General features: G+C 40.9%; 117 protein-coding genes, 1 tRNA gene and 1 pseudogene. 77 read left to right on the plus strand and 42 right to left on the minus strand.

The window, feature by feature from the left end; translation table 11 throughout:
- Positions 1–177 precede the first annotated feature (177 nt).
- The 3 genes from DDV96_RS13040 to DDV96_RS13050 all read left to right on the plus strand — a co-directional run bounded on the left by DDV96_RS13040 (position 178) and on the right by DDV96_RS13050 (position 816).
- The gene (locus DDV96_RS13040; protein WP_240607728.1) at positions 178–327 is read left to right on the plus strand and encodes a GIY-YIG nuclease family protein; all 150 of its coding nucleotides are present in this window, start codon (positions 178–180) and stop codon (positions 325–327) included.
- Between the two features lie 232 nt (positions 328–559).
- Entirely contained in the window at positions 560–679 is a 120-nt protein-coding gene (locus DDV96_RS13045; protein WP_116695223.1) for a DUF2179 domain-containing protein, read from the plus strand.
- A 62-nt stretch (positions 680–741) separates the two neighbouring features.
- Positions 742–816, plus strand: a tRNA-Val gene (locus DDV96_RS13050).
- Between the two features lie 120 nt (positions 817–936).
- Here the strand turns inward: DDV96_RS13050 and DDV96_RS13055 are convergent.
- From DDV96_RS13055 to gldJ (DDV96_RS13065), 3 genes are all read right to left on the minus strand, one after another.
- Positions 937–2199 (minus strand): UDP-N-acetylmuramoyl-tripeptide--D-alanyl-D-alanine ligase, encoded by a 1263-nt coding sequence (locus tag DDV96_RS13055; RefSeq protein ID WP_116695224.1) that lies wholly within the window; start codon positions 2197–2199, stop codon positions 937–939.
- Positions 2200–2260: 61 nt separating this feature from the next.
- Positions 2261–3919, minus strand: coding sequence for a gliding motility lipoprotein GldJ (gldJ, locus tag DDV96_RS13060; RefSeq protein WP_116695225.1), 1659 nt, complete (start codon positions 3917–3919; stop codon positions 2261–2263).
- Between the two features lie 121 nt (positions 3920–4040).
- A complete protein-coding gene (gldJ, locus tag DDV96_RS13065) occupies positions 4041–5717 on the minus strand; it encodes a gliding motility lipoprotein GldJ (protein WP_206074028.1) in 1677 nt (558 codons plus the stop codon).
- A gap of 214 nt (positions 5718–5931) precedes the next feature.
- Here gldJ (DDV96_RS13065) and porU point away from each other — a divergent pair, with 214 nt between their 5' ends.
- From porU to DDV96_RS13110, 9 genes are all read left to right on the plus strand, one after another.
- Entirely contained in the window at positions 5932–9810 is a 3879-nt protein-coding gene (gene porU / locus DDV96_RS13070; protein ID WP_317045969.1) for a type IX secretion system sortase PorU, read from the plus strand.
- Between the two features lie 35 nt (positions 9811–9845).
- Positions 9846–11000 carry a type IX secretion system outer membrane channel protein PorV gene (gene porV / locus DDV96_RS13075; protein ID WP_116695226.1) on the plus strand — a complete coding sequence of 385 codons (1155 nt, stop codon included), beginning with the start codon at positions 9846–9848 and terminating at the stop codon, positions 10998–11000.
- Between the two features lie 132 nt (positions 11001–11132).
- Complete coding sequence (gene cdd, locus DDV96_RS13080; RefSeq protein ID WP_240607729.1) at positions 11133–11615, plus strand: cytidine deaminase; 483 nt, start codon at positions 11133–11135, stop codon at positions 11613–11615.
- Positions 11616–11833: 218 nt separating this feature from the next.
- Positions 11834–12832 carry a pyruvate dehydrogenase (acetyl-transferring) E1 component subunit alpha gene (gene pdhA, locus DDV96_RS13085; RefSeq protein ID WP_116695228.1) on the plus strand — a complete coding sequence of 333 codons (999 nt, stop codon included), beginning with the start codon at positions 11834–11836 and terminating at the stop codon, positions 12830–12832.
- Positions 12833–12835: 3 nt separating this feature from the next.
- Complete coding sequence (locus DDV96_RS13090; RefSeq protein ID WP_116695229.1) at positions 12836–14545, plus strand: pyruvate dehydrogenase complex dihydrolipoamide acetyltransferase; 1710 nt, start codon at positions 12836–12838, stop codon at positions 14543–14545.
- A gap of 242 nt (positions 14546–14787) precedes the next feature.
- Positions 14788–15471 carry an SDR family NAD(P)-dependent oxidoreductase gene (locus DDV96_RS13095; RefSeq protein WP_116695230.1) on the plus strand — a complete coding sequence of 228 codons (684 nt, stop codon included), beginning with the start codon at positions 14788–14790 and terminating at the stop codon, positions 15469–15471.
- A gap of 3 nt (positions 15472–15474) precedes the next feature.
- On the plus strand, positions 15475–16071 hold the full coding sequence (locus DDV96_RS13100) for a SprT-like domain-containing protein (protein WP_116695231.1): 597 nt from the start codon (positions 15475–15477) through the stop codon (positions 16069–16071).
- Positions 16072–16222: 151 nt separating this feature from the next.
- A complete protein-coding gene (locus DDV96_RS13105) occupies positions 16223–17302 on the plus strand; it encodes a mannose-1-phosphate guanylyltransferase (protein WP_116695232.1) in 1080 nt (359 codons plus the stop codon).
- Entirely contained in the window at positions 17303–18739 is a 1437-nt protein-coding gene (locus tag DDV96_RS13110) for a DUF389 domain-containing protein (protein WP_116695233.1), read from the plus strand.
- 63 nt (positions 18740–18802) lie between these two features.
- On the opposite strand, the gene DDV96_RS13115 is transcribed toward DDV96_RS13110, so the two are convergent.
- The 5 genes from DDV96_RS13115 to DDV96_RS13135 form a co-directional block, all read right to left on the minus strand.
- Entirely contained in the window at positions 18803–20419 is a 1617-nt protein-coding gene (locus tag DDV96_RS13115) for an FG-GAP-like repeat-containing protein (RefSeq protein ID WP_116695234.1), read from the minus strand.
- 64 nt (positions 20420–20483) lie between these two features.
- Positions 20484–21248, minus strand: a complete 765-nt coding sequence (locus DDV96_RS13120) for an ABC transporter ATP-binding protein (protein ID WP_116695235.1) — start codon at positions 21246–21248, stop codon at positions 20484–20486.
- On the minus strand, positions 21248–21985 hold the full coding sequence (locus DDV96_RS13125; protein ID WP_116695236.1) for an MlaE family ABC transporter permease: 738 nt from the start codon (positions 21983–21985) through the stop codon (positions 21248–21250). The genes DDV96_RS13120 and DDV96_RS13125 overlap by 1 nt, the downstream gene beginning before the upstream one ends.
- Positions 21986–22055: 70 nt before the next feature.
- Positions 22056–23159: an alkaline phosphatase gene (locus tag DDV96_RS13130; protein WP_116695237.1), complete on the minus strand. Its 1104-nt coding sequence runs from the start codon at positions 23157–23159 to the stop codon at positions 22056–22058.
- Positions 23160–23227: 68 nt separating this feature from the next.
- Positions 23228–24079: a glycosyltransferase gene (locus tag DDV96_RS13135; RefSeq protein WP_116695238.1), complete on the minus strand. Its 852-nt coding sequence runs from the start codon at positions 24077–24079 to the stop codon at positions 23228–23230.
- A 47-nt stretch (positions 24080–24126) separates the two neighbouring features.
- On the opposite strand from DDV96_RS13135, the gene DDV96_RS13140 reads away from it, so the two are divergent.
- Positions 24127–25686, plus strand: a complete 1560-nt coding sequence (locus DDV96_RS13140) for a T9SS type A sorting domain-containing protein (RefSeq protein ID WP_116695239.1) — start codon at positions 24127–24129, stop codon at positions 25684–25686.
- A gap of 24 nt (positions 25687–25710) precedes the next feature.
- Here DDV96_RS13140 and DDV96_RS13145 read toward each other — a convergent pair whose 3' ends face one another.
- From DDV96_RS13145 to gcvP, 3 genes are all read right to left on the minus strand, one after another.
- Positions 25711–26238 (minus strand): methyltransferase domain-containing protein, encoded by a 528-nt coding sequence (locus tag DDV96_RS13145; RefSeq protein ID WP_116695240.1) that lies wholly within the window; start codon positions 26236–26238, stop codon positions 25711–25713.
- Between the two features lie 6 nt (positions 26239–26244).
- Complete coding sequence (locus tag DDV96_RS13150) at positions 26245–27303, minus strand: 3-oxoacyl-ACP synthase III family protein (RefSeq protein ID WP_116695241.1); 1059 nt, start codon at positions 27301–27303, stop codon at positions 26245–26247.
- Positions 27304–27415: 112 nt separating this feature from the next.
- Positions 27416–30268, minus strand: a complete 2853-nt coding sequence (gene gcvP / locus DDV96_RS13155; RefSeq protein ID WP_116695334.1) for an aminomethyl-transferring glycine dehydrogenase — start codon at positions 30266–30268, stop codon at positions 27416–27418.
- A gap of 102 nt (positions 30269–30370) precedes the next feature.
- Here gcvP and DDV96_RS13160 point away from each other — a divergent pair, with 102 nt between their 5' ends.
- Positions 30371–31243 carry a UbiA prenyltransferase family protein gene (locus DDV96_RS13160; RefSeq protein WP_133240851.1) on the plus strand — a complete coding sequence of 291 codons (873 nt, stop codon included), beginning with the start codon at positions 30371–30373 and terminating at the stop codon, positions 31241–31243.
- On the opposite strand, the gene DDV96_RS13165 is transcribed toward DDV96_RS13160, so the two are convergent.
- Positions 31220–31468 (minus strand): hypothetical protein, encoded by a 249-nt coding sequence (locus DDV96_RS13165; protein ID WP_116695243.1) that lies wholly within the window; start codon positions 31466–31468, stop codon positions 31220–31222. The two genes, DDV96_RS13160 and DDV96_RS13165, sit on opposite strands and share 24 nt — an antisense overlap.
- A 2-nt stretch (positions 31469–31470) precedes the next feature.
- Positions 31471–32022 (minus strand): sigma-70 family RNA polymerase sigma factor, encoded by a 552-nt coding sequence (locus DDV96_RS13170; protein ID WP_116695335.1) that lies wholly within the window; start codon positions 32020–32022, stop codon positions 31471–31473.
- A 179-nt stretch (positions 32023–32201) separates the two neighbouring features.
- On the opposite strand from DDV96_RS13170, the gene DDV96_RS13175 reads away from it, so the two are divergent.
- Positions 32202–33653, plus strand: coding sequence for a M20/M25/M40 family metallo-hydrolase (locus DDV96_RS13175; RefSeq protein WP_116695244.1), 1452 nt, complete (start codon positions 32202–32204; stop codon positions 33651–33653).
- Between the two features lie 156 nt (positions 33654–33809).
- On the opposite strand, the gene DDV96_RS13180 is transcribed toward DDV96_RS13175, so the two are convergent.
- From DDV96_RS13180 to purK, 6 genes are all read right to left on the minus strand, one after another.
- A complete protein-coding gene (locus DDV96_RS13180) occupies positions 33810–35834 on the minus strand; it encodes a M3 family metallopeptidase (RefSeq protein ID WP_116695245.1) in 2025 nt (674 codons plus the stop codon).
- Positions 35831–36193: a GIY-YIG nuclease family protein gene (locus tag DDV96_RS13185; RefSeq protein ID WP_116695246.1), complete on the minus strand. Its 363-nt coding sequence runs from the start codon at positions 36191–36193 to the stop codon at positions 35831–35833. The genes DDV96_RS13180 and DDV96_RS13185 overlap by 4 nt, the downstream gene beginning before the upstream one ends.
- Before the next feature lie 119 nt (positions 36194–36312).
- On the minus strand, positions 36313–36810 hold the full coding sequence (purE, locus tag DDV96_RS13190; RefSeq protein WP_116695247.1) for a 5-(carboxyamino)imidazole ribonucleotide mutase: 498 nt from the start codon (positions 36808–36810) through the stop codon (positions 36313–36315).
- A 21-nt stretch (positions 36811–36831) separates the two neighbouring features.
- The gene (locus tag DDV96_RS13195; RefSeq protein ID WP_116695248.1) at positions 36832–37206 is read right to left on the minus strand and encodes a type II toxin-antitoxin system death-on-curing family toxin; all 375 of its coding nucleotides are present in this window, start codon (positions 37204–37206) and stop codon (positions 36832–36834) included.
- Positions 37203–37382, minus strand: coding sequence for a hypothetical protein (locus DDV96_RS13200; RefSeq protein WP_116695249.1), 180 nt, complete (start codon positions 37380–37382; stop codon positions 37203–37205). The genes DDV96_RS13195 and DDV96_RS13200 overlap by 4 nt, the downstream gene beginning before the upstream one ends.
- Before the next feature lie 34 nt (positions 37383–37416).
- Positions 37417–38571: a 5-(carboxyamino)imidazole ribonucleotide synthase gene (gene purK / locus DDV96_RS13205; protein WP_116695250.1), complete on the minus strand. Its 1155-nt coding sequence runs from the start codon at positions 38569–38571 to the stop codon at positions 37417–37419.
- A 295-nt stretch (positions 38572–38866) separates the two neighbouring features.
- Here purK and DDV96_RS13210 point away from each other — a divergent pair, with 295 nt between their 5' ends.
- From DDV96_RS13210 to DDV96_RS13245, 8 genes are all read left to right on the plus strand, one after another.
- Positions 38867–39463, plus strand: a complete 597-nt coding sequence (locus tag DDV96_RS13210; protein WP_116695251.1) for an RDD family protein — start codon at positions 38867–38869, stop codon at positions 39461–39463.
- Between the two features lie 125 nt (positions 39464–39588).
- Positions 39589–40161, plus strand: a complete 573-nt coding sequence (locus DDV96_RS13215; RefSeq protein ID WP_116695252.1) for an adenylate kinase — start codon at positions 39589–39591, stop codon at positions 40159–40161.
- Positions 40162–40326: 165 nt separating this feature from the next.
- A complete protein-coding gene (gene obgE / locus DDV96_RS13220; RefSeq protein WP_116695253.1) occupies positions 40327–41343 on the plus strand; it encodes a GTPase ObgE in 1017 nt (338 codons plus the stop codon).
- Between the two features lie 87 nt (positions 41344–41430).
- Positions 41431–44094, plus strand: coding sequence for a DUF7619 domain-containing protein (locus DDV96_RS13225; RefSeq protein ID WP_116695254.1), 2664 nt, complete (start codon positions 41431–41433; stop codon positions 44092–44094).
- Between the two features lie 62 nt (positions 44095–44156).
- Positions 44157–44675: a DUF4136 domain-containing protein gene (locus DDV96_RS13230; protein WP_116695255.1), complete on the plus strand. Its 519-nt coding sequence runs from the start codon at positions 44157–44159 to the stop codon at positions 44673–44675.
- A gap of 284 nt (positions 44676–44959) precedes the next feature.
- Positions 44960–45538, plus strand: coding sequence for a DUF4136 domain-containing protein (locus DDV96_RS13235; RefSeq protein ID WP_133240852.1), 579 nt, complete (start codon positions 44960–44962; stop codon positions 45536–45538).
- A gap of 5 nt (positions 45539–45543) precedes the next feature.
- Entirely contained in the window at positions 45544–46500 is a 957-nt protein-coding gene (locus DDV96_RS13240) for a tetratricopeptide repeat protein (RefSeq protein ID WP_165806013.1), read from the plus strand.
- 65 nt (positions 46501–46565) lie between these two features.
- A complete protein-coding gene (locus DDV96_RS13245; RefSeq protein ID WP_116695258.1) occupies positions 46566–47921 on the plus strand; it encodes a UDP-N-acetylmuramate--L-alanine ligase in 1356 nt (451 codons plus the stop codon).
- Between the two features lie 4 nt (positions 47922–47925).
- Here DDV96_RS13245 and DDV96_RS13250 read toward each other — a convergent pair whose 3' ends face one another.
- The 3 genes from DDV96_RS13250 to DDV96_RS13260 all read right to left on the minus strand — a co-directional run bounded on the left by DDV96_RS13250 (position 47926) and on the right by DDV96_RS13260 (position 49929).
- On the minus strand, positions 47926–48771 hold the full coding sequence (locus tag DDV96_RS13250; RefSeq protein ID WP_116695259.1) for a DUF4238 domain-containing protein: 846 nt from the start codon (positions 48769–48771) through the stop codon (positions 47926–47928).
- An 18-nt stretch (positions 48772–48789) separates the two neighbouring features.
- The gene (locus tag DDV96_RS13255; protein WP_116695260.1) at positions 48790–49383 is read right to left on the minus strand and encodes an FMN-binding negative transcriptional regulator; all 594 of its coding nucleotides are present in this window, start codon (positions 49381–49383) and stop codon (positions 48790–48792) included.
- A 96-nt stretch (positions 49384–49479) separates the two neighbouring features.
- On the minus strand, positions 49480–49929 hold the full coding sequence (locus tag DDV96_RS13260; protein WP_116695261.1) for a DUF1569 domain-containing protein: 450 nt from the start codon (positions 49927–49929) through the stop codon (positions 49480–49482).
- A 74-nt stretch (positions 49930–50003) separates the two neighbouring features.
- Between DDV96_RS13260 and radC the strand changes: the two genes are divergently transcribed.
- Genes radC through DDV96_RS13290 form a run of 6 tightly spaced genes read left to right on the plus strand, consistent with a single transcriptional unit; the run spans position 50004 to position 55471 of the window.
- Complete coding sequence (gene radC, locus DDV96_RS13265; RefSeq protein WP_116695262.1) at positions 50004–50702, plus strand: RadC family protein; 699 nt, start codon at positions 50004–50006, stop codon at positions 50700–50702.
- A gap of 6 nt (positions 50703–50708) precedes the next feature.
- Positions 50709–51995, plus strand: coding sequence for a polysaccharide deacetylase family protein (locus DDV96_RS13270; protein ID WP_116695263.1), 1287 nt, complete (start codon positions 50709–50711; stop codon positions 51993–51995).
- Entirely contained in the window at positions 51992–52675 is a 684-nt protein-coding gene (locus DDV96_RS13275; RefSeq protein ID WP_116695264.1) for a YjjG family noncanonical pyrimidine nucleotidase, read from the plus strand. Before DDV96_RS13270 ends, DDV96_RS13275 begins: the two co-directional genes overlap by 4 nt.
- Before the next feature lie 47 nt (positions 52676–52722).
- On the plus strand, positions 52723–53274 hold the full coding sequence (locus DDV96_RS13280; RefSeq protein WP_116695265.1) for a hypothetical protein: 552 nt from the start codon (positions 52723–52725) through the stop codon (positions 53272–53274).
- Positions 53274–54683, plus strand: a complete 1410-nt coding sequence (locus DDV96_RS13285) for a DUF5723 family protein (RefSeq protein ID WP_116695266.1) — start codon at positions 53274–53276, stop codon at positions 54681–54683. The genes DDV96_RS13280 and DDV96_RS13285 overlap by 1 nt, the downstream gene beginning before the upstream one ends.
- Positions 54680–55471 (plus strand): hypothetical protein, encoded by a 792-nt coding sequence (locus DDV96_RS13290; protein ID WP_116695267.1) that lies wholly within the window; start codon positions 54680–54682, stop codon positions 55469–55471. Before DDV96_RS13285 ends, DDV96_RS13290 begins: the two co-directional genes overlap by 4 nt.
- On the opposite strand, the gene DDV96_RS13295 is transcribed toward DDV96_RS13290, so the two are convergent.
- Positions 55468–56745 carry a replication-associated recombination protein A gene (locus DDV96_RS13295; protein ID WP_116695268.1) on the minus strand — a complete coding sequence of 426 codons (1278 nt, stop codon included), beginning with the start codon at positions 56743–56745 and terminating at the stop codon, positions 55468–55470. The two genes, DDV96_RS13290 and DDV96_RS13295, sit on opposite strands and share 4 nt — an antisense overlap.
- An 89-nt stretch (positions 56746–56834) precedes the next feature.
- On the opposite strand from DDV96_RS13295, the gene DDV96_RS13300 reads away from it, so the two are divergent.
- Complete coding sequence (locus DDV96_RS13300) at positions 56835–57638, plus strand: rhomboid family intramembrane serine protease (RefSeq protein ID WP_116695269.1); 804 nt, start codon at positions 56835–56837, stop codon at positions 57636–57638.
- A 15-nt stretch (positions 57639–57653) separates the two neighbouring features.
- Here DDV96_RS13300 and rlmB read toward each other — a convergent pair whose 3' ends face one another.
- The 4 genes from rlmB to DDV96_RS13320 all read right to left on the minus strand — a co-directional run bounded on the left by rlmB (position 57654) and on the right by DDV96_RS13320 (position 65273).
- Positions 57654–58397 carry a 23S rRNA (guanosine(2251)-2'-O)-methyltransferase RlmB gene (gene rlmB / locus DDV96_RS13305; RefSeq protein ID WP_116695270.1) on the minus strand — a complete coding sequence of 248 codons (744 nt, stop codon included), beginning with the start codon at positions 58395–58397 and terminating at the stop codon, positions 57654–57656.
- Between the two features lie 642 nt (positions 58398–59039).
- Positions 59040–60437, minus strand: a complete 1398-nt coding sequence (locus DDV96_RS13310; protein ID WP_116695271.1) for a RagB/SusD family nutrient uptake outer membrane protein — start codon at positions 60435–60437, stop codon at positions 59040–59042.
- Between the two features lie 4 nt (positions 60438–60441).
- Positions 60442–63540, minus strand: coding sequence for a SusC/RagA family TonB-linked outer membrane protein (locus DDV96_RS13315; RefSeq protein ID WP_116695272.1), 3099 nt, complete (start codon positions 63538–63540; stop codon positions 60442–60444).
- A gap of 119 nt (positions 63541–63659) precedes the next feature.
- The gene (locus tag DDV96_RS13320; RefSeq protein ID WP_206074029.1) at positions 63660–65273 is read right to left on the minus strand and encodes a BamA/TamA family outer membrane protein; all 1614 of its coding nucleotides are present in this window, start codon (positions 65271–65273) and stop codon (positions 63660–63662) included.
- A gap of 270 nt (positions 65274–65543) precedes the next feature.
- On the opposite strand from DDV96_RS13320, the gene rpsL reads away from it, so the two are divergent.
- The 36 genes from rpsL to DDV96_RS13500 all read left to right on the plus strand — a co-directional run bounded on the left by rpsL (position 65544) and on the right by DDV96_RS13500 (position 88147).
- Complete coding sequence (gene rpsL, locus DDV96_RS13325; RefSeq protein ID WP_116695274.1) at positions 65544–65918, plus strand: 30S ribosomal protein S12; 375 nt, start codon at positions 65544–65546, stop codon at positions 65916–65918.
- Positions 65919–65941: 23 nt separating this feature from the next.
- Positions 65942–66418, plus strand: coding sequence for a 30S ribosomal protein S7 (gene rpsG / locus DDV96_RS13330; protein ID WP_116695275.1), 477 nt, complete (start codon positions 65942–65944; stop codon positions 66416–66418).
- 4 nt (positions 66419–66422) lie between these two features.
- Positions 66423–68555 carry an elongation factor G gene (gene fusA, locus DDV96_RS13335; protein WP_116695276.1) on the plus strand — a complete coding sequence of 711 codons (2133 nt, stop codon included), beginning with the start codon at positions 66423–66425 and terminating at the stop codon, positions 68553–68555.
- Between the two features lie 11 nt (positions 68556–68566).
- Complete coding sequence (gene rpsJ, locus DDV96_RS13340) at positions 68567–68872, plus strand: 30S ribosomal protein S10 (protein ID WP_116695277.1); 306 nt, start codon at positions 68567–68569, stop codon at positions 68870–68872.
- Positions 68873–69164: 292 nt separating this feature from the next.
- Positions 69165–69776, plus strand: a complete 612-nt coding sequence (gene rplC, locus DDV96_RS13345) for a 50S ribosomal protein L3 (protein WP_116695336.1) — start codon at positions 69165–69167, stop codon at positions 69774–69776.
- Positions 69776–70405 (plus strand): 50S ribosomal protein L4, encoded by a 630-nt coding sequence (rplD, locus tag DDV96_RS13350; RefSeq protein ID WP_116695278.1) that lies wholly within the window; start codon positions 69776–69778, stop codon positions 70403–70405. Before rplC ends, rplD begins: the two co-directional genes overlap by 1 nt.
- Before the next feature lie 7 nt (positions 70406–70412).
- Positions 70413–70703, plus strand: a complete 291-nt coding sequence (gene rplW, locus DDV96_RS13355; protein WP_116695279.1) for a 50S ribosomal protein L23 — start codon at positions 70413–70415, stop codon at positions 70701–70703.
- A gap of 29 nt (positions 70704–70732) precedes the next feature.
- The gene (gene rplB / locus DDV96_RS13360) at positions 70733–71557 is read left to right on the plus strand and encodes a 50S ribosomal protein L2 (protein ID WP_116695280.1); all 825 of its coding nucleotides are present in this window, start codon (positions 70733–70735) and stop codon (positions 71555–71557) included.
- Between the two features lie 3 nt (positions 71558–71560).
- Complete coding sequence (rpsS, locus tag DDV96_RS13365; RefSeq protein WP_116695281.1) at positions 71561–71839, plus strand: 30S ribosomal protein S19; 279 nt, start codon at positions 71561–71563, stop codon at positions 71837–71839.
- A gap of 6 nt (positions 71840–71845) precedes the next feature.
- On the plus strand, positions 71846–72253 hold the full coding sequence (gene rplV / locus DDV96_RS13370; RefSeq protein WP_116695282.1) for a 50S ribosomal protein L22: 408 nt from the start codon (positions 71846–71848) through the stop codon (positions 72251–72253).
- Positions 72254–72260: 7 nt separating this feature from the next.
- Positions 72261–72974: a 30S ribosomal protein S3 gene (gene rpsC / locus DDV96_RS13375; RefSeq protein WP_116695283.1), complete on the plus strand. Its 714-nt coding sequence runs from the start codon at positions 72261–72263 to the stop codon at positions 72972–72974.
- Positions 72975–72992: 18 nt separating this feature from the next.
- Positions 72993–73412, plus strand: coding sequence for a 50S ribosomal protein L16 (gene rplP / locus DDV96_RS13380; protein WP_116695284.1), 420 nt, complete (start codon positions 72993–72995; stop codon positions 73410–73412).
- 17 nt (positions 73413–73429) lie between these two features.
- Entirely contained in the window at positions 73430–73621 is a 192-nt protein-coding gene (gene rpmC, locus DDV96_RS13385; RefSeq protein ID WP_116695285.1) for a 50S ribosomal protein L29, read from the plus strand.
- Positions 73622–73638: 17 nt separating this feature from the next.
- Complete coding sequence (rpsQ, locus tag DDV96_RS13390; RefSeq protein ID WP_116695286.1) at positions 73639–73899, plus strand: 30S ribosomal protein S17; 261 nt, start codon at positions 73639–73641, stop codon at positions 73897–73899.
- A gap of 2 nt (positions 73900–73901) precedes the next feature.
- Entirely contained in the window at positions 73902–74270 is a 369-nt protein-coding gene (rplN, locus tag DDV96_RS13395; RefSeq protein WP_116695287.1) for a 50S ribosomal protein L14, read from the plus strand.
- An 11-nt stretch (positions 74271–74281) separates the two neighbouring features.
- On the plus strand, positions 74282–74596 hold the full coding sequence (gene rplX / locus DDV96_RS13400; RefSeq protein ID WP_116695288.1) for a 50S ribosomal protein L24: 315 nt from the start codon (positions 74282–74284) through the stop codon (positions 74594–74596).
- Positions 74597–74598: 2 nt separating this feature from the next.
- The gene (gene rplE, locus DDV96_RS13405) at positions 74599–75150 is read left to right on the plus strand and encodes a 50S ribosomal protein L5 (protein WP_116695289.1); all 552 of its coding nucleotides are present in this window, start codon (positions 74599–74601) and stop codon (positions 75148–75150) included.
- Between the two features lie 3 nt (positions 75151–75153).
- Complete coding sequence (gene rpsN, locus DDV96_RS13410) at positions 75154–75423, plus strand: 30S ribosomal protein S14 (RefSeq protein WP_116695290.1); 270 nt, start codon at positions 75154–75156, stop codon at positions 75421–75423.
- A gap of 60 nt (positions 75424–75483) precedes the next feature.
- On the plus strand, positions 75484–75885 hold the full coding sequence (rpsH, locus tag DDV96_RS13415; RefSeq protein WP_116695291.1) for a 30S ribosomal protein S8: 402 nt from the start codon (positions 75484–75486) through the stop codon (positions 75883–75885).
- Positions 75886–75901: 16 nt separating this feature from the next.
- Positions 75902–76444, plus strand: a complete 543-nt coding sequence (gene rplF / locus DDV96_RS13420; protein WP_116695292.1) for a 50S ribosomal protein L6 — start codon at positions 75902–75904, stop codon at positions 76442–76444.
- Positions 76445–76455: 11 nt separating this feature from the next.
- Positions 76456–76812, plus strand: coding sequence for a 50S ribosomal protein L18 (rplR, locus tag DDV96_RS13425; protein ID WP_116695293.1), 357 nt, complete (start codon positions 76456–76458; stop codon positions 76810–76812).
- Between the two features lie 5 nt (positions 76813–76817).
- A complete protein-coding gene (rpsE, locus tag DDV96_RS13430; protein WP_116695294.1) occupies positions 76818–77342 on the plus strand; it encodes a 30S ribosomal protein S5 in 525 nt (174 codons plus the stop codon).
- Between the two features lie 12 nt (positions 77343–77354).
- Complete coding sequence (gene rpmD / locus DDV96_RS13435) at positions 77355–77534, plus strand: 50S ribosomal protein L30 (RefSeq protein WP_116695295.1); 180 nt, start codon at positions 77355–77357, stop codon at positions 77532–77534.
- 10 nt (positions 77535–77544) lie between these two features.
- On the plus strand, positions 77545–77997 hold the full coding sequence (gene rplO, locus DDV96_RS13440; RefSeq protein ID WP_116695296.1) for a 50S ribosomal protein L15: 453 nt from the start codon (positions 77545–77547) through the stop codon (positions 77995–77997).
- A 13-nt stretch (positions 77998–78010) separates the two neighbouring features.
- Positions 78011–79360 (plus strand): preprotein translocase subunit SecY, encoded by a 1350-nt coding sequence (gene secY / locus DDV96_RS13445; RefSeq protein ID WP_116695297.1) that lies wholly within the window; start codon positions 78011–78013, stop codon positions 79358–79360.
- A gap of 95 nt (positions 79361–79455) precedes the next feature.
- On the plus strand, positions 79456–79671 hold the full coding sequence (infA, locus tag DDV96_RS13450) for a translation initiation factor IF-1 (RefSeq protein ID WP_116695298.1): 216 nt from the start codon (positions 79456–79458) through the stop codon (positions 79669–79671).
- A 43-nt stretch (positions 79672–79714) separates the two neighbouring features.
- Positions 79715–79831 (plus strand): type B 50S ribosomal protein L36, encoded by a 117-nt coding sequence (gene ykgO, locus DDV96_RS13455; RefSeq protein ID WP_013305171.1) that lies wholly within the window; start codon positions 79715–79717, stop codon positions 79829–79831.
- Between the two features lie 3 nt (positions 79832–79834).
- Positions 79835–80209 (plus strand): 30S ribosomal protein S13, encoded by a 375-nt coding sequence (gene rpsM / locus DDV96_RS13460; protein WP_116695299.1) that lies wholly within the window; start codon positions 79835–79837, stop codon positions 80207–80209.
- An 11-nt stretch (positions 80210–80220) separates the two neighbouring features.
- Complete coding sequence (gene rpsK / locus DDV96_RS13465; RefSeq protein ID WP_116695300.1) at positions 80221–80625, plus strand: 30S ribosomal protein S11; 405 nt, start codon at positions 80221–80223, stop codon at positions 80623–80625.
- 155 nt (positions 80626–80780) lie between these two features.
- The gene (gene rpsD, locus DDV96_RS13470) at positions 80781–81386 is read left to right on the plus strand and encodes a 30S ribosomal protein S4 (protein WP_116695301.1); all 606 of its coding nucleotides are present in this window, start codon (positions 80781–80783) and stop codon (positions 81384–81386) included.
- A gap of 20 nt (positions 81387–81406) precedes the next feature.
- Positions 81407–82399 carry a DNA-directed RNA polymerase subunit alpha gene (locus tag DDV96_RS13475; RefSeq protein WP_116695302.1) on the plus strand — a complete coding sequence of 331 codons (993 nt, stop codon included), beginning with the start codon at positions 81407–81409 and terminating at the stop codon, positions 82397–82399.
- A 144-nt stretch (positions 82400–82543) separates the two neighbouring features.
- The gene (rplQ, locus tag DDV96_RS13480) at positions 82544–83023 is read left to right on the plus strand and encodes a 50S ribosomal protein L17 (RefSeq protein ID WP_116695303.1); all 480 of its coding nucleotides are present in this window, start codon (positions 82544–82546) and stop codon (positions 83021–83023) included.
- Positions 83024–83158: 135 nt separating this feature from the next.
- Entirely contained in the window at positions 83159–84271 is a 1113-nt protein-coding gene (carA, locus tag DDV96_RS13485) for a glutamine-hydrolyzing carbamoyl-phosphate synthase small subunit (RefSeq protein ID WP_116695304.1), read from the plus strand.
- 135 nt (positions 84272–84406) lie between these two features.
- Positions 84407–85693, plus strand: coding sequence for a phosphopyruvate hydratase (gene eno, locus DDV96_RS13490; RefSeq protein ID WP_116695305.1), 1287 nt, complete (start codon positions 84407–84409; stop codon positions 85691–85693).
- Positions 85694–85882: 189 nt separating this feature from the next.
- A complete protein-coding gene (locus DDV96_RS13495; RefSeq protein WP_116695337.1) occupies positions 85883–87169 on the plus strand; it encodes a citrate synthase in 1287 nt (428 codons plus the stop codon).
- A gap of 63 nt (positions 87170–87232) precedes the next feature.
- A complete protein-coding gene (locus tag DDV96_RS13500; RefSeq protein ID WP_116695338.1) occupies positions 87233–88147 on the plus strand; it encodes a dimethylarginine dimethylaminohydrolase family protein in 915 nt (304 codons plus the stop codon).
- 49 nt (positions 88148–88196) lie between these two features.
- Here DDV96_RS13500 and mgtE read toward each other — a convergent pair whose 3' ends face one another.
- From mgtE to DDV96_RS13520, 4 genes are all read right to left on the minus strand, one after another.
- Entirely contained in the window at positions 88197–89513 is a 1317-nt protein-coding gene (mgtE, locus tag DDV96_RS13505; protein ID WP_116695306.1) for a magnesium transporter, read from the minus strand.
- Positions 89514–89681: 168 nt separating this feature from the next.
- Complete coding sequence (locus DDV96_RS13510; protein WP_116695307.1) at positions 89682–90299, minus strand: MarR family winged helix-turn-helix transcriptional regulator; 618 nt, start codon at positions 90297–90299, stop codon at positions 89682–89684.
- A gap of 130 nt (positions 90300–90429) precedes the next feature.
- A complete protein-coding gene (locus DDV96_RS13515; protein WP_240607730.1) occupies positions 90430–91173 on the minus strand; it encodes a hypothetical protein in 744 nt (247 codons plus the stop codon).
- A gap of 39 nt (positions 91174–91212) precedes the next feature.
- On the minus strand, positions 91213–91446 hold the full coding sequence (locus tag DDV96_RS13520; protein WP_116695308.1) for a thioredoxin family protein: 234 nt from the start codon (positions 91444–91446) through the stop codon (positions 91213–91215).
- 151 nt (positions 91447–91597) lie between these two features.
- Between DDV96_RS13520 and DDV96_RS13525 the strand changes: the two genes are divergently transcribed.
- Together DDV96_RS13525 and ctlX are read left to right on the plus strand one after the other, a co-directional pair.
- Complete coding sequence (locus DDV96_RS13525; RefSeq protein ID WP_116695309.1) at positions 91598–92410, plus strand: hypothetical protein; 813 nt, start codon at positions 91598–91600, stop codon at positions 92408–92410.
- Between the two features lie 156 nt (positions 92411–92566).
- Positions 92567–93499: a citrulline utilization hydrolase CtlX gene (gene ctlX / locus DDV96_RS13530; protein ID WP_116695310.1), complete on the plus strand. Its 933-nt coding sequence runs from the start codon at positions 92567–92569 to the stop codon at positions 93497–93499.
- 58 nt (positions 93500–93557) lie between these two features.
- Here ctlX and DDV96_RS13535 read toward each other — a convergent pair whose 3' ends face one another.
- Entirely contained in the window at positions 93558–94982 is a 1425-nt protein-coding gene (locus DDV96_RS13535) for an SDR family oxidoreductase (protein ID WP_116695311.1), read from the minus strand.
- A gap of 101 nt (positions 94983–95083) precedes the next feature.
- Here DDV96_RS13535 and DDV96_RS13540 point away from each other — a divergent pair, with 101 nt between their 5' ends.
- Positions 95084–95287 (plus strand): hypothetical protein, encoded by a 204-nt coding sequence (locus DDV96_RS13540; protein ID WP_116695340.1) that lies wholly within the window; start codon positions 95084–95086, stop codon positions 95285–95287.
- Positions 95288–95292: 5 nt separating this feature from the next.
- On the opposite strand, the gene DDV96_RS13545 is transcribed toward DDV96_RS13540, so the two are convergent.
- Entirely contained in the window at positions 95293–95718 is a 426-nt protein-coding gene (locus DDV96_RS13545; protein WP_116695312.1) for a hypothetical protein, read from the minus strand.
- A 218-nt stretch (positions 95719–95936) separates the two neighbouring features.
- On the opposite strand from DDV96_RS13545, the gene argS reads away from it, so the two are divergent.
- A complete protein-coding gene (argS, locus tag DDV96_RS13550) occupies positions 95937–97724 on the plus strand; it encodes an arginine--tRNA ligase (RefSeq protein WP_116695313.1) in 1788 nt (595 codons plus the stop codon).
- A 13-nt stretch (positions 97725–97737) separates the two neighbouring features.
- On the opposite strand, the gene DDV96_RS13555 is transcribed toward argS, so the two are convergent.
- From DDV96_RS13555 to DDV96_RS13565, 3 genes are read right to left on the minus strand one after another with little or no spacing between them, the layout of a single operon-like run.
- Positions 97738–100296, minus strand: a complete 2559-nt coding sequence (locus DDV96_RS13555; protein ID WP_116695314.1) for a carboxypeptidase-like regulatory domain-containing protein — start codon at positions 100294–100296, stop codon at positions 97738–97740.
- Complete coding sequence (locus tag DDV96_RS13560) at positions 100277–101185, minus strand: FecR family protein (RefSeq protein ID WP_116695315.1); 909 nt, start codon at positions 101183–101185, stop codon at positions 100277–100279. The genes DDV96_RS13555 and DDV96_RS13560 overlap by 20 nt, the downstream gene beginning before the upstream one ends.
- Before the next feature lie 48 nt (positions 101186–101233).
- Positions 101234–101743, minus strand: coding sequence for an RNA polymerase sigma factor (locus DDV96_RS13565; RefSeq protein WP_116695316.1), 510 nt, complete (start codon positions 101741–101743; stop codon positions 101234–101236).
- 102 nt (positions 101744–101845) lie between these two features.
- On the opposite strand from DDV96_RS13565, the gene DDV96_RS13570 reads away from it, so the two are divergent.
- The 5 genes from DDV96_RS13570 to DDV96_RS13590 all read left to right on the plus strand — a co-directional run bounded on the left by DDV96_RS13570 (position 101846) and on the right by DDV96_RS13590 (position 108378).
- Complete coding sequence (locus DDV96_RS13570; RefSeq protein WP_116695317.1) at positions 101846–103612, plus strand: hypothetical protein; 1767 nt, start codon at positions 101846–101848, stop codon at positions 103610–103612.
- A gap of 33 nt (positions 103613–103645) precedes the next feature.
- Positions 103646–104125 (plus strand): hypothetical protein, encoded by a 480-nt coding sequence (locus tag DDV96_RS13575; RefSeq protein WP_240607731.1) that lies wholly within the window; start codon positions 103646–103648, stop codon positions 104123–104125.
- A gap of 130 nt (positions 104126–104255) precedes the next feature.
- Positions 104256–105785 carry a hypothetical protein gene (locus tag DDV96_RS13580; RefSeq protein WP_133240853.1) on the plus strand — a complete coding sequence of 510 codons (1530 nt, stop codon included), beginning with the start codon at positions 104256–104258 and terminating at the stop codon, positions 105783–105785.
- A gap of 208 nt (positions 105786–105993) precedes the next feature.
- Entirely contained in the window at positions 105994–106944 is a 951-nt protein-coding gene (locus tag DDV96_RS13585) for a fasciclin domain-containing protein (protein WP_116695319.1), read from the plus strand.
- 183 nt (positions 106945–107127) lie between these two features.
- On the plus strand, positions 107128–108378 hold the full coding sequence (locus DDV96_RS13590; RefSeq protein ID WP_116695320.1) for a DEAD/DEAH box helicase: 1251 nt from the start codon (positions 107128–107130) through the stop codon (positions 108376–108378).
- A gap of 12 nt (positions 108379–108390) precedes the next feature.
- On the opposite strand, the gene DDV96_RS13595 is transcribed toward DDV96_RS13590, so the two are convergent.
- Positions 108391–108864, minus strand: coding sequence for a hypothetical protein (locus DDV96_RS13595; RefSeq protein ID WP_133240854.1), 474 nt, complete (start codon positions 108862–108864; stop codon positions 108391–108393).
- 152 nt (positions 108865–109016) lie between these two features.
- A complete protein-coding gene (locus DDV96_RS13600; RefSeq protein ID WP_116695322.1) occupies positions 109017–109346 on the minus strand; it encodes a DMT family transporter in 330 nt (109 codons plus the stop codon).
- Between the two features lie 346 nt (positions 109347–109692).
- Here DDV96_RS13600 and DDV96_RS16225 point away from each other — a divergent pair.
- Positions 109693–109836, plus strand: a pseudogene (locus DDV96_RS16225) (IS91 family transposase); the annotation flags it as partial.
- A 297-nt stretch (positions 109837–110133) separates the two neighbouring features.
- Here DDV96_RS16225 and DDV96_RS13615 read toward each other — a convergent pair.
- A complete protein-coding gene (locus DDV96_RS13615; RefSeq protein WP_133240855.1) occupies positions 110134–111774 on the minus strand; it encodes a hypothetical protein in 1641 nt (546 codons plus the stop codon).
- 273 nt (positions 111775–112047) lie between these two features.
- Here DDV96_RS13615 and DDV96_RS13620 point away from each other — a divergent pair, with 273 nt between their 5' ends.
- A complete protein-coding gene (locus DDV96_RS13620) occupies positions 112048–113103 on the plus strand; it encodes an IS110 family RNA-guided transposase (protein WP_116695324.1) in 1056 nt (351 codons plus the stop codon).
- A gap of 327 nt (positions 113104–113430) precedes the next feature.
- On the opposite strand, the gene DDV96_RS13625 is transcribed toward DDV96_RS13620, so the two are convergent.
- The 3 genes from DDV96_RS13625 to DDV96_RS13635 form a co-directional block, all read right to left on the minus strand.
- The gene (locus tag DDV96_RS13625; protein WP_116695343.1) at positions 113431–114231 is read right to left on the minus strand and encodes a type 1 glutamine amidotransferase domain-containing protein; all 801 of its coding nucleotides are present in this window, start codon (positions 114229–114231) and stop codon (positions 113431–113433) included.
- Between the two features lie 55 nt (positions 114232–114286).
- Positions 114287–114871: a Crp/Fnr family transcriptional regulator gene (locus tag DDV96_RS13630; RefSeq protein ID WP_116695325.1), complete on the minus strand. Its 585-nt coding sequence runs from the start codon at positions 114869–114871 to the stop codon at positions 114287–114289.
- A gap of 165 nt (positions 114872–115036) precedes the next feature.
- Positions 115037–115228, minus strand: coding sequence for a hypothetical protein (locus tag DDV96_RS13635; RefSeq protein WP_116695326.1), 192 nt, complete (start codon positions 115226–115228; stop codon positions 115037–115039).
- Positions 115229–115343 lie beyond the last annotated feature (115 nt).

Below are 115343 nucleotides of genomic sequence, written 5' to 3' on the forward strand. Positions count from 1 at the left end.
GTAAGTTAGTAAACCTTCAGGAAGGATTAAGCTTAGCAGGGGTAAATCAGTCTCTTTATTCATTGGAAAATATTTATCCGCAAAGAAAACTATTTTTCACTCTAGACCCAACTTTTGGACTTGATCCGCTATTATATAGGTTCTACATCTGATATCGGAAAAAGATTAAAAAAACACTTGCAGAACCACAAAGGGTATACTGCCCGGGCAAAAGACTGGAAGTTAGTGTACCACGAAGTTTTTAGTACAAAAGCCGGAGCCTACGCCAGAGAACGGAAAATTAAATCTTGGAAGAGTAGGGTCATGATTGAAAAATTAATAAACTAGTGGGTTCAGAGCATCCCGATTTTACATCGGGAGGGTCAGGGGTTCGAATCCCTTCGCGCCCACCAAAGGCCGACAGGTCCACAAAACCCGATGGAAATTTTCATCGGGTTTTTTCTTTTCTCAAAAAAATTGGCGGAAAGAAAGGCTGCTTAGCGTAGCCCTTACGGTGTGTGAGTTAAGGGCGGCTTTTTTAGGAATGTCAACGTGATCTATACGGTGATCCCAATTGGAAATGTCGCGACTAAAGACCGAAATCGATAAAATTGACCACGATGTGTTTATCATCATGGCTTCGGTAAAAGATGCAAAAGGAGGAATGATTAAGAAAAAACCACTTAAAAAAATAAAATAAGTGGTAGTTTTGCAAGAATGAAAGGGGGCATTAACTCAGTTGCCTACCCGACGAAAAATTTAGGAGTGTTAGCTCAGTTGGTTCAGAGCACCACCTTGACAGGGTGGGGGTCATTGGTTCGAATCCAATACACTTCACTATTGCAGGCGGGGTTCAGGGTGTGACGTCGACAACGTGGAGGTCACTGGTTCGAATCCATTATGCCCCACTTAAAAACAAAGGTTTCAATGATTCATTTTATTGAAACCTTTTCTGTTTTAAAGCAAATTTAAAACGCGTTCCAATGCCATTCCTCTTGAACCTTTTATTAAAAAGAAACAATTTTTAAAATCTTTGGCTTTAAACTGCTTTTTAAAGTCGTCAAAACTTTCAAACGTTTTAATATGGGAGGCTTTTGTTTTTGTTTTGTTGAAGTTACTGCCCACCAAATAAGCTTTCCCGAAAGGGTTTTGTTCTAAAAAATCAACGATATGTTGGTGTTCTTTTTCGGCTTCACTGCCCATTTCAAACATATCGCCAAGGATTAAGATTTTTCGGTTTCCTTCGGCTTGCTTAAAATTTTCAAGGGCGGCCATCATACTGGTCGGGTTGGCGTTATAAGCATCCAACAATATTTTGTGGCCTGCTTTTTCCAAGCGTTGAGAGCGGTTGTTCTGCGGGATATACCCTTCAATGGCTGTTTTTATTTGTTCTTCTGGAACATTAAAATAATCCCCAATGGCGATGGCTGCCGCAATATTGTTGAAATTATACAGGCCCACGAGCTTGCTTTGTATTTCGGTGTTTTTAAATTTCACTTTCACTTCGTTTGAAGCATCCATAAGTTGAATGATTGTTTCATTAAAAACCACCCGATTCATCGTTTTGGTCAGTTCCAATTGTTTGGTTTCTGCTCCGTTTACAAAAACAGTCTTGTCGTGGTCTTTTAGATGGGTGTACAATTCAGATTTCCCTTTTACAACGCCTTCCAAACTTCCGAAGCCTTCTAGGTGTGCTTTTCCAAAGTTAGTAATGTAGCCGTAATCCGGTTGGGCAATCTGGCAAAGGTTTTCTATCTCGTGTAAATGATTGGCGCCCATTTCAACAATGCCCATTTCAGTTTCCGAAGTCATTGACAATAGGGTAAGCGGCACGCCAATATGGTTGTTTAAATTTCCTTGGGTTGCAATGGTTTTATATTTTTTTGAAAGAACTGCGTTGATCAGCTCTTTGGTAGTGGTTTTGCCGTTGCTTCCGGTTAAGGAAAGTATGGGCAACTTGAGGTGTTTTCTGTGGAAAGCGGCCAATTCCTGCAGGGCGGTCAAGGTGTCCTTAACCAAAATGGTTTTCTCGTTTTTAAATGCTTCGTCATCTATAACCACTCTATATGCTCCTTTTTTTACAGCTTCGTCGGCAAATGTATTCCCATTGAAGTTAGCGCCTTTTAAGGCAATAAAAAAGCAGTTTTCAACGATGTTCCGGGTATCGGTGCAAATACCGCTACCGGCTAAAAATTCTTGGTGGAGCTGTTTTGTGGTCATAGCATAAAAATACAGAAAAGCTTTTTACGAGAAAGCCTGCCAGTTGTTCTTTTATAAAAGTTTAATGGGTGGCCCGTTTGTTTTTCTTTTTGCTTTTAGCCCCCACGCGCGACATTGCGCACCTAAACCCAATATAATTGGTGGCCATATATTGTGGCAAGTACCTGCGCTGTGCAGGGTCCAACCAATATTCCCGGTCTTTCCAAGACCCTCCTTTATACACTCGGGTTTCATTGCTTATTAGGGTGTTTCTTGTCGAAGACCGGTCGTATTGTGGTGTTATGGAACCATTTTCTGCAACTACCAATTTGTTAATGGGCGAGTTGTACATTCTTCTTTTGTTGTTTTCAGAAACAGCATTTGAAAAGGTGGGGTTATACCGTAACGAAAGCCGGTCGCCATCCCTGTAATTTCTGTTGTCGCTTTTCGAAAAATTGATGCGCATAAAGGTTTCCCTTTTGCCTATAGGTTCTTCTTTGAGTTCGCCCGGATATTTTCTGGCTACGACCTTGCCGTTGGGAAGGGTGTCGTAAACCATGGTTTCTGGAGTGATTATCTGGACATTGCCACCGTCATCCAAAGCGGGTTTCATATAGACATTTCCGCGGAAATAGTTAAAATCATTGTACTCGTCGTCGATGATGGGGCGATAAACATCGGCCACCCATTCGGCTACATTCCCGGCCATATCGTACAGGCCAAAATCGTTTGCCTCGTACGATTTTACTTGAGCCGTAACTCCAGCACCGTCATCGCTCCATCCTGCAATACCGCTGTAATCGCCTGCACCTTGTTTGAAATTGGCCAATTGATCGCCTCGATTTTTACGTTTTTGCGAACGGGTGTAAGGGCCGTTCCAAGGATATTTTTTACGGCCTCTATAGGTGTTTTTATATCTAATTCCCACAAGTCCGAGTGCGGCGTATTCCCATTCTGCTTCGGTGGGTAAGCGGTAGGCGGGGAGCAAAATGCCGTCTTTTCGTCTCACAAATATTTGGGTGCTGTCTCCTCGCTCTATAAGCCGTTGAGAGCGGTTGCTCCCTCTTGTTATGCTGTCGTTCCCCCCATAGGTAAGTGTGGGGGCTTTTAAATAGGTTTCGGTGTTGAAAACCGAACGTGCCGTACTTTGGTACCGGGCATTTTTTTGAATAAAACCTTCTTCTTCCAATATGAGTTCATTGACTCTATCGGTACGCCATTTTGAAAATTCGACCGCTTGGACCCAGCTGACGCCCACCACTGGATATTCGGCAAAGGCCGGATGCCTAAAGTATTGATCGACCATGGTTTCGTTGTACCCTAACCTGGACTTCCAGACCAAGGTATCGGGCAAGGCCCCTTCATAAATCTTCCTGAAATTTTCTTGGGTGGGGGGAAACACTTTTTTAAGCCAATCGATGTATTCGAGGTACATTAAGTTGGTGACTTCGGTTTCGTCCATATAGAACGATTGTACGTGTTGTTGTGTGGGAACGTTGTTCCAATCGCCCATAGGGTCGTCTTGTACCCGTCCCATGGTAAAAGTGCCCCCTTCTATAAACACTAGGCCAGGGCCGGTTTCCTGTTCTTTTGCTTTTATTTTTTTTGAACCGCCTTGCCTTCCAAATGCAGGCCATCCCGTGGCACGAGAGCTTTTGTCATAATTCCTGTTATTGCTGCAGTTTGTGCACAGCATGATTGACAACAGCGCCAAAAGGACTTTTTGCAGGATTTTTGCCATAGGGTTATTTGCTTCTGTTCGCTTAGCAAGTTAAAAAAAAATTGAATGTGCGAAAAAAAGGACTAAAAAAAGCCTTGAAGTAAATCTCCAAGGCTTTAATGTATTCAAATATTAACTAATTTTAGTTTCTGGGGCGTTTCCCTTTTTTCGATTTGGAGCCTACGCGCGACATGGCACATCTAAACCCAATGTAATCGGTTGCCATATCTTGAGGGAAATAACGCCGTTGGGCAGGGTCTAACCAATAATCGCGATCTCTCCAAGAGCCACCTTTATAAACCCTAACTTCATTGTCAATTAAAGTGGTGCGCCTGTTGGACTGATCGTACTGGATTTCCATTTGGCCCGTGCTATCGGTAAATATTTTGCTTTTTGGGGAGTTGTACATGCGCTCTTCATTGGCGTCATCAGTGTTGTACTCATCGGCAAACGATTGGTACCTCCGGGAAGAACGTTTATCGCCATCCCTGAAATCGCGGTTGTCGCTTTTAGAGAAATTGGTGCGTTGGTAGGTTTCTTCTTCGCCCACGGGCACCTGTAAAATTTCGCCAGGCAGGTTTCTGGCAACGATCCTGCCGTTGCTCAAGGTGTCATAGACAATGGAATCTGCAGTGACCAATTTCACTTTTCCATCTTCAGTTATCGCGTTTTTGGTATAGACATTTCCGCGGTAATAATTAAAGTCGTTAAATTCATCGTCAACAATCGGGCGATAGACATCGGCCACCCATTCGGCTACGTTGCCGGCCATATCGTATAATCCGAAGTCGTTCGCTTCGTAGGATTTTACTTCGGCAGTAATGTCGGCTCCGTCGTCGCTCCAGCCTGCAATACCTCCGTAATCGCCATCGCCTTGTTTAAAGTTGGCCAATTGGTCGCCACGGCTTCTTCGTTTATTGGAGCGGGTGTATTGCCCATCCCATGGATATTTCTTTCTTCCTCTGTAAACGTTGTAGTTTCTAAGTCCTACCAAACCTAAAGCGGCATATTCCCATTCGGCTTCGGTGGGCAAACGGTAGCTAGGTAGCAATAGGCCGTCTTTTCGCTGTACATATAAGTTGGTGCTGTCCTCGCTTCGGTCTGTAATACGTTCAGAAGTCCTTCCACCCCTAGTGATGGAATCTTTTCCGCCATAGGTTTGTGTCGGGGCATTAAGGTAGGTTTGAGTACTAAAAGTTTCCCCTGGTTCCACATCGTATCGTGCGCCGCGGGCCGTATAGCCTTCTTCTTCCAAAATCAATTCGTTAACACGGTCGGTACGCCAGTTACTGAATTCCACAGCTTGAATCCAACTTACACCCACTACCGGGTAGTTTGCGTACGCAGGATGACGCAGGTAGTTGTTGGTCATCACTTCGTTGTACCCTAAACGGTTTCTCCACACCAAGGTGTCTGGCAAAGCGCCTTGGTATATTTGGCGGTAGTTTTCTTGTGAAGGCGGGAACACGCTCTTCAACCAATCTAAATACTCTAAGTACATTAGGTTGGTCACTTCGGTTTCGTCCATGTAAAAAGACTGCACGTGTTGTTGTGTAGGTGTGTTGTTCCAATCGTGCATGGGGTCATCCTGTACTTTTCCCATAGTAAAAGTACCGCCTTCAATAAAGATGAGGCCTGGTCCAGTTTCTTGTTCTTTGGCTTTGGGGTTGTATTTAAATCCGCCTTCTCTGGCGTTCATTTTCCAACCGGTTGCGCGAGAGCTGTCTTTATAGTCCCTGGAGTTGTTACAACTTATAAGTAAACCAGTTGTAACCAATACCATAAATACGCGAAATGCTAAGGTTTTGTTCATGTTCATAGTTGAAGGTATGAATAAATTTGGGTTTGCAATATAATAATTAACGGGAAAATACCAATAATATTTTATTATAATTGATTCGTTAGTTTTTTGTATTACTGCCTACTAACTTGAATGCAAACGTTATTTTTTTGTGATTATTATTTAAAACGTAAAATCCTGAAAACTTTAAAAAAGAACCCATACTAAGTGTATATTTGATGCGTTATTGATTATGATGAAAAAAACCATACTTCTTATTTCATTTGTTTTATTGCCATTTGTGATATGGGCACAGACCAAGAACATTACCATTAATTGGGAAGGTGCCTCCAAAACAGCCACTTCTGTTTCGGCCATAAAACAGGCAAGTGCCAACAAGCAGCCGGGCTATGATCCGCTTAAGCTCAATATCGATGAGGACCATTTGGTTTATCACGATCAATGGAGGGACACTGGGTTTGCTGATGAAAATTCTATTGAAATCTCGAATGTGTCCTACGGAACCTTGACACGACAAGAACTTCAGAAAATAAATAAAGCATTGGTGCCGGAGGAGCTCACTTATTCCATCCATAGCAGTAAAGCGCGGGACGAGATTTATACTGCGATTTCCCTTTCGCCCGTGGTACGGGTAAATGGCAGGTTGCAAAAAGTGCAGTCGTTCACGGTCTCCTATAAAAAAGACATGCAAAACAAGGGGGCTTCTTTTAGGATGCCTTTGGCCAATTCGGTATTAGCAGATGGCGATTGGTACAAATTTAAGGTTGAAGAAACTGGCGTACACCGAATCGATAAGTCTTTTTTGGATAATTTGGGGATGAACACCAGCAATATAAATCCACAAAACCTAAAAATATATGGTCATGGTGGCAAACCATTGCCTTTGTACAATGCATTGAACACGCAGTTTGATCTTCCTGAAACCTCCATAAAAGTGGTCGGGGGTGACGACGGGTCTTTTGACAGTGGCGACTATATTCTTTTTTACGGAACGAGCACCAAAGGGTACGACCCAGAGAACCAAACCAATTTAAACCCTTACAGCGACGAATCGTATTATTACATCACAGCCGATGGTGGGCCTGGAAAACGGATTCAACAAATGGTAGAGCCAACAGGCGCGCCCACCACCACGATTACCACCTTTCAAGATTACAAATATCATGAAGTGGATGAATTTTCCCCATCAAAGTTAGGAAGGCGTTGGTTTGGAAACCGTTTTGATATTGAGAGCGAACAAAGCTATGAATTTACCTTCCCCAATATAGTTTCGGGTTCTACCATGCAAGTGGTGGTAAAGGCAGGAGCGGTTTCAGAATCGCGCACTTCCATGGCCATTAGTGTCAATGGTGTTAGTTTGGATCCATTGTCTTTTAGGGCTGTTACCGAAGGCACCGTCTTGATCGTGGATGAACTTAGCGGCAGTAAGGGGGAAGTGCCAGCGGCAGGCGAAACGGTTACTGTGGATCTCGCTTATAACAATGGGGGCAACCCGTCCAGCGTAGGGTATTTAGATTATGTGAGCGTGGAGGCCATCCGCCAACTTACAGTTGCCGATGGACAGCTTGCTTTTCGGTACAAGCCTGCTTCTAATTTGAGTGGTATAGGGGAATATCAAGTAGGTAATACTGGGCAAGTAAGTGAAATATGGGATGTTACCGATCCCGGTTTCATTTCGGCAAAACAAAATGAAAACAATGCTCCGGCTCTTACTTTTAAAGCAGTTATGGGCACAGCGCGCAAATACGTGGCCGTGCATACTGGGGATTATCGCACCCCTGTACAAATAAGTGATCCGCGTGTATTTAACCAAAACTTAAAAGGCTCGGTTTTTAAAGGGCCATCAGGAGCTTTTCAGGATGTAGATTATTTAATTGTTACCGCTCCGTTTTTACTGCAGCCTGCTTTACGGTTGGCCAATCTTCACAAAACACAAAGCGGGCTCAACGTGAAAGTGGTTACCACCGATAAGATTTACCAAGAATTCAGTTCCGGGAAACAAGATATTGGGGCCATCAGGAATTTTGTCCGCTATATTTACAACAATGCATCGTCAGCAGATAACCGTATAAAATACCTCTGTCTTTTTGGGGACACCTCGGTAGATTATAAAAATAGGTTGTCGGGCAACAACAATATAGTGCCTACTTTTCATACACTTTCCAGTGTCAACGAGTCCAGTTCGTTTATGAGTGATGATTTCTTCGGAAATATGGACCCAGATGAAGGAACGATAGGTGGAAATACCTTAGACGCTTCAGGCGAAAGACTTATAGATACCGATATGCTGGACATAGCCGTAGGGAGGGTTCTTGCTGATGAAGTTGGGCTGGCCAATGCCATGGTTGATAAAATCATTGCTTATACTTCAAAAGAATCCTACGGAAATTGGCGGAACAATTTCATGTTGATTTCTGATGATGTGGACAAATCTGGAGAGCAAAGACTTGAAATAGAGCTGGATGCTTTGGGAGATGAAATTTCAGCAGAGAAACCCTTTATCAACGTAAAAAAAATCCACATCGATGCTTATAAACAAGAAACTTCTTCAGGAGGAAATCGTTATCCAAAGGTAAATGAAGCCATTAAGAACAATATTGAAGTAGGGGCTTTAGTGGTCAATTATTTTGGTCACGGTGGAGAAGATGGTTTGGCGCACGAATATATTTATACAAAAGGCATGGCCACTTCTTTAAAAAATAAGAATAAAACTTCTTGCGTGGTTACCATTACCTGCCAGTTTACCAAATTCGACAATCCCCAACGCGTCACGGCTGGAGAGCTTACTTATTGGAATAAAGAAGGTGGTGCCATTTCTTTACTTACTACTACCCGTTCTATTGGTTTAACCACTGGAGTGAATTTCAATAAAAAGCTTGCAACACATTTGTTTGGCTATGATTTGAACGTACCTAAAACCCCGGCAGAAGCCTTAAGATTGGCCAAGCGGGATTTAGGGGTAGGCACAAGGTTGCGCCGGGTAGTATTTTACATTGGCGATCCGGCCATGCATTTGGCGTTTCCAAAGAAAAACGTAAGGCTCACCACTATTAACGGTGTGCCTGTAGGGCAATCGCCAGAAGTTCTTAAGGCTTTGGACAAAGTGAAAATGACCGGTGAAGTGACCGATGAAAACAGAAACCTTCTTACCAACTACAGCGGCGTACTTTCGGCCAAAGTGTTTGATAAGCGCGTACAGCGGCAAACATTGGATAACGATAACCAGGGGTTTGTTTTAGATTTCACCACCTTGGGTGAAACACTGTTTAACGGTAAGGCCACCGTTGAAAATGGAATTTTTGAGTTTGAGTTTGTCATGCCCAGGGACATACAGATACCCGTAGGTACAGGACGGGTTAATTTTTATACTGAAAAGAACAATGCCTTGGAGGATCAAGCAGGGGTAGATCTTTCCGTGCAAATAGGAGGAATTAATGAAAATGCCCCAGAAGACAATCAAGGCCCTACTATCAATTTGTTCATGAACGATGAAAGCTTTGTTTCTGGTGGGGTTACCAATGCATCTCCCATTCTCATAGCCAAGCTGGAAGACGAAAACGGCATCAACACGGCCAGTGGTATTGGCCACGATATGGTTGCAATTTTAGACGGCGACGAGTCCAACCCCATTGTAGTGAACGATTATTACCAAGCCGAACAGGATGATTACACCAAAGGGACTGCCAATTATCGTTTGCGGGACCTCGAGAAGGGACTGCATACCTTGACGTTTAAGGCCTGGGACGTGTACAACAACTCTTCTACGGCCGAAATACAATTTATCGTGGCTGGCGATGACGAACTTAAAATCACCAAAGTGCTCAATTACCCCAATCCTTTTGTGGACTATACCGAATTTTGGTTTAACCACAACCGCCCGTTCGAGCCCTTGGAGGTTCAGGTGCAGGTGTTTACCGTAACCGGAAAAGTAGTGTGGAGCAAAAATCAGATTATCAATACCGATGGTTTCCTTTCCCGCGATATTGTGTGGGATGGTCGTGATGATTTTGGAGATAAAATAGGAAAAGGGGTATATGTATATAAGATTACCGTTAAATCGACGTTAACCAATAAACAAACTGAAAAATTTGAAAAACTGGTTATCCTTTAAAAAATAAATTTATATTTGACCAAAATTAGAACCTCATGAAGAAAATATTGTTACCTTTTTTAATCGTTTTAATATCCTATAATACTGCTGCGCAAGAAGATGATGCCACCACCCAGCGTGTGATTACCACAGGCGTCCCATTTTTGCTTATAGCCGGTGACGCCCGCTCAGCAGGTATGGGGGATATTGGGGTTACCACCTCGGCCGATGCTTTTTCACAGCAGTGGAATCCAGCAAAATATGCGTTCGCTATATCCAAACAAGGGGTTGGAGTTACCTATACGCCGTATTTAAGTAAATTGGTAAACGATATCTTTTTAGGAAATTTAACCTATTATAACAGGCTTAACGAGCGTAGTGCCGTTGGAGCAAGTTTTCGGTATTTCAGTAACGGGGAGATAGAGTTGCGTGAAACTGCAGAGCAACAACCTTTATTGGTAAAGCCCAATGAATTGATGTTCGATGTTTCCTACTCGCTCCGCTTAAGTGAGCGTTTCTCGATGGGTATAGCCGGTAGGTATATACGTTCTGACCTTAAACTACAGTCAGCCATCGCCGATGCAAGTGCCGCCAACAGCTTTGCTGTAGATGTGGCCGGTTATTATCAAAGTGAAGAAATTCCCTATAACGACTTTGACGGTCGTTGGAGAGCCGGGTTTAATATTTCAAATGTGGGTCCCAAACTTAAATACGACGAAACAGGCCAAGAAAACAACCTGCCTACCAATTTAGCTTTAGGCGGTGGTTTTGATTTTATATTAGATCAATATAGCAAAATTGGGGTAAGTGCCGAGGTGAACAAACTGTTGGTGCCAACACCAAGTGATTCCAACAATGATGGTGTTATTGATCGCGAAGACGATTATTACAATGAAAGTTTCTTTAGTGGCATCTTCTCTTCTTTCGGGGATGCACCAAATGGATTTTCAGAAGAATTAAAAGAATTCACTTGGGCTTTGGGTGCCGAGTATTGGTACCAAGACGTGTTTGCATTCCGGATGGGATACTTCAACGAAAGTGAAGATAAAGGTTTTAGGAAATTCCTGTCCTTAGGAGCAGGATTCCGTTACACGGCCATTAATATCGATATTTCCTATTTGTTCTCAACATCGAAAGTACGAAGTCCGTTGGAAGGCACCCTTCGTTTTGGCTTGACGTTCAATTTCGGGGACGAGTATGACGAGTATTAACATGCTGCATCTCGATATTATTTTATTTGATCTTCCAGTCAAATAAAGTCACTCGATGTGACAGGTACTAGATGACTGATGAATCATCCTGCAAGGTTTCCAAAACCTTGTAGGTATAATGGAAGACAATACGTGAAAAAACATAAAATTGAAATAAACCTTGAAGTGTATGATTCTGTTTCAGAATTGCCTCAAGACATTCAAAAATTAATGAATAAGGCGCAACAAGCTCGGGAAGATGCTTATGCGCCTTATTCTCGTTTTAAAGTAGGGGCCGCCTTGCAGCTGGATTCTGGCGAAACGATAATCGGGAACAATCAAGAAAATGCTGCATTTCCTTCGGGCCTTTGTGCCGAACGGGTGGCCATTTATCAAGCTGGTGCGGCGTATCCCACTGCTTCCGTAAAAACCATGGCCATTACGGCACGTTCTTTAAAACAAGAAACAACCACGCCAATTCCACCTTGCGGTGCGTGCCGTCAAGCAATCGCCGAATACGAAATAAAACAGGAATCCCCTATTGCCATTTATTTTATGGGCGAAACCGGAAAAGTTGCCAAAGCGGCTTCCATTGCAGATTTGTTGCCCCTATTGTTCGATAAAAGCTATCTGTAAACTTCCTCCCCCCAGCCCCTACAAAGGAGGGGAGAGGATCGGTGTTTAAAAACTCCTCCCCTTCGGGGAGGTTGGGAGGCGGCTTTTTTACTTTCAAGACTCCAACGCCCAACATTTAGTACTATTTTAATGTTTCTGTGTTTTGTAAAACTTCAGAATGTAGTACTTTTGTTAATCGTGTTTAAAATTTCTCCCCGTGGGGACAGTATAGCAATCCAATGAAAAAAATTACAAAAAAAACATATTTAGACTGGTACGAAGATATGTTCTTCTGGCGCAAGTTTGAAGACAAGCTGGCCCAAGTTTACATCAAACAAAAAGTAAGAGGGTTTCTGCACCTTTATAACGGACAAGAAGCTGTTCTGGCCGGAGCTTTGCACGCCATGGATTTGGAAAAAGACCGTATGATAACGGCTTACCGAAACCACGTACAGCCTATTGGGATGGGCGTAGACCCCAAAAAAGTAATGGCCGAGCTCTACGGAAAGAAAACAGGAACCTCGCAAGGTTTAGGGGGCTCTATGCATATTTTCTCTAAAGAGCATCGGTTTTATGGCGGCCATGGCATCGTTGGAGGACAAATTCCTCTCGGTGCCGGAATAGCTTTTGCCGATAAGTATTTTGAGCGCGATGCTGTAACCCTTACCTATATGGGTGATGGTGCCGTAAGACAAGGTTCACTCCACGAAGCATTTAACTTAGCGATGCTCTGGAAACTGCCCGTCGTGTTTATTTGCGAAAATAACGGTTATGCCATGGGGACTTCCGTAGCGCGTACCGCAAACCATACCGATATTTGGAAACTTGGTTTAGGCTACGAAATGCCGTGTAAGCCTGTTGATGGGATGAAACCCGAAGTTGTCGCTAAAGAAATGGATGAGGCGATAGACCGCGCACGTCGTGGAGATGGTCCGACGTTTTTGGAAATTAGAACGTATCGATATAGAGGACATTCCATGAGTGATGCACAACATTACCGTACTAAAGAAGAAGTAAAGAAAAAACAAGAGGAAGACCCAATCTCGTATGTGTTGCATAAAATTTACGAAGAAAAATGGGCCACTGAAGATGAGATTAAAAAAGTAAACAAACGTGTAAAGGATAAGGTAAAGGAATGCGAGCAATTTGCCGAAGATTCAGGATACCCAGATACAAATGTAATGTACGACGTTGTTTACGAACAAGAAGACTACCCTTTTTTACCACATAAACTATAGACTATGGCTGAAGTAATCAACATGCCGCGCTTGAGCGACACCATGGAAGAAGGAACCGTGGCCAAATGGCTCGTGAGCAAAGGTGATAAAGTAGAAGAAGGCGATATCCTTGCTGAGATTGAAACTGATAAAGCTACTATGGAGTTTGAGTCTTTTTACGAAGGGACTTTGTTACACATTGGTATTGAAGAAGGCGAAACAGCCGAAGTAGATAAACTTTTGGCTATTATTGGCGAAGAAGGCGAAGATATTTCCGATTTGATTAACGGTGGCGGAAAATCTAAGGATGATTCCAATGATGCTTCGGAAGAGAGTGATGAAAAATCCGAAGATAAAGACGGTGCTGAAAAGTCTAAAAAAGAAGATGCCAAGAAAAATAGTGATGATACCGATGAAGATTCAGATGAAGAAGCGGACATTGAGGGGAGCCGAAATGAAGTGCCAGAAGGCGTTGAGGTAATTACCATGCCACGCCTAAGCGATACTATGGAAGAAGGAACAGTCGCCACGTGGTTAAAACAAGAAGGCGATAGCATTGAAGAAGGCGACATTCTTGCCGAAATAGAAACCGATAAGGCCACGATGGAATTTGAATCGTTCTATTCAGGAACCTTGCTTAAGATTGGTATTGAAGAAGGAGAAACAGCTAAAGTTGATGCTTTATTAGCTATTGTTGGGCCAGAAGGCACTGATGTTTCTGAAGTAGCAAAAAACTTCAAAAAAGATGGCGGTTCTTCAAAAGACAAGAAAAAAGAAACCAAGAAAGAAGATGCTGAAAAGTCTGAAGATACCTTTAAAGACAAAAAAGAAAAAGCTACAAAAGATCCATCTAAAGATAAAACACCAACAAGCCAAACCACAAAGGACGGCGGACGCATCTTTGCTTCGCCATTGGCCAAAAAACTGGCAGAAGAAAAGGGCATCAGCCTTAGCCAAGTACAAGGTAGTGGCGATCACGGCCGTATTGTAAAGAAAGATATTGAAAACTACCAACCAGCAGCGGGAACACAAGCGTACACACCTGTTGGGCAAGAAGAATTTGAGGAAGTTAAAAACTCTCAAATGCGCAAGACCATTGCCAAACGTTTGGGCGAATCTAAGTTTACGGCACCGCATTATTACCTAACCGTCGAGCTGGATATGGACAACGCTATTTCGGCACGTAAGGCAATTAACAGTGATCCGGATGTAAAAATATCGTATAACGATATGGTCATTAAAGCCTGTGCGATGGCTTTAAGGAAACACCCACAAGTAAACACCCAATGGCACGGCGATACGACCAAAATTGCAAAGCATATTCACATAGGCGTTGCCGTTGCTGTAGATGAAGGCCTGTTGGTCCCGGTGCTTAAGTTTGCCGATCAAATGAGCTTTTCACAAATTGGAGCCAATGTAAAAGAGTTGGCCGGAAAAGCAAGAAACAAAAAGATAAGCCCAGACGAAATGCAGGGTAGTACCTTTACGGTTTCTAACTTGGGTATGTTCGGCATCAAGGAGTTTACCTCCATCATCAACCAGCCCAACTCGGCAATTTTATCGGTTGGAACCATTGTGCAAAAGCCAGTAGTAAAAAACGGAGCAATTGCAGTTGGGAATACGATGACTGTTACATTAGCGTGCGACCACCGTACCGTAGACGGTGCAACGGGAGCTAAGTTTTTAGAAACGGTTAAAAAGTATATCGAGAATCCGGTTACTATGTTTGTGTAGAAAAATAAAAATCAGGTCTCAAAGTTTTTTGAAACCTTTGAGGCTTTATATATATAATCCCGTTGGTTTCATTTGAGAAGACAGCGGGATTTGTTTATATTGAACGTTCAAAGTATTTTAATAGTTTAGCCCGAAGTACATTACTGCAGGCTCTTTCCTGCAAGCCCGTCTGTCGGTCGGACTAAGCGATGCATAAACATCCTGCACGGTTTTTAAAACCTGGCAGGTTAAAAAAGAATCGAATGAAAAAAAATATAATTGTTACCGGCACCAGCAGAGGCATAGGCTATCAAATGGTCCCTATTTTAGCTGATTCTGGCCACAATGTCTTGGCGTTGTCCAGAAACGATGTGCCCATTTCAGGGCTTGAAATTACTAACTGCTATTGCTTTCCCTGTGATATTACAGATTCTCATGATATAAAAAAAGTTTCAGAGTTCATTGAAGAAAAATGGCAACACGTAGATATACTGATCAATAATTCAGGATATATTGTCAATAAACCTTTTGAAAAACTCACACAAAGCGATTTTAAGGATTCTTATGAAGTGAATGTTTTTGGGCTTGCTGCAATCACTCAAGCCGTTTTGCCATTTATGAATAACGACGGGCATGTGGTTAGCATTAGCAGTATGGGCGGCATTCAGGGCAGTATGAAATTTCCCGGTTTGGCCGCCTACAGCAGCAGCAAAGGCGCTGTATTAACCCTCACCGAATTGTTGGCCGAAGAATACAAAGAAAAAGGACCATCGTTTAATGCATTGGCCTTGGGGGCGGTGCAAACCGAAATGCTGGACGAAGCATTCCCGGGTTATAAAGCGCCACTTTCAGCAAAAGAAATGGCCGAATATATCGTGGAATTTTCGCTAACAGGAAACAAATATTACAATGGGAAAATTCTTCAGGTTTCCAATTCAACGCCCTAATGCATGCAGCACGTTCTTGAAAAATATATTCCCAAAGCCTCGGTACCGCCTGTTTTTGAATTGATAAAAACGAATAAAATTCATCTAAAAATCGTAAATGAACGGGTTACCCGCCACGGCGATTACCGAAAAATGCCAAATGGCCAACATCAAATCACGGTAAATGCCAATTTGAATACCTATCGGTTTTTAATCACGTTGGTACATGAAACTGCCCATTTGGTCGCCTTTCAGAAATATGGAAGAACCATTAAGCCCCACGGAATGGAATGGAAACGCACCTTTCAGCAGTTAATGTTGCCCTTTATCCGTCCAGAAATCTTCCCAAACCAGTTGTTGCCGTTATTGGCAAGACATTTCAAAAATCCGAGGGCCAGTAGCGATACCGATGCCAAATTATCGTTGGCCTTAAAACAATTTGACCCACCAAACGATAAAAACTATATATTTGAAATACCGTTTGGTGGCCATTTTCGGTTGTATAATGGAAAAATCTTTAAACGGGGCAACAAAAAGGTGAAACGGTACGAATGCCTTGAAGTGGCAACCGGAAGGATGTATTTGTTCAACCCCAATGCCGAAGTGGAATTTTTAAAGTAGTATGGAAACGGAAACAGGACAAAAATAAAAAAAATTAAATATAAAAAATAAGGAGAATCAAGTTCTCTTTCCTTTAAAGAGGAGGGTTAGGAAGGGAATGTGGATTTCCTAAGTATTAATTAAAAAGATACCCGCCTGCGCGGGCATTAGTATGAACAAAGATTACTATGCAGTCATCATGGCCGGTGGAATCGGGTCGCGGTTTTGGCCGGTAAGCACCAGTGATTTCCCCAAACAGTTTCACGATATGTTGGGAACGGGACAGACCTTGTTGCAAAAAACCTTTGGCAGGCTCAATAAAATTATCCCTTCAAAAAATATTTTGGTACTTACCAATGAACGTTATTTACAGTTAACGTTAAAGCAATTGCCGCAGATAGCAGAAGAGCAAGTAATTTTAGAACCCGCCATGCGCAATACGGCACCCTGCATCTTGCTTTCCGCTTTAAAAATTAAAAAGCAAAATCCCAATGCGTTGATGCTGGTTGCTCCCAGCGATCACTGGATTGAAGATGAAACCGCTTTTTTAGAGGATGTTCAAATATGTTTTGATGCCTGTCAACGGAAAGATTATTTAATGACATTGGGTATTAAACCCACCTTCCCCAATACCGGATATGGTTATATAGAGGCCGAAAAGAAAGAAAGTTCTGTTATTAAAAAGGTAAAACAATTTCGGGAAAAGCCCGATTACGAAACCGCGAAACAGTTTTTAGCTGCAGGGAATTTCATGTGGAATGCAGGGATATTTTTGTGGAGCGTAAAAAGTATTTCAGATGCTTTTGAAGAAAATAATCCAGTTATGCATGCCTTGTTTTCTGAAGGAATCCCTGCCTATAACACTTCCGAAGAAAAAGAATTTATTGCTGAAAATTATGGTAAAGCCGAAAACGTTTCCATCGATTATGCCATTATGGAAAAGGCGGATAACGTATATGTGAAAAAAGCATCATTTGACTGGAACGACCTCGGAACCTGGGGCGCATTGCATGATAAAATGGACAAAGATTCACAAGAAAATGCGGTAGTGCGGGCGGTTCCACATTTAAAAGAAGCCCATAGGAACATGGTTTATACCGCTTCCAAAAAACTGGTGGTCGTCGATGGCATTGACGATTATATCATAGTTGACAAAGAAGATGTGCTGCTCATTTATCCCAAAGAAAAGGAACAGGACATAAAAAGCTTACTGGCCGATGTTAAAGAAAACTTCGGAAAAAAATATACGTAGATGAGCGAGCAGCAAAACAACGAGAAGGTGCACGTAACCCCAAACGATGAAGAGTTTGAAAAGGTAAAGCTGAACACTTGGGAGAGCATCAAAAAATTCTTTAAAGAGCTTTTCGATATCCGGTCGGATAGTGACCGGGATGCCACGATCGAGGCAGTTAAAAAAGACATCCCTTTTAAAGGTCACACCGCTTGGATTCTCATATTCTCCATTTTTGTCGCCTCTATTGGTCTAAACGTAAGTAGTACGGCCGTTGTAATTGGTGCGATGTTAATATCACCTTTAATGGGCCCTATCGTTGGGATTGGCCTTTCCGTGGCGATTAACGATGTGGAGACCTTACGGCGTTCCATGATCAATTTGGGGATCATGGTGTTTTTAAGTGTGATCACCGCTTTTTTATATTTTAAACTTTCCCCATTAACCGAAGAGACGCCAGAGCTCGTGGCGCGCACGTACCCAACCATTTTGGACGTTTTGGTGGCCATATTCGGGGGGCTGGGCCTTATTATCGCCAAGACCAAAAGCGGTACCATTGCCAGCGTTATTTTTGGGGTGGCCATTGCCACGGCCCTTATGCCGCCCTTGTGTACCGTTGGTTATGGATTGGCCATTGGCAATTTTCAGTATGCAGGAGGCGCCTTATATCTATTTTCCATCAATGCGGTTTTTATTGCCCTTTCTACCTTTATCGTTTCCAAATTGCTGCGTTTTCCGTTGGTACGCTACGCGAATTCCAAAAAACGAAAGCGTATCGCCCAAATAGCCTCATTGATTGCCTTGATCGTGATGGTGCCCAGTGTAATTCTGTTCATTAACCTTCTGGACCAACAATTATTTGAAAACAAGACCAAGGAATTTGTAAAAAGCATCATTACCTACGAAGGGGCCGAAGTTGTAAAATTTACCCAAGATTATAAATCCAAAAACATCGAGGTGTACCTAATAGGACGGCCTGTGCCGCAAAACAAAATCAATGAATGGTTGGTTGAAATGGAAAAGACCGAAATGCTGGAAGAAGCCAACTTGCGTATTTATCAAGGTACGGACCAAACCGGTGAAATGGCGGCGAAACTGTCCAGCGAAGTTAAGGCAGGAATATTGGAAGATCTCTATGTGAAAAACGAACAGATGATCAAGGACAAAAACTCCCGCATCGATTTCCTGGAAAACGAAATTGCCAAACTGCGCATTAAGAATGTTCCATTTGAAGAACTGAGCAAAGAGGTGAAAGCTATCTATCAGGATATGGACCAGTTTTCTTTTTCAAAAAGGATAACCACCAATTTTGAAAAAACCGATACCTTGCCAGTGGTGTATGTTTCGTGGGATAAAACGGTTTCTTTAAAAGAAAAGAAGGAGAAAAACACAGCGCTTTTCAATTGGCTGAAGATAAAAATGAAAGTGGATACGTTAGTGGTACAGGAAACGCCATAAAGAAACGCCTACCCTAAAGCAGTTTTATCCGGGCGTTTTAGGCGACATTGAAAAGGAGGAGGATTATTTCTTAACAAATTTGTAATTTACTTTTTGCTGTCCTACCTTAATCTGAACAAAATAAACCCCACTATTTAAAGCTTCGACATTCAAGGTGTTTTCTGAAGATATAGTTGTGTTCAGTATCATTTTACCGGTAAGATCCACTACTTGAACGGGTGAATTTTCCAATCCTTTTTTAGAAAAGTTCAAAACACCAGAAGTTGGATTGGGATACATAACAATTCCCTCAAGTTTGTGGGTGTTTATAGCCAGCGGCGAGCTTCCTTCTTCTACTTCATGAAGTGTGTTGATATCCGGGTTCTCAAGTTGGTCAACCGTTCCTGAAGGCCAAGTGATGGTAATTTTATCGATTTCGGTGCTGTTGCCAATTCCCACGTGTGCCGATAAGCTGTTCATATGGCTAAATCCTTGCCCAGAGCGTACTTCGCGCATTTGCTTGCCCCAACTTCCATATACTTCAACTCGTGCCCCAATACCGTTTACATTGCTGTCGATGCCTTTTAAAATCACTTTTACCCAATTGTTGCCGTTACCTTCATTTATCCAGAGTTGTCCATCATTTACAACGTCTAAAAAACCGTCGTTGTTCAAATCGGCGATGGCGCCCTCATCAAAGGGGAGATCCATTCCGGTAAAGGTCATGTCGCCGTTATTGATGTATAATTCCTTGGACATTTCAGAAAAAATATCCACAAACCCATCGTTGTTAAAATCGGCTGCTTGGTTTTCCCAAGCCCCGAGATCGGTAGGGTTAATGCCGGAAGTTTCAATAATATCGGTATAATTTCCGGTGCCATCGTTTTCCATAAGGCGGTTTTGAAAATCGTGGTTTACTATAAAGGCATCAAAATCGCCATCGTTGTCAAAATCTTCAAAAACGGTTGACCACGATTGTGCATTGTCTTTCATGCCTATTTCTTCGGCATTTTCTGTAAAAGTCCCATCGCCGTTATTGGTGTACATTGCATTATCGCGCTCTGGGTCGCCGGGGTTGGAACCGCCACGGCATTTGGTCAAGTACATATCGGTATCGCCGTCGTTATCGTAATCTACCCAAATTGCCGCATAGTTTCCAGGGAGATCGATGGTTTCAATCAAGGTTTGGTCCAAGGTCATATTGCCTTCGCCATCATTTTGGTAGGGGTGGCTTTGGTCTACATCGTGGCAAACAAAAGCATCCAAATCACCATCGTTGTCTATATCGGCTATGGTGCTGCGTTGCGAAAAGATGTATTCGTTATGTGAGGTGTCTTCGGTAAAGACTGTTCCATCTTCATTGGCCATTAGAAAGGAAACCCGCTGTGTGTCGCCCAGTACCAAATCGTTATAACCATTTCCGTCCAGATCGCCAGCAGCGATGCTCCAATTAGGTGCGTTTTGAATGGTCATAGCGTACATAACAGATTGAAAAGTTCCGTCTGGTTGTTGATAATCAATACCGATGCCGCTGTAGGATACCCGAACATAGTCATCTAAGTTGTCGCCGTTCATATCAACAGTACATTCTGATGTGTCTGGAAAGTTACCGATGAGGTCGGATTGGTTTACAAATGTAACTTGGCCATAGGTGCCAAGTGTGGCCAGTAAAAAGATACCGAAGAGTACTGTTTTTTTCATAATGATAGGGAATAAAGTGCCTAAAATTATGGAAAATAATTTATTTGAAAGAAATTATACTAAATTATTGTTCTTTTAATTGAACTTCCCTTATCTTTTTGAATAAATCTGATGAATAAACAAAGTTTGTTACATCTTCATTATCAGTTTTGAAAATTTCTTCATTGGTACCTTGCCAGACCAATTTGCCGTTTTTCAATAAAACCACTTTTTGCCCAATTTCCATTACCGAATTCATATCGTGGGTTACCACTATGGTCGTAATGTCGTATTCGTGGGTGATTTCCTGAATAAGATTGTCTATTAGCGTAGCGGTTTTTGGATCAAGGCCCGAATTGGGTTCGTCACAAAACAAATATTTAGGGCGGTTAACGATGGCGCGGGCAATGGAAACCCTTTTTTGCATCCCGCCTGAAATTTCAGCCGGGTATTTTTTGTTTACGTTTTCAAGGTTTACCCGTGCCAGCACTTCGTTGACGCGTTCCAGCATATCGCTTTTTTTCTGTTTGGTGAACATGCGCAAGGGGAACATGACGTTTTCTTCAATGGTCATGGAATCGAACAGGGCCCCGCCTTGAAACAGCATGCCAATATCCTCACGAAGCGCGCGCTGTTTTTCGTCGTCCATGTCCTGGATGGCTTCATCTTCATAATAAATGCGGCCTTCTTCTGGCTTAAAAAGACCAATAAGGCATTTAAGCATAACCGTTTTGCCGCTTCCGCTTTGCCCAATAATCAAGTTGGTTTTCCCTTTATCGAAGGTGGTGGAGATGCCTTTTAAAATTTCTTCGTCCCCAAAACGTTTATGTATGTCTTCTACTTTTATCATTAGCTCAACAGGAGTTGGGTGATTACGTAATTTGCCAAAATTATGAGCACACTGGTCCAAACAAAAGAGTTGGTACTGGCTTTGCCCACTTCTAACGATCCGCCTTTCATATAATAGCCTTGCCACGAAGGTACGGTGGCCAAAATAAAGGCGAAAACAAAGGTTTTAAAAAAGGCATAGAATAACTGAAAGGGGATGAAATCTTCCTGCAGCCCTTCGATAAAAGAGGTGGAAGACGTAAACCCGCCGTACACGCCTGCCAACCAACCGCCGACTACGCCCAAAAACATGGATATTACGATTAAAAACGGATAAAACAGCAAGGCGATTATCTTCGGAAATACTAAATAATTCAATGAATTGATCCCCATTACCTCCAAGGCGTCAATTTGTTCGGTAACCCGCATAGAACCGATGCTCGATGTAATGAACGAACCCACTTTCCCTGCCATGATGATCGAAATGAAGGTAGGCGCAAACTCCAATATCACCGACTGCCGGGTGGCATACCCAATAAGCGATTCGGGGATGATGGGGTTGGTCATGTTCAGGGCCGTCTGTATGGCGACCACCCCACCAACAAAAAAGGAGATAAATGAAACAATACCAAGCGAGCTGATGATCAAGTCGTCAATTTCCTTAAAAATAAGGTGCTGTAATACGGAACGTTTGGTAAAGCTGCCAAAAACCTTTGACAACATCACAAAATAGGAACCGATATCATGTAGGTATTTCATAAGCGCTTAAGATACTGCTAAAGTAACAAAATTCAATGAGTGTTGCCCGTAAAATGTATAAGGCGCGGTTTTACTGCTGTCCTAAAAGCAATTGTTTTATTTTAGTATAGATTTCGGTGTTTTCGTAAATACCGTTAAAGTGTTCGGCACCAGGTCCTTTTGCAAACACCGGAATCATGGTCGCCGAATGTCCGCCAGTGGAAAAAGATGGTGCTATCTGGTTGTAATCGCCATCTTTTGAGGCTAAGGTGTAGCCGCCCGTTTCGTGGTCTGCGGTAACGATCACCAAAGTTTCTTCATTAATTTTTGCAAAATCGAGTGCCACGCCTATGGTTTTGTCAAAGTCCAGCAGTTCGCCAATTAAGTAATCGGCCTCGTTGGCGTGCCCGCCCCAATCAATTTGCGAGCCTTCTACCATTAAAAAGAAACCGTCTTTGTTTCTGGTGAGATTTTCAATGGCCAGCTGTGTGGCATCGGGCAGAAAATCGGCCCGGCCGTCTATTTTTTTGGGCATTCCATCTTCAGCTAATAAAATCGCTTCTTTTTTATCTGAAAATTTTGTGGGCAGCTTATCAGTGTAAACCTGAAAGCCGTTGCCTTCCAGCTCTGCATAGAGGTTACGGCCATCTTTTCGGTCGTTGAAAAATTTTTGACCGCCGCCAGCAAAAAAGTCAACATCGCTGGTGGGCATAAAAGCTGCGATATCATCATACTGCCTGCGGTATTTTACGTGAGCAAAAAAACTGGCCGGTGTAGCATGTACAATAGAGGACGTGGCGACCAAGCCAGTGCTCAACCCTTTTCTTGAAACCTCTTCTAGGATAGTTGGCACGGGGATGGTGTCTATATTCACCCCAATAGCGCCATTATACGTTTTTACGCCGGAAGCAAATGCCGTGGCCCCAGCGGCCGAATCGGTAATCACATCGTTGCCAGATGAAGTTTTAATGAGCCCAATGGTGGGAAAGCGCTCAAAATTTGATGCCTTTTCCTGAAAAAACAAAGCCGACGAAACTTGGCTGAGGCCCATGCCGTCGCCAATTAACAAGATGACATTTTTGGGCGTTTTGTTTACAGTTTCCGTCGATAACATATTGTCCTTAACTTGTACCGATACGCAGTTGGTACCTAAAAAAAGAAGCAAGGCCGATAAGGGTAAGAATAAGCGTTTCATGAAATAAAATGGATTTTTTTAGAAAACCTAAAAGTACATAGAATTCAACAGGAAAAGCGTTAGGAAGCTTATAAAATTTTCTTTTTGATACCGGTCCAGCGAAGCTTGCGGATAAAAGACCCTTCTTTTTTTGAAACAATAGGCTCAACAGCACTGTTTTTGGCTTTTGCATAGCCCCGTAAACAATCGATAAAATAGTCAAAACTTCTTTTTTTATAGGAAAGTTTTGCTGAAGCAATGATGGTTAGCACAACGCCATACCGCAATTTATAAAACGCTTCGCCTTGTTTGTGGCGAGACGCCTTGGTGTAGGTGTTGCCCGTGGGTTTCAAGTGTTTTACATGCAAAGATTCATCGGTGCAGATTTGCCAACCGTGGTATTGCGCCAAGAGTTCGTCCACGGTGTCCCAGCCTATGGATTTTTTTAAACCTCCAATATCGTCAAAACATTCTTTGCGGTAGGTCTTTATTGGCCCCCTAACTTTTTTTTTATTTGAAATATTCTCAAATATCCATTTGCCTTTATCGTGAATATATAAGTTTCCACCTGCAATACCGACAGATTTATTTTCAGAAAACATCTCTCGTATTCTTTTAAAATATATAGGAGGTAGTTCTATATCGCCGTCAAACTTCCCAATTAGTTCATAGTCATTCTTAGATATAGTTTCTAAACCATTGTAGAATGCATTGATTACTTTTTTACCAGGTATATGTTTATTAGCAGAATTATTTTGGACTAATTCAATCCAATCGTATTTTTTTGAATAATTTTTTGCTATTGAATTTGTATTATCACTCGAATTGTCATTTACAAGAATGAGTTTATCAACATTTTGAATTTGATTTATGAAACTATCCAAAGTTTTCTCTAAATATAATTCTTCATTGTAAAGGGGGATAATTACGCAAATTTTCATTTTCAAAACTGCTTTTTTGTATATATTTACAAAAATCTGAAATTATTATGAAAAAAACATTACTTCTGTTAATTACTTTGTGTTGTGGTTTTTGTTATGGTCAAAATTATAATGTTTCAATTTATCAACAGATTGCAGATAATAAAGGCGGGTTTAATGCAGCTATCGACAATGCAGATTGGTTCGGATATTCAGTGGAAAGTATAGGGGATTTGAATGGTGATGGAATTGAAGATGTTGTAGTAGGGTCATTAAAAGATGATGACGGGGGATTTAACAGAGGCGCATTGTATGTGCTTTTCTTAAATAGAGATGGAGAGGTAGATTCCTATCAAAAAATTAGTGATACAGAAGGAGGGTTTCAAGGAGTTTTGGATGATTGGGATATATTTGGGTCTTCAATTTCTTATTTAGGAGATATAAATAATGATGGTTTTACAGAAATAGGTGTAGGGGCTGAGTATGATGGAGATGGAGGTTATTGGCATGGGGCAGTATGGATTTTATCTTTGGATTCGAATGGAATTGTACAGTCATATTCTAAAATAAGTGATACAGAAGGTGGTTTTTTAGCTCCTTTAGGCGATGAGGATGTTTTTGGAACGGATATAGCATCTTTAGGAGATTTAAATGGAGATGGTTTTGGGGATATTGTAGTTTCGGCAAGAAGAGATCCAGATGGAGGCTCAGATCGTGGAGCAGTTTATATACTTTTTTTGAACAATGATTTATCGGTAAATAACTATCAAAAGATTAGTCAAACTCAAGGTAATTTTCAGGGGTATTTAGATCCGGGCGATTATTTTGGAGGAGCTGTCGCAAATATTGGAGATATTGACTTAGATGGAGTTGTTGATATTGCGGTGGGTGCTTATAGAGATGATGATGGAGGTATAGATCAGGGGGCTGTATATGTGCTTTTTTTAAATTCTGATGGTTCTGTGAAAGATTATCAAAAGATCAGTGATGTGTATGGAGGTTTAGAAACAACTTTTAACAATGGGATGTTTTTTGGCACATCAATTGACTTAGCTTATGATATTAATGATAACGGATTAACTGAAATAATTGTAGGTGCGAAAGGGTACTGGAATGAAGAAAATTCAGAAATCGGAGCTTTTTATATATTGGAGCTTAATAACAATGGAACGGTTAATAATTCTGTAAGGTACACTAAAGGAGAGCAATTTTTTGATGGAGATGTTGTACCAGAAAGCTCTTTTGGGTTTTCCGTCTCTTACAATAGAGGCCTTTCTACAAATGATGCTATTGTAATTGGAGCCCATACAACTGGCGATATTAATGGTTTTGAAAATGGTAGTTTGTGGATTTTGCAATTAGGCAAAATTTTATCAATTGATGATATAGATGGAAACAATGAACAAATTTTAGTTTACCCTAACCCAACTAATAATTCTTTTAGCTTACATGAAATTGATGATATTTTAATGATTCAAATTTTTGACAGTCAGGGAAAGGAAATTATTTCTTTTAAGGATATAAAATCCAATAATTTTGACGTATCATTTTTACCTGTAGGTGTTTATGTAATTTTGATTAAATCTAATAATGAAGATATTTCATCATACAAGTTAATTAAAAATTAAGTGGAAATAATATAAAACCTATAATTACTTATCGATCCTCTCCGCATAAACAAGATAGTATCGTGGGGTAAACCGTCTTAGTACGGGTCTGATACCTACTTTTTTTACAGGATTGGTAAATTTTGTCCGTTTTTTAATGGTCCATCCAGCTTTTTCCAACAGCCAGTCAAATTGCCAATCTTCAAACTCATGGAAATGGCGGTCCCAAGCATCGGTTTTGCTTTTGTAGGCCGGGGCAAACCACAACTTTAACGGAACGGAAGCCACCAATTTTTTTGCTTGAATATCCTGTAAAACATTAAAGGGAGCGACCAAGTGTTCAAATATCTCAAAAGCAGTCACCACATCATATTCATTGGTTTTAACGGCTTCGGTTTTTAAGTCGAGGTCTTCGCCTTGGGTGTTGGTTACGTTATAGCCTTCTTTTTGCATCATTTCAGAAAACGGGTTCTCAACACCCAAATCCAAAATAGATTCATCGGTAGTTACCATATCTTTTAAAAACCGTAAAGTGTGCTTGTAGCGTTTTTTCGGAAATTTGCCTTCGTACATACAGCATTATACTTTATAAAGAATGGCGTTGATGTTCATTCCCGCGCCCACACTGGCAAAAAGGACGATATCGCCTTTGTTGAGTTCGTGGACTTCCATAGCGCCGTTTTTCACTAGATCGAACAAGGTGGGAATGGTTGCCACGCTGGAATTCCCCAGTTTGTTGATGCTCATGGGCATAATGTTTTCTGGCGGTGTTTTTCCGTACAACTTATAAAACCGTTTGATGATGGCTTCGTCCATTTTTTCGTTGGCCTGGTGAATGAACACTTTTTTAAGATCTTTTATGTCAACATTGCCTTCATCCAAACATGTTTTCATGGCTTCCGGTACGTTGTTCAGGGCAAATTCGTAAATTTTACGACCGTACATTTTAATGTAGCGGCGGGCGTCGCTCAGTTCTTGGTTGTTGCTTTCGCCAAAAAAGATGAAATGAGCTTCGTCTAAGGCATAGGTTGCGCTGTTGTGGGAAATAATGCCCGAACCGCCATCGGTTTTTTCAACTACGGTCGCTCCGGCACCGTCGCTGTAAATCATCGAGTCGCGGTCGTGCTGGTCCACTACACGAGACAAGGCTTCTGCACCGATGACCAAACATTTATTGGCAATACCGCTGTTAATAAAGGCATGAGCCTGTATCATCCCCTGTATCCAGCCAGGGCAGCCAAATAAGACATCGTATGCTACACATTTTGGGTTTTTTATTTTCAGCAAATGTTTAACGCGCGACCCAATACTCGGTACGGTATCGCTTTGGTGATCGCCGTGCTTTACATCGCCATAATTGTGGGCAACGATAATGTAATCCAGTTCTTCTTTGTCAATTCCCGAATCTTCAATGGCTTTTTTCGCTGCAAAATAAGCAATGTCTGAAGTGGTAAGGTCGTTTTCTATGTACCGTCGTTCCGAAATACCCGTAATGGCTTCAAACTTTTCAATAATCACTGCGTTTTCATGACCAAAGCGTGAACCGTCCTCATTATAAAAACTGTGGTTTTCAAATTGGTCATTGGGTGCTATCCCACTTGGAATATAGCTGCCTACGCCTGTTATTTTTGTCTTCATTGCGCTGTTTCTTTATGTATTGAAAAAACTTTAGATTCTTTTAAAATGGTGCAATTTTCAAACCAAGAAATCCATCAAGCCATTAAAATACCAATTTTTTGTTAAAATATCGTTATGCTTCTTCCATAAACGCCTCAATAGGTTCGCAGGTGCAAACCAGGTTGCGGTCGCCATACGCTTCGTCCACACGTCTAACGGTAGGCCAAAATTTGTTTTCTCCAACATAAGCCAACGGATAAGCGGCTTCTTTTCTGCTGTATGGAAAGTCCCAAACGTCATCCGTGAGCATTCTCAAGGTATGGGGTGCGTTTTTAAGCACATTGTTAGTGTTTTCTTTTGAAACGGAATCGATTTCCATTCTAATGGCGATCATTGCATCGCAAAAACGGTCCAGTTCTTCTTTGCTTTCGCTTTCGGTGGGCTCTATCATAAGGGTTCCCGTTACCGGAAAGGAGACCGTAGGCGAGTGGAAACCGTAATCGATCAACCGCTTGGCGATATCGGTAACCTCTACTCCGTGTTCCTTAAACGGACGGCAATCGACAATCAATTCGTGGGCTGCCCGGTTGCGTTCGCCACTGTACAAGGTTTCGTAATGGCCTTTTAGGCGTTCTTTGATATAATTGGCGTTCAAGATGGCAAATTGGGTGGCCCGTTTTAAACCGCTTACCCCAAGCATCCTGATGTATGCATAAGAGATCAAGCAGACCAAGGAACTGCCAAAAGGTGCGGCTGAAATGGCCGAGATGCCTTTTTCACCTCCTGTTTTTACAATGGGGTTGGTAGGCAAAAAGGGCACCAGTTGTTTGGCAACACAAATTGGACCAACACCCGGCCCACCGCCTCCATGAGGGATGGAGAATGTTTTGTGAAGGTTGAGGTGACATACATCTGCACCAATATTACCCGGATTGGTCAAGCCTACCTGGGCATTCATATTGGCACCGTCCATATATACTTGCCCGCCGTATTGGTGAATGATACTGGTAATTTCTTTAATGGCAGATTCATAAACTCCGTGTGTTGACGGATAGGTTACCATCAAAGCAGCCAAATTGTCTTTGTGCTTTTCGGCTTTTTCACGAAGGTCGTCCACATCAATATTACCATTGTCGCCTGCTTTGGTCACGACTACTTTCATTCCGGCCATCACCGCACTTGCTGGGTTGGTACCGTGTGCGGAAGAAGGGATCAAACAAATATTTCTGTTTGCCTCGCCACGGGATTCGTGATAAGCACGGATGACCATCAAGCCCGCATATTCGCCCTGTGCGCCAGAATTGGGCTGTAGCGATGTTGCAGCAAAGCCAGTGATTTCGGTTAATTGATCTTCCAGTTTTTTCAATACCTGTTGGTAGCCTTCAGCTTGTTCAATTGGCACGAACGGGTGGATGTTTCCCCACTGTGGGTCGCTCAGCGGAAGCATTTCGGCAGCGGCGTTCAGCTTCATGGTGCAAGAACCCAATGGAATCATGGAATGGTTCAATGATAAATCCTTGCGCTCCAATTTTTTAATGTAGCGCATCAACTCGGTTTCGCTGTGGTAGCTGTTGAACACTTCGTTGGTAAGGAATTTTGTTTTTCTGGCTGCTTCGGCAGGGATGGCGTTGCCTTTTATGATTTCTGAAACCTTAATCACTTTTTTATTGGTTGCTTCAACAAAGACGGCCACTATTTTATTGAGGTCTTTTAAAGTTGTTGTTTCGTTAACGGCAATCGATACCGTCTCTTCATCAGGGTAGTAGAAGTTGATGTTCTTGGCCTCGGCAATGTACTTTATTTTGGTCGCATCGGTTTTTATGGCGATGGTGTCAAAATACGTGTCGTTCATTTGGTACAGCCCTAATTCTTCCAGCGCATTGGCAAGGGTCGCCGTGGTGTTGTGTACTTTGTCGGCTATATCTTGCAAGCCTTCGGGGCCATTGTAAACTGCATACATTCCGGCCATAACAGCCAAAAGTACTTGTGCTGTACAAATATTTGAAGTGGCGCGGTCGCGTTTAATGTGTTGTTCGCGGGTCTGTAATGCCATGCGCAGGGCACGGTTGCCATCAAGGTCTTTGGTCACGCCAATAATACGGCCGGGGATGTGGCGTTTAAATTCTTCACGGGTGGCAAAATAGGCAGCGTGAGGACCTCCGTAGCCTAGAGGGATGCCAAAACGTTGGGTAGTGCCTACCACCACATCGGCACCAAATTGTCCGGGGGCTTCCAGTTTTACCAAACTTAAAATATCGGCTGCAACAGCTACTTTTATATTCGAGTGGTTTGCTTGTGCGATAAAGTCTTTAAAGCTGTGCACGTTTCCAGTACGTCCCGGGTATTGTAAGAGCACCCCATAAAATCCTTCGGAAAAATCGAACTCTTTGTGGTTGCCCACCACGATTTCCACGCCTATGGGAAGGGCTCGTGTTTTCAATACGGATAAGGTTTGTGGGAGCACTTCTTCAGAAACAAAAAACTTCACGGCATTGTTTTTCTTTTGTTCCCTGCTGCGAACGGCAAACAAAAGCGACATAGCTTCTGCGGCAGCGGTAGATTCGTCCAACAACGAGGCATTGGCCAGCTCCATTCCGGTAAGGTCGCTTACCATAGTCTGGAAGTTGAGCAGGGCTTCTAACCGGCCTTGGGCAATTTCGGCTTGATACGGTGTGTAGGCTGTGTACCAACCCGGATTTTCCAGAATGTTCCTTTGAATTACGGGAGGAATATTGGTAGGATAATAGCCCAACCCAATATAGGTTTTGAACACTTTGTTTTTCTCGGCCATTTCGGTAATGTGTTCCAAATATTCTTGCTCGGTCATGGCAACGTCGAGATCGAGGTCTCTTTTCATGATAATGTCATCGGGGACCGTCTCGAACATAAGTTGATCAAGGGATTCAACACCAATGGTTTTGAGCATTTCGGGGAGGTCACTTCTTCTAGGACCAATATGTCTTAGGGCAAAAGAATCTGTGTTCATATTGTTCATTTGAAAATTAAATCCTGACCATTTTGGCAGGCAGCGCAAAATTACGATTTTATACACGAATTAGCGCTGTTTTTTTGGTGCTATCCCAACAATTTGTTAACCGATAGACCAACTTCAAGACATTTGATTACTTTTGAAGAGATGACCGCCCTAAAACGCATTTTTGAGTTTTATATAAACAGCAGTATTCACGTTGCTTTGGCCGTTATTTCGTTGGTGGCGATCACGGTTTTGGAATACGGATTACAACTCTCAACCGCATTTTGGTTTTTTGTGTTTTTTGGTGTTATTACAGCCTACAATTTTGTAAAATATGCTCCCATTGCCGGATTGCATCACAGAAGCCTCGCCAGTTCCTTAAAAGCCATACAGGTGTTTTCATTTATTTGTTTTGGGGCTTTGGTGTACTTTGGCCTTCAGCTTCGGCTTAAAACATTGTTGGTAACCTGTTTTTTTGGGGCCATGACCATTTTATATGCCATCCCTATTTTGAAGAAAAAAAGCCTGCGCACCGTTAAAGGACTTAAAATCTTTGTTGTGGCGGCTGTTTGGGCCGGGGTGACGGTAATGGTACCGTTTATACAGGCCGAAATTTCTTGGACAGCTGATGTATGGATCACTTTTGTGCAACGGTTTTTCTTGGTTATCGTTTTAACCATCCCGTTTGAGATACGGGATTTGCCTTATGATGCTTCCATGTTGGGTACGTTGCCCCAAACTTTGGGGATAACGGGAACCAATACGATGGTCGCCGTTTTGGCCGGAATTGGTTTTATAATAGAAGGGTTCAAGGACGAACTGTATTTGCCTTATTCCCTAAGCTTGTTGTTTATCTGTTTGCAAGCTTCTTTTGCCGTTTTTTTTGCCAAGCGGGAACAATCCAAATATTATGCTTCCTTTTGGGTGGAAGCACTGCCAATTTTATGGTTGGTGGTTTTTTTCTTACTGCATCATTTCTTGCCGTAAGCGTTTTTTTAAAAGGTGTTTCTGTTCAGCAGAGAGGGTTTGGACTTCCGATTTTTTTATGGCTTTGGTGAGCCGAGCGTTGCGGGTAGTGTGTTTCCTGCAGAGCTTGCAAAAGAAGGTGTGGATGGTGAGCAGGGTTTTTTCCCAGAGGCTTGCTTCGTTGTATTGTGCCCTGTCGCATACGTGGGCTGCTTCTTCACAATTGAAGATCATATTGAGTTTCATTGTTATAACCAGTTTTTTTCGAGACAGTTAGCCATCGCTTTACGGGCGCGATGAATGATTACCCAAAGGTTAGACGGAGTAATATTGTATTCATTACAAATTGCTTCGGTGTCAAAATTATCGATTGTTTTCATTTTGAAAATTGCTGCGTGGCGTTCGTCCAAGGTGTCTAGGCATTCTAAAATGGCAAGGCGCAACTCGTTGTTTTCCAGTTTGTCTTCGGCCGTTTTGTAATATGGGTCTTTTACGCGTTCCTCCAGCCAATCGCCTTCCATCTCGTCGTCGGTGTAGTTGATGTGTACTTCGGCTTGGCCTTTTTTGGAATTTTTCTTTCGGTAGTGGTCGATGATCTTGCGCTTTAAGATAGCGATGAGCCATGTACGTTCGCTGGCATCGCCCTTGAAGTTTTTTTTGGATTTCAATCCGGCCAAAAATGTTTCCGAAATAAGGTCTTGCGCTACAATGTGGTCGTTTACACGTACAATGGTGTAGTTGTATAGGTAATCTGAATATCGATCCACCCAAGTTTCGGGCTGCAGCGTGTGCGTGGGCATGAGTTGGTTATCTAGTGATTCTTTCAAAAATAGGAAAGTTTCAGCAGGAATACTTCTTTTTCACATTAATATAAGAGTTTTTGATGTGCTCTCCTACTTCTTAAAAAAGTATCTGTTAAATAATTTAAAAGTTAAGCACAGAAGTTTTAAGTTTATGTTTTTTAAAAAATCTATCTACAATGAAAAAAATTCTATTGCTTTTTGTTTTTACCTTGACCACTGGTGTATTTTTGGCACAAGAACAACCGTTCTATGCCACGATGGATGCCAATGATGCCGTTGAACTGCAAAAAGAACTACCCGAAGACATTCAAATTATCGCAACCAAGCGCAACCAATCTGCTGTTTTTATTTCTGAAAAAGCGGCGCACGCCATGCACCAAAACGTGGTGACCCATGGCCCGGGGTATGTTTTTAAAGCTTCGGAAGAAAAAGCGCTACGGGCCATTGAACCTAAGAAGCCCAAAACCGAAAGACGCGTCCTTAATTTTACCATAGATCAAGATGATGCCGTTGCCGAGGCACTCGATTTGGTCAACGCTCAGAACATCGAAGACCAAATACTTGAATTGCAAGGCTACGGTACGCGGTACCACACCCGTGCCAGTGCCGAACAATCGGTGTTGGATCTCAAAGACAAGTGGGAGGCTATGGCACAAGCTGCGGGACGCAACGATGTTAGCGTACGCATAGTAAACCATGTGAATACGCCCATGCCTTCGGCTGTCATGACCATTGAAGGCGCCGAAAGCCCCGATGAGTATGTGATTATCGGTGGCCATATAGACTCTACCGCCCCAGGGGCCAACAATGACGTGGCACCCGGGGCCGATGACGATGCCTCGGGCATTTCCACAATTACAGAAGTTGTTAGGGTATTATTTGAAACAGACTTTGTGCCTAACCGTACCGTAGAGTTTATGGCGTTTGCAGCTGAAGAAATAGGCCTTGTAGGATCTGCTGAAATAGCCGAAGAATACAGCAACAACAACATAAACGTACTGGCTTATGTGCAGTTTGATATGACCAATTATCCTGGATCTGCCAACGATGTGTACATTACCACAGACTCTTATAATAGTAACGACTTAAATGCTTATTTAATTGAATTAATGGAGTATTATAACAACGTCTCCAGCGAACATGAAATTACATATGGCACTACCGCTTGTAATTATGGATGTTCCGATCATTTTAGTTGGGCGGATAATGGTTACGAGGCCGCATTCCCTTTTGAAGCCAATTTTTCTGAAAGCAATCCGAATATTCACACGGCGGGCGATACGTATGACGTAACTGGCGATGCCTTTAAAGCTGCTAAATTTGCCAAATTGGGACTGGAGTTTATCATTGAGACCGCTAAAACGAATAATCTTTCGGTTTCTGAACTATCAAACGATAATTTGGATTTTATCGTTGCCAATAATACGCTTACCTATTCTTTAAAAAACAGCTCAGATGTGCTAGAACAAATGGCCGTTATTGATGTTTCAGGAAAACAAGTGTTGCGCGCCACCGATTTGGGCAAACAGGGAACGGTTTCGTTAGATCGTTTGTCACAAGGCTTCTATGTGGCTGTTTTTACTACCGAAACGAATAAAAAATTAACGAAGAAGTTTATTGTGAATTAATCGCATTGGTAGGAACAAGAAAAGGATGTCTAAAAAGTGAAAACATAATCGGTTTGTCCGGACGAGCGCAGTCGAGACCTCATCAACTGTCAGGGAGTTGGAGTTCTCGACTGCGCTCGAACAGACAGCTGACTTTTTTAGACAGCCTTTTATTATTTAAATCAACCCAGCCCGTTTCAACAACGCATCCGGATTTGGTTTTTTTCCACGGAATTTAACGTACAGTTCCATGGGGTCTTGGGTGCCGCCTTGTGTTAAGATGTGGTTTTTGAACTTATTGGCTACTGTTTTATTGAAAATGCCTTCTTCTTTAAAATACGCAAAGGCATCGGCGTCCAGCACTTCGGCCCATTTGTAACTGTAATACCCAGCCGAATAGCCGCCTTGAAAGATATGGGAGAAGGATGTGCTCATACAGTTGGAAGGGACGTTAGGGTATAGTTTGGTGCCTTCAAAGGCTTCTTTTTCGTGCGCTTTTACATCTTGTATGCTAGAAGGATCAGCGCCGTGCCAGGCCATGTCGAGCATGCCAAAACTTAACTGGCGTAATGTTTTCATCCCTTCGTGAAAAGCAGCCGATTCTTTAATCTTTTTTACATATTCCATCGGGATGACCTCGCCCGTTTCATAATGTGTGGCAAACAGCTCTAATGTTTCTTTTTCATAACACCAGTTCTCCAGTATTTGGCTGGGCAATTCAACAAAATCCCAATACACGTTGGCGCCCGATAAACTTGCATACTTGGTGTTTGCCAACATACCGTGCAATGCGTGCCCAAATTCATGAAATAAAGTAGTTACTTCATTAAAAGTTAATAAAGATGGTTTACTTGCCGTGGGCTTCGTAAAATTACATACAATTGAAATATGTGGGCGTTCGTTGTTGCCGTTTTTGATTTCCTGTTGTTTGTAAACGGTCATCCAAGCACCGTTTCGTTTTCCGGCACGTGGGTGAAAGTCAGCGTAAAAGATGGCTACCGAAGCATCATCGGCATCAGTAACGCGGTATGTTTTTACTTCTGGGTGGTATTTGTCAATATCGTTTACTTCTTCAAAAGAGAGTCCGTATAGTTTTTCAGCCACGGTGAATACACCGTTTATTACATTCTTTAACTCAAAATAGGGTTTTAGCTTTTCGTCATCTAGATTAAAGCGTTTCTGTTTTAATTTCTCTGCATAATACGCCCCGTCCCATTTCTGTAATTGGTCGATGCCGTCCAATTCTTTTGCGAAAGTTTCCAATTCGGCAAACTCTTTTTGGGCTGCCGGTTTTGCTTTTTGTAATAATTCATCTAAAAAAGAAGTTACTTTCTCGGGAGTTTCGGCCATGCGTTCTTCCAATACAAAGTGTGCGTGGCTGTCATACCCCAACAATTGTGCTCGTTGATAGCGAAGATTGGCAATTTGCAGCACAATCTCTTGGTTGTCTACTTCGTCATTATGAAAAGCTTTGCTGCCAAAGGCAAGGGATAATTCTTTCCGTAATTCACGATTATCCGCATACGTCATAAACGGAATATAGCTTGGGTAGGCTAAAGTGAACACCCAGCCGTCTTTCCCTTTTTCTTTGGCTGTATTGGCAGCCTCTTCTTTAGCACCATCAGGTAAACCAGACAGTTTTTCTTCGTTGGTAATGTGCAGTTCATATTTATTGGTTTCGGCCAATACGTGTTCGCCAAATGTTAAGCTGAGTTTAGATAAATCCTGGTCTATTTTTCGAAGCGTTTCCTTTTTATCTTCGGAAAGGTTCGCCCCATTACGGGCAAAGCCTTTGTATTGTTTTTCTAGCAACATGCTCTCTTCAGCAGTAAGCGTCAAAGAATCTTTACGATCATAAACACTTTTAACACGTTTAAACAAGGCTTCGTTAAGCAGTAAATCGTTTTTAAAGTCGGAAAGCAACGGGGAAACCTCTTGTGCTATTTTTTGAATTTCTTCATTGGTCTCGGCACTGTTGAGGTTAAAGAAAATATCTGTAACACGGTTTAATTGTTCGCCGGTGCGTTCTAATGCTTCCACTGAGTTTTCAAACGTGGGTGTCTCTTTATTTTCGGTAATGGCGTTTATTTCGTCCTTTGTGTCTTTTATCAACTGTTTTATAGCTGGTAAAAAATGCTCGTTTTTTATTTGGGAAAACGGAGCGGTGTTAAAGGGTTGTAATAGGGGGTTTGTTTCTGTCATTGTATATTATTTTTTGTCCGGTCGAGCGCAGTCGAGACCTCCTTAGGTGTTGGTCTGAATTTGGAATGCGTCATATTTCTACATTCCGATAGGACTTGAAGCATATCGAAATCGTTATTAGACAACGCTAGTTTTTTCTTTGCACTCCATCGTTTAATTTTCTTTTCAAAATATATAGCTTGCTTCACATCATTAAATTCTTGATGAAAGATGAGCTTTAAAGGTCTTCTTTTAAAAGTAAAACAGCTTTTGTTCAGGCCTTGTTGATGTTCGTTAAATCTTCTGGATATATCGTTTGTAAAGCCAGTGTATAATAACCCGTCGGCACATTTAAGTATATAAACATAATAGGTTTTCATACAGTTTAATTTTTAGAAATGTATTCTTAAGCGCAGTCAAAAGGTTAAATCTATTTGGTCTTTACTTTAAAGGTCTCGACTGCGCTCGACCAGACAATTTTTATTTGCCATGATAACTGTTAGCTGCCTTTCCCTTCCCGAACTTTTTTAGCGCCTTCCTCAACTTTAATCTTTAAGCCTTCTTTATAGGCCACTACTTTATCAAGCACACATTTGTCAGAACTGCCAATAATCTGGGCCGCTAATATTCCGGCATTTTTAGCACCGTTAAGAGCAACTGTAGCCACTGGTACGCCACCTGGCATTTGCAGAATGGAAAGCACAGAGTCCCAACCATCAATGGAGTTGCTCGATTTTACGGGAACGCCAATCACGGGAAGCGGTGATAATGAGGCAATCATACCCGGTAAGTGCGCAGCGCCACCGGCACCGGCAATGATTACATTGATTCCACGGGTGTGAGCGTTTTTTCCATAATTGAATAATTTATCGGGCGTTCGGTGTGCCGAAACGATATCGACTTCAACTTCAATATCGAAGCCTTTTAAAATGTCTATAGCGTCTTGCATAACGGGCATATCGCTCGTACTGCCCATAATAATTCCTACTTTGCTCATCTGTCTGGTTGTTTTTGTAATTTATTTTGCAATATGATTGCTAATCCACTCTTTTATATCGTCAAATTTTGTATTTCCTTTTGACGCGGAAATGACAAAGTCATAAATTGTGTTTTCTGGTGCTTGTATATCCATATTTCCTTCAGCTAAAATTAACCGCATCAAAGCATAAGCCATTCGTTTGTTGCCATCGATAAATGGATGATTGATGATTATGCTTTCAAAAATTGCAGCAGCCTTTTCAATAGAAGAAGAATACAGTTCTTCTCCGTCAAAGGTTTGAAAAGGTCTGTTTAATGCTGAAGATAGCCCTTTTTTATCTCGAATACCAGCAGATCCTCCAGAGGCTTTTATTATTATTTTATTTAACTTTTCAGCAAGTTGTATCGATATCATTGTGCCAAGCGATCAAATAAGTTTTTTTCTGTACGTAATAAAGACTCTACATAATCAACACGAGCAGTATCTCTTTTTTGAAGGTGTTCTAAATACAATAAAACGTTTTCTACTTGATCGTCAGATAGTCGGTCGATTGCCTTTTTAAGCGTTTGTTTTTTTTCTAGTAGCGTCATGACACTATAATTTTAATGGAAGATACAAAATCTACTATTCTGATACCACCCGAATGGTTTTCTTTACGGTTTCGGCTACTTTACGGGCTTGGTTAATGTCTTCATCTATAATGGTCACGTGTCCCATTTTTCGGAACGGACGTGTTTGTTTTTTTCCGTAAATATGCGGCGTAACGCCATCCATCGCCATAATTTTTTCGATATTTTCATACTTTACATCGCCGGTATGGGCTTCATCGCCTACTAGGTTTACCATAATTCCGCCTACTTTGCTATCGGTTTTTCCTAATGGCAAATCCAATATAGCGCGCAGATGTTGCTCAAACTGATTGGTGTAACTGGCTTCAATGCTATAATGGCCACTGTTGTGTGGGCGTGGTGCCACTTCGTTTACCAAAATCTCATCGTCTTCTGTTTGAAACAATTCTACAGCCAACAACCCTACGTGCTCAAATGTTTCGGAAACTTGTTTGGCAACGGCTCTTGCTTTTTCGGCGACTTTAGGCTCAATTCTCGCAGGGCAGATAACGTACTCTACTTGATTGGCTTCTGGATGAAACTCCATTTCGACTACCGGATAGGTGCGCACCTCGCCCCTTGGGTTGCGGGCAACAATCACGGCCAGTTCGTTTTTAAACGGAATCAATTTTTCAGCAATACAGGGGCCTTCAGCTAACGGAATCACATCTTCCGCATCGCGGATAATACTGACGCCTTTTCCATCGTATCCGCCGGTGCAACTTTTCCAAACAAAGGGATAATGGAGTTCTTTCCGAACAATCGCTTCATTTAAATGGTATTTGTCTTTGTAGCGTTTAAAAGGTGACGTTGGAATTTTATGTTCCTTATAAAACTGCTTTTGTACTCCTTTATCCTGTATTTTCCGAAGCGTTTCAGAAGAAGGATATACCGTTATGCCTTCCTGTTCCAGTTTTTCCAATGCATCTACATTCACGCCTTCAATTTCAAAGGTAAGCACATCGGCTTTTTTTCCGAAGGCATACACAGTGTCAAAATCCATCAGGTCACCTTGCTCAAAATGGTCGCAGGCAATGCGACAAGGCGCTTCAGCGCTGGGATCTAGAACATTGGTTTTTATATCGTATTTGCGTGTTTCGTACAGCAGCATTTTGCCCAGTTGGCCGCCGCCGAGTATTCCGAGGGTAAAAGAGGACGAAAAGTAGTTCATACGCACAAAGATAACAAAAGGGTGTGGGAGTTTTTTATTTTTTGAAAGAGAGTTTTATTAATACCCACAGTACTTCGGAAAATATTTTGCTGTGCTTTTGCAGTTGATTTCTTCGACTTTACCCCTTATTTTGTTCGAGTTTAATACGTAAAAGCTGGGGTTTACTCGAAGGAAAGTCGAAGGAGAGTCGAAGAAAACTTGGATAAAGCATATATAAAAGCTTGCTGAACAAAACTGGAATTTCAATTTTTCATAAGTTTACAAACGTTAAAATAAAACACTTAAGAGCCTAGCTATGAAAAACGAATTTTCCGATGTAATGTCCCAACGGACCGATAAAGAATTGATACAAATTGTAACAGCTGAAAGGATAAAATACCAACCAGCTGCCTTAGAAGCTGCCGAAGATGAAATAACAAAAAGAAATATCGACACCGCTAATTTTGAGAAATTGAGAAAACAAGCCATGTTGCAGTACCAAGAAAAAGAAAAAATAAATAGTGCCTTGGCCCCTACCTCGCTTCGGTTTGTAAATCATTTAATTGATGTTGTGGTTTCTTATGTTATTTCAATGGTCGTATTTCTTGTTTTGAGTTTGCTGCTGTCCGATCCGCAAAACCCCGTTGTGGTGTTAGCCACCATTGTTTTGGTGTTTGGTTCTTTTTTGGCATATTACACACTTATGGAAATTATTTGGCAAAAAACGGTAGGTAAATTTGTTACTAAAACCAAAGTCGTTTTGGATAATGGTGAAAAACCAAAAGAAAAAGATATCGTGTTACGAACGATATGCCGTTTAATTCCCTTTGATTGGGTTTCCTATCTTTTTATGAAAAATGGTTTTCACGACGTATTGTCTAAAACCAAAGTGGTTAAAGATGGAAAGAAATAAGCAGTCCCTTTTAACTTTAAACACTTTTGCACCGTACACCTCTCAAGTGCTTTGCAATTAGTATCTTTGCGCTTTCGTTATGTAGCGATTTATAAAAAAATATATTCAGAAAGAACAATAGAGTAATGACAAACATCGTATTATTTGGCCCTCCGGGAGCAGGCAAGGGGACACAGGCAGACATTTTAAAAAAGAAATATAATTGGGTGCACATTTCAACCGGGGATGTTTTTCGATACAACATAAAAAACAATACCGAATTGGGCGATCTGGCCAAAAGTTATATGGAAAAAGGGCATTTGGTGCCAGATGAAGTGACCATCAATATGCTAAAAGCCGAAGTGGATAAAAACGAAGATGCCGAAGGATTGATCTTTGATGGTTTTCCACGTACCGAAGCCCAAGCAGAAGCATTGTCTAAGTTAATGGCTGAAAAAGACACGCAAATAAATGCGATGGTCGCACTTGAGGTAGATGATGAAGTGCTGGTAAAACGGCTGTTGGAACGCGGAAAAGTGAGCGGTAGGGCCGATGATGCCAACGAAGACGTGATACGGGAACGCATTGCCGAATATTACCGAAAAACCGATGTGCTGAAAAAATACTACCAAAAGCGCGACAAATACTATGGCGTGGACGGCGAAGGGAGCATCGAGGATATTACCAAACGCTTGAGCGAAGTGATCGAGAAGCTGTAATCCCTCACCTAACCTCTCCCGAGGGGAGAGGAAGCAAACATTGAAGGCCTAATGAATATTTTAAATATTAAAGGATTAAATAGAAGAAGTCACTAAGTATATCCCTTAAATTTTGTACTTTCTAACATCTAACATCTAACATCTAACATCTAACATCTAACAACCGTGACTGAAGGCAATTTTGTTGACTATGTTAAAATCCACGTAACTTCTGGAAAAGGAGGGAAGGGCAGTACGCACCTACGCAGGGAAAAATTTATCCCTAAAGGTGGGCCCGACGGTGGTGATGGCGGCCGTGGCGGCCATATTATTTTACAGGCCAACAAAAATATGTGGACCTTGTACCATTTAAAATTCAAACGCCATTTTAAAGCCGGGCACGGCGGGGCAGGAGGAAAACAGACCAGCACCGGTGCCGACGGGGACGATGTGATTATCGAAGTGCCATTGGGCACCGTGGTAAAAAACACCGATACGGGCAAAACCATGTTCGAAATGACCGAACACGGCGAACAACGCATTGTCGCCAAAGGCGGAAAAGGAGGGAAAGGGAATGCGCATTTTAAATCGGCCACGCGACAAACCCCGCGTTTTGCACAACCCGGTCTGGAAGGCGAAGAAGTTAACATTACCGTAGAGCTAAAAGTTTTGGCCGATGTTGGTTTGGTAGGCTTCCCCAATGCAGGGAAATCGACCTTGCTTTCAGTAATTACTGCTGCCAAACCCAAGATTGCCAATTATGAATTCACCACCCTAAAACCCAATTTGGGCATTGTAACCTACCGCGACCATCAAACCTTTGTAATGGCTGATATTCCCGGAATCATTGAAGGTGCCGCTGAAGGGAAAGGCTTGGGGCACTACTTTTTGCGCCATATAGAGCGTAACTCCACCTTACTGTTTTTAATCCCTGCAGATGCAGATGATATTAAAAAACAGTACGATATTCTGTTAGATGAATTAAAACGCTATAATCCAGAACTGTTGGATAAAGAACGCCTTATCGTTATCTCAAAAAGTGACATGCTCGATGAAGAACTGAAAGGCGAAATGAAAGAGATATTGGATAAAGAATTTAAAGGGTTGCCGTATTTGTTTATTTCTTCGGTAGCGCAACAGGGTTTAATGGAATTGAAAGATAGACTTTGGGGGATGTTGAATAAAGATGTTGAAGACAAATAAATAAATAAACTCTGTGTTCTATAAAGTCATGACTGCCAATATTTTGTAGTTTTAATTTTATATGTATTTTGCTGAAAAATCTTACAGATGGCAAAATATTTACTCAGTGCATTATTTTTATTGGTTTCTTTAGTTGGGGTTGGGCAAATTCCTGAAGACGGGCTCATTGCTTACTTTCCTTTTAATGGCAACGCTAATGATGAGAGTTCAATAGGAAATAATGCTACTGTAGAGGGAGCGACGTTAACTACTGATAGAATTGGTAATATAAATGAAGCTTATCTTTTTGATGGTCAAAATGATTTAATATTTGCACCAGATATCCCTGAATATACATTTACTAACGACTATACTATTTCTGCTTGGGTGAACCCTTCAGAACTAAGGTCACAAACTATTGTTCGTAAAGGGCCTGTTATTAATGGGCCAAACAGAGCTCCTTATTCTTTAAGCATAACCGGTATTAATACGGTAAGTTCATCATTATTCTTAGATGAACAGGTTTTTGGATTACAATCACAAACAGGTTACGAAATTAATTTTTGGCAATTGATTACTACTACCCGTGAAGGGGATATTATAAAACTATATAGGAATGGACAATTGATTGCTCAAGAAACAGTCTCAGGGGTTATGCTAGACGAAGAGGCTCCACTGCATATTGGTTCAAGAAGCCAAGTAGTGGGGGATACTTTTTTAGGTAAAATAGATGAGGTTCGTATGTACAATAGGGCATTGTCTCAATCTGAGATTAATACTATTTATTTTGAAAATTTAGATCCTACTTTGGTAGCCTATTATCCGTTTAATGGAAATGCCAACGATGAAAGTTTTTATTCAAATAATGGCATTGTAGACGGAGCACAACTTACTACTGATCGTTTTGGAATTCCAAATAGTGCTTACGAATTTGACGGATTAGACGATATTATTAGAGTGGTTGATAACCCTAATTTATACTTTGAAGACGACTTTTCCTTTAATGTTTGGGTTTATCCTACGGCTATTAAGAGCCAGACTATCCTTGTGAAGGGCCCAGCTGTCAGCGGCCCCAATGAAGCTCCTTTCGCTGTATCTGTGTCTGCTGTAGAAGAAAATGTGTTTAAAATAACAACTCAAACAGATGAAAATCACCTTTTTTCTGATGTGGGGTACGAGCTCAATAAATGGCAAATGTTTACTGCAATACGAGATGGTGAAACGATGCGATTATATCTTAATGGTGTTTTATTAAACGAATTAGAAATTCTTGGAGAATTAATGGATGAAGAAGCTCCATTGCATATTGGTTCAAGAAATCAAGTAGTAGGGAATACCTTTTTAGGTAAAATAGATGATGTAAGATTGTATAATAGGGTTTTGACCCAACAGGAAATATCAAGCTTTGCCGAAAACATTCCAAGTAGCACAAACATAGTCCGTGGAACAATACGATTTGACTTTGAAAACAACTCTTGTGATGAAAACGACTATTCAACAACGGGAGTTATGGTACAAGCTGAAAATGAAGATAAAGTATTTAGTACAAGAGTTAATCAATTTGGTGAGTATAGTTTCTTATTAGAAGATTTAGGCACTTATAACCTAACAGTAATTCCTGAATCTTTGCCTGAATATTATGAAATTACCCCAGCAGAAGTAAGTACTGTCTTTAATTCTTATGGAAATACAGAAACAGTGGATTTCTGCCTAACAGCAACCAATGTTTTTAATGATTTGAAAGTAACCTTATTACCACTGAATGAGGCGAGACCTGGTTTTGACGTTAACTATAAAATAGTGTATGAAAACTTAGGGACTACAATTATGGGTGGCAGTGTAAGTCTTGCTTTTGATAACGTACGACAAACTTACCTATCGTCAAACCCAACTGAAAATAATATAGATGGTAATAGTATAATGTGGCAATTTGAAAACTTACTGCCTTTTAAGTCACAAAGTATATTTATAAATTTTAATACCCTTGAGCCGCCAATAAATGAAGATGGGGATATATTGTCGTTTGTTGCTGAAGTTAATCCTGTTGAAGAAGAAGTTACACCGGAAGATAATGTTTATGAATTTGAGCAAACAATTATCAATTCATACGATCCTAACGATAAACAAGTGCTTCAAGGAGAAGAAATTTACGAAGATGAGGTTGATGGGTATTTAGACTACTTAGTTCGTTTTCAAAATACAGGGTCCGCATCAGCAGTTAATATAACTGTAACCGATACCTTAAGCGATAACCTTAACTGGAACACCTTTAGAACCCTTTCCAGCAGTCACGACTACCGTGTGGAAATTTTAGACGGAAATGCTGTTTCCTTTATTTTTGAAGATATCTATTTACCACCAGAATCAAGTGACCCGGAAGGAAGTAATGGGCACATTGCTTTTCAGATAAAGCCTAATGAAACGCTTTCAATAGGTGATGAGGTAGAAAATACAGCAAATATTTACTTTGACTTTAACCCGCCCATCATTACCAATACAGTATCAACTCAAGTTGTAGAACCCCTTTCAGTTAATGAATTCTCATTAGAAACTCTTATTACGTTGCATCCTAATCCGGTATCATCAACCCTACAAATACAAACTTCAAATAGTCTAATGTTTCAACAATCGACCATTTATTCCGTTTTGGGAAAACAGTTAATTACAACTTCAGAAAAACAAATAAATATGGAAGCACTTTCTTCAGGAATTTATTTTGTGAACGTTAAAACAAACAAAGGAAGTCTGACCAAGAAAATTGTTAAACAATAATAAACAAAATCCATTGGCGTACTTTTTGCGTAGTTTTAATACCGTATTATAATTTTAAAACTATGAAATATCTTTCTGTGATATTAATTTCGCTGCTGGTTGTTTCCTGCGGAACAAGCGTAGGCGTAGATTATGATAAAGAGGTTGACTTTTCGCAATATACGACCTATAACTTTTTTCCTACCATACAATCCGGATTAAACGATCTGGACGATAAGCGCATTATGCAAGCAACCGATAGTGTGTTGCAAGCACGCGGTTTTGTAAAGTCCAATGCTCCACAACTGTATATCAACTTTTACGCAAAAGAAAACCTTCGCAGTTCACGTAATACCATCGGCATTGGAGTAGGCAGTGGCGGAGGCAATGTAGGTGTGGGCGTAAGCGGTGGCATTCCCATTGGTGGCCGTATTTATGAGCAGGCCATCACTATGGACATTATCGATGTTTCAAATGATGGTTTAATTTGGCAAGCAATAGCCGAAGCCGATTTAAAAGAAAAAGCCAATCCGCAACAGAAGAAAGCACATTATGAAGAAGTGGTGTCGAAAATACTTAAAAAATTTCCGCCTGAACAGTAGGCAGTACGCTGTGTTCAGTAGTCAGTAATTCAGTGAATAGTAAAATTCCAAGTTTTTAAAACAATGACAAATAGAGGTGGCTGAGTGCTTTTCGTTTTTTCGATAAGGTTATGACGATAGCCCAAAGAGTATAAAACGAAAAGTGTATCGAAGCTACCGTTTTCAGTAGTCAGTTGCAGTTATTGAAATAATGGTCAAAATTTATTAAACAACAAATTAGATGGCTATTCGGCGGTCATTGGGCGGAGCCGGAGTGAACCAAAGCCACCAATAAATTAAAACACTTGAAATACATACTTACATTCTTTGTGATTTTAACGTTGCTATCCTGTAGCGCCACTATGGACGTTCAACACAATGAATCTTTCGATCTCACCAGTTACAAAACCTACAATTTTTATCCTACCATAGCGGCCAACCTTCCTGAAGATGAAACCAAACTGATTATGCAAGCTGTTGCTTTACAGCTTTTCAAAAAAGGATATGATAAATCCGATACGCCTGATTTTTACGTAAATTTCTTTGTGGAAGAATATGTTTCGTACATTCCCGATCTTTCAGAAACCAAATCAGGTGATGCTAAAAATAACCAAGGTGCTGCCAATCAAAAAAATAAAAAAGGAACCTATGGAGAACAGCAAAAAGAAAAAACAATATTGCAAAATATGCGTTTAAAAACAATCGCCATAGATCAAGCCTTGTATTTGGATGTTGTGGATGTTAAAAACGATCAATTGGCGTGGAGTGCTATTATCGAAGGGACAATCGAAGCACCTGTAACCGAGGAGCGGATATTTCAGTATTATTCTGAAAGAATTGAGAAAGCATTCAAGAAATTTCAAAAAAGCGCAATAGATAAATGAATTATATGAAAAAAATACTGTTATTGTTTTTGTTGGCTCCGCTAATGATGTTTTCTCAAAGTACATTTGAGCAAGCCGAAACCTATTTTAAAAAAGAACAATTCAGCAAAGCTAAACCACTTTTCAAAAAGTATTTACAAGCACATCCCAATGATGCAAAAACACGTGAATATCTGGGTGATATTGCCAGTTATGCAAAGGATTGGGATACGGCGATAGATTATTATGAGGAGTTGGTGGAAGAAGATGAGAATAGCGCCAATTACCATTTTAAATACGGTGGTGCCATGGGGATGAAAGCGCTGGAAATAAGTAAAATTAGAGCGCTTACCTATATAGACGATATTAAAGAACATTTTGAAATTGCCGCTAAGTTAGACCCAAAGCATATTGAAGTGCGTTGGGCGTTGGTAGAGTTTTATATCCAACTGCCGGGCATTATTGGCGGTAGCGAAAAGAAAGCGCGTAGCTATGCCAATGAATTACTGAAAATATCACCTGTTGACGGTTACTTGGCAAACGGCTACATTGCCGAATATAATGACCGCCCCAATGATGCGGAGAGCTATTATAAAAAAGCAATACAAGTAGGCGGGTCGCCGCACACCTATGAAAAACTGACTAACTTGTATGAAAAGAACAATAAGCCACAAGAAGCTATTGAAACCGCTTCAAAATCGCTTCAAAAACACAAACGCAACAGCCTGAATTATCAAATAGGAAAAATTTCGGCACAGTATAATTTGAGTCCCCAATTGGGACTGGATTGTTTGCAGGCGTATATAAAAAACTATTCCGTTCGGGATGGTGTCCCAAAAGATTGGGCGTATTACCGAATGGCACAGATTTACAAAAGTTTAGGAAAAAGAGACGATGCGCTCAATTGGATCAACAAAGCGTTGTCCAGTCGTCCTGATTTTGAAGAAGCCGCAGCGGAAAAGGAGCGAATACTTTCTATGTAGTTTAAATGTTATATTCATATTTCTGAATTCCCAATTCTTAACCCTATCTTTACAAAAAACTCATTATGCGCATACATTTTATAGCCATTGGAGGCAGCGCGATGCACAATCTGGCATTGGCACTTCACGAAAAAGGAGATCATGTAACCGGTAGTGATGATGAAATATTCGATCCTTCAAAAAGCAGGCTTGCTGCCAAAGGCTTGTTGCCAAATGAATACGGTTGGTTTCCTGAAAAAATAACGTCAGACTTAGATGCCGTTATTTTAGGAATGCACGCAAAAGAAAACAACGCAGAACTTAAAAAAGCAAAAGAGTTAGGGTTAAAAATTTATTCATACCCTGAGTTTCTATACGAACAATCTAAACACAAAACCCGCGTCGTCATTGGGGGTTCACACGGAAAAACCACCATTACCTCCATGATTTTGCACGTGATGCACTACCATGATAAAGAGGTTGATTATATGGTAGGCGCACAATTGGAAGGTTTTGACACCATGGTCCACTTAACCGAAGAAAACGATTTTATTGTTTTGGAAGGCGATGAATATTTGTCTTCCCCCATTGACCGTCGACCAAAATTTCATCTATATAAACCAAACATTGCATTGTTAAGCGGAATTGCTTGGGATCACATCAATGTATTTCCAACGTATGAAAACTACGTAGAACAGTTTGAAATATTCCTGAACCAAATTACGGACGGCGGTGCCATTATTTACAATGAAGAAGACACTGAGGTAAAGCGAGTAGTAGAAGCCACCGAAAATCCCATAAAAAAATATCCATACCAAACGCCTGAATATAGTGTAGAATCCGGAGAAACATTGCTGGAAACACCAGAAGGCTCTATGCCAATAGCGGTATTCGGGAAACACAACTTGAACAACCTAGAAGGCGCCCGATGGATCTGTCAATTAATGGGTGTAGATGCCGATGACTTTTACGAAGCCATTGCCACCTTTAAAGGCGCCAGCAAACGCTTGGAAAAAATAGCCGAAACCAAAACCGCCATAGCGTTTAAAGATTATGCACATTCGCCCAGTAAAGTAAAAGCGACCACCCAAGCAGTGAAAAATCAGTACCCCGACAAAAAACTGGTCGCGTGTTTAGAGTTGCATACCTATAGTAGCCTCAACCCTGAATTTTTAACCGAATACCAAGGTGCTTTGGATGCTGCCGATGCCGCGGTCGTGTTCTATTCGCCCCACGCGGTGATGATCAAGCAATTGGAGGAAATAAAAGCCGAACAGATTGAAGAGGCCTTCCAACGGGAAGACTTAATGATTTTCACCAATCCGGGTGACTTTAAAACTTTTTTATATTCTGAAGATTATGAAAATACCGTCTTGTTATTAATGAGCAGCGGTAATTACGGCGGGCTGGATTTTGATGCCGTGAAGGGGTATTTGAAATAAGTTATTATTTATGAGTTGTGTTTTTTAATTGTTTTTTTACCAAATCAAAATCTTTTTTATGTGAAAATATAAATCTCTGTGAATAGTTTATTTGAAGCGAATTTAAGTTTTTAATATTTTCAGGGGCACAAGTTGAATTTTCAATAAAATTTTTTTCATAACCACTATTTTTAAATAATTTTTCACAAAACAAACACAGTGTAAGTGATGGTGAAAGAGGTAGATAGATTTCAATCCCAAAACTTTGTAATCCTAGTGTGCCTCTAACTTTACTTGTATCTGTAGAATTTTGCAATGCAACTGGATTATCTGATATATAGAATGAATTATTGCTTTCGCTTAGCATCCATACTTTATTCATTAATATTTCAGGAAATTTTATTGATTGTTCTAACATTAGAAACCAGATTTTCTTTGAATCAACTTTTTCTATTTGAATATTAGTTTTTTGTTTTATTTGTTCAGAAAGAGTATTCGTCAAGTATTCAGTTTGAAGAAGCTGACCTTTTGTCCTTAAGTATTGAAGTGTTATAAATAATGATAATCTTCTTCTGTCTTTTTTAGATAAATCTCTAATGCTTTTAGTGTTTATAATATTAGAAATAATTGGTGCTGCTGCATCTTCAGCTTCTTTTAAAGCGTATTCATAACTTCCAATTTTGCTGCTTTTAAACTGGTCATAAAAAAACTCTTCACTTGCTACTCTTCTTATTGCTCGCTCTTTAATTTGATTATGAATATTATATTTTTCATTCTTATCGTATGCCCAAATAAATTTATCACCTCGGCTTGAGAAGTTTTTCAATAAAAATTGAGGAACGTAATGTTGATTTCTTACGTGTTGATTCATTTGGTTTTGGTAAATAGTCTATAACGCATTAATAAACCCAGAAATATCTTCTTTAGCCTTTTTCATAAGCTGTTTTTTAGCATTTGCTTGATCCACCTCACTTTTATCCTGTGACAACTTGAACTTCCCTTCCCAGTGCGTGATTTCAATCTCAAACGCTTGAATGTAGTTTACAAACCGCTCCATTTTAGGATTGTCTTTGTGTAAAATGAATTTGTGCTCCGGTTTTTCTAAAAATTCAGTCATAGCAATCATACTGTCCTTTGCAGCTTCCGGGTCGGTTAGGAGCTCAATGGTTCCGGTAAGGTGCACAATAATGTAATTCCAAGTAGGCAGCTGATTTTCCGAAGCATACACCGAAGGCGAAATATAACAATCGGGTCCTTTAAAAACCACGGTAACTGTTGCTCCATCTTGTAACGTTTTTAATTGCGGGTTGTTTTTATCGATATGTGCCACCAACCTGCCGGATTCAGCATTATATATAAAAGGAATATGGGTAATAAATGGTTTATCATTTTTAACTGATACCAACATTCCCAAAGGAAACTGTTTAATAACAGCAATCATTTTTTCTTTATCGTGCACTTGATGATGGGGCGGTGGGTACATTTTTTAGTTATGAGTTATGAGTTATGAGCTGTGAGTTAAAAAGTTGATACTTTTATGAGTTGATATGGCGATAGTTTTTGATTTTTTAACTACCAACTATACCCCAAACTGCCGAAAATGATGGTCCAAGTGCTTGTATTGCATTTTCCCCCATTGCTCGTTTGTGAATTTTCCGAAGATAGGATGCGGCGGTAAGTTCTCGTTTTCGTCTATTTGGTTGAATGCTTCCAAAAGTGCCTTTAATTGAGTTTTTTCTTCTTCAAACTCTTTGGGTTCGGTCACGATAAATTCTTTTGCGGTGGGCAGGCCGTGCTTCCACGGTTTGTCGTTGTACATCATGCCTTTAAACCATTTCATCAGCAGCTCCATAAAAAAATTGGGTTTTTCAACCGTTGTCTTTCCCAGTACCACTTCAAGGGGTTTTTGGCAATGGTGCAACATTTGCGAAACGCTCATACTGCCCCATTTAGGCTGTGTATCGGGGCTCAATGCTGCTATACGTACTTGTATCTCCTTGTAAGCTTCTGGTTGAAACAGCGATTTCATAAAAAATTGGATTTTAGCACCTGAAATTTTCAGTTTAAAGATACATTATTATCTTTAAAGTTTAAGAAACCAAATTGAAAGAAAAACCAACATCTTTTTCTATAAAAAACTGGAATGAAGACGATCGCCCTCGTGAAAAATTGCTTCAGAAAGGCCGCACGGCATTGAGCGATGCCGAACTTATTGCCATTTTAATAGGCAGCGGCAACCGTGAGGAAAGTGCTGTGTCCTTAAGTCAGCGAATTTTGGCTTCGGCTGAGAACAATTTAAATCAACTGGGGAAGCTCACCATCAAAGACTTGATGCAGTTCAAAGGCATTGGTGAAGCAAAAGCCATAACCATTGCGGCGGCTTTGGAGTTGGGTAGAAGGCGTAGGGCCGGTGAAGCGTTGAACCGGAAAAAAATAACCTCTAGTCAATCTGTTTTTGAACTCATGCAACCCATTATTGGCGAATTGCCACACGAAGAATTCTGGATTGTGTATTTAAATAACTCCAACAAAGTGCTGCAAACGTCTCAGCTTAGCAAAGGTGGTATTACCGGCACCTTGGTCGATGTGCGCTTGGCTTTTAAAAATGCTTTGCAATTGGGCGCGGTTGCCATCATTCTGGCCCATAACCATCCGTCTGGAACGTTAAAACCCAGCCAACCGGATATTAGGCTTACCCAAAAACTGAAAACTGCCGGAGAAAGTTTGGATATAAAAGTACTGGACCACCTTATAATAACCGAAAAAGCGTATTTTAGCTTCGCCGATGAATCTATGATATAACTGCATATGCTGCTGATTTATACCCAAAAAATAACGCCGAGGACCACCTATGCCTTTAAGCATATCTGTAAGCGTATTTTAGGGGTGGAAGTTGGTTTTACATCGGTAATTGAAGAATTGATCGCGCACAAAGGGCCTAAACTTTCCTACGGAAAACAGCCCATGGGAAACGAACTTTTTGTTCAAGCTCAAGGATTGCTCACCGAACAAGGGGTGGAAAGTATCGACATAACAGTGAAGCGTTGGGAGGATACGGTCTGTTTTTTTCCCGTTTCAGAAAAAAGCGCGCTTCCGTTCGATATATTCTCGGCAGCGTTTTATTTAATGAGCCGGTATGAAGAATACTTGCCCCACGTAAAAGACGAAAGGGGCCGTTATCCAGTTTCCGAAAGTTTGGGATATAAAGAAAAGTTCTTGCAACAGCCCGTGATCGATATCTGGGCCTATAAGTTTAAAAAAGTGCTCTTGGAACATTTTCCCCATTTGCGTTTTGCCTCAAAAACCATGGACATTCATCCCGTGATCAAATCGGTAGAGCCATATGCTTTTGAGCAAAAAGGTTTTTTTAGGTCTTTAATTGGATACCTAAGTGACCTGTTGAGGTTTAGGTTATTACAGGTAACCCGGCGCACGCAAGTACTTTTGGGTATTCGAAGAGACCCGAACAACACATTTAAATGGTTGATTAACAAGGCTAAACGCAGCAAAAAGCCAATGACGTTCTTTTTTCTTTTGGGAGAGGCGGCTACCTTTAAGGAAAGCATCAACACCCACCGGCAAAAATTTAAATTGCTCATAAAATACGTAAACGATTATAAAGAAGTAGGACTGCTATTTTCCATGGGCTCCTTGGGCGCGTACGCGATGCTTAAAAAAGAAAAAGAACAATTGGAAGAGATCACCAACCGAACCCTGTTGAGCAGTATGGGCTCCCATTATTTGGTAAACCTCCCCGATTTTTACAGAAATTTGGTCGAACTCGAAATAAAAAAAGATTTTACCATGGTTTATAAAGACCTCATAGGATTTCGGGCGGGCACCTGTACGCCTTTTTTATTTTATGATCTCGATTATGAGATAAAAACGCCGCTTATCGTCCATCCTTTGGCGGGAACCACCTTGGGATTTGCCGATAAAAGTGACATGGAAATCAACAAAACCCTGGAGGCGATGCTTACTTCCGTAAAAAAAGTGAACGGCACCTTTTCCTTGGTGTTCAGCAATACCGATTTCGCTGCGGGAACAAACAGAATTTGGAAAAAAATAATTTCAGAAAAAATGCTTCAAGAATGATGAAAGTTACCGATATATTTTTCGATCTGGACCACACCTTATGGGATTTTGACAAAAACTCCTATTTGGCTTTTAAGCGGGTGTTTGCCAATCATAACGTTTCTTTGGATGTCGATCTGTTCATTAAAGAATACGAACCCATCAACTTGGCGTACTGGCGGCTTTTCAGAAATGATGAAGTGAGTAAAGAACAATTGCGAAGAGGTAGGTTAATCGAAACTTTTAAGCTTTTTGACTTGACTTTTCCCATAGCCGAAATTGATGCGATGGCGCAATCGTACATCGATGAACTGCCCGGTGACAATCATTTGTTTGAAGGTGCTTTAGAAGTGTTGGATTATCTTTCAAAAAAATATACGCTCCATATTATTACCAATGGTTTTCACGAAGTTCAGCACCTTAAGCTGAAAAGAAGCGGTATCTATTGTTATTTTAAAACGGTGACCACTTCAGATGAGGTAGGGTCAAAAAAGCCTCATCCTGTTATATTTGAAACGGCCTTGAAAAAAGCATCGGCAAAACCGGAAAGCAGCTTTATGATAGGCGATTCGTACGAAGCCGACATCTTGGGCGCCAAAGCCATCGGGATGCAGACGATGTATTATAATTACCGAAAAACCAAACCTGCCGAAAATCAACTTTTTGTCAATGCGCTGTTTGAAATTAAAACTATTTTTTAGTGAAATATTTATAATTTAAGCCCGTTATTGTCTAAAATCCCCAATTAATGAAAACCAACTTTTACCTGCCATTATGGATACTTTTGGTAAGTGTCTTGTTAAGTTCCTGTGTAAGGGACACCGATTTTGATCAAGCCGAAAACATAACCTTGACACCGGTTGTTGAACTGAATTTGATTTACTTTAACCTAAAAGCAAATGATTTTTTCGACTCCATAACCAATACCCCTCGACTTACGCTCCGTGATACGACCGAACTTCCTTTTCTGGATGATGATTACGTGCAAGAAGATTTAATGAAAGCAGATTTCCTTTTTGAATTTACCAACAGCATCCCCCGAAGGTTTGATGTCGATTTTCAGTTTTTGGACGAAAACAATGCCAATACCTATCGTACCGGAACCGATGTTGCCCAAGGCAGCCCAGAAAATGCTCAAACGACCACTTTTACCCAAACGGTGGAAGGAAATGACCTTGCTGAGTTGACAACATCGTCTAAAGTTGTCGTCACGGTACAAATTCCCTCAGCCAATGAAAATTTGGAAGGGGAACTCAACCTAAAATCTAAAACCACCTACTATTTAAAACTGCAAAACTAATGAGAAACATATTGTTTTGCTTCATTGTGCTTTGTGCCAGTACCGTATTGTCACAAAACAAAGCCGTATTGTTCGGTCTTGAAGAAGTCCCCCAAAACCTATTGTTGAACCCGGGAAGCAAAGTGCCCCAAAAATTTCATTTCGGTATTCCATTTTTATCGCAAGTGCATGTAAACGGTGGCGCCTCAGGCGTTTCAGCTTACGATATTTTCCAAGAATCCGGTGGCGACATCAATGCCCGCATACGCGACAAGATTTTTGATATGGATGCCAAGGACTTTTTTACCATCAATCAACAGTTGGCTGTTGTCGATTTTGGCTGGCTCGCCAAGAATAAAATCTACTTTTCTGGCGGGATGTATCAAGAGCTCGATTTTATAAGTTATTTCCCCAAGGACCTTGCTGTTTTGGCTTGGGAAGGCAATCAAAGCCGGTTGGGCCAAGAATTCGATTTGGGCGAGGTAAGCACCACGGGAGAACTGTTGACGGTGTTCCACTTTGGAGCTAACAAAAAAATGAACGAGAACCTCACTTTTGGCGTAAGGGCAAAAGTATATTCCAGTTTAATCCAGTTTCAAAGCATCGATAATACCGGTACCTTTACCACGCGCGAATCTACAAATGGCATCAATATTTATGAGCATGAATTGCGAAATATTAATATGTCCGTGCAAACATCGGGCTATGCCTCGTTGCGCGATGCCGATGGCAGTGCCGAGGTGATCAGTGAAATACTGGGCCGTTCTTTTTTTGGCGGTAATGTTGGGTTAGGGTTCGATTTTGGTGCTACTTATGACATTGGCCGGTTTTGGACCGTAAGTGGCAGTGTGCTGGATTTAGGCATGGTTTTTCATACCAACGGCGTGGAAAACTATGAGTCTAAAGGCAACCACACGGTAAACGGGATCGAGTTGATCTTTCCGCCCTTGGACGATAACGAACCGGCAATACCTTATTTTTCCAATGTAGTGGATGAGTTTGAAAACCAAGTGGGCGTAGATACCTTGCAAAATAGCTACACGCAATTGCGCCCGGTAAAACTGAATGCGGCTGTAGAATACCGTTTTGGCAGGGGTAGGGGCGATGCGTGCGACTGTTACAATATGAGTGGGGCCGTAGCGACCAATCAATCGGTGGGCTTGCAACTGTTCAGCGTTTTTAGACCTAAAGGACCGCAATTGGCCGGTACTTTATTTTATTACCGTAGGCTGTGGGATTTCCTTTCGGCGAAAGCCACTTATACAGTAGATCCTTATTCATTTTCAAATGTAGGCTTGGGCGTGGTGGCAAATCTCGGTAAATTCAATGCGTACCTGGCAGCCGACAATCTGCTTCGGTATGGAAACTTAGCTAAAGCAAAAAGCGTATCTTTACAATTGGGCTTTAATATAAAAATAGACCAAGAATGATAAAAAACAGTATCCTGTTCCTATTCCTTTTGGCAGGCATAGGTTCTTTTGCGCAAAAAACATTGAGCGATTACAGTTATGTGGTCGTTCCCGAACAATTTGAGTTTCTGGAAGGAAAAGATAAATACAAAACCAGTTCGCTTACCGAATTTTTGTTCAACAAATACGGGTTTCATGCGTATTTGGCTTCCGAAGCCCCCAACGCCAAACGGTGCGACGGACTCTATGCCGATATAAAAGAAAACAACTCTTTTTTCAGAACTAAATTAACCGTTGAATTAAAGGACTGCAGGGATAAAATAGTATATACCGGCGAAGAGGGGGTGAGTAAGTTTAAAGAATACAGAAAAGCCTATCAAGATGCCCTTCGGAAAGCTTTCAATAGCATTGAACGGTTGGGCGTCCAACAAAAAGATGTCGTTTTAACTGAAGCTGAAACTGAAACCGAAATCGAAACTGAAGCTGAAGTAAAACCGGCAACAACACCCAAAAATCAATCGACGGCCAAAAGTGCCAATATCGAAAATTTGCCCGATGCGAAATTTTTAAACTACAAAAAAGAAGACACCTCTTATTTACTTCGGAAAACCGACAATGGGTATTTTTTATATGAAGAGTCTGCCGATGCTAAAAATGGACTGATATTGGCGGGAACGGTTACCGTAACAACTTCCGAAGTACAATTTACAGATGATCAGGGCAAAACCTACGATGTTTATTTTGATGAAAACCAAAACTTTTCGGTGTTTAAAGGGGAAACGGTAATGGTTTACCGCTTGGTACGTTAAAAGCCATATTTGTTATTCCAAAGTGATTTTAAATAGGCTTTTAATTTGTTTTCCCTGCTGTTGTTTCCGGGTTTGTACAAGGATGTTCCTTTAATCTCTTCCGGTAAAAATTCGTGGGGTGTAAAGTTGCCTTCGTAATTATGGGCGTATTCATAGTCTTTTCCGTAGCCCAGTTCTTTCATCAATTTGGTGGGGGCATTCCTGATGGATAATGGTACCGATAAATCTCCCGTTTGCTTTACCAGTTGCTGTGCTTTGTTGATGGCATCGTAAGCGGCGTTGCTTTTTGCTGAAGTGGCTAAATAAATCGTACATTGGCTTAAAATAATGCGAGCCTCGGGATAGCCAATGGTGTTAACGGCCTGAAAGGTATTGTTGGCCATTACGAGTGCCGTGGGGTTGGCCAGCCCAATATCTTCCGAAGCCAAAATAACCAACCGTCTTGCTATGAATTTTACGTCCTCACCCCCTTCGATCATCCGTGCCAACCAGTAAACAGCCGCATTGGGATCGCTACCGCGAATGCTTTTAATAAATGCCGAAATGATATCGTAATGCTGTTCCCCGGCTTTATCGTACAAGACGGTGTTTTTCTGTACTTTTTTCTGAACCATTTCATTAGTTAACACAATAGCATCACTGTTTTCAGATATGACCACCAGTTCCAGTATATTCAACAATTTTCGGCCATCGCCACCTGATAACCGGAGTAAGGCTTCTGTTTCTTTTAGCTCAATTTTTTTCTGTTGTAGCAGCTCATCCTTTTCAATGGCGCGTTGTAAAAGGGCTTCTAAGTCTTCTTTGGTAAAAGGTTTCAATACATAAACTTGGCAGCGTGACAATAGGGCAGGGATCACTTCAAAACTCGGGTTTTCGGTCGTGGCGCCAATAAGGGTCACCCAGCCTTTTTCAACGGCTCCAAGTAGCGAATCTTGTTGCGACTTACTGAACCGGTGGATTTCGTCAATGAAAAGGATGGGGTTCTTGGTCGAAAACAGATCATCGCTCTTTTTCGCTTTGTTGATTACCTCTCTCACGGCAGCCACCCCGCTGTCCACCGCACTGAGCGTGTAGAAGGGGCGGTTGCTTTGGTTGGCAATAATGGATGCAAGTGTGGTTTTTCCAATTCCCGGTGGTCCCCACAAGATCATAGACGATAAAACTCCAGAGGAAAGTTGGGTAGTCAAAGCTCCATTGGGGCCTACCAAATGTTGCTGGCTTATGTAATCTTCGAGGGATTTTGGGCGTATGCGTTCGGCTAAAGGTGTGCTCATAGGTACAAAATTACGATTTTAACTATCGTGCTCCACTGACAAATTATCATTAATTTAGCCTTGGGATTGTTTTTTGTTAAGTAACCTATATGTTCAAAAAAGAACCGTTATCGTTTTACCCGGGTGTTATTTACGGCCCTTTGCTGTTTGTACTCAGCATCTGGATTGTGTATTGGGCCGAAATACGTTTTGGATGGCGCTTTAATACCTACGGAATCTACCCACAACGGGCGGAAGGTTTACGTGGCATTATCTTTGGCCCTTTTATACACGGCGGATTGCAGCACTTGTTCAATAACTCCATACCGCTTTTTGTGTTGAGCGCCGCACTCTTTTATTTTTACCGAAACGTAAAATGGAAAGTGCTGTTGGGCGGTATGTTGTTGACTGGGTTACTCACTTGGGCCATAGGACGGCCATCCTACCATATTGGCGCAAGCGGAATGGTGTATTTATTGGCTTCGTTTTTATTTTTCAGAGGGGTGTTTTCAAAACAATACCAGTTGGTTGCCCTGTCATTGGCGGTGGTTTTCCTCTATGGCAGCTTATTGTGGTATGTTTTTCCAATAGACACCAAGATTTCTTGGGAAGGTCATTTATCCGGGTTTTTGGTGGGATTGGTGTTTGCTTTTTTCTTTAAGGAGGACCCCATCCCGACCAAGAAATACGAATGGCAACGGGATGATTATAATCCTGAGGAAGATGAATTTTTACAACATTTTGATGAAGACGGAAACTTTATAGAAAACCGTGTTGAAACTGAAACCGAAATTGAAACTGAATTTGGGGCTGAATCGGAACTGGATCCTGAAACCGAGGCCGAAATTGAAAAAAAACTAACTAAGATAAATTATTACTTCAGGAAAAATCCAAAAAACGATGCCAATAATTAAAGTTTGTTTTTACTTTTAATGCTTTTTGTTTCGTTGCCGCACTAATTCATACAAAAACGCCCCGCAAGCCACGCTGACGTTTAGGGAGTTTATTTCGCCCAGTAAGGGCAATGCCGCTTGTTCGTCCACTAATTTCAATACCGAATGGGAAATCCCTTTGCCTTCAGAGCCCATAATCAACGCCATTGGTTCAGTAAAGGAAACGGAATACAGGTCTTTCTCCGTTTTTTCGGTTGCCGCGACTGTTTTAATGCCTGAGCCTTGCAGGTAATATATGGCATCTTTTATATGATCTACTTTGCAAATTGGCATCTTGAAAATAGCCCCGGCTGAGGTCTTTACCGTATCACCAGTAATGGGAGCGCCCCCTTTTTTCTGAATGATGATGCCATCGACCCCGGTACATTCGGCCGTACGGATAATGGCGCCAAAGTTGCGCACATCGCTTATTTGATCCAGCACCAAAAATAAGGGTGTCTTTTTAGACGCTATCGCGCTCTCGATAAGCTCTTCTAAGCCAACGAAGGAAATAGGGGAGGTAACGGCCACGACACCTTGGTGGTTTCCGTTGGTCAGTCGATTCAGTTTCTCTACCGGAACGTGGTTAACGGTCACGTGTTTGTTTTGCAGTTTCTTTTCAATGGACGCCAGCTTATCGTTACCGGAGTCTTTTATTAAATAAACTTTATCAATTTCAGTATCGGACTTTATGGCTTCCAGAACAGGATAGATGCCAAAGATGTTGTCTTTTTTGCTCATGGTGTAAAAGTAAAAAAGAGGTTGTCTAAAAACAATTTACACGACTTTTATTTTTGGTCTTTTTTGACTTTAACCCAAGGTTGTTTTGGTTATTTGGAGTTTAATATGAGAATCAGAGGTAGCAAAAATAGTTTATAGGCTTCTAAGTTCACTTTTTCAAGCTCTCTCAGCAAAATGACTTGATGTTCGTATGGTGTTTTATGTTGTTAAAAACTGGTTTTGCATTCCAATATTATTGGTTTATATGAGCGATATCTTTTGGGTTGAATAGTTTTTTATCTTTTTCCTTAACCCTTGTTCAAAGGATTTAGATTGCCCAAACAAGTATAAAACCAAAAACTTATTAAGTCCATAGAGCGTTAACTCGATGTGCCCCGAGCTTGATAATGTTCTTTATAGAACGTACAGCTATCATTTCTATTATTATATTGACGTTACGATCCCGATAAATTTTGGGAAGAAGATACTCACAGCTTAAAGGAAGAAGGCCGAACTGGATCTGTTTTATGAATTTTGGGCATATATACAGAACTTATTTTATATTATGAAGATATAGAATATACGCAGAATAACCATGAAAAGAGGCTGCCTTTATGGACAGCCTCTTTTTTCTTTGTTTATAAATTACCTTAACTTAAAAAATTAATTGTAACCGGCATTCTGTTTAGACAGTGGGTTGTTGTCAATTTCTTGTCTTGGCATAGGAAATGCATAATTTGTACTTCCATATTCTGGACCACCGTGTGTTTGATTAGCCGGATCGATTACAGGAATGTCTCTTCCTGTTCTAGCCAAATCATCAAAACGGAAACCTTCAAAAGCAAGTTCTTTTCTTCTTTCCTTTAAGATATTTGTCATATTAGAAACTGAGTACGTAGTACCGTTTCTGTTTTCAGGTATACTGTTTAAGTATTGTAAAGACAAATCTGGGTTTGTTTCTAAAAGTGCTTCAGCATAATTTAAGACCACCTCTGCATATCTTATTACTTTAATATTGTCATCAAATGAGCCTAAGGTAGGATATTTCCCCATGTTTCTTAATCTACCATTACGATCTTCCGATATCATTTCAGGAGAATTTCTAACATCGTTAGGACCAAATTCGGCGTCAGTAGGGAAATTATCTAAAACCTCAATATCCCCATAAGACGCACCTCTATATATATTGGCTATTCCATTGATTGAATTACTTGTTGATGGGGTTTGCTCTAATTCAAAAATAGATGCGGGCGGTACGGTTTTTTGAGCCCAATAGTCTACATAGTTGTCAGCAGTGGTTAAATTGAAATTACCAATGATTGCTTCACAGGCTGTTCGTGCAATATCGTATTCTTGAAAATAAGTTGCAACGCGAGCTTTAATTGCTTGAGCGGCAAAGGTGGTAATAGTAATTTTATTCGGATCATTTTGACCAGGAGTCAATAATGATAATGCTTTATCGAGGTCTGCGTAAATTTTATTCTTTGTTTCTGAGACTGTACTTCTTGCGACATATAGGTCCTCATCTTTAAAACCAGTTACATATGAAACACCTAAAGCATTATTGCCTCCTTGTCCAGAAACAAATTGTTGTCCATATACCCGTAATAAATCAAAATGTACAAGTGCTCTTATGGCATAAGCTTCACCTTTAATTTGGTTTATTACTTCAGGATCTCCTTCAATGCCTTCAGCAGCAATCAATAGGTTAACATTGGCTAATGAACCATAAGCATATTGCATGATTTCAGCAACGGTGCCTGATTGTGGCAAGAGATTCATCTGGGCAACATCTAAAAAACGACCAGAATTTGCATTGGCGAAAACATTATCAGCTCTAGCTTCTCCAGCGATAATAATATTCCTGCCCCAATACCGGTAATCTACCATTAGCGCATAGGTTCCATCCATATACTGTCTTGCCTGTTCAACTGTTTCCAGATCTTCAACAGGAATGTCATCAGCAAGTATTGGTTCTAAATTTTCTTTAGAACACGATGCAACTATTAAAGATGTAAAAAACAATAATAGTGCTTTTTGTATTAATATATTCTTTTTCATTTTTTTAAAATTTTAAATTAACGTTTAGTGCTATCGCCTTTGTTGGAGGTGTAGATAAATTGGTAAAACCACTGGTGTCAATCTCTGGGTCCCACTTTAATCTATCGTCTTTTATCCAGGTAACTAAATTCGTTCCTCTAACAGATACGGTTAATCCATCAATACCAATAGAGTCAGTTAATTCAGGATTAAAACTATATCCCACTGCTACACTTCGTAACCTTATATAATCACCATCATATAAAAACCTGGTGGAAGAGCTCGCCGCATTAGAAATAAGAGGGTCGTTGAAGTCCATTCTGGGGTGAGTTGCGTTATCGCCAGGTTGTCTCCATATGCCATCGTATAAAACTGTAGTAGCGTTAAATGAGTTTAACCTTGTCCCATTTGAGGTCTGGGTATAACCGGCCCAGTCTTCAAACACTTTATTGCCGCCTGCAAAGTAAAAACTAGCTTCTGCAAAAAAGTTATGTAGATCAACTCTTGTGCCAAATCCACCACTGTAAGTGGGTAGTGCATTATAATCTGTGTAAACACGTTCAGCGTCACTATATGTATTGGTTGTTTCTGTCAGTGTTTCATCGGTGTACCATAGTGGGTCTCCGTTTGCAGGATCAACTCCTGCCCAAACAGGTAAATACCATTCATAAACTTTTTTACCGTCCTGAACAACTCTGGTTCCAGTAATTATTTCTGCATCTTCAGGAACCCCAAATACTTCATTTTCCAAAGAAGCAAAGTTACCGCGAACATTCCATTTAAAGTTGTCATTGCTAATCACATCTGCACTAATCTCAAACTCATAGCCTTTGTTGCTCATATTACCTATGTTTTGCAAGGCTCTACCGCCTCCACCATCACCAATAAATTGGGAGCTATAAGCAAGAGGTGCATTTAAAAGCATATCACTGGTTTCATTAGAATAATATCCTAAAGTTCCTGAAATTCTATTATTAAATAAACCAAAATCTAAAGCAAGGTCTCTTTTCAAGCCTTTTTCCCAACCGGCTGTTGTACCAAAACCAGCAATGAATAAAGCGGGAGAGCCATCATTGTAGGTGTTTGAGAAATTCGCTAAAGCCTGAAATTGATTCCTGTTTATACCAGAATTACCGGTTGTACCATAGCCTCCTTTAAGGCGCAATGTGTTAATGACAGAAGAATTTTTCAAAAATGATTCTTCGTGAATATTCCAAGCAACTCCAATAGAATAAAAGTCATCAAATCTGGTGTCTTTACTAAATCTAGAATCACCTTGATAAGAAATAGACGCATCCAAAACGTATTTTGAGTCGAAATCATAATTGAATAAGCCTACTAAACGGGTTGAAGTTCTATCGGAAAAAGAAGAAAAAGCACCATAATTGTCAGATGTCGCACTTAGATTTTTTAAAATCTTGTTCGGGAAATTTTCTCCGTAACCTTGTAAATAATACGTTTTATATTTAGCATATTCAGTCAATCCAGTTACTCTAAAACTATGCTTCTCACCCAAATCAAATGAGTAATCAACTTGATTTTGAGAGGTGTAATTGAAAAGTCTTTGGGCAGATTCAATTGCTGAACCTCCTATATCTTCACCATCTCCGTGTACTGGGTTTTGGTACCCTTTATAATATGCTAGGGAATAATCTATGTTAAAAACAGTTTTAAGGGTCAAGTTTCTCAATAAATCATAGCTTAAATCTGTTGCTTGAATGACCCTCGTAACATCATTTCTTCGAATATCATTTCTTGCTGTGTAAACGGTATTGTGCAAACTCGTAAAGTCTGTAAAGTCTTCACCGATATTAGGTGTGCCGTCAGCGTTATATGGATTGATAAATGGAGACAAGAATAATTTTGACAGGTTCGGATTAGAGAAGAAAGCACCTTGCTCCAATGAAGCGTTTTGCTTAATATTAGACCCATTAATAGTAATGCCCAGATTTAACTTGTCGTTTAAATCGGTATTGTACTTTAAGGAACCACTAACACGTTCATAATCTGAACCAATTACAGTAGCTTCTGAGTAGTTATAACCTAAAGAAGCATAAAATGTTGAATTTTCGCCACCTTGAGTTACCGAAAAATTAATGTCAGTTAATGCAGCATTATCATTTTCAACCGCATCTTCCCAGTCGATATCAGGTCTTCCGGTTTCTAACCAGTTTATTGCTCCAGCAAAACGGGAAGGAGAGTCCAAAATATATTGACGGACATCGCCTCTAGTTGCAATTGTGCCATCGCCATTAATACCCGATCCAAAAGACTGCCAAAGAGATTCTTCAAGTAATTCCAGTTTTTGACTGCCACTTAAAGGAGTCAAGCCCTTTACAGCATTGTTAACATATCCAGTATTTGTTGTTAAATTGAATTGTGTTTTCCCACTTTTTCCAGATTTAGTCGTTATTAAGATAACTCCATTAGACCCAGAAGCTCCATAGGGAGCGGTAGAAACTGCATCTTTTAAAACAGTTATGTTTTCTATATTACTTGGTGCTACCAATGAAAAAACACTCACGCTACTAACATTTGCGCTACCTGAAATGTTACCTGCAGTAACAGGTATCCCGTCAATTACAATCAATGGTTCATTGCTAGCTGTAACAGATTGTATTCCGCGTATTCTTATTTCTTGAGAAGAACCAGGAGTACCTGATGTGGCATTGATTTGCAGACCAGAAACAGTTCCTTGCAACGCTTGGTCAGCACTTACAAATGGCGATTTCTCAATAGCCTCAGAATTCACGGTTACTACATTTCCCGTAATCTCATTTCGGGTTCTTTTAATACCAAAAGCTGTAATTACAACCTCATCAAGTTCTGATCCAGCTTGCATGGTAACATCAATAGTGTTCGAGGCGCCAACTTTTTTCTGCTGGGTCTCAAACCCAACATAACTGTAAGTCAACGTCTGTCCAACTTCAGCTTGAATGGAGTAATTCCCATCAAAGTCCGATTGGGTACCTTTGCTCGTCCCCTTGATAATGATATTTACCCCGGGCAAGGGAAGCCCAGTATCATCGGTAATTGTACCTGTAATTGTTTTTTCTTGTGCGAACGATAGTTGCACTACTAACGCCAGTAAAAGCGTTAAAATTCCACTAAACTTTGTTTTCATTTTATAATTTATTTGAATTAGCCAACGCCAAAAATCACAATAAAAAGTTAAATACACAACTTTTATACCCTAAATTTTGGTTTTTTTTAAACTGAGAAAGTAGTTATCGCAAGGTTTTCCTAAAATTTTGAGGTCAAGCTCAGGTGGATCTTGGTGTTTGAAAAATTGAAATCTTGATTTTCCGACAGCCCATTGGCTAAGTTCAGCCTTAAAATACCGGCCTTGGTTTGCAACCCCAGCCCTATGCCAGCACTGTACAGATTCTCTTTTAGCCCTATTGCTTTGTTCTCAAAATAGGCGACATCCAAAATACTGTGCAGGTACAACCCATTGTTAAAACGGTAGCGGTATTCTGTGTTTATGGTCGAGAACAACGAGGCGTCAATACTGTTTTCGTTAAAGCCTCGGATACTGTTAATGCCTCCAAACCGGAATAGCTCGTTGGTAATATATGTCTCGCTAAAAAGAGCTTGGGTGTTGTTTTTGAGGAACAGGGAGTTTTGGCGGTTTAAGTTAAAGATAATGCTGCCTTCAAACAGTGCTTTAAATTGGTTTTCCGCAGTCTTTTCAAGTTCTCGTTTTCCTATCTCTGTTTCAAGGCTCAATTGTGTTCGTATCGGGAACAGGATGTCGTCTTGGCGTTTTATGAAAGATGCGCCCGCAGTAAAAAACCGGGAGTTGAAGTCTTCCACAGTGCTGCCTGTTACTGCTTCGTTCAAAAGATTGCTCGATTCATAGCCCTTATAACCAAGGTAGGCACTCGAAACAGGGTTTATTTGATAGTTGAGTCGTGCCTGTTGCGCTGTGGTTGCAAAGGTGCTATCGCGTTTAAAGATTTTTAGTTCGGCACTTATTCCAAAAGGCGTTTTAAACAAATAAGGAAGCGTCGCCCTTACCCTGAAGTTTTGCTGGTCGCTCCCATCGGCTTTGTAATTGAGCAACAGCTGTTCGCCATAATTTAGGTTGTTGTTCAGTTCTAGATTCAGGTAGCCGTTAAATTGCAGGCGTTGGGTTTCTTCGTCGGTTGCGAAACCCAGGATCCCGTCAAAAAGGTTGTTGTTTTGCTTAGCGATATAAAAATAAGCGGTCGTGGTTTCTTTCCTGAACAAAACCTCGGGCGCCTTGGTCGCTTTGGCAAATCCCAAATTGTTTATGGCCGTGTTTTGGGCTTTCAGTTTTTCCTTGTTGAAAGTCCTCCCGATTTTGGCACCGGCATAATAGGTTAAAAAAGACTTGGGAAATTTTTCATATCCTTTCACAACTATAGAGTCTAATGTCCTTTTCTGGCCTGCTTCTGTTTGGAGTTTGGCCGTTACAATAGCTCCTTTTGTTTGTAATTTGGTCAACTTTAAGGTGGCAAATGCATTCCCTTTTTCGGTTGCCATGGCATTTAATTGCTGAAGGGCGCGCTCGGCCTGTTCAAATGGGAGTATAAAATAGGTCTTGGTTACTTCGGGGGAGATTTTTTGCAATTCTTTTTTGCTGAAACGTCCTTCTTTGTAATGTACCTTAATATGTAGGTATTTTTTTCCGAAGAAATAATCTGCTAAATACGTGCTATCATTTATTTTTGTCAATCGCTCCAATTTGCTTTCGATATAGCCGAGGCGTTCCAGTTTTTGTTGAATGGAAGTAGTTTCGTCTTTTAATGCGTTGTAATCCTTAAACGTTTTCGTGATCGACAGGCTGTCCATTAATGGTTCGGAAATGGGCCGCTCTGCCGAAATTTCCAAATAAAGGTTTTGTGCCAAAAAAGATGCCGTGCTTATCGAGCATATATTAAGGAGTAGGAATATGTAAAAGATTTGCTTCAAAAATAATATACTTTTGCCGTTGTAAAACTACTATTCTATAAGGTGTTTTGCTATGTGTTTTTTAAAAATAATAAAAAAAGCACTGAAAATTAAGTGGGTAACGTTTGATTAATTCATTTTAATTTTTACCTTTGCACACCCTTTTAAAAAAGGGGATTTTACATTACATAAGTATAACACATATTTTATATGCCAACAATTTCACAATTAGTACGAAAAGGAAGAACCAAGTTGACCAAGAAGAGTAAATCGGCTGCTTTGGATTCGTGCCCTCAAAGAAGAGGGGTTTGTACGCGTGTTTATACGACCACACCTAAAAAACCAAACTCTGCCATGCGTAAAGTAGCGCGGGTAAGGTTGACCAACGGTAAGGAAGTAAACGCATACATCCCTGGAGAAGGCCACAATCTACAAGAACACTCGATAGTATTGGTTAGAGGTGGAAGGGTAAAAGATTTGCCAGGAGTTAGGTACCACATTGTGCGTGGCGCATTGGACACCGCAGGTGTTGAAGGCCGCACGCAACGCAGGTCCAAGTACGGAGCAAAACGCCCTAAGAAGTAATTAAAAACTTTTAAAAAGAAGACATGAGAAAAAGACAGGCCAAAAAAAGACCGCTTTTGCCAGATCCAAGGTTTAACGACCAGTTGGTAACACGTTTTGTGAACAACATGATGTGGGACGGAAAAAAATCGGTGGCTTTCAAAGTTTTTTACGATGCGATTGACATTGTAGAAGAGAAAAAAACAGACGACGAAAAAACTGGATTAGAGCTCTGGAAAGAAGCGCTATCCAACGTTATGCCTCACGTAGAGGTGCGTAGCCGTAGAGTTGGTGGAGCAACCTTCCAGATACCTATGCAAATACGGGCAGACCGTAAAATATCAACCGCTATGAAGTGGTTGATTCTTTTTGCCCGCAAGCGAAACGAAAAATCGATGCCACAAAAATTAGCGGCAGAGATATTGGCAGCTGCAAAAGAAGAAGGCGCCGCGGTTAAAAAGCGTACCGATACGCACAGAATGGCCGAAGCAAACAAAGCATTCTCACATTTCAGATTCTAAAATAATGGCACAAAGAGATTTAAAATATACAAGAAATATAGGTATTGCCGCGCACATCGATGCCGGTAAAACAACCACTACAGAGCGTATTCTTTTCTATACGGGCGTAAACCACAAAATGGGAGAAACCCACGAAGGGGCATCGACCATGGACTGGATGGAGCAAGAAGCAGAACGGGGTATCACCATTACTTCGGCCGCTACTACTTGCGAATGGAAATTCCCTATGGAAAACGCCAAAGAATTGCCTGAAACTAAAAATTACCACTTTAACATCATCGATACTCCCGGCCACGTTGACTTTACCGTAGAGGTAAACCGTTCGTTGCGGGTATTGGATGGTTTGGTGTTCTTGTTCAGTGCAGTTGATGGTGTTGAGCCACAATCTGAAACTAACTGGAGGCTTGCTGATAACTACAAAGTGCCACGTATTGGTTTTGTAAACAAAATGGACCGTCAAGGCTCTAACTTTTTAGGGGTTTGCCAGCAGGTAAAAGATATGTTGAAGTCCAATGCCGTGCCAATCGTATTGAGCATTGGTGAGGAAGCCGACTTTAAAGGCATCGTGGACCTTGTAAAAAACCGTGCCGTTATTTGGCATGAAGATACGCTGGGTGCTACGTTTGATGTGGTTGATATTCCTGATGAAATGAAAGAAGAAGCAAGAAAATACCGTGCGCTGCTTATCGAAGAAGTTGCTGCGTATGATGAAAACTTGCTCGAAAAATTTATGGAAGATGAAGATTCCATTACCGAAGACGAGGTGCACGCTGCGCTCCGTGCTGCTGTTATGGATATGTCTATCATCCCTATGGTTTGCGGTTCTGCTTTTAAGAACAAAGGTGTTCAGTTTTTGTTGGATGCCGTGTGCCGCTACTTGCCTTCTCCCACAGATAAAGAAGGTATCGTTGGTGTAAACCCGGAAACTGAAGAAGAAGAAATTCGCAAACCTGATGTTAAAGCCCCATTCTCGGCATTGGCATTTAAAATCGCTACCGATCCTTTTGTGGGTCGTTTAGCATTCTTCCGTGCTTACTCTGGCCGTCTTGACGCTGGATCGTATGTGTTGAACAACCGTTCAGGCAAAAAAGAACGTATTTCCCGTATCTACCAAATGCACTCTAACAAACAAAAAGCGTTAGATTTTATTGAAGCAGGGGATATTGGTGCGGCCGTTGGTTTTAAGGATATTAAAACCGGTGATACATTGTCCGACGAAAAGCACCCAATTGTTTTGGAATCCATGGACTTCCCAGATCCCGTAATCGGTATCGCGGTAGAGCCAAAAACCAAAGCAGATGTTGATAAATTGGGTATGGCTTTAGCGAAATTGGCCGAAGAAGACCCAACATTCCAAGTTAAAACTGACGAAGCCTCTGGTCAAACCGTTATTTCGGGTATGGGCGAGCTTCACTTAGATATTATTGTGGATCGCTTAAGACGTGAGTTTAAGGTAGAAGTAAGCCAAGGTGAACCACAAGTGGAATATAAAGAAGCAGTTACCCGTAAGGCAGAACACCGTGAAGTGTACAAAAAACAATCTGGTGGTCGTGGTAAATTTGCTGATATCGTATTTACATTAGAGCCTGCTGAAGAAGGTAAAGAAGGTTTAGAGTTCGTTTCCGAAATAAAAGGAGGTAACGTACCTAAAGAGTTTATCCCTTCAGTAGAAAAAGGCTTTAAAATGGCTATGCAAAATGGACCATTGGCAGGATATGAGGTAGAATCTATGAAAGTAACGCTTACAGATGGTTCATACCACGATGTGGATTCGGACCAATTGTCGTTCGAACTTGCTGCGAAGTTAGGCTTTAAAAATGCCGCCAAAGCTGCAAAAGCCGTTATTATGGAGCCTATTATGAAACTGGAAGTGTTAACTCCAGAAGAAAATATGGGTGATATAGTAGGTGACCTTAACCGTCGCCGCGGACAAATGAGCAGTATGGGTGACCGTGCAGGTGCCAAGGTGGTCAAAGCCGAAGTGCCGCTTTCTGAAATGTTCGGGTATGTAACCACACTTAGAACATTGTCATCAGGTCGAGCCACATCAACAATGGAATTTTCACATTATGCTGAAACTCCTTCGCATATTTCAGAAGAAGTAATCGCAGCAGCAAAAGGAACCGCTAACGTATAACAGATCAAGGAATGAGTCAAAAAATAAGAATAAAGCTAAAATCTTACGATCACAATTTAGTGGACAAATCCTCTGAAAAAATCGTAAAGACCGTAAAGAGTACGGGTGCCGTAGTAACTGGGCCAATCCCATTGCCAACGCACAAAAAGATATTTACCGTGCTGCGTTCACCACACGTTAACAAGAAGAGCAGAGAACAATTTCAATTAAGCTCGTACAAAAGGCTTTTGGACATTTACAGTTCTTCTTCAAAAACAATCGACGCTCTAATGAAATTGGAGCTACCAAGTGGGGTGGAAGTGGAAATTAAGGTGTAAATAATACCTGCGAAAGCAGGTATCTCTCGCTCGGTTGTCAAAAACTGTATGAGAAATCCTGAACTTTCGGTTGCTATTTAGGTAGAAATCGATAGGTTAATTTAAGAGACCCCTGCCTTCGCAGGGAGTTACATGTCCCGAGCTTGTAAGCAAAGGAAAAACGGAAAACAAGATAACATTCGGGGTCGAATTTATTTTGGCCCCGTTTGTTTTGAAACAAAAATTTTTAACGAAGGAAGATGGTAGGAACCGAATCCTGCATTCTGAATTCATAATTCTTAATTATATAAATATGTCTGGGTTAATTGGAAAAAAGATAGGGATGACCAGCCTTTTTGACGAGAACGGAAAAAACATTCCGTGTACCGTTATTGAAGCAGGGCCCTGTGTAGTTACCCAAGTCAGAACCGAAGAGGTTGACGGGTACAAAGCCCTTCAACTTGGTTTCGATGACAAAAAGACTGCTAATAAAGCCTCAGAGGGCCACGCCAAAAAGGCCGGTACCGTTGCTAAGCGTCGCGTTGTTGAATTCCAAGGATTTGAAGAGGATTTTAAATTAGGTGACAGTGTCACCGTTGAGCACTTTGCCGAAGGTGAGTTCGTGGATGTTTCAGGGACCAGTAAGGGTAAAGGATTTCAAGGAGTTGTAAAACGTCACGGCTTTGCTGGGGTGGGGCAAGCTACCCACGGCCAGCACAACAGGCTAAGAGCTCCAGGTTCCATTGGTGCGGCATCGTATCCTGCACGAGTTTTCAAAGGAATGCGCATGGGCGGCCAAATGGGAAGCGAAAAAGTAAAAGTACAAAACCTAAAAGTGTTGAAAGTGGTTCCAGAAAAGAACCTGCTTGTAGTGAAAGGCTGTGTGCCAGGACACAAAAACGCTTATGTAACGATACAGAAATAATGAAGGTAGCAGTATTAGATAAAACCGGAAAAGACACAGGCAGGAAAGTAGAGCTTTCTAAAGATGTGTTTGGAATAGAACCTAACGACCACGCTGTATATCTTGATGTTAAGCAATACCTTGCTAATCAAAGACAAGGAACGCACAAAGCAAAAGAACGTGCCGAGATCGTGGGGAGTACCCGTAAGATCAAGAAACAAAAAGGTACAGGAACCGCTCGTGCGGGTAGCATCAAGTCGCCTATTTTCAAAGGCGGTGGTAGGGTTTTTGGTCCAAGACCAAGAAATTATTCCTTTAAATTGAACAAAAGCTTGAAGCGTTTAGCACGTCGATCTGCTTTATCAATGAAAGCAAATAACAAGTCTATAGTTGTGTTGGAAGACTTGCAAATGGATGCTCCAAAAACAAAAGATTTCACTGCAGTTTTAAAGAGTTTAGGACTAGAAGATAAAAAATCTTTGTTTGTGTTGGGAGAGTCAAATAATAATGTATATTTGTCGTCTCGCAATTTGAAAAAAGCTGAAGTTGTAAATAACTCACAATTAAGCACTTATCAAATAATGAATGCAAACAGTGTTGTGCTGTTTGAAGGTTCTTTGGAAGGAATTGAACAAAACTTAAGTAAATAGAAGCAAGATGAATATCTTAATAAAACCTATAATTACGGAAAAAGCCACAAAAGATGCGGAAGATAACAACCGTTACGGATTTGTGGTGAACCCAAAGGCGAACAAGGTAGAAATCAAAAAAGCGGTCGAGGCTGCTTATGAAGTTTCTGTTGAAAAAGTTCGCACAATGAATGTCCGCCCGGATCGCCGAACCCGTTATACGAAAACAGGCATCCAGACTGGTAAAACAAATGCTTACAAAAAAGCAATTGTACAGGTGGCGGAAGGTGATACAATAGATTTTTACAGTAATATGTAAGCGTTAGCTTGCATTAAATTAGACAAACCATGTCAGTAAGAAAATTAAAACCTATCACTCCTGGACAGCGATTTAGAGTTGTAAATGGGTATGACGCCATCACAACTGATAAGCCGGAGAAAAGTTTACTTGCTCCGAAAAAAAAGTCGGGAGGTAGAAACAGTCAAGGAAAGATGACCATGCGCTATTTGGGCGGCGGTCACAAAAAGAGATATCGAATAATCGATTTTAAACGCGACAAACAGGGGATCCCTGCAACCGTTGCAACAATTGAATACGATCCTAACCGTACTGCGTTTATCGCATTGGTAAATTACCAAGATGGCGAAAAACGTTATGTCATCGCACAGAACGGTCTTCAGGTAGGGCAAAACATCGTATCGGCTGAGAAAACCACACCGGATATAGGTAACGCAATGACCCTCGCCAATATTCCTCTAGGTACCATTATTTCCTGTATTGAATTACGTCCTGGACAAGGAGCCGTTATGGCCCGTAGCGCTGGCACTTTTGCCCAGTTGATCGCCAGGGAAGGAAAGTACGCTACCGTAAAATTGCCTTCGGGCGAAATACGTATGATCTTAACTACGTGTATGGCCACCATCGGTGCCGTATCTAACAGTGATCACCAGCTCTTGGTAGGTGGTAAAGCTGGTAGGTCGCGTTGGTTGGGCAGAAGACCTCGTACAAGACCAGTGGTAATGAACCCAGTAGATCACCCAATGGGTGGTGGTGAAGGCCGCGCATCTGGAGGTCACCCACGTTCAAGAAAAGGGCTTCCTGCAAAAGGATACAAAACCCGCAAAAGAACAAAGGCAAGTAATAAATACATTTTAGAACGTAGAAAGAAATAAGTTATGGCAAGATCGTTAAAAAAAGGACCTTACGTTCACTATAAGTTAGAACAAAAAGTAGAGCAAAATGTGGCTTCAAACAAGAAGACCGTGATCAAGACTTGGTCCCGTTCCTCTATGATTACTCCAGATTTTGTGGGCCAAACCATCGCAGTACATAATGGACGCCAGTTTGTTCCAGTATATATTACCGAGAACATGGTAGGGCATAAATTAGGAGAATTTTCACCTACAAGATCATTTCGTGGTCATGCAGGTGCTAAAAACAAAGGAAAAAAATAATAAGCCATGGGAGTTCGTAAAAGAGAAAGAGCAGAACAGATCAAGGAAGCAAAGAAAACGCAGTACTTTGCCAAATTGAACAATTGCCCTACATCACCAAGAAAAATGCGCTTGGTCGCAGACTTGATCCGTGGTGAAAAGGTAAACAAAGCACTCAATATATTAAGATTCAGCAAAAAAGAAGCTTCAGGACGTCTTGAAAAACTATTGCTTTCGGCCATTGCAAACTGGCAAGCAAAAAATGAAGACGCTTCCGTAGAAGATGCCGATCTTTTTGTAAAGGAAATACGCGTGGATGGCGGTACGATGTTAAAAAGACTCCGTCCTGCACCACAAGGCCGCGCGCACAGAATTAGAAAACGTTCCAACCACGTAACATTAGTGCTTGGAGCTAACGATAACACACAAAGCTAAGAAGTAAATGGGACAGAAAACAAATCCAATCGGTAACCGCTTAGGTATCATTAGAGGATGGGAATCCAACTGGTACGGAGGCAACGACTACGGCGACAAATTGGCCGAAGACGATAAGATAAGGAAGTACATTCACGCTCGTTTAAGCAAAGCCAGTGTGTCAAGGGTAATCATTGAGCGTACCCTTAAGCTTGTAACCGTTACCATTACCACCGCACGTCCCGGTATCATTATCGGTAAAGGCGGCCAGGAAGTGGACAAGCTAAAAGAAGAACTCAAGAAAATTACCGGAAAAGAGGTACAGATCAACATCCATGAGATCAAAAGACCTGAATTAGACGCTCATTTAGTAGGCGCCAGCATTGCACGGCAAATAGAAAACAGGATTTCCTATCGCCGGGCAATAAAAATGGCAATTGCGGCTGCAATGCGAATGAACGCAGAAGGTATTAAAATTGAAATCTCTGGACGATTAAATGGAGCCGAAATGGCCCGTAACGAATCGTACAAAGAAGGTCGTATCCCGCTTTCAACATTTAGGGCCGATATTGACTATGCTTTGGTCGAAGCTCAAACCACTTATGGTAAACTGGGCGTCAAAGTATGGATCATGAAAGGCGAAGTGTATGGAAAAAGAGATCTTTCCCCATTAGTTGGACTATCCAAAAAAGGCGGAAAGGGATCCGGGCGAGGTGGAAACAAATCACGTCGCAGAAAGTAATTTTTTAAAAAGAAGAACATGTTACAACCTAAGAGAACAAAATACCGCAAACAACAAAAAGGCCGCATGAAAGGCAACGCCGGTCGTGGACACCGGTTGGCCAACGGTACTTTTGGTATTAAGTCTTTAGATTCAAAATTTGTGACAGCGCGCCAAATAGAAGCTGCACGTATTGCCGCTACCCGCTTTATGAAAAGGGAGGGTTCCATCTGGATTATGATATTTCCAGATAAGCCCATTACCAAAAAGCCTCTTGAGGTTCGTATGGGTAAAGGTAAAGGTGCTGTAGAATATTACGCAGCTGTGGTAAAACCAGGTCGAATTATGTTTGAAGTTTCCGGTGTGCCTATGGCAACCGCTAAAGAAGCTTTGCGTCTGGCAGCACAAAAGCTTCCGGTACGAACAAAATTCGTAGTCTCTAGAGATTACCAAGAATAATTTTTGAACTTGTCACTATGAAACAATCAGAAATAAAACAAGCATCAACAGCAGAGTTACAAGAACAACTTGCTGAATCGACTAAGGCATATACAGACCTTAAAATGGCACACGCCATTTCACCGTTGGAAAATCCAATTCAATTAAGAACGCAGCGCAGAAGCATTGCGAGAATTGCGACCGAACTAACTAAAAGAGAAGTGCAATAACAGTACGAAGCTGAAAGATGGAAATAAAAAGAAATTTAAGAAAAGAACGTATCGGGGTAGTAACCAGTAACAAAATGGAGAAATCCATAGTTGTTTCTGAAACCAAGAAAATGAAACACCCTATGTACGGTAAATTCGTGCTGAAAACGAAGAAATACGTAGCGCACGACGAGAAAAACGACTGCAACGAAGGCGACACCGTAAAGATCATGGAAACACGACCTTTAAGTAAAACCAAATGTTGGAGATTAGTAGAAATAATTGAAAGAGCGAAGTAATCATGATACAGCAAGAATCAAGACTTAGAGTAGCAGACAACACCGGTGCAAAGGAAGTCCTTACCATCCGGGTGTTGGGCGGTACAAAAAAGAGATATGCTTCCATTGGGGACAAAATTGTGGTTTCGGTAAAAGAAGCCAGCCCTAACGGGAACATTAAAAAAGGTGCCGTATCTACAGCAGTAGTGGTACGTACCGTGAAAGAAGTTAGACGGCCAGATGGATCGTACATCCGTTTCGACGATAACGCTTGTGTACTTTTAGGCCCCCAAGGGGAAATGAGAGGAACCCGTGTTTTCGGTCCCGTTGCCCGTGAGCTTCGCGACAAACAATTTATGAAAATAGTATCATTGGCACCAGAAGTGCTTTAATAGATAATAAAATGGCAAAGCTTAAAATAAAATCAGGCGATACCGTAGTAGTTACTACCGGAGTGCACAAAGGTGCCGAAGGAAAGGTGCTAAAAGTAATGCTTGACAAAAACAAAGCAATAGTAGAAGGAGTGAACACGGCAAAAAAACATGAGAAGCCCAGTGCGGCCAACCCTCAAGGTGGAATTACTGAAAAAGAAGCTCCTATCCATATCTCAAACCTAGCGTTGATCGACCCTAAAAGCGGGAAACCAACGCGTGTAGGCTATAGAATGGAAGATGGAAAAAAAGTACGATTTGCTAAAAAATCGAATCAAGCAATATAGTTATGGCATATACACCAAGACTTAAAGAAGAATACAAGGGCAAAGTAATTGGCGCCCTAACTGAAGAATTTGGCTACACAAATGTAATGCAAGTTCCAAAACTCAAGTACATTGTTGTGTCCAGAGGTATTGGAGCTGCCGTAGCCGATAAAAAACTGATCGAGTATTCCGTAGAAGAATTATCGAAAATCACTGGGCAAAAAGCCGTGGCGACCATTTCAAAGAAAGACGTTGCCAGCTTTAAACTTAGAAAAGGAATGCCCGTTGGAGCAAAAGTGACCCTTCGTGGCGAACGCATGTACGAGTTTCTAGACAGGCTCATTACAAGTGCACTTCCCAACGTACGTGATTTTAACGGAATCAACGCAACTGGTTTTGACGGAAGAGGGAACTATTCCTTAGGAATAACCGAACAGATTATCTTCCCAGAAATCAATATCGATAAAATCAAGAAGATCGAAGGAATGAACATCACCTTTGTAACTTCCGCTGAAACCGATAAAGAAGCGAAATCATTGTTAACAGAATTGGGATTACCCTTTAAAAAGAACTAAGAGATGGCTAAAGAATCAATGAAAGCCCGTGAGGTAAAGAGACAAAAAATGGTAAAAAAGTATGCCGAAAAACGCAAGGCCCTTAAAGAAGCCGGCGACTGGGAAGCATTGCAAAAATTGCCAAAAAACTCTTCGCCAGTACGTTTGCACAACCGTTGTAAATTAACCGGAAGGCCAAAAGGGTATATGAGACAATTTGGAATTTCACGCGTTATGTTCCGTGAAATGGCAAACAAAGGCCTCATCCCTGGCGTTAGAAAAGCAAGTTGGTAACAAATACAAACAGTTGGTAGGTTTGGCACCGCCAAAAACCACTAACGTAAACAATTAAAAATGAACATAGATCCAATATCAGATTATCTAACGAGAGTTAGAAACGCCGTAAAGGCAGGACACCGCGTTGTAGAGATACCCGCATCGAACCTTAAAAAGGAGATAACCAAAATCCTTTTTGACCAAGGGTATATCTTAAGCTATAAATTTGAAGACGATAACGGACCGCAAGGTACTATCAAGATCGCTTTAAAGTATGACAAGCTTACAAAAGATCCGGTAATTAAAAAGATTCAAAGAATTAGTAAACCAGGTTTACGTAAATATGCAAGTTCTTCAAACATACCACGTATCTTAAATGGACTGGGCATTGCCATTGTATCTACTTCTCACGGAGTGATGACAGGCAAGCAAGCTCAAGAAAAGAACGTAGGTGGCGAAGTATTGTGTTACGTTTACTAAAAAAAGACTAAGAAAAATGTCAAGAATAGGTAAAAGCCCGGTAGCCATCCCAGATGGTGTAACAGTAGAAATAAAAGACAACGTAGTTACCGTTAAAGGTAAATTAGGTGAGTTATCTCAAGAATTTTCTGAAATAACCGTTAAAAACGAAGACGGTACTATTGTTCTGGAACGTCCTACTGAAGGAAAAGACCACAAATCAAAGCACGGTTTGTATCGCGCCCTGATCAATAACATGATCGAAGGGGTAACAAACGGTTGGACAAAAGAATTAGAACTTGTTGGGGTAGGATACCGTGCCAGCAACCAAGGGCAAAAATTGGATTTGGCCGTTGGTTTTTCGCACAACATCGTTATGGATATCGCTCCAGAAGTGAAAGTGGAAACCATTAGCGAAAAAGGTAAAAACCCAAAAGTAAAATTAACATCACACGACAAACAGTTGGTTGGTCAGGTAGCAGCGAAAATACGCGGTTTCCGTAAACCAGAGCCTTACAAAGGAAAAGGTATTAAGTTTGTAGGTGAACAATTAAGAAGAAAAGCAGGTAAATCTGCATAAGATATAACGTTATGGCATTATCAAAAACCGATAGAAGGGAACGAATCCGTTTCAGAATCAGAAAGACTGTTTCCGGAACCGCAGAACGACCACGTTTGGCAGTTTTCCGAAGCAACAAAGAGATCTATGCGCAACTTATTGACGATGTAAATGGAGTTACCATTACCGCTGCATCTTCAAGGGACAAAGACATCGATGCTTCAAAAGTAAACAAAAGTGAAGCTGCAAAATTAGTAGGAAAGGCAATCGCCGAAAAAGCTCAAAAGGCAGGTGTAGAAACCGTAGCATTTGATCGTGGCGGATACCTGTACCACGGAAGAGTAAAATCATTAGCTGAAGGCGCTCGCGAAGGCGGTCTTAAATTTTAAGAAATATGTATCAAGATTATAAAAACGTAGAAACAGTAAAACCCGGAGGTCTTGACCTTAAAGACCGTTTAGTAGGTGTACAACGTGTAACTAAAGTAACTAAAGGTGGTAGGGCATTTGGATTTTCTGCTATTGTAGTAGTGGGCGACGAAAATGGCGTAGTAGGCCAAGGCCTTGGTAAATCTAAGGATGTTGCCAGTGCCATAGCCAAAGGTATTGAAGATGCCAAGAAGAACCTGGTACGTATTCCCTTAAATAAAGCAACACTTCCGCACGAGCAGAAAGGCAAGTATGCTGGGGCCCGTGTAAACTTAATTCCAGCGGCGCCTGGTACCGGTCTTATCGCCGGTGGTGCGGTACGTGCCGTACTGGAAGCAGTTGGAGTGCATGACGTACTGTCAAAATCACAAGGATCCTCAAACCCACATAACGTGGTAAAAGCAACTTTCGATGCGCTGTTGCAATTGCGAAGCGCTGAAACCGTGGCTAAACAGCGTGGTATTACTTTGGAAAAATTATATAAAGGATAAATACTGAAGAACATGGCAAAAATAAAAGTAACAAAGGTGCGCAGCGAGATCAACCGCACGCAAAGCCAAAAGAGAACGCTTGAAGCTTTGGGCCTACGTAAAATGGGACAAACTGTTGAGCATGAAGACACGCCAAACATTCTTGGTATGGTAAATAAAGTGAAACATTTGGTTTCGGTAGAAACTGTTTAACATAAACAAAATGGATTTAAGTAACTTAAAACCTGCAAAAGGTTCAACTCATAAAGATGGGAAACGCGTTGGTCGCGGACAGGCTTCCGGAAAAGGCGGTACTGCAACACGTGGCCACAAAGGAGCAAAGTCCCGTTCTGGATATTCCAAGAAAATTGGTTTTGAAGGAGGACAGATGCCCATTCAGCGCCGTGTGCCCAAATTTGGGTTTACAAACATCAACCGCAAAGAATATCAAGGTATAAACGTTGATACACTTCAGCAATTGGTTGACGATAAGAAAATAAAAGATACTGTGGACTTTGAAACCTTGGTTGGTTTGGGTCTTGCTGGCAAAAACGACATGGTAAAGATTTTAGGGAGAGGCGAGTTAAAAGCAACGTTAAAAGTATCTGCTCATAAGTTTACTGCCTCGGCAAAAGAAGCTATTGAAGCTGCTGGTGGTGAAGTAGTAACCCTATAATTATACGATAAGGATGAAATTTATTGATACCCTAAAAAATATTTGGAAAATAGAAGAGCTTCGCAACCGCATTATGGTTACTTTAGGTCTTCTTTTAGTGTACCGTTTTGGGGCACAAGTAGTACTGCCGGGAATAGACGCATCGCAATTGGCTGGCTTTGCCGGTAAATTCGATTCGGGACTTGGTGGTTTGTTAAACGCATTTACAGGAGGGGCTTTTGCCAATGCTTCTGTTTTTGCACTGGGTATTATGCCGTATATCTCTGCGTCCATTGTGGTACAATTAATGCAGATTGCAGTTCCTTATCTCCAGAAATTACAGAAAGAAGGCGAGAGCGGAAGGAAAAAGATTACCCAGATTACCCGGTGGTTAACCATAGGTATTTGTTTGGTACAAGCACCAAGTTACTTGGCTGGCCTTCCAGCCTTAGGCGTGCCTACTGAAGCATTTATATTGGGACAAACCCCAATGTTCTATATTTCTTCGGTAATCATTTTAGTAACTGGTACCATTTTTGCAATGTGGTTGGGTGAAAAAATCACCGATAAAGGCGTTGGTAACGGTATTTCCATCTTGATTATGGTGGGTATCATTGCCACATTGCCACAATCTTTTGCACAGGAATTCGCTTCTCGTGTACTAGAATCCAACGGTGGTTTGATTATGATCTTAATCGAATTGGTTATCTGGTTTGTCATTATTCTTGCTTCGGTAATGTTAGTAATGGCTGTACGCAAAATACCGGTACAGTATGCAAGAAGGACTGCCAGTGGTGGATATGAAAAAAATATTTTTGGTGCCCGGCAATTTATTCCGTTAAAGTTGAATGCTTCTGGGGTAATGCCTATTATCTTTGCACAGGCAATTATGTTTGTGCCATCGGCTATCGCAAGCATCTCTATGTTTTCAGAAAGTAATGTGGCTCAATCCATACAGGCTGCTTTTAGTGATATATTTGGGTTATGGTACAACCTTGTGTTTGCAGCGTTGATCATTATCTTTACATATTTCTATACAGCCATTACGGTGCCAACAAACAAAATGGCAGACGATCTTAAACGAAGCGGAGGCTTTATTCCTGGTATCAAGCCGGGAAGTGAAACAGGTGAGTACTTAGATAGAATCATGTCGCAAATAACCCTGCCCGGTTCTATTTTCTTGGCATTGATTGCTGTATTCCCAGCATTTGTTGTTAAGTTAATGGGTATCCAGCAAGGATGGGCATTGTTTTACGGTGGCACATCACTATTGATTATGGTAGGTGTGGCCATTGATACGATGCAACAAATTAATTCCTATTTATTGAACCGCCATTACGACGGTTTAATGAAAACCGGAAAGAACAGAAAAGCAGTGGCATAAACAAAACACTAGTGGATAGGAGATAGAGGTTAGAACATTATTTTGTAAGAATAGTAAATACTACCGACTACCAACTAAATACTAAAAACTAAAAAATGGCAAAACAACCCCCAATAGAACAAGACGGAACAATTGTAGAAGCATTGTCCAACGCAATGTTTAGAGTGGAATTGGAAAACGGTCATATTGTAACTGCGCATATTTCGGGCAAAATGCGCATGCACTATATTAAGTTATTGCCCGGCGACAAAGTGAAATTAGAAATGAGCCCGTACGATTTAACAAAGGCTCGTATAACCTATAGGTACTAAGTGCGGTTTTATTACCGTGGTTAGACCCTAAAAAACCGAACAGATGAAAGTAAGAGCATCCGTTAAAAAAAGAAGTGCCGACTGCAAGATAGTACGCAGAAAAGGCAGATTATATGTTATTAACAAAAAGAACCCAAGGTTCAAACAAAGACAAGGATAAGTTATGGCAAGAATCGCAGGTGTAGATATCCCAAAACATAAAAGGGGTGTAATCGCGTTAACGTATATCTTTGGTGTTGGTAAAAGCCGCGCCCAAGAAATACTGGAGAAAGCCGGAGTTAGCGAAGACAAAAAAGTGAACGAATGGAACGATGATGAAATCGGGAAAATTCGTGAAGCTGTTGGATCTTTCACAATCGAAGGTGAATTACGTAGTGAAGTTCAATTAAGCATCAAACGCTTAATGGATATTGGTTGTTACAGAGGCATCCGTCATAGATCGGGGCTTCCGTTACGTGGACAACGTACCAAAAACAACTCAAGAACCAGAAAAGGAAAACGTAAAACAGTTGCTAACAAGAAAAAAGCAACTAAATAATACCTAGAGATATGGCAAAGTCTAACGCAAAAAGTGGAAAGAAGGTTGTTAAAAAACGTAAAGTAAACGTAGAGTCTGTTGGTGAAGCACACATAACAGCGTCTTTTAACAACATCATTATTTCATTAACAAACAAGAACGGAGATGTGATCTCTTGGTCTTCTGCCGGTAAAATGGGCTTTAGAGGATCTAAGAAAAACACACCTTACGCCGCTCAATTGGCTTCAGAAGATGCTTCAAAAGTAGCACACGAAGCCGGTTTGCGCAAAGTAAAGGTTTACGTTAAAGGACCCGGAAACGGAAGGGAATCTGCAATACGATCGCTTCACAATTCAGGAATTGAAGTTACTGAAATTATCGACGTAACCCCAATGCCGCACAACGGGTGCCGCCCTCCAAAAAGAAGAAGAGTATAAAACGAAGTGCGAATGTCGAATGACGAATTTTTAAACCGTACTTCGATAATCGAACCTCGAAAATTAATATTGAATATCAATCTGAAGGAAAACGAAAACTAAAGGATTAAACGTAAGACCTTAATTTAGTTTTTACCTTCAACAAACACTTAGAAATGGCAAGATATACTGGTCCAAAAACTAAAATAGCCCGTAAATTTGGTGAGGCTATCTTCGGGGACGACAAGTCTTTCGAAAAAAGAAATTACCCACCGGGACAGCACGGTAACAACCGTCGTCGTGGTAAAAAATCTGAATATGCAATCCAATTGGCCGAAAAGCAAAAAGCGAAATATACCTATGGTATTTTAGAGCGCCAATTCAGGAACATGTTCAAAAAAGCAACCGCTGCACCTGGCATTACCGGTGAAGTGTTGTTGCAATTGTGCGAACGGCGTTTAGACAACGTTGTATACCGTATGGGGATCGCCCCTACCCGTAGTGCTGCGAGACAATTGGTGTCTCACCGTCACATTACTGTTAACGGCGAAAAAGTGAACATTCCTTCATACCAAGTGCAAGCAGGCGATGTAGTTGCCGTAAGGGAAAAATCGAAAACCTTGGATGTTGTTCAAGACTCTTTGGCAAACGCCAACCACGTTTATGAATGGATTACCTGGAATAACGAAACCAAGGAAGGGACATTTGTGTCCGTTCCGCAACGTATCCAGATTCCAGAGAACATCAACGAGCAGTTCATCGTCGAATTATATTCTAAATAATAAAACACACCAGTTACACTATGGCAGTATTTAGTTTTCAGAAGCCGGATAAAGTTATCATGATCGATTCAACCGATTTTGAAGGGAAATTTGAATTTCGTCCTTTGGAACCGGGCTATGGATTGACCATTGGTAACGCATTAAGGCGCGTATTACTTTCTTCATTGGAAGGATTTGCAATTACTTCGGTACGAATTGAAGGGGTTGACCACGAATTTTCAACCATAGCAGGAGTAGTAGAAGATGTAACAGAAATTATCTTGAATTTAAAACAAGTGCGTTTTAAAAGACAGATTGATGAAATAGATAACGAAACCGTAACCGTTTCGGTAAATGGAGCAGAGCAATTGACCGCTGGTGATTTCCAAAAATTCATTTCAGGGTTCCAAGTTTTGAACCCAGACATGGTTATCTGCAATATGGACAAAAAAGTGAACCTCAATTTTGAGATCACTATTGAAAAAGGAAGAGGGTACGTTCCTGCTGAAGAGAACAAAAAAGCAAATGCCCCTCTTGGTACCATTTTCACAGACTCCATCTACACACCCATTAAAAATGTGAAGTACAGTATTGAAAACTTCCGTGTAGAGCAGAAAACAGATTATGAAAAATTGGTTTTCGAAATCCAGACCGATGGTTCCATCCATCCTAAGGACGCCTTGACCGAAGCTGCTAAAACATTGATTCACCACTTTATGTTGTTCAGCGATGAGCGCATCACCCTTGAGGCCGATGAAATTGCCCAGACTGAAACCTATGACGAAGAATCATTGCACATGCGCCAGTTGCTTAAAACAAAATTAGTCGATATGGACCTTTCAGTTCGTGCACTAAACTGTTTAAAAGCTGCAGAAGTGGATACCTTGGGCGATTTGGTTTCATACAACAAAAATGATTTAATGAAGTTCAGAAACTTCGGTAAAAAATCACTTACCGAACTGGAAGAATTAGTTAGCGTGAAAGGCTTGAACTTCGGTATGGACCTTTCAAAATATAAATTAGACAAAGACTAATATAGACGTGAGAATATAGATGTGAGACATTAGATTGTCTTAGTCTCAAATCTTATACCTCAAGTCTCAAATAAATTAATAATACGTCATATTTTTGCTCCTCAAAGTGGGTCGTAGCAAGATGATGATTAACACAAAAACACAATGAGACACGGAAAAAAATTCAACCATTTAGGTAGAAAGACAGCGCACAGAAAGTCAATGTTGGCCAATATGGCCTGTTCCTTGATTGAGCATAAAAGGATCAACACTACAGTTGCCAAAGCAAAAGCTTTAAAACAATTTGTAGAACCTGTGATCACAAAATCAAAAGAAGACACGACACACAACCGCCGTTTGGTGTTTAAAAAACTGCGCCAAAAACAAGCCGTGAGTGAGCTTTTTAGGGATGTGGCCGTAAAAGTAGGCGACCGTCCAGGAGGGTACACCCGCATAATTAAGTTGGGTAACCGTCTTGGTGATGCTGCCGATATGGCAATGATCGAATTGGTAGATTATAATGAGGTTTACAACCCTAATAAGACCAAGAAGAAAAAATCAACACGTCGAAGCCGCCGTGGTGGTGGAGGTTCTAAAGCAGCAGCTCCAGCAACAAACAACAAAACAAATAAGGAAGAAGAATAAATGAATTCTTATTTATAAATAACAAAGGGATAAGCAGTAAATGTTTATCCCTTTTTTTATACTATTTTTGCACTAATTTATAGGAAAAGTAAACAGACTTTTTTCGTTTAAAACATAAAATCTGAAACCTTCGTTATGAAATACCAAAAAAGAAAAAAAGCAATCATTCTATTAGCAGATGGCACTGTTTTTCACGGAAAAGCAGTCGGTGGAAAAGAAGGTTCAGCCTTTGGGGAAGTCTGTTTCAACACTGGGATGACCGGTTATCAAGAAATTTTTACAGATCCGTCCTACTATGGCCAGTTAATGGTTACCACCAATGCACACATTGGTAATTACGGAACTACCGAAGCCGATATGGAGTCCAACGGCATCAAAATAGCTGGCTTGATTTGCCGAAACTTCAGTTACAACCATTCCCGCCCGGCAGCCGATGATTCCTTGGAAGGTTTTTTAAACAAGAACAACCTATTGGCTATTAGCGATGTAGATACCCGAGCCTTGGTAAATTACATTCGCGAACACGGAGCAATGAACGCAGTAATTTCTACAGAAGTAGATTCTATCGATAAACTAAAAAAACAATTGGCCGATATTCCAGATATGAAAGGATTGGAGTTGGCCTCGAAAGTTTCGGTAACTGAACCGTATTGCTTTGGGAAAGAAGACGCAACCTACAAAATCGCAGCCTTGGACAATGGGATTAAAACCAATATCCTTCGTAATTTGGCAACTAGGGGTTGTTATATAAAAGTATTTCCCTTCGACACGCCTTTGAACGAAATGGAAGCATTTAATCCAGACGGCTATTTTTTATCAAACGGTCCGGGCGATCCAGAACCCTTGGAGAACGCCATTAGCATTACAAAGAAAATTATTGAAAAAGGCGAACCTTTATTTGGCATTTGTGGTGGCCATCAAGTCATTGGACTGGCAAACGGGGTTTCCACCTATAAAATGCACCACGGGCACCGCGGTATCAACCATCCTGTTATCAACTTAGAGACAGGGAAAGGGGAAATCACCTCACAAAACCACGGTTTTGCCATCAATAGGGAGGAAGCCGAGGCGCATCCAGATATCGAGATAACCCACGTTCACCTTAACGACCAGACGGCAGCTGGAATTAAAATGAAAAACAAACCCGTGTTTTCGGTACAATACCATCCAGAAGCAAGCCCAGGACCGCACGATGCTTCTTATTTGTTCGATCAATTTATAGAAGTTATAAAAACTTCGATTTTGTAATAAGAAGTGTCTGTTCGAGCGCAGTCGAGAACTGTTTGAGGTCTCGGAATTTTCAAGAAGGTTTCGACTGCGCTCAACCAGACATCAGAACAACATTTAATTTTAAATAACTTAATCAACCCAATATCTGATACTATGAGTATAATAATAGACATCAACGCGAGGCAAATATTCGACTCCCGTGGCAATCCTACGGTCGAGGTTGACGTAATTACCGAAAACGGGTTTTTAGGTCGGGCAGCTGTTCCTTCGGGAGCTTCCACCGGAGAACACGAAGCGGTAGAACTACGCGATGGCGGTGACGATTATATGGGCAAGGGCGTTTTAAAAGCCGTAGAAAATGTTAACGGTAAAATAGCCGGTACCTTATTAGGCGTTTCTGTTTTTGAACAGGAAACAATCGATAAGATTATGATTGACCTGGACGGGACTTCCAATAAGTCAAAATTAGGAGCCAACGCTATTCTTGGTGTTTCCTTGGCCGTGGCAAAAGCCGCAGCCGCCGAACTGGGAATGCCCTTGTACCGTTATGTAGGTGGCGTAAGTGCCAAAACACTTCCGGTGCCAATGATGAATATCATTAATGGCGGTTCGCACAGTGATGCGCCCATAGCGTTTCAGGAGTTTATGATTATGCCTGTAAAAGCTAAAAACTTCACGCACGCTATGCAGATGGGAAGCGAGATTTTCCATAATCTTAAAAAAGTATTGCATGACCGCAACTTAAGCACTGCGGTAGGCGATGAAGGTGGTTTTGCCCCAACTTTAGATGGAACCGAAGATGCCATCGAGACTATTGCAAAAGCAACCGAAAATGCAGGATACAAATTAGGCGATGATGTGATGATCGCTTTGGATTGTGCAGCAGCAGAATTCTACAAAGACGGGAAATACGATTACACCGTGTTTGAAGGTAAAAAAGGAAAAGTGCGTTCTTCGGAAGAGCAAGCGTCTTATTTGGCTGAACTATGCAGCAAATATCCCATTATATCAATTGAAGACGGTATGGACGAAAACGACTGGGACGGATGGAAGTCGTTGACTGAAAAAGTAGGCGACAAAGTGCAATTGGTAGGTGACGATTTGTTTGTTACTAATGTAGAACGGTTGTCAAAAGGTATTTCAGAAAAAATAGCCAATTCCATATTGATTAAGGTCAACCAAATAGGAACATTAACCGAAACCATTGCCGCCGTAAATATGGCACACAATGCCGGATATACCTCGGTGATGTCCCATAGAAGTGGAGAGACCGAAGATAACACCATAGCCGATCTGGCCGTTGCATTAAACTGCGGACAGATTAAAACCGGTTCGGCTTCCCGTAGCGACCGTATGGCAAAATACAATCAATTGTTGCGCATAGAAGAGCAGTTGTGCGATGTGGCCTATTATCCACAGCGCAATGCTTTTAAAATTTAGACCAACTCACAATACGGTACACAAACCCGCCTTCAAATTTTCTGAAAGCGGGTTTTATTGATTTTAAATACCTTCAATTCGTTGAACTTTAAGTATATTTTAACCTAACAAGCGTTCGTATATGTTAAAAAAACGGTCAATATTTTGTACCTTTACATCTCTAAAATAACCAAAAAACATTCAAATTATATGTCAAAGACAGCAATCCTCGAAATTGATGGCAAAAGTTATGAGTTTCCAGTCATTACCGGAAGCGAGAACGAGCAGGCCATCGATATAAAAACGCTTAGAAGTGTAACCAATGGTATAACCACAATTGATCCAGGATATAAAAATACCGGGTCGTGTGAAAGTGCCATCACGTTTCTTAACGGTGAAAAAGGAGTGTTGCGGTATAGAGGGTACGCTATTGAAGATTTGGCTGAACAGGCCGAATTTCTGGAAGTAGCCTACCTCCTTATTTTTGGCAAGCTTCCCTCAAAAACCGAACTGGACAAGTTTCATGACGATATAAAAGAACACTCGCACGTTGATGAAGACTTAAAGAAAATACTCGATGGATTTCCAAAATCTGCCCACCCAATGGGCGTATTGTCTTCTTTGACTTCTGCTTTAGTGGCGTTCAACCCTTCTTCGGTAAACGTCGATAGCGAAGAGGATATGTACAACGCCATTGTCCGTATTTTGGCCAAATTTCCCGTATTGACTGCTTGGGCCTACAGAAAACGCGTTGGAAGACCATTGGATTACGGCGACGATTCCTTGGGGTACGTGGACAACTTTCTTAAGATGATGTTCAAAAAACCCAATGGCGAGTACAATTCTAACAAAACCGTAGTCGATGCCTTAGATAAATTATTGATCTTGCACGCTGATCACGAACAAAATTGTTCTACATCGACCGTGCGTATGGTAGGCTCGGCCCATACAGGGTTGTTCGCATCATTATCTGCGGGGATAAACGCACTATGGGGCCCACTTCACGGAGGTGCCAATCAAGCCGTGATTGAAATGCTCGAAAAAATTAAAGAAGATGGAGGCGACACCCATAAATTTATGCAGAAAGCAAAAGATAAAAATGATCCGTTCCGTTTAATGGGCTTTGGTCACCGCGTCTATAAAAATTTTGACCCACGAGCTAAAATTATCAAGAAGAGTGCCGATGAAGTCTTGGCCGATCTTGGTGTACAAGATCCTGTTTTGGATATCGCAAAAGGCCTTGAAAAAGAAGCCTTGGAAGACTCCTATTTTGTTGACAGGAAGCTTTATCCAAACGTTGATTTTTACTCGGGGATCATCTATCGCGCTTTGGGCATACCTGTCGAAATGTTCACCGCGATGTTCGCATTGGGCCGTTTGCCCGGCTGGATCGCACAATGGAGGGAAATGCGCTTACGTAAAGAGCCTATTGGCCGTCCACGACAGGTGTATATTGGCGAAACCCTTCGGGATTTTACACCATTGAAAGATAGATAAACCTGCTTTTTAAAATAAACGAAGCATCCTCCTAAAGTGGGGATGCTTTTTTATATTTGCACTATGATCAAGTTAAACATTAAAGACGAAGCATCACGCCTTAAGGCAGTAGTATTGGGCTCTGCAAACAGCAATGGCCCCACACCCACCTTGGATGAGGCATACGATCCAAAATCGAAAGAACACATACAGGCAGGCACCTATCCCAAACAAGCCGATATGGTCAAGGAAATAGAAGCCGTAGCCAAAGTATTTGAAAAATATGATGTAAAAGTTTATCGCCCCAAAGAAATTGAAGATTATAATCAAATTTTTACCCGCGACATCGCTTTTGTTATCGAAGATAAATTTATAAAAGCCAATATCCTTCCAGACCGAGACCAGGAAATTGACGCCATTAAACACGTGATCGATCAAATTCCTTCAGAAAATATTGTGAAATTTCCCGAAGATGCACACGTGGAGGGCGGGGATGTGATGCCCTGGAACGATTACATTTTTGTGGGTACCTATCGGGGTGAGGATTACGCAAACTATATTACCGCCCGCACCAATATGAAAGCGGTAACATGCTTGCAAGAGCTGTTCCCGGACAAAAAAGTAAAATCGTTCAACCTTAAAAAATCGAACACAGAAGCAAAAGACAATGCCTTGCACTTAGACTGCTGTTTTCAGCCGTTGGGAAAAGGGAAAGCCATTATCCACAAAGAAGGCTTTCTGGAAGAGGAGGAATATCAATGGCTTGTGGATTTCTTCGGAAAAGAGAACTGTTTTCACATTACCAAAGAGGAAATGTACCATATGAACAGCAATGTGTTTTCAATTTCGCCGGAAGTGGTCATTTCAGAAAAAAACTTTACACGGTTGAATACCTGGTTGCGCGAACAGGGTTTTACGGTTGAAGAAGTCCCCTATGCTGAAATCGCCAAGCAAGAAGGCCTGTTGCGCTGCAGTACCTTGCCGTTGGTGCGTAGTTAAAAATGATGTTGTTATATCCATAATGGCGAACACCGCGCACAGTACGCTTTTAAAGTAACTTTTCTGCCAAGAAAAATGCTGCAATGGAAAAGAAAATGATAATCCCGGTGACATCAACCAAAGTAGCTACAAAAGGTGCCGAAGCTGTGGCCGGGTCTAATTTTATTTTTTTTAAGAGAAAAGGAATTAACGATCCCGATAGCGTGCCCCAGAGCACGATAAAGACCAAAGATACTGATACGGTGAGTGCTACCTCGAACCAAAATTCGCCGTAGTCGTATAATCCGGTTTTTTGCCAAGCCCATATTCTTACAAAGCCAATGATACCTAAAATGGCACCCAATATAAGTCCCGAAAAAACCTCTTTTTTCATGACATACCACCAATCTTTCATTTTCAATTCTTTCAGTGCCATAGCACGAATTATCAAGGAAGCCGCTTGAGAGCCCGAATTACCACCACTCGAAATAATAAGCGGAACAAACAATGCCAGAACTACAGCCTTTTCAATTTCCCCTTCAAAAAAACCCATGGCCGAAGCCGTTAACATTTCGCCAAAAAATAGAATCACTAACCATCCTGCTCTTTTTTTAACTAATTCTACAAGTGACGAATGTGTGTAAGACAGTTCAAGGCCATCAGTACCGCCAAATTTGTGGATGTCGTCTGTTGTTTCTTCTCGAATCTTGTCGAGAATGTCATCAAAGGTAACAATGCCCACCAACACGCCTCTTTCGGTAACAATGGGCAGGGCAGCCCTATCATAGCGGTCGAAAATCTCTAAGGCTTCCTCAATGGGCGTGGTGGCTGTAATAAAAGTAATCTGTTCGTCCATGAGCTCGGCTATTTTTGTATTGGGGTCTGCCAAGAGCAATTGGCCAATGCGCAAATCGTCAATTAACACTTGGTTGGCATCCACCACGTAAACAAAATTCAATGTTTCGGCTTTTTGACCTGTTTTTTTTATGTGCGCCAATACTTCAGCAACGGTTTTCTCGCGTTTTGTTTGGATGTAATGTGGTGTCATCAACCGAGCAATGCTGTTTTTTTTATATCCTATAAGTTTCAAGGCTATCGCTCTTTCTGAATCATTCAATAAGTTGATGGACTTCTTTATTAAATGGTCGGGGAAATTTTCAAAAAGCTTGGTCCTGTTGTCTGGCGGGAGGTTGTTGAGCACTTCAGAAAGCTCTTTGTTGCCAAGGGATTTAATGATTGCTATTTGTGCCTTGGGCTTCATAAACCGGAACACTTGAATTTTGATTTCTGCAGGAAGCATAAAAAAAGACATGCTTCTTTCCCGGTTATTCAAGGTTTCCAATTTGGCAGCGACATCTACAGGATGCAGGTTTTTATAATGTACCATAACTTATATCTATTACTTTCTAACTACATCTTCGGTTTACCAAGATAACAATAGTTCCGAAAGAATAAACATAGCTATTATTGTTGAGAGTGGAAGATACCCTAAAGAAAATTAGACGTTAAATTGTATTGCAGAAGGTTCCAGCACGACCATTGCGGCATTATTCACTCACGACAAGAGATTGGTTTGGTTTACTTCAAACTCAGGGCAATCCAAGCGGATGTCTTTTGCATACAGCTCTTTTTCTAAAAGCCGGCAATAATCTACATTGTCTTTTTCATAAAACTTGCATCCGTAGCAAGTGCGCTGTACCGTTAAAATACCATTGCGGTTCAGTTTGTAGATAAGCTGGCTTAACGTCTTGAAAAGTGCTTCTTGTTCTTCGGAAGGAAGCAGTAACACTTGTTCTTTAATGGGATTGGCAAAATTTGCTGTAATACCGACTATTTCTTTGCCTTTTTCGGTCAACAATACCGAATAGCTTCGGCTGTCGGCTGATGAAAAGTCTTTTGCAATCAGTTCTTTTTTCATTAAGGCCTTTATGGCATCGCTTACGGTAGGCTTGGTTACATTGAATTCCTTAGCAAGGTGACTTACATTGCAAAGCGCTGTTTTGTGGTAGGCGATAAAAATAAGCAGCTGTATTTGTAAAGGGCTTAAGCCATTGGCTTTTGCTTTGTCCCACAGCAGTACCTTGAACACTTCGGCAATACGCTCCAACCCGGCCACGATTTTGCTGGCTACATCCCCTATTTGATCTTCCGGATTAAAAACACTTTTACTCATATAACGATAACAGTAACTTTTACGCAGGTTTTTTTCTGAGGTTCAACAAGATGTGCTTTTTGCAACAAGGCGGCGATAAAACACATCTTGAGGCCTCATCATATATAGTTTAAACGCAAAGTTAGCAATCCTAATCAAATTGTTGAGTCTTTTTCTCAACTTTGTACGGAAGGCTTAAATCGCCACTCGCCACGCTATACACACGGTACACGCCAAGCATGGGCAAGCTTTTGTCGCTGGTGTTCACTTTCATGAACGCTGTAACGGCATCAAAACTGAAATCGGTTTGGTTTTGCATTCGGTAACCGGGCACCGTTACTTGAATGCTGTTGTTTGCCGTGGAAACAGGAAACCCCGGTGAGTCCATATACATAGGCATTCCAGGATTGGTAGGAGGAAGCTTTACAGAAGTATCGGCTTTCTTGAACTGTTTTACCGAAAATCCGCCATCAACCCGCTCGTCTTGTATCAAAACTACCCAATGCGGATGCCAAACAACCCCATCGTTGCCATAATTGCTATCACTATTTTCGTCCCAAAGTGGCGTATCGTCAAAATCAGGATGAGAGGTCAATGCCAGGGCAAGGATACCTTCGGTTTTATTAAAACCAACAGCAGTAGGTGATAGGGAGGTAGGGAATACATAACCCAAAACAGGCGCGCCGTCCAACGCTCCATTTGGAGCTGGGGTTTTGCTACCGGCCTGTCCTTTTACAGTAATGTTCCAAACAGTGAGGTTTAAATTGGTGATATGGGTCACGGTTGTTTTTTCAATAGCGAAAGCATCGGTATTGTAAGGATCGGTTTGGGCAATCGTAATGCACATGCATGCCACTACGGTGCCTATGGTTAAAAAAAAGGTCTTTCTTTTCATTTGTTTTAAGCTTAGGAATCCTAACTGATAGGGATCCGGTTAATTTTTCACATCGGTTAAATGTGCCCCAAAGTTAATGTGCAGTACATTTCCGTTAGGAGTCACTAAAGCGGGCACCGATTGTACACCGGCTTTTTCGGCTTCTTCTATTCTGTTTTTTGTTTCGCCTAAATGAACTATTTCAATTTGGTTCGGGCTGGCGATTTCAAGAATGTCATGCTCGGCACTTACGCAAACAGGACATCCGGCGTGATAAAAAATCGATTTTTTCATAATGCTAAAATTTAAGTGAACGCAATATTGTATTTCAAATATAGTAAGGAATCCTAACTAAAACAAGTAATTGATTGAATTTCAGAAAAAAACACCTAAAACGATACTTTTACGAAAACCGAATCGTTTTTAATTACGTAGCTATTATACTATGAAAACGGTTTCACTTGTCTTCTTTTTAAGTTGTATTTTGCTGTGTGTCAGCCAACAGGTTTTTTCGCAAGGAAAGATCGATGGATTTTATCGTGGAAGCGGCCACGCAACCGTAACCTTGGGCACTGGGTTTGAAGACAACAATAACTATTTAGCCGGTACTGATGAAACCGATATTTCCCGAAAACTCTATTATGTAAACCTTTTTGCAGCCTATGGAATTACGGAAAACCTAGACATACAGGCAGCACTCCCGTATATTGAAGTCGATGACAATAATAACGTGCAAGACATTTCTGTATTTCTGAAATATCGCGGGTATAAGAAAAACTTCGCAGCATCAAAATTGGAGCTTAGCATTGCAACCGGTTTTTCTACAAACGTTTCAAATTATAACGTTGGAGGTTTAAATGATATTGGTCAACAAGCCATTATTATTGACATAAGGGCTATCGCTCATTATCAAACAAATGCTGGGTGGTTTGCTTCTTTACAAAGCGGTTTTTCCTTCAAGTTGGAAGAAGTGCCCAACAGCCTGCCCATAACTTTTAAAGCGGGACGAGCCCTAACCAACTGGTATTACGATGTGTATTACGATTACCAGCAATCATTTGGAGGCATCGATTATCTGGAAACGCCACCCCCACAAAATTTTAAACGCTTTGGAGTGAATTACCATAAAATAGGCGGGACCGGCTATCGATCGTTCACTGATAATTTTGGTGCTTATGCCAGCATATCGTACGTTTTTGGCGGCAGAAATGTATTTCAAGGACCCGGTTATGGAATAGGGTTTGTAGCTGATTTTTAAAATTACGTTTTCTAAATCCCGGTATTTCTTATAAAAGGTCACATTCTACTCTTATTAAAGGAGATTTACCACCGTTCTTACATTGATAAAATACTTCAATCAAGTAAAAAAAATCCGTTTAAAACCCTTAATTTTGCACCCTAAAATGAACAGATAATGCAACAAATAACCAACACGATATTAATGATCCGCCCTGTTGCCTTCCGCATGAACGAGCAAACGGCGGTGAACAACTACTTTCAGGAAGAATTGGAATTGGAAAATGCCAAAATCAATGAAAAAGCACAGCAGGAATTCGATGCTTTTGTGAAGAAACTGCGGCAAGTTGGCGTGAATGTTATTGTTGAAAATGATAAGCTCGAGCTCGATACACCAGATTCCATTTTCCCGAACAACTGGGTCACCTTTCACGAAAACGGGGATATGGCTTTATACCCGTTGTTTGCCGAAAATAGAAGAAAAGAACGCCGTGAAGACGTTATTGAACGCATAGAAAGCGAGGGGTTTAAAATTAACAATGTGATAGATTATACCGATGCCGAAAACGAGGGGATCTTCTTGGAATCTACCGGTTGCCTTATTTTGGACCGCGTGAACGAAAAAGCCTACTGCGCCCTCTCGCCCAGGGCAGATGAACAAATGGTGATCGAGTTTTGTGAAGATTTTGAGTTTACGCCCGTCATTTTTACCGCCAATCAAACGGTTGACGGCAAGCGTGTCCCAATTTACCATACCAACGTGATGATGTGCCTGGCCGAAAATTTCGCTGTTATCTGTTTAGACAGTATAGATGATACAGCCGAAAAGAAAAACGTTGTACAACACCTAAAAAACGACGGAAAAGAAATCATTGCCATTACCGAAGCCCAAATGCACAATTTTGCAGGCAATATGCTTCAGGTGCGCGGTGCCAATGATTCAAAATATCTGGTTATGAGCGATGCGGCACGACAAAGCCTTACTGAAGAACAAGTTTCAGCGATTGAAAATCATTGCGAAATTTTAAGTACCGATTTGACCACCATTGAAACCTGTGGAGGAGGGAGTGCCCGTTGTATGATGGCAGAAATTTTCCTTCCAAAAGAATAGAGTTTATTTCTGATACATTCAATCCCAGAACCATAGCCAAATCCTGTAGATGTAAATTTTACTCTGTTTTAGCGATGTTGTTGATCATGCCGCTGAAAATAAAGTAATGAAAGGGCAACATGGTGTACCAGTACAAACGTCCCCAAAGCCCTTTTGGCCTAAAGGTGGCGGTTTGATGCAACACATTGTTTTCGTCAATACAAAAATCCAACCAAGCTTCGCCCGGGACTTTCATTTCTGCAAAAAGCAATAACCTGCGTTCTTCTTTATCAGCATAGAGCACCCGCCAAAAATCCAACGAATCGCCCACATAAATTTTATCGGGGTTGGTGCGACCCCTGCGCAGGCCTACGCCACCGACAAGCTGGTCCATAAACCCGCGGAATTTCCAAAGCCAATTTCCGTAATACCAGCCCTTGTCACCACCAATGGACCAGATGTTTTCCAAAACGGCATCGGGGTTTTTTACTTTAACCGATTGTTCGTCCTTTAAACACCCGTATTGCGGTACTTGAATATAGCCTTTTAAATTGGAAAGCCGGCCGGCCACCAAGGAATCTTTCCAACTGGACATGACCAAGTTCTGTTCAATTTTTATAAATGCTTTTTCAATGGCCTCTTTATAGGTTATGGGTTTAATATCTAAAATTTGTTGTAATTTATTATCACGGGCCACAACCTCGTGACGCATACTATCTACTAAGTTTACTGCCAGCTTGTAAGTAGTCGAGGTCACAAAGTACAACCAATACGAAGACAATCGCGGAGACATAAAAGGAACCGAAATTATCCAGAGCTTCAGTTTGCGCACTTGAGCGTACTGCAACAGCATTTCTTTGTAAGTAAGCACATTGGGACCACCAATATCGAACGATTGGTCGTAGCATGCTTCATGGAACAACACTTCTGAAAGAAACCCGATCACATCCCGTATGGCAATGGGCTGGGTTTTGGTTTTCAGCCACCTCGGGGCAATCATAATGGGAAGTTTTTCGCATAGGTCGCGGATAATTTCAAAAGAAGAACTACCGCTGCCTACTACTATTGCAGCCCGTAAAACCGTGAGGTGGTAGCTGCCTTTGTATAAAATTTCTTCTACGTGTTTTCGGGAAGAAAGGTGCTTGGACAGGTTTTCTTCGTTTACGATCCCGCTTAAATAAATGACGTGCTGTACTGCGGTTTCTGCCATATAGCGGTTGAAATTTTTAGCAGCCTTAGCCTCCATACTATCAAAATCGCCCGTAGAAGCGGTCATAGAATGGATTAAGTAATAGGCGGCGTCAATACCCTTGGGGAAATCACTGGTATACACCTCTTTTAAAAAATCGACCTCGTAGATAGTGACCCTTTTTTTGGTCTCTGGGTCAATGGGAAGCCGGTTTTTATCGCGCACACAACAGATTATTTCGTGACCTTTGTCCAATAAAACAGGAAGCAATCGCAAGCCAATATACCCATTGGCACCGGTGAGTAGAATTTTCAATGTTTTTGTTTAAAGATAAAAAAATTTAATTAAACAGAAATACGATGTTTGGTTTTATCCTGTATTTTCTTGCTATCTTTAACACTCCAAAACCAAATTGTATGAACGTTTTAAAATTAATTTTGATTGTTGTAGGCATATTGTTGATCGCCTTTGGGCTTTATAATGCATTTGTACCTCAAGAAGTAGTGGACATTGGCCCCTTGGAAGTCTCTGCAAAAGAAGGGTTGAGCAATCAAACCCTTGCCATGATCGGCTTGGGGGTTTTGGCGTTGTTGGCCGGGGCATTCATAAAAAAAAGGTAATAGCGCTAAATATCCCCTAAACGGGATGGGGTGGCCTTGGCTTTGGCAGTCAATATTTTGTTCATAAACCGGTGGGTCGCTTTGTCTTTTGCTTCCACCTTGATGAAATAATTGTCCCGGTATATGGAATATTCGTCTGCCTTGCCTTTGTACAGCGATAATTTGTAATAAGGAATTACCAGGGCGTACGATTCCAACAACGACCGAAAACCAACGATAATCCCTTTGGGTCGCATTTCAATATTGCATTGATTGCGGTTGTTGTCAAGAATCAGCAAATTATGGATTTGCACACTGGTTTCGGTAATGATTAATTTTGAAGAACCGATGCCGCGCATTTTAAAGCGTTCTTTCAATGAAAACGGTTTGCCCACTTCAGCATCGATTTTACGGATAATTTGTTTGTTGTTGTATGAAACGTTAAGGAGCATTCTTTTTCCCTAAAGATAAGCATTTCCAAAATTATACAGAATGTAGTTCCAGCATTTAGATTATGAATCGATTTTAATTTCCAGAAACTATACCTTTAAGGTGTTTGGGCCTAATTACCATTTTTCGTTAAGCAGGCGATTTCAGTTTCGATTTCAATTTCAAGTTCAGCTTCGATTTCTCATTAAAAAACTATCTTTGCACTCTAAAAATAAACCCTATGCAATTTCAGGAACTCCTAACGGCCAAAATTAAGGAAGCCGTCCAATCAACATTCGATGCCCAACTCGATACCGTGGAATTTCAAGCCACCCGTAAGGATTTTGAAGGTGATATCACCGTAGTGGTATTCCCCATGCTTCGTGTGGTGAAAGGAAATCCAGTGAAAATTGGGGAGGCCATAGGCGATTATTTGGTACACCACGTTTCCGAAGTTTCAAAATACAACGTGGTAAAAGGATTTTTGAACTTAGTATTGAGCGATGCCTATTATTTGGACTTTTTCAACAAAGTAGCAGATTTTTCTTCCTTCGGAAAAACGCCACAAGGAAACGATGCGGTCTTGGTGGAATATTCTTCGCCAAACACCAATAAACCTTTGCATTTAGGGCACATTCGGAATATTTTATTGGGCTATTCCGTAGCTGAAATATTACAGGCCAGCGGTAAAAAAACCTACAAAACCCAAATCATTAACGATCGGGGTATTCATATATGTAAAAGTATGTTGGCCTGGAAACGGTTCGGGAACGGTGAAACACCAGAATCTACCGGACTTAAAGGTGATAAACTGGTAGGGAATTATTACGTTCGGTTTGATAAAGAATACAAAAAAGAAATAGAGCAATTAAAAAGCCAAGGTAAGACTGAAGAAGAGGCAAAAACTGAAGCTCCTATTTTAAAAGAAGCCCAAAAGATGCTCCAACAATGGGAACAAGGTGATGCTGCCGTAGTCGCCCTTTGGGAAAAAATGAACGGTTGGGTGTATGATGGCTTTGAGAAAACCTACGATGCGCTCGGTGTTGATTTTGACAGTTTTTACTACGAAAGCGACACCTATTTATTAGGAAAAGACAATATAGAAGAAGGCCTGGAAAAAGGCGTGTTCTTTAAAAAAGAAGACGGCTCGGTTTGGTGCGACCTGACCGATGAAGGATTGGATGAAAAATTGGTGCTGCGGGCAGACGGCACTGCGGTGTATATGACACAAGACATCGGCACCGCCATACAGCGGATAAAAGACCATCCCGATGCCAGCGGAATGATTTACACCGTAGGGAACGAGCAAGATTACCACTTTAAGGTGCTGTTCTTAATTTTGAAAAAACTGGGCTACAGTTGGGCCGAAAACCTCTATCATTTAAGTTACGGAATGGTCGATCTGCCTTCGGGAAAAATGAAGAGCCGGGAAGGCACGGTCGTGGATGCCGATGACCTTATTGCTGAAATGGCGCACACCGCCGGTAAGATTTCAGAAGAATTGGGGAAAATAGATGACCTCACCGCTGACGAAAAGAACCAATTGTACAAAACCATCGGGCTGGGCGCGTTAAAATATTATATTTTAAAAGTGGACCCCAAAAAACGAATCCTGTTTAATCCTGAAGAAAGTGTCGATTTTCAAGGCAATACCGGGCCGTTTATTCAATACACGTATGCGCGTATTCAATCGATATTACGAAAATTCAATTCGGCTCCGCTCAGTGGCCAATCAGTTGAGCTCAATGAACAAGTATCCTTACACGAAAAGGAAAAGGAGTTATTAAAACAATTGCAACTGTTTCCCGAAACGGTGCAACTGGCAGCTGAAAATTACAGTCCGGCGTTGATTGCCAATTATACGTACGATTTAGTAAAGGAATTTAATTCTTTCTATCAAAACGTGTCTATCTTAGGGGCCGACACCGACGAAGAAAAACAATTTAGGGTGCAACTGGCCGATGCTGTTGCAAAAGTGATAAAAACAGCATTTTCGCTGCTGGGGATTGACGTGCCAGAGCGGATGTAAACAGCCTTGTCTTTTAAAATAACACCTGTACCGAAACATTCGGCGTAAGCCCCAGCGATATTTCTTCTACTTGGTTAACGCGGTTTTCGCCGTCTTTGTCTGTGTCCAAGGCATAACGGATGTTCAACGTGTTTTTTCTGTTCAAGAGGTTGAGCACGGCGATATTTATTTTGGCATCCACCGCATCGGAAATTCCCCAAATATATTCCGCTGAAAAGTCAGCCCTAAAATAATCGGGAAGCCGCTCCGTATTGGGAGATGCGTATTGTATGGAGGGTTGGCCGTTTGTTACGGTAATTTCGTTGCCGGGAATTGGTGTGGTATAGGGTTTCCCACTGTGCCAATTAATGCCCAAGGCTAGTTTTAAATCGTTCAGCGAATACGAACCTGCCACCGTCGCAGCATGCCGGATGTCGATATTGTTGGGAAATGCTGAAGGTATCAAGCTTTCAAATTCGTAATCATTTTTCATCAACAGATAACTTATCCATGCGCTAAAGCGTTTTGTTTTTCTATTAAATACAAACTCCAGCCCCTTGGCCGAATAACTCCCACGTGCTTTTACAAATTGAAACTGGTTCTGAAAGCCTTGGTTTGAAGTGGTTATCCCGTTGACGGTCTTATAAAACCCTTCCAAACTCACCAGCCACTTGTTTTTTTGATAACCAAGCCCCACGGAAGCCTGTTTGCTTTCCAAGATTGGGACATCTTCATTATTGGCCAAAACCCACCGCCGTTTCTCTATTCCCAAAAAATCACTCTGAAAATCGATGCGTTGGGTGGTGCTTTGGCTTTTAAATTCGCCCTGCACGTCCACCGAAAACCCATTGCCCAGTTTTTGGTGAACGCTCAACCTGGGTTCTACCAAGAGCTCATTAAATTTGCTGAAATATGAAAGCCGTGCACCAGCATTTATAACGGTGTTTTGTTGATTTGGCGTATAGGTGAGATTTGAAAACACCGAGTGGGAGCGCAGCACTTCTTTGTTGTACACCCGAAAGCGTGGAATGTTCACATCTTGGGTATTGCCAATGCCGATTTCTGAAAATTGATATCCAGATTGCACGTTTATTTTTTCTGAAATATTATAACGCGAATCGATCTTCGCCCCGTCCTCAAGCACTTCGTTTTCCTGAAATAGCTGTTGGGTGGTAAAAAGGTCTTTGTTGGTGGCATTCAACAAATAATACGAGCCGTACACCATGGCGGTTGTTTCAAAACGTTCGCTCCAATTCCGTTTCCAGGAAATACCCCCAACGAGGCTGCGCTGTTGCAGTTCGCTGGTTTTCGATTGGTTTGCACCGCTGATGCTTTCAGTAAAATCCAAGGAATTGTCAATGGTCAAAAAATTAACCCGAAGGGCATCTTTTTCTGAAACATCCCAAAGCAATTTTGTGCTGAAATCATAAAAGCTGAAATCTTCCTCGGCATTGATTTTGGTTTCGGTTCCGGGGTTTTCAAGGTTTGTGATTTCGGTATCCTGAAAAATACGTTCGGAATACGTGTTGTAAACCGGTGTTTCCAAAAACGACAATGAATGCCGTCCTGAAACCTGCACGCTCGCTTTTTTGGACAGCGGAATATCAATAAAAGCACTGGCATTGATTAAATTGACGCCCACACCACCAGCAAATTCTTCTGAAACCCTGTTTTTGGAACGCATATCGATTACGCCCGAAACACTTTCGCCAAAACGGGGCGGCGTACCGTTTTTATAGACCGTAACCTGTTTGGTAAGGTCGGGGTTAAAGGCAGAGATCAATCCAAAAAAATGACCGCTTTGGTACATTTTTATATCGTCCCACAGCAAGAGGTTTTCATCGTGCGTGCCGCCGCGGATGTTGATGTTCGAGATGGTCTCGTCGGCACTTTCCACGCCGGGCAATGCCTGTGAAATTTGCAGCACATCGTTTTCCACTTGTCCGGGGACCAATCCAAAATTTTCAGTGTTGATGGCAATTGAACCATTTGTTTTTTTACTGATCCCTTGTACCAAAAACGTTTGTATCACCACTTCGTCCAAGACAGCAGTTTCTGGTTGCAGTAGGATTATGGGGCAATCGGCTTTCAATTGTTCTACAGAAATTTTCATAGGATAATACCCAATAAAACTGATGGTGATAGAGGTATTATTAGAAATTTCTTCTGAAAGGGTAAAAAATCCTTCGGCACTGCTGGTGGTTGAAAACCGATTGGTTTCTGTGATGATATTGGCCCCTTCTAAAGGTTTACCGGTTTGCGCGTCCATGATCCTTCCACATAACTTGCTCTGTCGCAGTGGGGAGACAACTGTAACATAGCGATCGTCCAACAGCGTGAATTGCAGCGGGGTTTGATTGTTCAACTGTTTTAAAATAACAGGAAGGGATTCGGTTTCTTTAGAAAGTGTAACAAAAATTGGGGCTATTTCTTCAGGCACATAAGAAAAGCGGATATCGTACTTCTGCTCCAATTGCTGGATAACGGCATAAAGCGGCTTTTTTTCTTCAGTTTGCCCCAACACGGAAAAGCCAAAGAAAAAAAAGATTGCCAAGACAGATACAAACGCTTGCTTACTTATTTTGTGCTGCATATAATGTTACATGGTCTTTTTCTATGGTATAGGTTAAATTTAACGGGGCGGAAATCAGTTCCAAGGCAAGGTCAAGGTCGTTGTGTGTAAAACTTCCCGAAAACCGCTTGTTCAAAATTGCTTTTGGTGCATCGACTTCAATGTCGTACTGCCTTTTCAATTCATCGAGCACAGTCGCTAAGATCGCATTTTCAAAGTTGCTTTCATTGGCCAACCAAGAGGGCGATGCAGCAGTTGTTCGATCTTCGGTAATTACAGTCCCTTCTTTTATTTGAAGGCTGGTTCCTGCTGGCAATCTTACCAAGGTGTCATTATAGGCTACGCTTACCAAACCTTCATAACAGACCACTTTTAAATTGGAATCGCGCGTGAACACGTTAAACTGCGTTCCTAAAACGGTGATATCGCCATTTTTGGTATGTACGGTAAAGGTATTTCCTTTGCTGACCTTAAAATAGGCTTCGCCGTTGAGGTTCAAAGTTCGGTTATCGTTCCATTTCTTTTTATGGTACTCAATGGTAGAGTTGGCATTTAAGGCAACTTCAGAGCCGTCTGGTAAGTTAAAGTGTTCTTTTTCGGCCACCGAAGTGGATACGGTTGTCCCCAACGAATTAAAATACAAATACCCGCCTACGATTACGGCAAACACAGCCGCTATTTTTAAAACCGTGGCCCAAGGGTTCAGTTTTTTAACCTTTGGTTTTTGGTTTATTTTTTCAGAAATAGCTTTAAATGATGCTTTTTCATCAAAGGAAGGTGTGTCGAAACTTGTCGTGGTTTCGGCAATTTTCAGAAAGGATGCATACTCCGGATCGGCTTGTAACTGCTCAATTTCTTCTGCAGTGGCAGCACCGTTGAGGTATTTGTGCAATGTGTACTCTTTTTCCATATTCTTTGTTTTCAACTATAAAACAGGTAGGGGGCGTTTTACCCTACTTTATATACCGGAAATTTCCTTCCGAAGCGATTTCAAGGCCAAACTCATTCGTTTTTCAACAGCTTTTACCGAAATGTCCAAAATTTCAGCAATCTCTTTGTATTTTTTTCCTTCGATACGGTTCAACAAAAAAGCAGTGCGTTGGGCTTCGGTTAAGTTAGCGATGGCATTTTGCAGCTTTTCCCGGTACTGTTTTTCTTCCAACAAAAACTGAGGCGATTGGTTTTCCACTTTGTCCGGTTGATGCTTGGCATGTTTCAGCACCACTTTTTTATGGGCCACTTCATTTAAAAACGCATTGTTGGTAATGGTGTATAAAAACGATTTTGCTTTTTCTACCGGCACTTTAGCACAGTTTTTCCACAGTTTTATAAAAGCCTCCTGCACCAAATCTTCTGCTTGGGCCTCGTCGCCACATTTAAAATAAATAAACCGCCATATAGCTTTTCCATGCATTTTATAAACCTTGTTGAACGTGGTTTCATTACAGATGGTTGGTTTTTTGTCCATATAGGGTTGAATGTAGTTTCAAAGGTATTCAAAAAAAAGTTTTGTAACTTAGGTAGGGTATTTTTGCAGTAACTTGTTTTAGTTACACAAACCAAACAAAAAATGAATTATAAAGCTACCATCTATATTTTTTCGATCCTGTGTTTTGGGTTGTTGTTTGCCTCTTGCCAAAAAGAGGAATCTGAGTTTATAGACGAAACCGACCAGGACGAAACCATCACCACCAACTCTACCTTAGCCAATTTGTTGCTGCGCACCTCCCAAAACCCGGGCGGGGGCGATGATATTATTGATGGCAACAGCTGCACGCAGGTGAAGTACCCGGTAACGGTCATTGCCAACGGCCAAGAAGTGGTACTGGAAAGCGAGGCGGATATTGCCTTGATCCAGGCAATTTTCGACCAATTTCCCAACGATACCGACACACTCGAAATTGTATTTCCCATAACCCTCATTTTAAAGGATTTTACCGAGATTGAAGTGAACAGCCAAGCCGAACTGGATGCGCTGGCCGATGCCTGTGACGGCGATACTGCGATAAGCTGTGTCGATTTTGTATACTCCATTTCATTTTTTGTTTACAATACGGAAAACGAGCAAACTACAACGGTCATCATTAATAGTGATGTAGAACTGTATTTGTTTTTGTTCAATCTGGATGAAGACGAGGTCATCAGTATCGATTTCCCGATTTCGGTGATTTTGCAAGATGGCTCTACGGTCGCAATAAACAACAACCAAGAGCTGGAAGATTTGCTGGACAATGTGGACTGCAATGATGACGGGGAGGAAGAGCTGAGCGAATTTGAAGAAAACCTAACTACTGGAAACTGGTATGTAACCTACTTTTTTGACGATTTTGATGAAACCGGTGATTTTTCAGGATATGAATTTACGTTCGCTACCGATAATACGGCCCAAGCCACAAATGGTTCAACTACCATTGATGGTACTTGGAATTTAACCACGGGCAGCACACCGAAACTTGATTTATTTTTCGGGGCCAACGATCCTTTTGATGAACTGGATGAAGATTGGGAACTTCTCGAAGCTACTTCAGAAATTATTCGCTTAAAACACATTAGCGGCGGTGATGGCAGCGTAGATTACCTCACTTTTGAACGTACTCCAAATACGGGTGGAAACAACGAAGAAGTCAATATATTGATTGAAAACCTGACCACCGGAAGTTGGTATATAACCTTGTTTCAAGATGATGGCGATGACGAAACAACCAATTATAACGGTTATGAGTTTACCTTTTTTATAGATGGTTCGGCAACGGCTGTCAGCACAGATCAAACGGTAAACGGGTTTTGGGCTGTTGAAACCGAAGAAGATGATGTAGAGTTGGTGTTCAATTTTAACCACAGTGGCGAAGAGGATCCGTTTAAAGAGCTGAACGACGATTGGATGGTGGTGGAGGCCACACAACTCACCATTAGATTGAGCGATGAAAGTGGCAGTGGCCAAAACGATTTGCTCACTTTTGAAAGGGAACCAAACGGAAATGGAGGCAACGACCCAGACCCGCAAGAGTTGCGCGATATCTTGCAGGCCGGAACGTGGTATGTGGACACCTTTTTAGACGATGGCGAAGATGAAACCAGCGTGTTCAACGGCTATGATTTTACCTTTTCTTCCAGCCAAACGGTAACCGCTAACAATGGCTCCGAAACGGTATACGGTATATGGATTGTTTCGGTAGTTGGCGAAGCATTGAATTTTGAGTTCGATATGGACAGTCCCATCAACGATGCCGACGACGACGAGTATAAGGTGCTTCAGTTTTCAGAAACATCGGTAACCTTTATCATCCGTGACAGTGAAGGAAATATTGAAGATACGTTGACTTTTAAAAAGAATTGAAAACAGTACTAAAATTTAAAAATGATGCACACTATGAAAATGAAACTAATGAGTATTCTTACTATCGTACTTTACGTCGCTTTTGTTTCGGGCTGTTCATCCAACGATGACAGTGGCGATGTAAACAGCCCGAACAGTGCCGACCAAACTGCGGAAATTGTAAAGAAAGGAACTTGGCAAATCACGCAATTTATAGATTCGGGGACAGACGAAACAGCAGATTTCAACGGATTTGTCTTCACCTTTAACGCTGACGGCTCTTTGGTGGCCAACAAAAACGAACTGACCGTTACCGGCACGTGGTCGGTTACCGATGGGGCCGACTCCTCCGATGACGATGCCGGTAGTGATGATGACGATTTCAATATCTTTTTTGATGTGCCAGAAACCAACGATTTTGACGATTTGAGCGATGACTGGGACATCGTTTCGGTAAACAATTCGAAAATTGAATTGATCGATGTTAGTGGCGGAAATGGCGGAACGGACAACTTGGTATTTGAAAAATTATAAGCTCCCCATAGTTGATTTTTGTTGAATGAAAACCATCCTTTCTTTAGGGTGGTTTTTTTGTTTTCTGAAAAGCAGGGTAGGGTAAATCCAAAGCAACTTGTTCTATTAATACAAAACCCTAAAAATAACTATGATGAAAAATGCAATCAAAAAAACAATGTTACTGGCCTTTTTGGCTTTTGCTTTTGTGGTAAGTTCTTGTTCAGAAGACGATCCTGTTTCAGAGCCAACCAATTCCGAAGCTATTGAACAAGGCTCCGAGCTGGCCAACCTAATACAACGCACAACAGACGATAAAGATAATGAAGCCATAGACTGTATCGATTTTGTCTATCCGTTGAATTTCTTTATTTACAACTCAAACGACGAACAGATAGGTACGCAAACGGTCAATAACGATTCAGAACTATTGACATTTTTGCTCTCTCTGGAAAACGGGACTTACGTGGCACTGGACTTCCCCATTTCGGTAGTGCTCAAAGATGGCACCGTGGTCGAAGTTTCCAGCAATGCCGAACTGTTGGCCTTGATAGCCGATTGTGCTTCGGGTGACGGCGATGGCGTGCCCAGCGATTTTGAAACCAACCTCACATCCGGATCTTGGTTTGTGACCTATTTCTATGACGATGATGATGACGATACTTCAGATTTTGCAGGATATGAATTTACGTTCGCGACCGATAATACTGCACAGGCCACAAATGGTTCAAACACGGTAAACGGAAACTGGAACCTAACCAACAGTACTATCCCAGATTTGGAACTCTACTTTGGAGAAAATGATCCTTTTGAAGAACTGGACGAAGATTGGGACATTATCGAAGCCACTTCAGAAATCATTAAACTGAAACATGTAAGTGATGACGATGATGGCGATGAGGTTGAGTTTTTAACTTTTGAGCGCACGCCATCTGGCGGTGGTGGAAATGGTGAAACTGCCGCATTTGTCGATAACCTGACCACTAATGATTGGTTTGTGAACCTTCTGGAAGATGACGGCGAGAACGAAACCTGCGACTATGTAGCCTATCAATTTACCTTCAACAGCGATAATACTGTCGTAGCTGCTAGTGATAATAACACCGTGAACGGAACTTGGACCGCATCCAATAGCAGCAGCGGCCTAGAGTTGGACTTGAATTTTGAAATAGCAAATGAAGACGATCCGTTTGACGACCTGAACGACGATTGGGACGTAGAAGAGTACGACGCCAATATAATAAAACTCTTTGATGTGAGCGGTGGCAATGGCGATACCGACTTTTTAACCTTTGGACGGGATCCGTATCAAGATTGCAATGGCGGCAATACTGGTGAACTGGAAAACGTGTTGGTGGATGGTCAATGGAGCGTGGGCAGCTATATAGACGATGGAAATGATGAGACCGCTGACTACAACGGCTATGTGTTTACCTTTAACGCAGACGGAACGGCTACCGCCGCAAACAACAATGATACGGTAAACGGAACTTGGGACGTGCAACCAAGCGGTTCAGGATTGGATTTGGTGTTGAATTTCGAAATAGCCAGTGAAGACGATCCGTTTGACGACCTGAACGACGACTGGGACGTAGAGCAATTCACGGCCATTCAAGTTGATTTAAAAGATGTAAGCGGTGGCAACGGCGGCACCGATTTACTAACCTTTGTTAAGCTGTAACCTTTTTTGCCCCAATTTTAAAAAGCCTTTCCATTACTTTGGAAGGGCTTTTTTCTTTTTAAGAAAGCAGGGTGTTTCTTAAAAAAACACCAAAACTGCTAAATATTGTTTAATTGTTTCTAAAAATATATAAACAATGCGTTAAATAGTTTTTCGGTCGTTTAATCTGCACATATATTTACGGCTCTAATACAAAAAAACAACAAACATGAAAAAGCTAGTAAATGCATCCCTAATTGTAATGCTCTACATTTTCACGCTCTCGTGCAGTGATGATGACGATTCCCCAATTGTAGATGATGAACAAACCACAGCAGAATATGTGGCCAACAATCCAGAATATTCGTCCTTGGCAACCGCCATGGAAAAAACCGGATTGACCGCGACCCTAAACGGAAATGCCGAATTAACCTTATTTGCACCAGACAACGAAGCTTTTGCTGCGTTTTTGTCGGATAATGTTTTCAATAGTTTGGATGACGTACCCGAAGACCTTTTAAAACAAACGCTGTTGAATCACGTAGTAGTAGGTGATAATGAAGCCGATGATTTAACTACGGGCTATATTAATTCCGAAGCTACTTTTTCGGATACCGATGCTAAATTGAGTATGTATGTAGATACCAGCACGGGCGTAATGCTGAATGGTGTTTCCACAGTTACCAAAGCAGACATTGACACTGCCAATGGTGTGGTTCACGCCGTAGATGCGGTAATTGCACTGCCCACAGTAGTGACATTTGTAACAGCCGATTCAAATTTTGGGTCGTTGGCCAACGCATTGACACTGCAAGGACAACCAGATTTTGTGTCGGTACTATCTACCAACCTTGGTACCGATCCCACCCCTTTTACGGTGTTTGCCCCAAACGATAAGGCGTTTTCCGAACTTTTTATAGAATTGGGTATTACCACATTGAACGAAATTGACAGTGCGACGCTTACCGCTGCATTGAACACCCACGTTGTTGCCGGTGAGAACTATAGAGAAGATAATTTGCCCGAAGGAGCCGTATCCACTTTAGGTGCCGAAATTGACATCAACGCTACAAACAATACCATTACCGATCCTAACGGAAGGATAAGCAGTATTATAACGACCGATGTACAGGCATCAAACGGAGTAGTGCATGTAATAAACAAGGTGCTGCTGCCATAGTTATAAATTGAAATAAGTTAGTGTTAACGATAACTTTCAGAAAACCGCTTCAGGATAAAATGGAGCGGTTTTTTTTGCAATACAGTTCAAGTAGGTGTTATTTATTTAATTAAGTGTATCTTTGCTCCCAATTCAAAAACGATCCGTTTACAGTACTTCAGGATCATTTATTAAACAACCTATATGTCATTTAAATCACTTGGGCTGTCCGAAGCCCTGCTAAAAGCTGTTAGCAAAAAAGGATACACTGCTCCATCACCCATTCAACAAAAAGCGATCCCTAAAGTATTGGAACGTAAGGATGTGTTGGCTTCTGCGCAAACGGGAACTGGAAAAACAGCGGCTTTTACCTTGCCCATCCTTCAAATTTTAAATAGTGGACACCAGTTGCGCAAACGTCCCATCCGAGCCCTTATTTTAACACCAACCCGTGAACTTGCAGCACAGGTAATGGACGATGTAAAAACCTACAGTGAATTTACCAACTGCAATGGAACTGTTATTTTTGGCGGCGTAAGCGAAAAGCCCCAAATAAAAGCTTTGCGAAAAGGAGTCGATATTTTAGTGGCAACTCCAGGACGTTTGCTCGATTTGCAAAGCCGAAATATTATTTCATTAGCCAACATCGAAATATTGGTGTTGGATGAAGCCGACAGAATGCTCGATATGGGCTTTTTGCGTGATATTAAAAAGATTTTAGCCGTCATGCCCTCCAAACGACAGAATCTATTGTTTTCGGCAACGTTTTCAAAAGACATTAAAAAGTTAGCCAATACCTTTTTGCACCACCCGGTTATGGTGGAAGCAACACCTGAAAACACTACAGCAGAGAAAGTAAATCAACTAATTTACCGAACGAATAAATCTAAAAAAACCAAATTGGTAACGAAGCTGATTGATGAAGGCGACTGGCAACAAGTTCTTGTTTTTACTCGAACCAAACACGGCGCGAACCGACTAAGCCAAAAGCTGGATAAGGCAGGGATAACCGCTCTGGCCATCCATGGAAACAAAAGCCAAGGAGCGCGCACCAAAGCGCTGGCCGGATTTAAAAGTGGTAAAACACGCGTATTGGTAGCGACCGACATTGCTGCCCGTGGGCTTGACATTCCGTTATTGCCGCACGTTATTAATTATGAATTGCCCAACGTGCCCGAAGACTATGTGCACCGCATTGGCCGTACGGGTAGGGCAGGAGCTTCGGGACAAGCGATTTCAATTGTGAGTGTTGACGAAGACGAATACGTTCGCGGGATTGAAAAACTATTGGACGAACGCTTAGAAAGTGAAACGATACCGGGCTTTGAAGTTACTGAAACGTTAAAGGAAGTATTGGACAAAAAAGCTGAAAATAAAGTCAAGCACCGTGCATCCCGCAAGCAATCGCAAAAGAAAAAGCCTTTTAAGGGATCAAACAGACGGCGTAAAAAGTAGGGTGTTATGCCATTATTCTAAATCCAGTTTTCGTATTCTCCGTTTTAACCATCGGTCGCTGCTGTAAAGGGTAACGCCAGAACATTTGTCAACTGCGTACCGGTTGAGTTTGTTTTCTTCAAATTCACTGAGTTTTATATTGTCAATGGTTTCGGGAGTTATATCTGGGAACAGGTCTTCCAGTTCCGGGTTTTCGTTGAGGTCCAATACCAACCATTTCTTACCTGGAACAATAAGCCCAAACCGAATGGGGCAGCCACAACGGTCTCCTTTGGCAACGATTTTTCGTTCATTGTCCAGATAAATGGCATCTTCAAGTAGTTTTTCTTTGATTAGGTTTAATCGGATTTCAGTGGTTTCGGCTTTCTTGAAAGTTTTTATCCACTGTTTGTTGGTCTTCTTTAAATAACATTCTTCTGGCAATGGGCGTTGTGCATAGATATTACCGAAGAAAAAAAAGAAAAAGATAACACTGTAAATTTTCAACACCAATACCCTTAAAAGACGCGGTATAAAACCCGAACCGGTTTACGGGATACCAGAGGTTATAGTAGGTTGAAGAACAGTAGGGTAAGTAAAGATACTTAAAAAAATTGAATTTAGTTGTTTGGACAGCGGTTTCAGTGTTAAAAAACGGATCAATACTGCGAAACCACTTTCAGTCCCACTATAGACGCGATAAGGGTTGTTATGAAAAATATTCTCCAAAAGTTGGCTGGTTCTTTAAAAACAAAAATACCAATGAGCACGGTACCCACAGCGCCTATGCCGGTCCAAACTGCATAAGCTGTACCAATGGGCAGGGTTTGTGTGGCTTTTACCAATAGCCACATGCTAACGGCAAGACATACTAAAAAGCCAAAATACCAATAGTTGGCCGTAGTTCCGGTGGCTTCTTTTGCTTTTCCTAAGCAGAAAGCAAAACTAACTTCAAAAAGTCCGGCTATTATAAGGACAATCCAATTCATAAGTAGGTGGTGATTCGCAAAATCTTTAGAAATGTAACTTTTTCATCTATTGGCAAATGTACTTGAACCATTCGGGTTAGGCACTAAATGCCGAAGTTTTTAAAGGGGTGTTAAGAACGTTTTCATTGTCTTGGGTTCATTTTCATAATTTCTCACTTTTTTGATCTAATATTCAATAGCCCTTTTTGAGACGTTATATTTTTTTGAAGCTTGGCTTACAGCGGTCTGACCATTTGTAATTTGATCGATGATAGAAAGTTTCAGATATAAATTTATTATTTGTGTAAAAGACCTTTTGGGCCATGCAGGCATTCAAACTACGCTAACCTACCTTCACGTGGCACAATTGGGCAAACCAAAACTTGTGGAAACAGAGCCCTTGATGCACCGAAAATGCCCGATCTGTAAAAAAGGGGACCTTGTCACCATTGCGACCTTTACCGCTCGCGGGCCACCACCCCATTGGCGGGAGCAGATTAAAAATATATAAACAGACCTATGTAAAAAACGTAAATCCCAGCGTAATGGGACAGCTATGGCCAAAAAACAAGAAAACTGCCCGAAAGCAGTAAATAAAGTAGCTATGAAACGATAAAAAGTACCGTGTAACTATACTTTCTAAAAGTAAGGGAGGCAAATGCTCCAAAGATTGAAAAAGTCACTCCTAAAAAAACCATCCTAAAGCAGACCAATCCCCATAGTGGCTAATCGACTAACACCGGTTCAGTCAACACGGCATTCATGTTGGGTCGTACCGACCACACGAATGCTTAGTTATTGTGGCCAGTTATTGTTTAGGAATAGTCTCTATAAAATAGCTGTTTTCAATTTGATTTATAGAAATTAAATGATTTTCAAAAATCTCAATAAATAATGGTTCCCCAATGGTTGCATATTGTACTATTGGTGAGTTAAATCCATTTTTCAAAAAGACATCAATTCGAGAACTTGTTGGAACTGTAAAATAAATATTATCGTTTTCAGTAATTTTTACGTCTCCATAGATAGGACTGTTAGAGTAACTTCCTGTTGTAAATTCGGTAACATTTGGGTAGTTTATAGTGGATTGATAACCAAATTCTGTACTTACAAAATATGATTGGTCACTTGACAAAGCAAATAAACGACTGTCGATTCTAGAATCGTTAAAACTTAAATCTATAGAGACTTCATTTCCGTTTATGTTCAATCTTCTTGTTGCAGACGTGTTTTGATATTCTAGTCCATTCCATACAACAAAGAAAAAATAATTTTCTTTTGCAAAAATTAATTTTGAATTCAAATTCATTGTATAAGAACCATTTCTATTTAAAACATTATTGTTAACACGGTCATAGACAAACGTTCCACCAATAGTAGCTGAGTTTTGGAAGTGTTTTTCTAAAAATAATATATGGTTATCAATTGCAATTGCAGATATTATGTTATAGTCGGTATTCAAATCAATAATTTCTTTTATTTCGTATGTATTTAGATCTATAACATAAACTTTTCCATTCTCACTTGGGACATATAAATCTTCAATTCCATTAAATTTTCCAATTGAACAATAAAAGATTTTACCATCTATTTCAACATTTTGACTATTTAGTGTATTTACATTGTAAAATACTATACCCCCTTCTTTATTGATAATAATAATCTCATTTTCATCATTTGGGTTCTTTAATGTTTGTGAAGGTAGAAAGCTTAAGTTTCTTGGGTTTTCAATAGACAAAAAGTTTTTACTTAATATTATTTTACCGTTAATTTTTTTAGAAACCGCATAAGAAACCACTTCGTCTGTATATTGGGTATTATCAATAATACTAGTATTTTCTTGAATGTTTTGAATATGTAAGACCTCTCCAATGTTAACAATATCACTACTTGATGTAGCCGAACCGTTGTTAAGGGTATATATCGTGTAATTTTCAAATGCGTTGTTAAAATCTTGTTCCCAAACTAATTTAAAACTTCCGTCGGCTAATTTTTCTAATGATGTGAGAGAAAAAAACAAATCTTCGTTTTCGTACGAGAGATAATTAATACTGGTAACACTTGTCATAGTGTTGACTTCGTTAAAATATTCGGTCACTACAGCATAATTTATGAATGAATTATATGGAACCTCATTATCAACATACTCGGTGTTTAAATTATTGTCAGTTTGATATACAAGTTCTCCTAGATTTACAATTAGATTGGGATTGTCAAATGCGTCAGTGTGGGAATCAAGCCTATAAACTTTATAATTTATAAAACCATCTATTATAACTGGTTTCCAAGCCAATGTTAAATTAGATTCTTTTTCTGTTAAACTAATTAATTCTGTTTTAGGTTCGAAAACAGAATTTTCTGGAATTGATAAATCATCATTTTTTTTAGAGCAATTTGTAAATACGATTAAGACTAATAGACATAAAGTTTTATTTTGCAAATTACGCAAGTACATAAATTTTTGTATTTAATCAAGCAAAATTAATACTTTTATATTTTTAGGATAAATTATTTGCCTTGTTTTATAATAACAGGACGGTCATAATTGGCTGCGGCTTTGTATATGACTCGTAGCGTGCAAATTAGCGATCACTTTCGGAAAGTAATTTACAAAATAAAAAAGAATAGCGACTTGAATTAAAAAACCAAGTCGCTATTACTTATAGCATCAATGAAAAAGCAGTAGATCCAGTATCTTTAAAGTTCACCAAAACAATAAGATATGAAAACTGCACCCACTGCCCAACCAAAGTTATACATTGGCATCGACATCCACAAGCGAAGCTGGAAGATTCACTGTGCCACCGACCTGTTCTCGGGTAAGTCCTTTACCATGCCACCTAAACCTGAAATATTGCAGGAGTATGTAAGCAAGCATTTTCCCGCTCACGAAGTTACCACAGCCTATGAAGCCGGTTGCTGCGGATATTACGCCCACCGTAGTTTTGAAAGTTATGGCTGGCACTCCCTAGTGGTTAACCCAGCCGATATCCACCGCAAGGGAAAGGAGAGATATACCAAAACCGATAAGATCGATGCCCAGTTGATTAGCCGTGAACTTAAAGACGGCAGGCTCGAGGGCATCCACGTCCCAGATGTGGAACGTGAGCAGTTGCGGAGCCTCTTTAGAAGGCGCAATGACCTTGTCAAGGACTTTCGGCGCGCAAAGAGCTATATAAAGATGCAGCTGCTCTATTTTGGGATTGCCATTCCGGAGGAGTTTGACAACGACCATTGGAGCCATAAGTTCCGTGATTGGGTTGACGAAGTAACCTTTGCATACCCTTCGGCCCGTGAGACATTGGATAGCAGGATGCGCAGTTTTAGGTTTATAGACCAAGAACTGCGGGATGTCTCCACAAAGATGCGTGCCTACTGCCGCAAGCATTACAAAAAGGATTATTGCTTACTGAAAAGTATTCCAGGGATTGGTGGTATCGTGGCCTGTGGGGTTATCTGCGAACTGGGCGATCTAAGACGTTTCAATGGCATAAAACATTTAGCGGGCTATGTTGGGTTGGCTCCCGGCATCCATCAAAGTGGTGATAATCAAAAGAGCACTGGGATAACGGTGCGGGCGCACCGGTTGATGCGCAGTTATTTTATAGAAGCCTCTTGGCAGGCCATTAGGACAGACCCTGTGATGCAAGCATATTACCGCAAGCATGTAGGAAAGAACGTAAAGTCAATAATCATTAAAGTTGCCCGCAAACTATTGAGCAGGACCTTGGCGGTAATAAAAACAGAAACCCCTTATACAATAGGAGTGATAGAATGATAAAAAAATAACAAAGCTCACAAAGAAGTAGATTTACCTGTACCACAAAACAACGTGGGTGACCGCCAAAAGGTTGGATCACATATTTATAGCAAGTGGCCAGGTTTATTATAACTTATAATCATACAGATGCTGGTGACGACCCAAGAGGCTGATCACATATAGGATGCGGAGCAAGTTATATGGTATTGAATTAAAGAAGAAGCAAAGCTTCATCCCTAATTCAATACGTTAAAAATTAAGAGGATGAATTAATTAAAAAATAAAATAGTAACTTTAAGGAACTGAACTAGTGCTTTTCATAGGACACGTTGTTGTGAGTAGTTTTTACTTTAACTTTTCTAGTAATAGTTCGGCAACTGGTTCTGAAGATGCAGGATTTTGTCCAGTTATTAATAAACCATCTTCGACCGCATAAGGACTCCAGTCTGCTTTTTTAGTGTAAATTCCACCATTACTCTTTAACATTTCTTCAACCAAAAATGGAACAACAGAAGTTAGTTGAACAGCTTCTTCTTCTCCGTTTGTAAATCCAGTTACTTTTTTCCCATTAACCAAAGATGTCCCATCCGTATTTTTTGTGTTTTTAAAAATTGCAGGAGCGTGACAAACAGCAGCAACAGGTTTATTGTTGTTATAAAAATCTTCTATTAAGGCAATTGAGTTTTCATCTTCAGCTAAATCCCATAAAGGACCGTGACCACCAGGATAAAATACTGCGTCATAATCTGCTTGATTAACAGTTTCCAATTTTATTGTTTTAGATAAGATCTCTTGAGTTTCTTTATCATCATTAAATCTTATGGTTGCTGGAGTTTGGAAATCTGGTTCATTACTTTTTGGGTCAATTGGCGGTTGTCCACCTTTTGCGGATGCCATAGTAATTTCAATTCCTTTATCTTTTAATAAGTAATAAGGCGCTGCAAATTCTTCAATCCAAAAACCAGTTTTCAATCCAGTATCTCCTAAATCTTCGTGATTAGTTAATACAAATAATACTTTTTTCATTGTTTTGCTTTTTTTTGTGTTAATACTTAATTTTTTTTCATTAGAATTATTTTCTTTTGTGTTTTTACCACAAGAGGATAATAAAGCTAAAGCGATTATAATTGTTGTTATTCTTTTGATTAGAGACAAAATTACTGTCAAATTAAGTACTAAAAATTGATGTATGGTAATAAAATCAATTGTGAGATATTTCTTTTCTAATTCTACTTAAGCTTTCGGTAGTAATTCCTAGATAAGAAGCGATATGGTAATTTTTTACAGCCTGTTCAATATTTGGGTAAGTGCTAATAAAAGAAACGTATCTTTCTTTAGCTGATTGGGCTAAACTTGCTAATATTCTTTTTTGAAAGCTAGCAAAAGCTCTTTCCATTTTTTTTCTGAAAAAAGTTTCTAATTGTGGAATCTCTACAAATAAATCTTCCATACTTTTTTTGGAAATTTCATATAAAGTTGCTTCCTGAATAGTTTCAATATACATAATCGCTTTGGATGCCGTGAAGAAAGCTGTATAATCGCTTATCCACCAATCATTAATGGCGAATTGCAAAGTATGTTCTTTACCAGATTTGTCAATAAAGTAAGTTCTTAAACATCCATTGTAAACATAATATTGATTGTTCACTTTATCATCTGCTTTTAATATTGTAGTCCCTTTATTTAACTTGAGTTTTTTAAGTTTACTTTCAATAAGATTCATTTCTTTTTTTGAAAAAGAAATGCCTTTAAAAATTTCTAATATTATTGAATCTTCGATGTTCATTTAAATTACTCGCAATGGTCTCGTTTATCGCCATTTGGCGGAGTAAGAGACACGGATTTGTCGGCTTAGTATTGGTTTGTTAGTAAAGTTAATTATTTTCTTACTAACGAAGCCGCTTATTGGCGATGAACCGTTGTTGTGCGCAAGCTTATTAGTATTAATGTTTTAATTATGCTTTTTCACATTATTTTGGTAATCCGACAAGCAGCTTGGAAATACTGGTAATAACTTTTGCTTTTGTTCTTCAATTCCAATTTTAATAATCTCGATATATTCCGCTTGAGTGAATTCCGCTTGAATCTTTGCAGTTGAACATTTACAATACGCTTTAGTCAAATCAGGATATTTTACTGCCATTTCTTTAGAATCTGCTAAACATTTTTCCGATAATATATTAGCGCTTTCATTTGTATAACTTTGGTTTTTCGGTTCAGCCAGTACGGGTTTTATTACCTTACAGGGAAGAATTGGT

It is taken from the genome of Marixanthomonas spongiae (assembly GCF_003095375.1).
Classification (GTDB): Bacteria; Bacteroidota; Bacteroidia; order Flavobacteriales; family Flavobacteriaceae; genus Marixanthomonas; species Marixanthomonas spongiae.

Bases quoted from the DNA above. Each gene is read 5' to 3' on its own strand.
- DDV96_RS13045 (WP_116695223.1), top strand. From the start codon at position 560: ATGTCGCGACTAAAGACCGAAATCGATAAAATTGACCACGATGTGTTT.
- DDV96_RS13225 (WP_116695254.1), top strand. From the start codon at position 41,431: ATGGCAAAATATTTACTCAGTGCATTATTTTTATTGGTTTCTTTAGTT.
- rpsJ (WP_116695277.1), top strand. From the start codon at position 68,567: ATGAGTCAAAAAATAAGAATAAAGCTAAAATCTTACGATCACAATTTA.
- ctlX (WP_116695310.1), top strand. From the start codon at position 92,567: ATGCAACAAATAACCAACACGATATTAATGATCCGCCCTGTTGCCTTC.
- rpsE (WP_116695294.1), top strand. From the start codon at position 76,818: ATGTATCAAGATTATAAAAACGTAGAAACAGTAAAACCCGGAGGTCTT.
- purE (WP_116695247.1), bottom strand. From the start codon at position 36,810: ATGAGCAAAGTAGGAATTATTATGGGCAGTACGAGCGATATGCCCGTT.
- ykgO (WP_013305171.1), top strand. From the start codon at position 79,715: ATGAAAGTAAGAGCATCCGTTAAAAAAAGAAGTGCCGACTGCAAGATA.
- DDV96_RS13270 (WP_116695263.1), top strand. From the start codon at position 50,709: ATGCTGCTGATTTATACCCAAAAAATAACGCCGAGGACCACCTATGCC.
- rplR (WP_116695293.1), top strand. From the start codon at position 76,456: ATGGCATTATCAAAAACCGATAGAAGGGAACGAATCCGTTTCAGAATC.
- DDV96_RS13575 (WP_240607731.1), top strand. From the start codon at position 103,646: ATGAAAATGAAACTAATGAGTATTCTTACTATCGTACTTTACGTCGCT.
- DDV96_RS13125 (WP_116695236.1), bottom strand. From the start codon at position 21,985: ATGAAATACCTACATGATATCGGTTCCTATTTTGTGATGTTGTCAAAG.
- carA (WP_116695304.1), top strand. From the start codon at position 83,159: ATGAAATACCAAAAAAGAAAAAAAGCAATCATTCTATTAGCAGATGGC.
- DDV96_RS13555 (WP_116695314.1), bottom strand. From the start codon at position 100,296: ATGCAGCACAAAATAAGTAAGCAAGCGTTTGTATCTGTCTTGGCAATC.
- rpsQ (WP_116695286.1), top strand. From the start codon at position 73,639: ATGGAAATAAAAAGAAATTTAAGAAAAGAACGTATCGGGGTAGTAACC.
- DDV96_RS13315 (WP_116695272.1), bottom strand. From the start codon at position 63,540: ATGAAAACAAAGTTTAGTGGAATTTTAACGCTTTTACTGGCGTTAGTA.
- DDV96_RS13280 (WP_116695265.1), top strand. From the start codon at position 52,723: ATGAAAACCAACTTTTACCTGCCATTATGGATACTTTTGGTAAGTGTC.
- DDV96_RS13230 (WP_116695255.1), top strand. From the start codon at position 44,157: ATGAAATATCTTTCTGTGATATTAATTTCGCTGCTGGTTGTTTCCTGC.
- DDV96_RS13260 (WP_116695261.1), bottom strand. From the start codon at position 49,929: ATGAAATCGCTGTTTCAACCAGAAGCTTACAAGGAGATACAAGTACGT.
- rpsS (WP_116695281.1), top strand. From the start codon at position 71,561: ATGGCAAGATCGTTAAAAAAAGGACCTTACGTTCACTATAAGTTAGAA.
- DDV96_RS13110 (WP_116695233.1), top strand. From the start codon at position 17,303: ATGAGCGAGCAGCAAAACAACGAGAAGGTGCACGTAACCCCAAACGAT.
- DDV96_RS13100 (WP_116695231.1), top strand. From the start codon at position 15,475: ATGCAGCACGTTCTTGAAAAATATATTCCCAAAGCCTCGGTACCGCCT.
- DDV96_RS13565 (WP_116695316.1), bottom strand. From the start codon at position 101,743: ATGGACAAAAAACCAACCATCTGTAATGAAACCACGTTCAACAAGGTT.
- rpsH (WP_116695291.1), top strand. From the start codon at position 75,484: ATGAACATAGATCCAATATCAGATTATCTAACGAGAGTTAGAAACGCC.
- DDV96_RS13115 (WP_116695234.1), bottom strand. From the start codon at position 20,419: ATGAAAAAAACAGTACTCTTCGGTATCTTTTTACTGGCCACACTTGGC.
- DDV96_RS13630 (WP_116695325.1), bottom strand. From the start codon at position 114,871: ATGAACATCGAAGATTCAATAATATTAGAAATTTTTAAAGGCATTTCT.
- DDV96_RS13570 (WP_116695317.1), top strand. From the start codon at position 101,846: ATGAATTATAAAGCTACCATCTATATTTTTTCGATCCTGTGTTTTGGG.
- fusA (WP_116695276.1), top strand. From the start codon at position 66,423: ATGGCACAAAGAGATTTAAAATATACAAGAAATATAGGTATTGCCGCG.
- infA (WP_116695298.1), top strand. From the start codon at position 79,456: ATGGCAAAACAACCCCCAATAGAACAAGACGGAACAATTGTAGAAGCA.
- rplP (WP_116695284.1), top strand. From the start codon at position 72,993: ATGTTACAACCTAAGAGAACAAAATACCGCAAACAACAAAAAGGCCGC.
- rpsG (WP_116695275.1), top strand. From the start codon at position 65,942: ATGAGAAAAAGACAGGCCAAAAAAAGACCGCTTTTGCCAGATCCAAGG.
- DDV96_RS13495 (WP_116695337.1), top strand. From the start codon at position 85,883: ATGTCAAAGACAGCAATCCTCGAAATTGATGGCAAAAGTTATGAGTTT.
- DDV96_RS13145 (WP_116695240.1), bottom strand. From the start codon at position 26,238: ATGTACGAAGGCAAATTTCCGAAAAAACGCTACAAGCACACTTTACGG.
- DDV96_RS13475 (WP_116695302.1), top strand. From the start codon at position 81,407: ATGGCAGTATTTAGTTTTCAGAAGCCGGATAAAGTTATCATGATCGAT.
- DDV96_RS13240 (WP_165806013.1), top strand. From the start codon at position 45,544: ATGAAAAAAATACTGTTATTGTTTTTGTTGGCTCCGCTAATGATGTTT.
- DDV96_RS13250 (WP_116695259.1), bottom strand. From the start codon at position 48,771: ATGAATCAACACGTAAGAAATCAACATTACGTTCCTCAATTTTTATTG.
- DDV96_RS13295 (WP_116695268.1), bottom strand. From the start codon at position 56,745: ATGAGCACACCTTTAGCCGAACGCATACGCCCAAAATCCCTCGAAGAT.
- DDV96_RS13095 (WP_116695230.1), top strand. From the start codon at position 14,788: ATGAAAAAAAATATAATTGTTACCGGCACCAGCAGAGGCATAGGCTAT.
- porU (WP_317045969.1), top strand. From the start codon at position 5,932: ATGATGAAAAAAACCATACTTCTTATTTCATTTGTTTTATTGCCATTT.
- rpsN (WP_116695290.1), top strand. From the start codon at position 75,154: ATGGCTAAAGAATCAATGAAAGCCCGTGAGGTAAAGAGACAAAAAATG.
- rlmB (WP_116695270.1), bottom strand. From the start codon at position 58,397: ATGAGCAAAAAAGACAACATCTTTGGCATCTATCCTGTTCTGGAAGCC.
- rpmC (WP_116695285.1), top strand. From the start codon at position 73,430: ATGAAACAATCAGAAATAAAACAAGCATCAACAGCAGAGTTACAAGAA.
- rplX (WP_116695288.1), top strand. From the start codon at position 74,282: ATGGCAAAGCTTAAAATAAAATCAGGCGATACCGTAGTAGTTACTACC.
- secY (WP_116695297.1), top strand. From the start codon at position 78,011: ATGAAATTTATTGATACCCTAAAAAATATTTGGAAAATAGAAGAGCTT.
- DDV96_RS13090 (WP_116695229.1), top strand. From the start codon at position 12,836: ATGGCTGAAGTAATCAACATGCCGCGCTTGAGCGACACCATGGAAGAA.
- DDV96_RS13200 (WP_116695249.1), bottom strand. From the start codon at position 37,382: ATGACGCTACTAGAAAAAAAACAAACGCTTAAAAAGGCAATCGACCGA.
- DDV96_RS13275 (WP_116695264.1), top strand. From the start codon at position 51,992: ATGATGAAAGTTACCGATATATTTTTCGATCTGGACCACACCTTATGG.
- mgtE (WP_116695306.1), bottom strand. From the start codon at position 89,513: ATGGTACATTATAAAAACCTGCATCCTGTAGATGTCGCTGCCAAATTG.
- DDV96_RS13545 (WP_116695312.1), bottom strand. From the start codon at position 95,718: ATGCTCCTTAACGTTTCATACAACAACAAACAAATTATCCGTAAAATC.
- rplQ (WP_116695303.1), top strand. From the start codon at position 82,544: ATGAGACACGGAAAAAAATTCAACCATTTAGGTAGAAAGACAGCGCAC.
- rplF (WP_116695292.1), top strand. From the start codon at position 75,902: ATGTCAAGAATAGGTAAAAGCCCGGTAGCCATCCCAGATGGTGTAACA.
- DDV96_RS13585 (WP_116695319.1), top strand. From the start codon at position 105,994: ATGAAAAAGCTAGTAAATGCATCCCTAATTGTAATGCTCTACATTTTC.
- DDV96_RS13135 (WP_116695238.1), bottom strand. From the start codon at position 24,079: ATGAAAATTTGCGTAATTATCCCCCTTTACAATGAAGAATTATATTTA.
- DDV96_RS13515 (WP_240607730.1), bottom strand. From the start codon at position 91,173: ATGAAAAGAAAGACCTTTTTTTTAACCATAGGCACCGTAGTGGCATGC.
- DDV96_RS13525 (WP_116695309.1), top strand. From the start codon at position 91,598: ATGAAAACGGTTTCACTTGTCTTCTTTTTAAGTTGTATTTTGCTGTGT.
- rplD (WP_116695278.1), top strand. From the start codon at position 69,776: ATGAAGGTAGCAGTATTAGATAAAACCGGAAAAGACACAGGCAGGAAA.
- DDV96_RS13210 (WP_116695251.1), top strand. From the start codon at position 38,867: ATGAAAAACGAATTTTCCGATGTAATGTCCCAACGGACCGATAAAGAA.
- DDV96_RS13520 (WP_116695308.1), bottom strand. From the start codon at position 91,446: ATGAAAAAATCGATTTTTTATCACGCCGGATGTCCTGTTTGCGTAAGT.
- DDV96_RS13300 (WP_116695269.1), top strand. From the start codon at position 56,835: ATGTTCAAAAAAGAACCGTTATCGTTTTACCCGGGTGTTATTTACGGC.
- gldJ (WP_206074028.1), bottom strand. From the start codon at position 5,717: ATGAACATGAACAAAACCTTAGCATTTCGCGTATTTATGGTATTGGTT.
- DDV96_RS13180 (WP_116695245.1), bottom strand. From the start codon at position 35,834: ATGACAGAAACAAACCCCCTATTACAACCCTTTAACACCGCTCCGTTT.
- DDV96_RS13590 (WP_116695320.1), top strand. From the start codon at position 107,128: ATGTCATTTAAATCACTTGGGCTGTCCGAAGCCCTGCTAAAAGCTGTT.
- pdhA (WP_116695228.1), top strand. From the start codon at position 11,834: ATGAAAAAAATTACAAAAAAAACATATTTAGACTGGTACGAAGATATG.
- gcvP (WP_116695334.1), bottom strand. From the start codon at position 30,268: ATGAACACAGATTCTTTTGCCCTAAGACATATTGGTCCTAGAAGAAGT.
- DDV96_RS13120 (WP_116695235.1), bottom strand. From the start codon at position 21,248: ATGATAAAAGTAGAAGACATACATAAACGTTTTGGGGACGAAGAAATT.
- rplC (WP_116695336.1), top strand. From the start codon at position 69,165: ATGTCTGGGTTAATTGGAAAAAAGATAGGGATGACCAGCCTTTTTGAC.
- DDV96_RS13195 (WP_116695248.1), bottom strand. From the start codon at position 37,206: ATGATATCGATACAACTTGCTGAAAAGTTAAATAAAATAATAATAAAA.
- rpsL (WP_116695274.1), top strand. From the start codon at position 65,544: ATGCCAACAATTTCACAATTAGTACGAAAAGGAAGAACCAAGTTGACC.
- rpsD (WP_116695301.1), top strand. From the start codon at position 80,781: ATGGCAAGATATACTGGTCCAAAAACTAAAATAGCCCGTAAATTTGGT.
- rplB (WP_116695280.1), top strand. From the start codon at position 70,733: ATGTCAGTAAGAAAATTAAAACCTATCACTCCTGGACAGCGATTTAGA.
- rplO (WP_116695296.1), top strand. From the start codon at position 77,545: ATGGATTTAAGTAACTTAAAACCTGCAAAAGGTTCAACTCATAAAGAT.
- DDV96_RS13185 (WP_116695246.1), bottom strand. From the start codon at position 36,193: ATGAAAACCTATTATGTTTATATACTTAAATGTGCCGACGGGTTATTA.
- DDV96_RS13310 (WP_116695271.1), bottom strand. From the start codon at position 60,437: ATGAAAAAGAATATATTAATACAAAAAGCACTATTATTGTTTTTTACA.
- eno (WP_116695305.1), top strand. From the start codon at position 84,407: ATGAGTATAATAATAGACATCAACGCGAGGCAAATATTCGACTCCCGT.
- DDV96_RS13580 (WP_133240853.1), top strand. From the start codon at position 104,256: ATGATGAAAAATGCAATCAAAAAAACAATGTTACTGGCCTTTTTGGCT.
- gldJ (WP_116695225.1), bottom strand. From the start codon at position 3,919: ATGGCAAAAATCCTGCAAAAAGTCCTTTTGGCGCTGTTGTCAATCATG.
- DDV96_RS13150 (WP_116695241.1), bottom strand. From the start codon at position 27,303: ATGAAGACAAAAATAACAGGCGTAGGCAGCTATATTCCAAGTGGGATA.
- rplN (WP_116695287.1), top strand. From the start codon at position 73,902: ATGATACAGCAAGAATCAAGACTTAGAGTAGCAGACAACACCGGTGCA.
- rplE (WP_116695289.1), top strand. From the start codon at position 74,599: ATGGCATATACACCAAGACTTAAAGAAGAATACAAGGGCAAAGTAATT.
- rpsK (WP_116695300.1), top strand. From the start codon at position 80,221: ATGGCAAAGTCTAACGCAAAAAGTGGAAAGAAGGTTGTTAAAAAACGT.
- DDV96_RS13510 (WP_116695307.1), bottom strand. From the start codon at position 90,299: ATGAGTAAAAGTGTTTTTAATCCGGAAGATCAAATAGGGGATGTAGCC.
- DDV96_RS13105 (WP_116695232.1), top strand. From the start codon at position 16,223: ATGAACAAAGATTACTATGCAGTCATCATGGCCGGTGGAATCGGGTCG.
- DDV96_RS13290 (WP_116695267.1), top strand. From the start codon at position 54,680: ATGATAAAAAACAGTATCCTGTTCCTATTCCTTTTGGCAGGCATAGGT.
- DDV96_RS13600 (WP_116695322.1), bottom strand. From the start codon at position 109,346: ATGAATTGGATTGTCCTTATAATAGCCGGACTTTTTGAAGTTAGTTTT.
- DDV96_RS13170 (WP_116695335.1), bottom strand. From the start codon at position 32,022: ATGCCCACGCACACGCTGCAGCCCGAAACTTGGGTGGATCGATATTCA.
- DDV96_RS13285 (WP_116695266.1), top strand. From the start codon at position 53,274: ATGAGAAACATATTGTTTTGCTTCATTGTGCTTTGTGCCAGTACCGTA.
- porV (WP_116695226.1), top strand. From the start codon at position 9,846: ATGAAGAAAATATTGTTACCTTTTTTAATCGTTTTAATATCCTATAAT.
- DDV96_RS13255 (WP_116695260.1), bottom strand. From the start codon at position 49,383: ATGTACCCACCGCCCCATCATCAAGTGCACGATAAAGAAAAAATGATT.
- rpsM (WP_116695299.1), top strand. From the start codon at position 79,835: ATGGCAAGAATCGCAGGTGTAGATATCCCAAAACATAAAAGGGGTGTA.
- rpsC (WP_116695283.1), top strand. From the start codon at position 72,261: ATGGGACAGAAAACAAATCCAATCGGTAACCGCTTAGGTATCATTAGA.
- argS (WP_116695313.1), top strand. From the start codon at position 95,937: ATGCAATTTCAGGAACTCCTAACGGCCAAAATTAAGGAAGCCGTCCAA.
- DDV96_RS13540 (WP_116695340.1), top strand. From the start codon at position 95,084: ATGAACGTTTTAAAATTAATTTTGATTGTTGTAGGCATATTGTTGATC.
- DDV96_RS13500 (WP_116695338.1), top strand. From the start codon at position 87,233: ATGATCAAGTTAAACATTAAAGACGAAGCATCACGCCTTAAGGCAGTA.
- DDV96_RS13620 (WP_116695324.1), top strand. From the start codon at position 112,048: ATGAAAACTGCACCCACTGCCCAACCAAAGTTATACATTGGCATCGAC.
- DDV96_RS13130 (WP_116695237.1), bottom strand. From the start codon at position 23,159: ATGAAACGCTTATTCTTACCCTTATCGGCCTTGCTTCTTTTTTTAGGT.
- DDV96_RS13055 (WP_116695224.1), bottom strand. From the start codon at position 2,199: ATGACCACAAAACAGCTCCACCAAGAATTTTTAGCCGGTAGCGGTATT.
- rpmD (WP_116695295.1), top strand. From the start codon at position 77,355: ATGGCAAAAATAAAAGTAACAAAGGTGCGCAGCGAGATCAACCGCACG.
- DDV96_RS13560 (WP_116695315.1), bottom strand. From the start codon at position 101,185: ATGGAAAAAGAGTACACATTGCACAAATACCTCAACGGTGCTGCCACT.
- rplW (WP_116695279.1), top strand. From the start codon at position 70,413: ATGAATATCTTAATAAAACCTATAATTACGGAAAAAGCCACAAAAGAT.
- DDV96_RS13175 (WP_116695244.1), top strand. From the start codon at position 32,202: ATGAAAAAAATTCTATTGCTTTTTGTTTTTACCTTGACCACTGGTGTA.
- DDV96_RS13165 (WP_116695243.1), bottom strand. From the start codon at position 31,468: ATGAAACTCAATATGATCTTCAATTGTGAAGAAGCAGCCCACGTATGC.
- purK (WP_116695250.1), bottom strand. From the start codon at position 38,571: ATGAACTACTTTTCGTCCTCTTTTACCCTCGGAATACTCGGCGGCGGC.
- DDV96_RS13245 (WP_116695258.1), top strand. From the start codon at position 46,566: ATGCGCATACATTTTATAGCCATTGGAGGCAGCGCGATGCACAATCTG.
- DDV96_RS13635 (WP_116695326.1), bottom strand. From the start codon at position 115,228: ATGGCAGTAAAATATCCTGATTTGACTAAAGCGTATTGTAAATGTTCA.
- DDV96_RS13140 (WP_116695239.1), top strand. From the start codon at position 24,127: ATGAAAAAAACATTACTTCTGTTAATTACTTTGTGTTGTGGTTTTTGT.
- rplV (WP_116695282.1), top strand. From the start codon at position 71,846: ATGGGAGTTCGTAAAAGAGAAAGAGCAGAACAGATCAAGGAAGCAAAG.
- DDV96_RS13215 (WP_116695252.1), top strand. From the start codon at position 39,589: ATGACAAACATCGTATTATTTGGCCCTCCGGGAGCAGGCAAGGGGACA.